The organism is Flaviflagellibacter deserti (assembly GCF_042652085.1).
In the GTDB taxonomy this organism is placed as follows: Bacteria; Pseudomonadota; Alphaproteobacteria; order Rhizobiales; family Methylopilaceae; genus Flaviflagellibacter; species Flaviflagellibacter deserti.
Genome location: NZ_JBHSJF010000002.1, coordinates 45001 through 156889 on the forward strand (window position 1 = coordinate 45001; position 111889 = coordinate 156889).

109 protein-coding genes, 2 tRNA genes, 2 rRNA genes, 1 pseudogene and 1 riboswitch (2 of these 115 running past the window's edge) are annotated in these 111889 nt (G+C 63.7%); of the genes and pseudogenes, 64 read left to right on the top strand and 50 right to left on the bottom strand.

The features are described 5' to 3' along the window. The 3 genes from ACFPFW_RS02345 to ACFPFW_RS02355 form a co-directional block, all read left to right on the top strand. A 23S ribosomal RNA gene (locus ACFPFW_RS02345) occupies positions 1–914 on the top strand; it begins 1894 nt to the left of the window's first position. A gap of 126 nt (positions 915–1040) precedes the next feature. Next, a 5S ribosomal RNA gene (rrf, locus tag ACFPFW_RS02350) occupies positions 1041–1154 on the top strand. A gap of 91 nt (positions 1155–1245) precedes the next feature. Beyond that, positions 1246–1322, top strand: a tRNA-Met gene (locus tag ACFPFW_RS02355). Between the two features lie 171 nt (positions 1323–1493). On the opposite strand, the gene ACFPFW_RS02360 is transcribed toward ACFPFW_RS02355, so the two are convergent. Further along, the gene (locus ACFPFW_RS02360; RefSeq protein WP_162799695.1) at positions 1494–2024 is read right to left on the bottom strand and encodes a GAF domain-containing protein; all 531 of its coding nucleotides are present in this window, start codon (positions 2022–2024) and stop codon (positions 1494–1496) included. 101 nt (positions 2025–2125) lie between these two features. Continuing rightward, complete coding sequence (locus ACFPFW_RS02365) at positions 2126–2554, bottom strand: cupin domain-containing protein (RefSeq protein ID WP_114957280.1); 429 nt, start codon at positions 2552–2554, stop codon at positions 2126–2128. 99 nt (positions 2555–2653) lie between these two features. Between ACFPFW_RS02365 and ACFPFW_RS02370 the strand changes: the two genes are divergently transcribed. Beyond that, positions 2654–4837 carry a putative bifunctional diguanylate cyclase/phosphodiesterase gene (locus ACFPFW_RS02370; protein ID WP_114957281.1) on the top strand — a complete coding sequence of 728 codons (2184 nt, stop codon included), beginning with the start codon at positions 2654–2656 and terminating at the stop codon, positions 4835–4837. 61 nt (positions 4838–4898) lie between these two features. On the opposite strand, the gene ACFPFW_RS02375 is transcribed toward ACFPFW_RS02370, so the two are convergent. The 5 genes from ACFPFW_RS02375 to ACFPFW_RS02395 all read right to left on the bottom strand — a co-directional run bounded on the left by ACFPFW_RS02375 (position 4899) and on the right by ACFPFW_RS02395 (position 8733). Then, a complete protein-coding gene (locus ACFPFW_RS02375; RefSeq protein WP_114957282.1) occupies positions 4899–5123 on the bottom strand; it encodes a con-10 family general stress protein in 225 nt (74 codons plus the stop codon). A gap of 187 nt (positions 5124–5310) precedes the next feature. Beyond that, the gene (locus ACFPFW_RS02380; protein ID WP_114957399.1) at positions 5311–6090 is read right to left on the bottom strand and encodes a creatininase family protein; all 780 of its coding nucleotides are present in this window, start codon (positions 6088–6090) and stop codon (positions 5311–5313) included. A gap of 26 nt (positions 6091–6116) precedes the next feature. Further along, entirely contained in the window at positions 6117–6764 is a 648-nt protein-coding gene (locus tag ACFPFW_RS02385) for a pyroglutamyl-peptidase I (protein ID WP_114957283.1), read from the bottom strand. A 239-nt stretch (positions 6765–7003) separates the two neighbouring features. Continuing rightward, entirely contained in the window at positions 7004–7930 is a 927-nt protein-coding gene (locus tag ACFPFW_RS02390) for a DMT family transporter (RefSeq protein WP_379769270.1), read from the bottom strand. 35 nt (positions 7931–7965) lie between these two features. Next, complete coding sequence (locus ACFPFW_RS02395) at positions 7966–8733, bottom strand: ABC transporter ATP-binding protein (protein ID WP_114957400.1); 768 nt, start codon at positions 8731–8733, stop codon at positions 7966–7968. 704 nt (positions 8734–9437) lie between these two features. Here ACFPFW_RS02395 and ACFPFW_RS02400 point away from each other — a divergent pair. The 4 genes from ACFPFW_RS02400 to ACFPFW_RS02415 all read left to right on the top strand — a co-directional run bounded on the left by ACFPFW_RS02400 (position 9438) and on the right by ACFPFW_RS02415 (position 12033). After that, positions 9438–9680 (top strand): hypothetical protein, encoded by a 243-nt coding sequence (locus tag ACFPFW_RS02400; RefSeq protein ID WP_162799696.1) that lies wholly within the window; start codon positions 9438–9440, stop codon positions 9678–9680. 39 nt (positions 9681–9719) lie between these two features. Then, on the top strand, positions 9720–10358 hold the full coding sequence (locus ACFPFW_RS02405; RefSeq protein WP_114957286.1) for a YoaK family protein: 639 nt from the start codon (positions 9720–9722) through the stop codon (positions 10356–10358). Positions 10359–11110: 752 nt separating this feature from the next. Next, positions 11111–11620, top strand: coding sequence for a hypothetical protein (locus ACFPFW_RS02410; RefSeq protein WP_114957287.1), 510 nt, complete (start codon positions 11111–11113; stop codon positions 11618–11620). Continuing rightward, positions 11620–12033 (top strand): hypothetical protein, encoded by a 414-nt coding sequence (locus tag ACFPFW_RS02415; protein WP_114957288.1) that lies wholly within the window; start codon positions 11620–11622, stop codon positions 12031–12033. Before ACFPFW_RS02410 ends, ACFPFW_RS02415 begins: the two co-directional genes overlap by 1 nt. Positions 12034–12557: 524 nt before the next feature. Here ACFPFW_RS02415 and thiC read toward each other — a convergent pair. Then, a complete protein-coding gene (gene thiC / locus ACFPFW_RS02420) occupies positions 12558–14390 on the bottom strand; it encodes a phosphomethylpyrimidine synthase ThiC (protein WP_162799707.1) in 1833 nt (610 codons plus the stop codon). Positions 14391–14517: 127 nt separating this feature from the next. Then, a riboswitch (TPP riboswitch) is annotated at positions 14518–14635 on the bottom strand. Between the two features lie 165 nt (positions 14636–14800). Between thiC and ACFPFW_RS02425 the strand changes: the two genes are divergently transcribed. Beyond that, positions 14801–15244, top strand: coding sequence for a hypothetical protein (locus ACFPFW_RS02425; protein ID WP_379769275.1), 444 nt, complete (start codon positions 14801–14803; stop codon positions 15242–15244). Positions 15245–15290: 46 nt separating this feature from the next. On the opposite strand, the gene ACFPFW_RS02430 is transcribed toward ACFPFW_RS02425, so the two are convergent. Then, complete coding sequence (locus ACFPFW_RS02430; RefSeq protein WP_114957401.1) at positions 15291–16265, bottom strand: Bug family tripartite tricarboxylate transporter substrate binding protein; 975 nt, start codon at positions 16263–16265, stop codon at positions 15291–15293. A gap of 321 nt (positions 16266–16586) precedes the next feature. Here ACFPFW_RS02430 and aztA point away from each other — a divergent pair, with 321 nt between their 5' ends. The 7 genes from aztA to ACFPFW_RS02465 all read left to right on the top strand — a co-directional run bounded on the left by aztA (position 16587) and on the right by ACFPFW_RS02465 (position 23460). Further along, complete coding sequence (aztA, locus tag ACFPFW_RS02435; protein WP_114957292.1) at positions 16587–17330, top strand: zinc ABC transporter ATP-binding protein AztA; 744 nt, start codon at positions 16587–16589, stop codon at positions 17328–17330. A 130-nt stretch (positions 17331–17460) separates the two neighbouring features. Continuing rightward, positions 17461–18330, top strand: coding sequence for a metal ABC transporter permease (locus tag ACFPFW_RS02440; protein ID WP_114957293.1), 870 nt, complete (start codon positions 17461–17463; stop codon positions 18328–18330). Positions 18331–18360: 30 nt separating this feature from the next. Beyond that, complete coding sequence (locus ACFPFW_RS02445; RefSeq protein WP_379769279.1) at positions 18361–19302, top strand: metal ABC transporter substrate-binding protein; 942 nt, start codon at positions 18361–18363, stop codon at positions 19300–19302. 143 nt (positions 19303–19445) lie between these two features. Further along, positions 19446–20510, top strand: a complete 1065-nt coding sequence (locus ACFPFW_RS02450) for a CobW family GTP-binding protein (RefSeq protein WP_114957294.1) — start codon at positions 19446–19448, stop codon at positions 20508–20510. 174 nt (positions 20511–20684) lie between these two features. After that, complete coding sequence (locus ACFPFW_RS02455) at positions 20685–21695, top strand: WD40 repeat domain-containing protein (protein ID WP_114957295.1); 1011 nt, start codon at positions 20685–20687, stop codon at positions 21693–21695. A 92-nt stretch (positions 21696–21787) separates the two neighbouring features. After that, on the top strand, positions 21788–22894 hold the full coding sequence (locus ACFPFW_RS02460; protein ID WP_114957296.1) for a catalase family peroxidase: 1107 nt from the start codon (positions 21788–21790) through the stop codon (positions 22892–22894). After that, on the top strand, positions 22891–23460 hold the full coding sequence (locus tag ACFPFW_RS02465) for a cytochrome b (protein WP_114957297.1): 570 nt from the start codon (positions 22891–22893) through the stop codon (positions 23458–23460). Before ACFPFW_RS02460 ends, ACFPFW_RS02465 begins: the two co-directional genes overlap by 4 nt. Before the next feature lie 4 nt (positions 23461–23464). Here the strand turns inward: ACFPFW_RS02465 and ACFPFW_RS02470 are convergent, their stop codons facing one another. Further along, the gene (locus ACFPFW_RS02470) at positions 23465–23848 is read right to left on the bottom strand and encodes a response regulator (protein ID WP_379769284.1); all 384 of its coding nucleotides are present in this window, start codon (positions 23846–23848) and stop codon (positions 23465–23467) included. A 211-nt stretch (positions 23849–24059) separates the two neighbouring features. Here ACFPFW_RS02470 and ACFPFW_RS02475 point away from each other — a divergent pair, with 211 nt between their 5' ends. Then, complete coding sequence (locus tag ACFPFW_RS02475) at positions 24060–24653, top strand: COG3904 family protein (protein WP_114957298.1); 594 nt, start codon at positions 24060–24062, stop codon at positions 24651–24653. 131 nt (positions 24654–24784) lie between these two features. Here the strand turns inward: ACFPFW_RS02475 and ACFPFW_RS02480 are convergent, their stop codons facing one another. Continuing rightward, a complete protein-coding gene (locus ACFPFW_RS02480) occupies positions 24785–26215 on the bottom strand; it encodes a homospermidine synthase (RefSeq protein ID WP_114957299.1) in 1431 nt (476 codons plus the stop codon). A 161-nt stretch (positions 26216–26376) separates the two neighbouring features. Here ACFPFW_RS02480 and ACFPFW_RS02485 point away from each other — a divergent pair, with 161 nt between their 5' ends. Both ACFPFW_RS02485 and ACFPFW_RS02490 read left to right on the top strand, forming a co-directional pair. After that, positions 26377–26892 carry a MarR family winged helix-turn-helix transcriptional regulator gene (locus tag ACFPFW_RS02485; protein WP_114957300.1) on the top strand — a complete coding sequence of 172 codons (516 nt, stop codon included), beginning with the start codon at positions 26377–26379 and terminating at the stop codon, positions 26890–26892. Then, positions 26876–27556 carry a GNAT family N-acetyltransferase gene (locus tag ACFPFW_RS02490; RefSeq protein ID WP_114957301.1) on the top strand — a complete coding sequence of 227 codons (681 nt, stop codon included), beginning with the start codon at positions 26876–26878 and terminating at the stop codon, positions 27554–27556. The genes ACFPFW_RS02485 and ACFPFW_RS02490 overlap by 17 nt, the downstream gene beginning before the upstream one ends. 32 nt (positions 27557–27588) lie before the next feature. Here ACFPFW_RS02490 and ACFPFW_RS02495 read toward each other — a convergent pair whose 3' ends face one another. From ACFPFW_RS02495 to ACFPFW_RS02510, 4 genes are all read right to left on the bottom strand, one after another. Then, positions 27589–28140, bottom strand: coding sequence for a GNAT family N-acetyltransferase (locus ACFPFW_RS02495; RefSeq protein ID WP_114957302.1), 552 nt, complete (start codon positions 28138–28140; stop codon positions 27589–27591). Positions 28141–28250: 110 nt separating this feature from the next. Further along, positions 28251–29384, bottom strand: coding sequence for a type III PLP-dependent enzyme (locus tag ACFPFW_RS02500; RefSeq protein WP_114957303.1), 1134 nt, complete (start codon positions 29382–29384; stop codon positions 28251–28253). A 668-nt stretch (positions 29385–30052) separates the two neighbouring features. Continuing rightward, positions 30053–30286: a DUF2171 domain-containing protein gene (locus tag ACFPFW_RS02505; RefSeq protein ID WP_114957304.1), complete on the bottom strand. Its 234-nt coding sequence runs from the start codon at positions 30284–30286 to the stop codon at positions 30053–30055. Between the two features lie 232 nt (positions 30287–30518). Next, positions 30519–30734 (bottom strand): hypothetical protein, encoded by a 216-nt coding sequence (locus tag ACFPFW_RS02510; RefSeq protein WP_114957305.1) that lies wholly within the window; start codon positions 30732–30734, stop codon positions 30519–30521. A gap of 194 nt (positions 30735–30928) precedes the next feature. Between ACFPFW_RS02510 and ACFPFW_RS02515 the strand changes: the two genes are divergently transcribed. The 7 genes from ACFPFW_RS02515 (at position 30929) to ACFPFW_RS02545 (ending at position 39660) form a co-directional block, all read left to right on the top strand. Then, on the top strand, positions 30929–32524 hold the full coding sequence (locus ACFPFW_RS02515; RefSeq protein WP_114957306.1) for a gamma-glutamyltransferase family protein: 1596 nt from the start codon (positions 30929–30931) through the stop codon (positions 32522–32524). Positions 32525–32566: 42 nt separating this feature from the next. Next, positions 32567–33700, top strand: a complete 1134-nt coding sequence (locus ACFPFW_RS02520) for an alpha-D-ribose 1-methylphosphonate 5-triphosphate diphosphatase (protein ID WP_114957307.1) — start codon at positions 32567–32569, stop codon at positions 33698–33700. Continuing rightward, positions 33700–34392 carry a DUF1045 domain-containing protein gene (locus tag ACFPFW_RS02525; protein WP_114957308.1) on the top strand — a complete coding sequence of 231 codons (693 nt, stop codon included), beginning with the start codon at positions 33700–33702 and terminating at the stop codon, positions 34390–34392. Before ACFPFW_RS02520 ends, ACFPFW_RS02525 begins: the two co-directional genes overlap by 1 nt. A 69-nt stretch (positions 34393–34461) precedes the next feature. Then, a complete protein-coding gene (locus ACFPFW_RS02530; RefSeq protein WP_379769289.1) occupies positions 34462–36201 on the top strand; it encodes a HoxN/HupN/NixA family nickel/cobalt transporter in 1740 nt (579 codons plus the stop codon). A gap of 9 nt (positions 36202–36210) precedes the next feature. Then, entirely contained in the window at positions 36211–37245 is a 1035-nt protein-coding gene (gene hemH / locus ACFPFW_RS02535; protein WP_114957309.1) for a ferrochelatase, read from the top strand. Between the two features lie 80 nt (positions 37246–37325). Further along, entirely contained in the window at positions 37326–38264 is a 939-nt protein-coding gene (gene aat, locus ACFPFW_RS02540; protein WP_114957310.1) for a leucyl/phenylalanyl-tRNA--protein transferase, read from the top strand. A 79-nt stretch (positions 38265–38343) separates the two neighbouring features. Beyond that, positions 38344–39660, top strand: a complete 1317-nt coding sequence (locus ACFPFW_RS02545) for an oligosaccharide flippase family protein (protein WP_162799697.1) — start codon at positions 38344–38346, stop codon at positions 39658–39660. Position 39661: 1 nt separating this feature from the next. Here the strand turns inward: ACFPFW_RS02545 and putA are convergent, their stop codons facing one another. Together putA and ACFPFW_RS02555 are read right to left on the bottom strand one after the other, a co-directional pair. Further along, positions 39662–42757 carry a bifunctional proline dehydrogenase/L-glutamate gamma-semialdehyde dehydrogenase PutA gene (gene putA / locus ACFPFW_RS02550; protein ID WP_114957312.1) on the bottom strand — a complete coding sequence of 1032 codons (3096 nt, stop codon included), beginning with the start codon at positions 42755–42757 and terminating at the stop codon, positions 39662–39664. A 97-nt stretch (positions 42758–42854) separates the two neighbouring features. After that, positions 42855–43322: an Hsp20 family protein gene (locus tag ACFPFW_RS02555; RefSeq protein ID WP_114957313.1), complete on the bottom strand. Its 468-nt coding sequence runs from the start codon at positions 43320–43322 to the stop codon at positions 42855–42857. A 126-nt stretch (positions 43323–43448) separates the two neighbouring features. On the opposite strand from ACFPFW_RS02555, the gene ACFPFW_RS02560 reads away from it, so the two are divergent. Continuing rightward, positions 43449–44411, top strand: coding sequence for an alpha/beta fold hydrolase (locus ACFPFW_RS02560; RefSeq protein ID WP_114957314.1), 963 nt, complete (start codon positions 43449–43451; stop codon positions 44409–44411). On the opposite strand, the gene hisN is transcribed toward ACFPFW_RS02560, so the two are convergent. Next, complete coding sequence (gene hisN, locus ACFPFW_RS02565; protein WP_114957315.1) at positions 44408–45190, bottom strand: histidinol-phosphatase; 783 nt, start codon at positions 45188–45190, stop codon at positions 44408–44410. The genes ACFPFW_RS02560 and hisN overlap by 4 nt on opposite strands. 11 nt (positions 45191–45201) lie before the next feature. After that, a complete protein-coding gene (locus ACFPFW_RS02570) occupies positions 45202–46092 on the bottom strand; it encodes an N-formylglutamate amidohydrolase (protein WP_114957316.1) in 891 nt (296 codons plus the stop codon). 151 nt (positions 46093–46243) lie between these two features. Between ACFPFW_RS02570 and cpdR the strand changes: the two genes are divergently transcribed. The 5 genes from cpdR to amaB all read left to right on the top strand — a co-directional run bounded on the left by cpdR (position 46244) and on the right by amaB (position 51083). Then, positions 46244–46603 (top strand): cell cycle two-component system response regulator CpdR, encoded by a 360-nt coding sequence (cpdR, locus tag ACFPFW_RS02575; protein WP_114957405.1) that lies wholly within the window; start codon positions 46244–46246, stop codon positions 46601–46603. A gap of 58 nt (positions 46604–46661) precedes the next feature. Continuing rightward, a tRNA-Val gene (locus tag ACFPFW_RS02580) sits at positions 46662–46736 on the top strand. 184 nt (positions 46737–46920) lie between these two features. Next, positions 46921–48039, top strand: coding sequence for an acyltransferase family protein (locus ACFPFW_RS02585; RefSeq protein WP_162799698.1), 1119 nt, complete (start codon positions 46921–46923; stop codon positions 48037–48039). A gap of 109 nt (positions 48040–48148) precedes the next feature. Beyond that, complete coding sequence (hglS, locus tag ACFPFW_RS02590) at positions 48149–49540, top strand: 2-oxoadipate dioxygenase/decarboxylase HglS (RefSeq protein ID WP_379769297.1); 1392 nt, start codon at positions 48149–48151, stop codon at positions 49538–49540. 31 nt (positions 49541–49571) lie between these two features. Then, the gene (amaB, locus tag ACFPFW_RS02595) at positions 49572–51083 is read left to right on the top strand and encodes an L-piperidine-6-carboxylate dehydrogenase (RefSeq protein WP_114957318.1); all 1512 of its coding nucleotides are present in this window, start codon (positions 49572–49574) and stop codon (positions 51081–51083) included. 80 nt (positions 51084–51163) lie between these two features. On the opposite strand, the gene ACFPFW_RS02600 is transcribed toward amaB, so the two are convergent. From ACFPFW_RS02600 to ACFPFW_RS02640, 9 genes and pseudogenes are all read right to left on the bottom strand, one after another. Further along, positions 51164–51664: a c-type cytochrome, methanol metabolism-related gene (locus ACFPFW_RS02600; RefSeq protein ID WP_379769301.1), complete on the bottom strand. Its 501-nt coding sequence runs from the start codon at positions 51662–51664 to the stop codon at positions 51164–51166. Between the two features lie 19 nt (positions 51665–51683). Then, positions 51684–52392 (bottom strand): annotated as a pseudogene (rpe, locus tag ACFPFW_RS02605) (ribulose-phosphate 3-epimerase). Continuing rightward, on the bottom strand, positions 52389–53327 hold the full coding sequence (gene cbbX, locus ACFPFW_RS02610; protein ID WP_114957319.1) for a CbbX protein: 939 nt from the start codon (positions 53325–53327) through the stop codon (positions 52389–52391). The pseudogene rpe and the gene cbbX overlap by 4 nt, the downstream one beginning before the upstream one ends. Positions 53328–53457: 130 nt before the next feature. After that, positions 53458–53877, bottom strand: coding sequence for a ribulose bisphosphate carboxylase small subunit (locus tag ACFPFW_RS02615; RefSeq protein ID WP_114957320.1), 420 nt, complete (start codon positions 53875–53877; stop codon positions 53458–53460). Positions 53878–53906: 29 nt separating this feature from the next. After that, positions 53907–55376, bottom strand: coding sequence for a form I ribulose bisphosphate carboxylase large subunit (locus ACFPFW_RS02620; RefSeq protein ID WP_114957321.1), 1470 nt, complete (start codon positions 55374–55376; stop codon positions 53907–53909). Positions 55377–55480: 104 nt separating this feature from the next. Then, on the bottom strand, positions 55481–56566 hold the full coding sequence (fba, locus tag ACFPFW_RS02625; protein ID WP_114957322.1) for a class II fructose-bisphosphate aldolase: 1086 nt from the start codon (positions 56564–56566) through the stop codon (positions 55481–55483). A 12-nt stretch (positions 56567–56578) separates the two neighbouring features. Continuing rightward, the gene (gene tkt / locus ACFPFW_RS02630; RefSeq protein ID WP_379769387.1) at positions 56579–58585 is read right to left on the bottom strand and encodes a transketolase; all 2007 of its coding nucleotides are present in this window, start codon (positions 58583–58585) and stop codon (positions 56579–56581) included. A gap of 35 nt (positions 58586–58620) precedes the next feature. After that, complete coding sequence (locus ACFPFW_RS02635; protein ID WP_114957323.1) at positions 58621–59496, bottom strand: phosphoribulokinase; 876 nt, start codon at positions 59494–59496, stop codon at positions 58621–58623. Positions 59497–59507: 11 nt separating this feature from the next. Then, the gene (locus ACFPFW_RS02640; protein ID WP_114957324.1) at positions 59508–60533 is read right to left on the bottom strand and encodes a class 1 fructose-bisphosphatase; all 1026 of its coding nucleotides are present in this window, start codon (positions 60531–60533) and stop codon (positions 59508–59510) included. Positions 60534–60704: 171 nt separating this feature from the next. Between ACFPFW_RS02640 and ACFPFW_RS02645 the strand changes: the two genes are divergently transcribed. From ACFPFW_RS02645 to ACFPFW_RS02690, 10 genes are all read left to right on the top strand, one after another. Next, the gene (locus ACFPFW_RS02645; RefSeq protein ID WP_114957325.1) at positions 60705–61676 is read left to right on the top strand and encodes a LysR family transcriptional regulator; all 972 of its coding nucleotides are present in this window, start codon (positions 60705–60707) and stop codon (positions 61674–61676) included. Positions 61677–61801: 125 nt separating this feature from the next. Next, positions 61802–63235 (top strand): sigma-54 interaction domain-containing protein, encoded by a 1434-nt coding sequence (locus ACFPFW_RS02650; RefSeq protein WP_379769307.1) that lies wholly within the window; start codon positions 61802–61804, stop codon positions 63233–63235. A 150-nt stretch (positions 63236–63385) separates the two neighbouring features. Next, on the top strand, positions 63386–64162 hold the full coding sequence (locus tag ACFPFW_RS02655; RefSeq protein ID WP_114957326.1) for a 3-hydroxybutyrate dehydrogenase: 777 nt from the start codon (positions 63386–63388) through the stop codon (positions 64160–64162). Beyond that, the gene (locus ACFPFW_RS02660; RefSeq protein ID WP_114957327.1) at positions 64159–64920 is read left to right on the top strand and encodes an ABC transporter ATP-binding protein; all 762 of its coding nucleotides are present in this window, start codon (positions 64159–64161) and stop codon (positions 64918–64920) included. Before ACFPFW_RS02655 ends, ACFPFW_RS02660 begins: the two co-directional genes overlap by 4 nt. Further along, entirely contained in the window at positions 64913–65650 is a 738-nt protein-coding gene (locus ACFPFW_RS02665) for an ABC transporter ATP-binding protein (RefSeq protein ID WP_114957328.1), read from the top strand. Before ACFPFW_RS02660 ends, ACFPFW_RS02665 begins: the two co-directional genes overlap by 8 nt. A gap of 33 nt (positions 65651–65683) precedes the next feature. Further along, on the top strand, positions 65684–66883 hold the full coding sequence (locus tag ACFPFW_RS02670) for an ABC transporter substrate-binding protein (protein WP_114957329.1): 1200 nt from the start codon (positions 65684–65686) through the stop codon (positions 66881–66883). A gap of 55 nt (positions 66884–66938) precedes the next feature. Next, positions 66939–67826, top strand: coding sequence for a branched-chain amino acid ABC transporter permease (locus tag ACFPFW_RS02675; RefSeq protein WP_114957330.1), 888 nt, complete (start codon positions 66939–66941; stop codon positions 67824–67826). Next, the gene (locus ACFPFW_RS02680) at positions 67823–68806 is read left to right on the top strand and encodes a branched-chain amino acid ABC transporter permease (RefSeq protein WP_114957331.1); all 984 of its coding nucleotides are present in this window, start codon (positions 67823–67825) and stop codon (positions 68804–68806) included. Before ACFPFW_RS02675 ends, ACFPFW_RS02680 begins: the two co-directional genes overlap by 4 nt. Positions 68807–68810: 4 nt before the next feature. Continuing rightward, positions 68811–69992, top strand: a complete 1182-nt coding sequence (locus ACFPFW_RS02685; protein WP_114957332.1) for an acetyl-CoA C-acetyltransferase — start codon at positions 68811–68813, stop codon at positions 69990–69992. Beyond that, on the top strand, positions 69985–71922 hold the full coding sequence (locus tag ACFPFW_RS02690; protein WP_114957333.1) for an acetoacetate--CoA ligase: 1938 nt from the start codon (positions 69985–69987) through the stop codon (positions 71920–71922). The genes ACFPFW_RS02685 and ACFPFW_RS02690 overlap by 8 nt, the downstream gene beginning before the upstream one ends. Before the next feature lie 93 nt (positions 71923–72015). Here the strand turns inward: ACFPFW_RS02690 and ACFPFW_RS02695 are convergent, their stop codons facing one another. Both ACFPFW_RS02695 and ACFPFW_RS02700 read right to left on the bottom strand, forming a co-directional pair. Further along, positions 72016–73803 (bottom strand): hypothetical protein, encoded by a 1788-nt coding sequence (locus ACFPFW_RS02695; RefSeq protein WP_162799699.1) that lies wholly within the window; start codon positions 73801–73803, stop codon positions 72016–72018. Positions 73804–74120: 317 nt separating this feature from the next. Further along, positions 74121–75059: a SphA family protein gene (locus ACFPFW_RS02700; RefSeq protein ID WP_114957335.1), complete on the bottom strand. Its 939-nt coding sequence runs from the start codon at positions 75057–75059 to the stop codon at positions 74121–74123. 457 nt (positions 75060–75516) lie between these two features. Between ACFPFW_RS02700 and ACFPFW_RS02705 the strand changes: the two genes are divergently transcribed. Genes ACFPFW_RS02705 through ACFPFW_RS02715 form a run of 3 tightly spaced genes read left to right on the top strand, consistent with a single transcriptional unit; the run spans position 75517 to position 77993 of the window. Further along, positions 75517–75933 (top strand): hypothetical protein, encoded by a 417-nt coding sequence (locus ACFPFW_RS02705; protein ID WP_379769315.1) that lies wholly within the window; start codon positions 75517–75519, stop codon positions 75931–75933. Continuing rightward, a complete protein-coding gene (locus ACFPFW_RS02710; protein ID WP_379769318.1) occupies positions 75930–76400 on the top strand; it encodes a YidH family protein in 471 nt (156 codons plus the stop codon). Before ACFPFW_RS02705 ends, ACFPFW_RS02710 begins: the two co-directional genes overlap by 4 nt. 30 nt (positions 76401–76430) lie before the next feature. After that, the gene (locus ACFPFW_RS02715) at positions 76431–77993 is read left to right on the top strand and encodes an arylsulfatase (RefSeq protein ID WP_114957336.1); all 1563 of its coding nucleotides are present in this window, start codon (positions 76431–76433) and stop codon (positions 77991–77993) included. 66 nt (positions 77994–78059) lie between these two features. Here the strand turns inward: ACFPFW_RS02715 and ACFPFW_RS02720 are convergent, their stop codons facing one another. Next, positions 78060–78284 (bottom strand): hypothetical protein, encoded by a 225-nt coding sequence (locus ACFPFW_RS02720; protein ID WP_162799700.1) that lies wholly within the window; start codon positions 78282–78284, stop codon positions 78060–78062. 262 nt (positions 78285–78546) lie between these two features. Between ACFPFW_RS02720 and ACFPFW_RS02725 the strand changes: the two genes are divergently transcribed. Further along, entirely contained in the window at positions 78547–80088 is a 1542-nt protein-coding gene (locus tag ACFPFW_RS02725) for an arylsulfatase (RefSeq protein ID WP_114957338.1), read from the top strand. A 63-nt stretch (positions 80089–80151) separates the two neighbouring features. Here ACFPFW_RS02725 and ACFPFW_RS02730 read toward each other — a convergent pair whose 3' ends face one another. Further along, positions 80152–80373, bottom strand: coding sequence for a hypothetical protein (locus ACFPFW_RS02730; protein WP_162799701.1), 222 nt, complete (start codon positions 80371–80373; stop codon positions 80152–80154). Between the two features lie 182 nt (positions 80374–80555). Between ACFPFW_RS02730 and ACFPFW_RS02735 the strand changes: the two genes are divergently transcribed. From ACFPFW_RS02735 to ACFPFW_RS02775, 9 genes are all read left to right on the top strand, one after another. Beyond that, positions 80556–81470: an HAD family hydrolase gene (locus ACFPFW_RS02735; RefSeq protein ID WP_114957340.1), complete on the top strand. Its 915-nt coding sequence runs from the start codon at positions 80556–80558 to the stop codon at positions 81468–81470. Continuing rightward, positions 81467–81856 (top strand): DUF1622 domain-containing protein, encoded by a 390-nt coding sequence (locus tag ACFPFW_RS02740; protein ID WP_114957341.1) that lies wholly within the window; start codon positions 81467–81469, stop codon positions 81854–81856. The genes ACFPFW_RS02735 and ACFPFW_RS02740 overlap by 4 nt, the downstream gene beginning before the upstream one ends. Then, on the top strand, positions 81840–82811 hold the full coding sequence (locus tag ACFPFW_RS02745; protein WP_114957342.1) for a formylglycine-generating enzyme family protein: 972 nt from the start codon (positions 81840–81842) through the stop codon (positions 82809–82811). Before ACFPFW_RS02740 ends, ACFPFW_RS02745 begins: the two co-directional genes overlap by 17 nt. Before the next feature lie 112 nt (positions 82812–82923). After that, positions 82924–83943: an HAD family hydrolase gene (locus ACFPFW_RS02750; protein ID WP_114957343.1), complete on the top strand. Its 1020-nt coding sequence runs from the start codon at positions 82924–82926 to the stop codon at positions 83941–83943. Positions 83944–83989: 46 nt separating this feature from the next. Then, positions 83990–84466, top strand: coding sequence for a hypothetical protein (locus ACFPFW_RS02755; protein ID WP_379769324.1), 477 nt, complete (start codon positions 83990–83992; stop codon positions 84464–84466). Positions 84467–84670: 204 nt separating this feature from the next. Further along, on the top strand, positions 84671–86059 hold the full coding sequence (locus ACFPFW_RS02760) for a DUF1254 domain-containing protein (RefSeq protein WP_114957412.1): 1389 nt from the start codon (positions 84671–84673) through the stop codon (positions 86057–86059). A 12-nt stretch (positions 86060–86071) separates the two neighbouring features. Then, the gene (locus tag ACFPFW_RS02765) at positions 86072–86422 is read left to right on the top strand and encodes a DUF3302 domain-containing protein (RefSeq protein WP_114957344.1); all 351 of its coding nucleotides are present in this window, start codon (positions 86072–86074) and stop codon (positions 86420–86422) included. After that, entirely contained in the window at positions 86419–86589 is a 171-nt protein-coding gene (locus tag ACFPFW_RS02770) for a hypothetical protein (protein WP_162799702.1), read from the top strand. The genes ACFPFW_RS02765 and ACFPFW_RS02770 overlap by 4 nt, the downstream gene beginning before the upstream one ends. A gap of 6 nt (positions 86590–86595) precedes the next feature. After that, the gene (locus tag ACFPFW_RS02775; RefSeq protein WP_114957345.1) at positions 86596–87735 is read left to right on the top strand and encodes an HlyD family secretion protein; all 1140 of its coding nucleotides are present in this window, start codon (positions 86596–86598) and stop codon (positions 87733–87735) included. Positions 87736–87760: 25 nt separating this feature from the next. On the opposite strand, the gene ACFPFW_RS02780 is transcribed toward ACFPFW_RS02775, so the two are convergent. From ACFPFW_RS02780 to ACFPFW_RS02790, 3 genes are all read right to left on the bottom strand, one after another. Beyond that, the gene (locus tag ACFPFW_RS02780) at positions 87761–88561 is read right to left on the bottom strand and encodes an LssY C-terminal domain-containing protein (protein WP_162799703.1); all 801 of its coding nucleotides are present in this window, start codon (positions 88559–88561) and stop codon (positions 87761–87763) included. 53 nt (positions 88562–88614) lie between these two features. Further along, positions 88615–88815: a hypothetical protein gene (locus ACFPFW_RS02785; RefSeq protein WP_114957347.1), complete on the bottom strand. Its 201-nt coding sequence runs from the start codon at positions 88813–88815 to the stop codon at positions 88615–88617. Positions 88816–88907: 92 nt separating this feature from the next. After that, on the bottom strand, positions 88908–89729 hold the full coding sequence (locus ACFPFW_RS02790) for a DUF2066 domain-containing protein (RefSeq protein WP_162799704.1): 822 nt from the start codon (positions 89727–89729) through the stop codon (positions 88908–88910). A 322-nt stretch (positions 89730–90051) separates the two neighbouring features. Here ACFPFW_RS02790 and ACFPFW_RS02795 point away from each other — a divergent pair, with 322 nt between their 5' ends. Beyond that, positions 90052–91524 (top strand): protein adenylyltransferase SelO, encoded by a 1473-nt coding sequence (locus ACFPFW_RS02795; RefSeq protein WP_114957413.1) that lies wholly within the window; start codon positions 90052–90054, stop codon positions 91522–91524. Here the strand turns inward: ACFPFW_RS02795 and ACFPFW_RS02800 are convergent. Together ACFPFW_RS02800 and ACFPFW_RS02805 are read right to left on the bottom strand one after the other, a co-directional pair. Beyond that, complete coding sequence (locus ACFPFW_RS02800) at positions 91521–92498, bottom strand: 2-hydroxyacid dehydrogenase (RefSeq protein ID WP_162799705.1); 978 nt, start codon at positions 92496–92498, stop codon at positions 91521–91523. The genes ACFPFW_RS02795 and ACFPFW_RS02800 overlap by 4 nt on opposite strands. 7 nt (positions 92499–92505) lie before the next feature. Further along, the gene (locus tag ACFPFW_RS02805) at positions 92506–92835 is read right to left on the bottom strand and encodes an Rdx family protein (protein WP_114957350.1); all 330 of its coding nucleotides are present in this window, start codon (positions 92833–92835) and stop codon (positions 92506–92508) included. Between the two features lie 120 nt (positions 92836–92955). Between ACFPFW_RS02805 and ACFPFW_RS02810 the strand changes: the two genes are divergently transcribed. Then, on the top strand, positions 92956–93297 hold the full coding sequence (locus tag ACFPFW_RS02810; protein WP_114957351.1) for a hypothetical protein: 342 nt from the start codon (positions 92956–92958) through the stop codon (positions 93295–93297). Between the two features lie 83 nt (positions 93298–93380). On the opposite strand, the gene ACFPFW_RS02815 is transcribed toward ACFPFW_RS02810, so the two are convergent. The 5 genes from ACFPFW_RS02815 to ACFPFW_RS02835 form a co-directional block, all read right to left on the bottom strand. Then, positions 93381–94319 (bottom strand): MBL fold metallo-hydrolase, encoded by a 939-nt coding sequence (locus ACFPFW_RS02815; protein WP_114957352.1) that lies wholly within the window; start codon positions 94317–94319, stop codon positions 93381–93383. Between the two features lie 89 nt (positions 94320–94408). After that, on the bottom strand, positions 94409–94777 hold the full coding sequence (locus ACFPFW_RS02820; protein WP_114957353.1) for an endonuclease domain-containing protein: 369 nt from the start codon (positions 94775–94777) through the stop codon (positions 94409–94411). A 52-nt stretch (positions 94778–94829) separates the two neighbouring features. Further along, positions 94830–95114 carry a DUF1236 domain-containing protein gene (locus ACFPFW_RS02825; protein WP_114957354.1) on the bottom strand — a complete coding sequence of 95 codons (285 nt, stop codon included), beginning with the start codon at positions 95112–95114 and terminating at the stop codon, positions 94830–94832. A 95-nt stretch (positions 95115–95209) separates the two neighbouring features. Next, complete coding sequence (locus tag ACFPFW_RS02830; protein ID WP_379769334.1) at positions 95210–95497, bottom strand: hypothetical protein; 288 nt, start codon at positions 95495–95497, stop codon at positions 95210–95212. 39 nt (positions 95498–95536) lie between these two features. Beyond that, positions 95537–95758, bottom strand: a complete 222-nt coding sequence (locus ACFPFW_RS02835) for a hypothetical protein (RefSeq protein ID WP_114957355.1) — start codon at positions 95756–95758, stop codon at positions 95537–95539. A 233-nt stretch (positions 95759–95991) separates the two neighbouring features. Between ACFPFW_RS02835 and ACFPFW_RS02840 the strand changes: the two genes are divergently transcribed. After that, positions 95992–96261 carry a hypothetical protein gene (locus ACFPFW_RS02840; RefSeq protein WP_114957356.1) on the top strand — a complete coding sequence of 90 codons (270 nt, stop codon included), beginning with the start codon at positions 95992–95994 and terminating at the stop codon, positions 96259–96261. 166 nt (positions 96262–96427) lie between these two features. Here ACFPFW_RS02840 and ACFPFW_RS02845 read toward each other — a convergent pair whose 3' ends face one another. Together ACFPFW_RS02845 and ACFPFW_RS02850 are read right to left on the bottom strand one after the other, a co-directional pair. Further along, positions 96428–96694, bottom strand: a complete 267-nt coding sequence (locus ACFPFW_RS02845) for a hypothetical protein (RefSeq protein ID WP_114957357.1) — start codon at positions 96692–96694, stop codon at positions 96428–96430. A 96-nt stretch (positions 96695–96790) separates the two neighbouring features. Further along, positions 96791–97216 carry a cupin domain-containing protein gene (locus ACFPFW_RS02850; RefSeq protein WP_114957358.1) on the bottom strand — a complete coding sequence of 142 codons (426 nt, stop codon included), beginning with the start codon at positions 97214–97216 and terminating at the stop codon, positions 96791–96793. Between the two features lie 333 nt (positions 97217–97549). Here ACFPFW_RS02850 and ACFPFW_RS02855 point away from each other — a divergent pair, with 333 nt between their 5' ends. After that, a complete protein-coding gene (locus ACFPFW_RS02855; protein WP_114957359.1) occupies positions 97550–97858 on the top strand; it encodes a DUF1127 domain-containing protein in 309 nt (102 codons plus the stop codon). On the opposite strand, the gene ACFPFW_RS02860 is transcribed toward ACFPFW_RS02855, so the two are convergent. From ACFPFW_RS02860 to ACFPFW_RS02870, 3 genes are all read right to left on the bottom strand, one after another. Continuing rightward, positions 97855–98109 carry a hypothetical protein gene (locus ACFPFW_RS02860; protein WP_114957360.1) on the bottom strand — a complete coding sequence of 85 codons (255 nt, stop codon included), beginning with the start codon at positions 98107–98109 and terminating at the stop codon, positions 97855–97857. The genes ACFPFW_RS02855 and ACFPFW_RS02860 overlap by 4 nt on opposite strands. 103 nt (positions 98110–98212) lie before the next feature. Then, positions 98213–98395: a hypothetical protein gene (locus tag ACFPFW_RS02865; protein WP_162799706.1), complete on the bottom strand. Its 183-nt coding sequence runs from the start codon at positions 98393–98395 to the stop codon at positions 98213–98215. A gap of 128 nt (positions 98396–98523) precedes the next feature. After that, complete coding sequence (locus tag ACFPFW_RS02870) at positions 98524–98802, bottom strand: WYL domain-containing protein (RefSeq protein ID WP_114957362.1); 279 nt, start codon at positions 98800–98802, stop codon at positions 98524–98526. 62 nt (positions 98803–98864) lie between these two features. On the opposite strand from ACFPFW_RS02870, the gene ACFPFW_RS02875 reads away from it, so the two are divergent. The 4 genes from ACFPFW_RS02875 (at position 98865) to ACFPFW_RS02890 (ending at position 107863) form a co-directional block, all read left to right on the top strand. Further along, positions 98865–100769 carry an ATP-dependent nuclease gene (locus ACFPFW_RS02875; RefSeq protein WP_114957363.1) on the top strand — a complete coding sequence of 635 codons (1905 nt, stop codon included), beginning with the start codon at positions 98865–98867 and terminating at the stop codon, positions 100767–100769. A 440-nt stretch (positions 100770–101209) separates the two neighbouring features. Beyond that, the gene (gene gltB, locus ACFPFW_RS02880) at positions 101210–105835 is read left to right on the top strand and encodes a glutamate synthase large subunit (protein ID WP_465254240.1); all 4626 of its coding nucleotides are present in this window, start codon (positions 101210–101212) and stop codon (positions 105833–105835) included. Beyond that, positions 105832–106431, top strand: a complete 600-nt coding sequence (locus ACFPFW_RS02885) for a glutathione S-transferase family protein (RefSeq protein WP_114957365.1) — start codon at positions 105832–105834, stop codon at positions 106429–106431. Before gltB ends, ACFPFW_RS02885 begins: the two co-directional genes overlap by 4 nt. Before the next feature lie 10 nt (positions 106432–106441). Further along, complete coding sequence (locus tag ACFPFW_RS02890; RefSeq protein ID WP_114957366.1) at positions 106442–107863, top strand: glutamate synthase subunit beta; 1422 nt, start codon at positions 106442–106444, stop codon at positions 107861–107863. A gap of 166 nt (positions 107864–108029) precedes the next feature. On the opposite strand, the gene ACFPFW_RS02895 is transcribed toward ACFPFW_RS02890, so the two are convergent. Together ACFPFW_RS02895 and ACFPFW_RS02900 are read right to left on the bottom strand one after the other, a co-directional pair. Then, the gene (locus ACFPFW_RS02895; RefSeq protein ID WP_114957367.1) at positions 108030–109334 is read right to left on the bottom strand and encodes an SGNH/GDSL hydrolase family protein; all 1305 of its coding nucleotides are present in this window, start codon (positions 109332–109334) and stop codon (positions 108030–108032) included. Positions 109335–109393: 59 nt separating this feature from the next. Continuing rightward, entirely contained in the window at positions 109394–110608 is a 1215-nt protein-coding gene (locus ACFPFW_RS02900) for a lytic murein transglycosylase (RefSeq protein ID WP_114957368.1), read from the bottom strand. A 184-nt stretch (positions 110609–110792) separates the two neighbouring features. Here ACFPFW_RS02900 and galU point away from each other — a divergent pair, with 184 nt between their 5' ends. Next, on the top strand, positions 110793–111659 hold the full coding sequence (galU, locus tag ACFPFW_RS02905; protein ID WP_114957369.1) for a UTP--glucose-1-phosphate uridylyltransferase GalU: 867 nt from the start codon (positions 110793–110795) through the stop codon (positions 111657–111659). A gap of 112 nt (positions 111660–111771) precedes the next feature. Here galU and ACFPFW_RS02910 read toward each other — a convergent pair whose 3' ends face one another. Continuing rightward, positions 111772–111889: the 3' portion of an outer membrane beta-barrel protein gene (locus tag ACFPFW_RS02910; protein ID WP_114957370.1), read on the bottom strand. It continues 1307 nt past the right edge of the window; the window shows 118 of its 1425 coding nt (coding positions 1308–1425); the start codon falls outside the window, past its right edge — the gene reads right to left on this strand; it ends in the stop codon at positions 111772–111774.

Genomic DNA, 111889 nt, shown 5'->3' on the forward strand with positions numbered 1-111889 from the left:
CGTAACGACTTCCCCGCTGTCTCCAGTGTAGACTCAGTGAAATTGAATTCCCCGTGAAGATGCGGGGTTCCTGCGGTCAGACGGAAAGACCCCGTGCACCTTTACTGTAGCTTTGCGCTGGCGTTTGTGTTGGCATGTGTAGGATAGGTGGTAGGCTTTGAAGTCGCGGCGCCAGCCGTGATGGAGCCATCCTTGAAATACCACCCTTGTAAATACGAACGTCTAACCGCGAGCCGTTATCCGGCTCCGGGACCGCGCATGGTAGGCAGTTTGACTGGGGCGGTCGCCTCCCAAAGAGTAACGGAGGCGCGCGATGGTAGGCTCAGAGCGGTCGGAAATCGCTCGTTGAGTGCAATGGCATAAGCCTGCCTGACTGCGAGACTGACAAGTCGAGCAGAGACGAAAGTCGGTCATAGTGATCCGGTGGTCCCGCGTGGAAGGGCCATCGCTCAACGAATAAAAGGTACGCCGGGGATAACAGGCTGATGATTCCCAAGAGTCCATATCGACGGAATCGTTTGGCACCTCGATGTCGGCTCATCACATCCTGGGGCTGAAGTAGGTCCCAAGGGTTCGGCTGTTCGCCGATTAAAGTGGTACGTGAGCTGGGTTCAGAACGTCGTGAGACAGTTCGGTCCCTATCTGCCGTGGGTGTAGGAAGCTTGAGAGGATTTGCCCCTAGTACGAGAGGACCGGGGTGAACGTACCTCTGGTGGACCTGTTGTGGCGCCAGCCGCATTGCAGGGTAGCTATGTACGGACGGGATAACCGCTGAAAGCATCTAAGCGGGAAACCCACCTCAAAACGAGGCTTCCCTTGAGAGCCGTGGAAGACGACCACGTTGATAGGCCGGGTGTGGAAGTGTGGTGACACATGAAGCTTACCGGTACTAATTGCTCGATTGGCTTGATTGCTCTCATTACCGATGTCCGTTCGGTCAGCAATCATAAGAGACCTAAACTTGCTTCAGCTTTGTCCCTCCGGATTTTTCCGTGGGGATCTCGCTGACGCATCAGCTTGCTTCAACTGTTCTTTGCCGGCCTGGTGGCTTTGCGAGGAGAAAAAACCCGATCCCATCCCGAACTCGGCCGTTAAGCTCCTCTGCGCCAATGGTACTTTGTCTTAAGGCACGGGAGAGTAGGTCGTTGCCAGGCCTGCAAAGCACAGTCGCTCTTCATGATGTAAGCGCTTCCCGGGAAGCGTCCGGTGCCTTGTGGCACCGCCAGCCAATCATTCCTCGATTGACGCGGGATGGAGCAGCCCGGTAGCTCGTCAGGCTCATAACCTGAAGGTCACAGGTTCAAATCCTGTTCCCGCAACCAAATCAAAGCCGCCCTTCGGGGCGGCTTTTTTATTTCTGAGGTGCGGTTGGAAGGCGGGGCGGCCGGTACGGCTGGTTCGATCCGCACCGGCCTTGCAGGCTAAGGGGTAGTCTGGGCTGCCTGCAATCAAAGATTGCATCTCCAATCCTTAACGAATCCTGAACCCGCCGCTCAGAAGGGCGACGTGCGTCCGGAAGGATTGAGCAGCCACGGCACGACACGGTCGGCGATCTGTTCGAGCAGGAGCGTGCTCGAGTTCGGGAAATGACGAGGCTCGGTGTCGACGAGAACGAGCGCACCGATCGAATATTCGTTGTCGATCTTGATCGGAGCGCTTGCGAAGAAGCGGAGATAGGGCCGGGTGGTGACGTTGGAATTGTCGCGAAACCGCGCGTCCTTGGTCAGATCCTCGACCACGATCGTCTTTCCAGTGGCGATCGTTTCACGGCAAAGCGCGGAGTTGCGCGGCAGCTCTCCCTTCGCGCCGGGCACCTTGGGCTTGAAGCGCAGCATGTCCCCGTCCATGAATGCGAGGCTGACTGCCTTCACGCCGAAACGCCCGATCAGAAGATTGGTGATCTGCTCCGCCTCCTTGGAGAAGAGAAGCGCCTGGATCGCGAAGCGATGAAGCGCGGCGATTCTCGCCACCTCGGCGGCCGGACGTTCCGTTGCGGAAACTTGATCAAGGGCAGCTGCGCTCACCGTCGCTCTCTCCATGGGTCGCAAGGCACGCTAGGAGAGAGTGTCTAAACGAGCGTAAATTGCTGATCGTGGATTATACGTATGCCGACAGCGCGGAGTCGTTATCGGTGGGGTGACCAGCCGGCAGGCGCCATCTCGAATCCCGCGAATTCGAAGCCGGGAGCGACCGTGCATCCGACGAGCGTCCACTCTCCGGTGCTTTCGGCGGATTGCCAGACGCCCTTCGGAACGACGATCTGGGGCCGTTCGCCGGCGGCGATATCCCTGCCGAGCGTGAAGGTCTCGAAAGTCTCGCCATTCGAGAGAGACAATCTCAGTGGCGCCCCGTCATAGAAGTGCCAGACTTCGGCGGCGTCGACGCGATGCCAATGCGATCGCTCGCCAGCCTGCAGCAGATAATGGATGGCGGTCGAGGCCGCGCGCTCGCCCGGCTTTGCCTCGTCGCGGAAGGTCTCGGCGAAATGTCCGCCTTCAGGATGCGGGGCGAGTTTAAGCGCGGCGATGAGGCTGGATGCGGTGGATAACGACATGGCGGACGAAGGATAGCGCAAAGTTTAGACAATTGCGGAACGGGCGCTTAATCGCGCACTGGCACCGTGGGTCCCCTGAGAAGGAACGGGGGAGTACATATGCCAGCCGATCCACGGCCGTTCGCGCTCGCGAACGACGAGGCCAGTCGCCTCAAGGCACTCGAGGATTACGCCGTCTTCGATACGCCTCCCGAACAGGATTTCGACCATCTCGCGGCGCTTGCCGCGCGCATCTTCTCGGCGCCGATTTCGGTCATCGCGCTCGTCGATGGTGAGCGCCAGGTTTTCAAGGCCCGCGTCGGAACCGAGATGGGGGAGGGGGGGCGTTCCGGTTCGCTGTGCCTCGAAACCCTGGCAGGTCCGGATATATTCTGCGTAGCTGACGCGAGGCAGGATTCTGAGTTCGCCACTGATCCTTTCGTCGTGGATGGAGCCCGGTTCTTCGCCGGTGCGCCGCTCATCACGCCGACAGGTCATGCAATCGGTGCGCTGTGTGTGATCGACACCAAGCCGCGTCGGGAATTCACCGACGAGCAGACCAATACGCTGCGCGAGCTCGCTGGACTGGTCATGGACCGCCTCGAGGTGCGCCGCCTCGGCCTCAACCGCAACGAGACCCACGCGCCGTTCCAGAACATAGCGGCCACGTCGCCGGATGGTATCGTCTGCGCCAATGCGAGGGGCGCGATCACGTTCTGGAACGCGGCCGCGGAGCGGATCTTCGGCTACACCGCCGCCGAGGTCATGGGGCGTAATCTCCATCTCATCCTTGGCGAGAACTGCCGCAAGGGAGATCGCGAGACGCTCGCACGCCTGATGGACGAGGCGACGCCCGGCCTGATCGGCGAGACGGCGGCGTTCAGCGGCCAGCGCAGGAACGGCACCGAACTGCCGATCGAGGTCTCGCTCTCGTGCTGGATGGATAGCCACCAGCAGAGCTTCGGCGCGATCATCCGTGACGTATCGGACCGACGGGACAACGAGGCGCGTCTGCTGCGCCTGGCCAATCACGATGCGCTGACCGACCTGCCGAACCGTGGTGCGCTCTGGGCGCATCTCGACGACGTGCTCGCGGCCGAGGAGCCGCTGACACTGCTCATGCTCGATCTCGACGGCTTCAAGGAAGTGAACGACGATCGCGGGCATATGTGGGGCGACCGCGTCCTGCAGGTCGTGGCGCGGCAGATCCTCGATCTTGCCGGCGATGGAGACATGGTGGCGCGGCTCGGCGGCGACGAGTTTGCGGTCGTCCTGCGCGGCGTCGGCGATCCGCTTGTCGCGAGCCGCCTCGGCGAGCGGCTGATCCAGCATTTCAACAAGCCCGTCTGGGTCGACGGCCAGAAGGTCAATCTCGGTCTGTCGATCGGCATCGCGATCGCGCCGGCGCACGGCTCGACGCCGGAAGAGCTGATGGCCAATGTCGATCTCGCACTCTATCGCGCGAAGGACGAGGGCCGTAGCCGCCAGCACCTCTTTGCTCCGCCGATGCGGCAGGCCGCGAATGCCCGCAGTGCCTTCGAGGTAGAGCTGACCTCGGCGCATGAGAATGGCGAGTTCGAGCTGTTCTACCAGCCGCAGGTCCGGCTGAACGACAGCTCGATGATTGGCGCCGAGGCGCTGCTGCGCTGGCGCCATCCCGAACGCGGGCTGATGATCCCGCCGAGCTTCATCAGCGTGCTCGACACGATGTCGATTGCGGCCGATGTCGGCGAATGGGTCATTCGCTCGGCCTGCGGGCAGGCGGCGGCCTGGCGCGAGGCGGGTGTCGACGATTTCAAGGTTGCGGTGAACCTGTTCGGCGCGCAGTTCCGTCGCGGCGATCTTTGCGAAGTGGTCGAGAGCGCGCTGTCTGAAGCCCGGCTGCCGGCGGGAGCGCTGGAACTCGAGATCACCGAGACGATGATCCTGCGCCATGAACGGGCGATGCTGAAGCAGCTGAAGGACCTTCAGCGCATCGGCGTCGGCGTGGCGTTCGACGATTATGGTACGGGCTTCGCCTCGCTCAGCCAGATCCAGCTCTTTCCGCTGACCAAGCTGAAGATCGATCGCAGCTTCGTCCGCGAGATGTGCTGCGACTCGGACAATGCCGCCGTGGTGAAGGCGATCTTGCATCTCGGCAAGAATTTCGGGGTGAAAGTCATCGCTGAAGGCATCGAGTCGGTGCAGCAGCACGAGGTCCTGGTCGAGAACGGCTGCAGTGAGGGGCAGGGCTTCCTTTACGGCCGTGCCATGTCGAGCATTGATTTCGAGGGCAAGCTGCTCGAATGGCGGCACGTCGCCTGAGGTAGAATCGCGGGGCCGATGCGAACACCGGCCCCGCTCAATTGCATGTTATAGGGAAGAGTTAGTGCTGGCCGCCCTTGCGGCCTGCCTCCGACGCGCGCTCGCGATCGTTGGCAAAATTGCCCTGGCTCTGCTGGCCGCCCTTGCGACCGGCTTCAGATGCCCGTTCACGGTCGTTAGCGAAATTGCCGCCGGATTCCGATCCGCCCTTCGACGCGATTTCGCGTTGCTTGTCCGGATCCATCGACGCGAAGCCGCGATTGGACGTGTTCTGGTTCTGAGCCATGTCAATTGCCTCCTCTCTTGGAGATTTCGGCACGGCTTAGCCTGTCCGCGCCCAAATATAAAACGGGTCGCGTATCGATTGGTTCCTTTGGTTATATTGCTACATTCGACGTATTGACGCTTACTGTAAAGTAAGCGAGGCGAGCAATACTGATTTTGCGGATTGTTTGGCGCAGTTGTGGCCAAGTTTAAGCCAGTGGGCCGTTTTTGAGGAAATCCGGCGGCACGCGGCTGACGTCGCGGAGGAGTTCGATGAGAGCTCGCGCCCCGAACTCCGCGGCCGCTTCACCTTTTTCGGCTGTCGCGGCAGCGGTATTGCCGAGAGCCCCTTCGGGATTGAGGTCCTGCGCAAGCCAGCCGAAACCGGCGGGACGAGACGCCCGCAGATGATGGTAGTCCTTTTCCATCGCGAGCGAGGCGGGGACGAAGTTCTTCAGCCTGTCGCGGCGGACGAGGTCCGGGCGGCAGGCGAGCATCAGCGAGGTCTCGATCTCGCCGCCGTGGACGCCGTGGGCGATCTCCTCGGCGGTAAACAGGCCGTCGGGATAGCCGAAGCGCGCCCATGTCGTCGTCACCGCCAGCATTTCGTGCCGGACGCGAAGATCGCGCGCGACCACATCGATCAGCGCGTTGTTGCCGCCGTGTGACGAGAGGAGGACGAGTTTCCGGATGCCGGCGCGGGCAAGGCTGTCGCCGATCTCATTCCAGGTTAGCATCGCGGTTTCGGCGCTGAACGTCAGCGTGCCGGGATACGCGACATGTTCGGGCGACAGCCCGACGCTTTGCGTCGGCAGGATCGTCACCGGCAGATCGGCAGGCAGAATAGCGCGGGTGCGGGCGAGATAGCCCTCCATGATGTCGACGTCGGTCGACAGCGGCAGATGCGGACCGTGCTGTTCTACGGCCGCGACCGGAAGAACCGCGATCCAGGACGATGTGTCGGCCGCATGGATTTCCGGCCAGGTCATGTCCGACCAGATGGGTTTCGGAAGGCTCAAGCGGCCGCCTCCAGCCTGCCGGCGCGCGCGAGCACCAGATCGAGCGCCTTCAGCGTCATCGAGAGCGGCATGTACGGGCAGGCCGGGTGACGCAGCGCGGCGGGCTCTCCGGCAATCACCTGCTCCGGCAGAAGCGGGACATGCAGGAAGGTCGCCGTGACACGCGCGCGATTGGTCTCGGCGGCGTGGAGCGCGAGATAAAGCAACTGATTGCAAAGGTGGGTGCCGCAATCCTCCGACACCGCGGCGGGAATGCCGGCGGCATTCAGCGCGGCGGCGGTGCCGTCGAGGTCAGGCCAGGTCGCGATATAGCTTTCAGGGCCGGACGAGTGGACAGGAAGATCGCGAATCTCGGCGCCCGTGCTGTCCGGCACGCCGAAATTCCGGCGATTGGTCGCGATCTTCTCCAGGCACAGCCGGTTCCGGCCGGCGGCTTGACCGCAGAGGAGCAGGCGGTCGGGATCGAAGCGACGTACCGCTTCGTCGAGCAAGGAGTCGGCACGCTCGGTGTCGACCGGCAGGATCAGCGTTTCCGCATCGAGGCCCGACGCGGTCGCGCCGCGCTTCTCGAAGGCGCGCACCAAGGCCTCGGAAGCATTGCTGCCGCCGTCAAACGGGCCGAAACCGGTGATCAGAACCTTCATCTTCTCTCGAATAGGCACGGAGCGGGTCGGGCACAAGCGGCCGGCTCTCGAAGCTTCGCCGGAGCTGTTCTGTTTCGGGACACAGCGTTAACGCGATCCCCGCGCCCAAATCGGCCTTCGCGAAGCCGATGAGCCCCGTCGAACCGTCCGTCCGCTACGGACCATATCGGGAACATCGATCGATCAGCGATTCGTGCGGGGTTCGTTCCCGCTCCGCTCCAATCGTTAATCGCGACGAGTCAGTCGACGATGTCCGTCTGCGTTTTCGGCGTCCGTTCCTTCAGCAGCAGGTAGAGGCCGGCGCCGATGACGACCGCCGCGCCGGCGAGCGTCCAGACATCCGGGACATCGGAGAAAACGAGCCAGCCCGTGATCGTCATGAAGACGAGCTCGCAATAGACGAAGGGAGCGAGGATCGGCGCTGGAGCGCGGCCGTGCGCGAGGATGAGAAGGTAGTGGCCGAATGCCCCCATTGCGCCCGTCGCGATATGCAGGCCCCAGATCCAGCCGCTCTCGGGCCAATGCCAGACGAAGGGCATGATCGGAGCCAAAGCCAGCGCGCCGAACAGGCCGGTGATCGCGATCGAGGTCTTGGCGCTGTCGTAGGCCGACACGAAACGCGTGGCGATATTGTAGAATGCGCCGCAGATCGCGTTAGAGAAGGCGAGAAGATAGGCCATCTCGAACGTGCCGACGCCGGGCCGCGTGACCACCAGCACGCCGAGAAAACCGACGCCGATCGCCGCCATGCGCTTCAGGCCGATCCATTCGCCGAGGATCGGGCCCGCGAAGATCGCGACGAGGAGCGGGGTCGTGAACGAGACGGTGATGGCCTGGTCGAGTTGCAGGGTCTGCAGCGCCGAGAAATTGAACACCGTCGTGCCGGCCAGCAGAACCGAGCGGAGGAACTGCATTCCGGGCTTTTTCGTCCGCCAGATGCCCGGCGAGCTCCACGGGTTCAGCAGGATGCTGATGAAGACGACGTGGAAGACGTAGCGCAGCCACGCGACCTGCAGCGGGCTCTCATAGGACGAGAGATATTTTGCCGTCGTGTCGAGAATCGAAAAAGTGCCGACCGCGCCGAACATCAAGCTGATGGCGATGATCCTCAACCGACGAGCGGCCTGTGCGTCGTCAACAAGCATACGGTCTAGCGGCAGAGCCACTTTAGGTTCCTCACGGGAAGTGCCGGGAAAGCAGGCTAGGAATGAACCTGCACGGCCTGCTTGTCGAGGCCGGAATCCCCTCTAAGTGCCTTGGAAATCTGCCGTGCGGTTTCCGCATAGCTAACGGAGGTCCGGAATGCCTCCGAGCGCGGATATTGCTCGGCGACGCCGATGTCCTCGACAACACGACCCGGCCGCGTGCTCATCACGACGATGCGGTTCGACAGATAGACCGCCTCGAACACCGAATGAGTGACGAAGACAATCGTGCAGCGAAGCCGTTCGCGGATCGCCAGCAACTCGTCGTTCAGCCGGAAACGGGTCATCTCGTCGAGCGCGGCGAAGGGCTCGTCGAGGAGGAGGACTTCCGGCTTCGACACCAGCGCCCGCGCGAGCGATACGCGCATCTTCATGCCGCCGGACAATTGGTCCGGGCGCGCCTCGGCGAAATCCTCAAGCCCCACCAGCTCGAGCGCCTGTTCGATACGCTCCCTGGCATGGGCGCGCGAAACGCCCCGGAGGCGTAGCGGCAGCCAGACATTGGCGAATGCGCTCGCCCAAGGCATGAGCGTGGGCTCCTGGAAGACGAAACCGATCTCGGGGCGCGCACCGCTCCAGGCAACATGGCCGGAGGACGGCTCGTCGAGACCTGCGATCAGCCGCAGGACGGTGGATTTGCCGCAGCCGGACGGGCCGATCAAAGTCACCACGTCCTCGCGTTCGATCGAGAGGTCGAAGTCGTCGAGGGCCGAGACGCCGTTTGGGAAGCGTTTGGAAAGGCTGGAAAGGCGCAGAAGCGGCATCGCGCGCACGCTCTGCGGAAGGTCGGGCGGGGTCAAGAAAAAAGACGGGCGACCACAGCGTGCCGCCCGTCTCGATCATCCAGTCGTCACCACCAATAACGGCCCCGGAAGCAACCCCAGCGAAGCTCGCCCCAACGGTTGCGATACCAGCCGCATCTGCGCCGGCGGTAGTAGCCTCCGCCGCCATACCAGCGGCGGCGATAACGTGGATACCAACGGCGGCGCCGGGAGCCATACCAGCGGCGGCCTCTCCGATAACCCCTTCGATAACCGCGACGGTAGGAACGACGGCGTCCTCCCCGCCCACGGCCACGACGCTGGACCTCGTGAAGATCGTCATTGCCGTCAATGTCCGCGTCGGGCGGCACGGCCTGCGCCGCAGCCCCGCTGAGAGCAGCGGAAGCGGGCTTCGGTAGTGTGGCCAGAGCAGCGGTGCCGGCTACACCCAGCAGCCCCGCCAAGAACACACGTCTGTCCATGAACGCGTCTCCTCCCTGTTCGCCTTTTGTAGAAGACAAGTGCGCGGGCCGGCGCAAGGTTCCACAGAAAATCAAGGTGAAACGGGCGGGTTGTCCGGGATGGTCTGCACGCCGAAGTTGGACCGTGCTCCGGACAGATACGTAGAGCGCCTTAGTAGGCGAAGAGCGATTGGCGATGCAGAATAGATGCGCCGCGCATGCCATGCGCAGCGCGAGGCCCTCCCGATGAGCGAAGTACTGGCTAAATTTGCGCAGGACGTCGTGCGTCTCGTCGAAAAGCGAGACGGTGAGGTGGCGATCGAGGTGCTCGCCGCGGCATATGCCGAGGAGGTCGGACCACGCTCCGAGTTCCATCTCGGATTGGGTTACGGCATTGCCGAGCATTGGCTTGAAACGAGCGAGGGCAAGGTGCGCTCCCTCCGGCGCGGTTCGCGGCGGCGGGCCAAGCCTTGGCGGGCTGCGTCGTAGCGCGCATTCTGGTGGGCGACCGACTCAACCCGCCCACCCATGATCCATTACAAGAAACGCCTTCAGATCCTGGCAATCTGCCTGTCGGCCCTTGCCGGCTATGTCGATGCGCTCGGCTTCCTGAAGCTCGGCGGATTCTTCGTTTCGTTCATGTCCGGCAATTCGACCCGGATGTCGGTCGGGCTGATGGAGCGGGCCTCCGACGCCGCGGTGGCCGGCGCGCTCATTTCGACTTTCGTGATTGGCGTGGTGTTCGGCTCGTTCGTCAGCCACGCAGCGGGCCGGCATCGCCGTCCGGCCGTGCTCGGGCTCGTCGCGCTGCTCCTCGGCTGCGGCGCGATGCTTGACCATCTGGCGCCCGCCTATCTCGCCGTCGGCGCGGTGGTGCTGGCGATGGGCGCCGAAAACGCCGTCTTCCAGCGCGACGGCGAGGTCTCGATCGGGCTGACCTACATGACCGGTACCCTGGTCAAGTTCGGGCAGAGGCTGACCGGGGCATTCCTGGGCGGGCACCGCCTCGCCTGGCTGCCGTATCTCTTGCTCTGGATCGGGCTGATCTCCGGGGCGGCCGCCGGAGCGGCGGTCTATCCGATCTACGGCTTCGCCGCGCTGTGGTTCGGCGCGGGTGTCGCGGCCACGTTGGCGGTTGTGACGATCTTCCTCCACGTCGAGGATTGAGCGGCCGCTTTCCGGGGCGGCGCAGCCGAGCCCGGAATCCATAACCCCTGTGTGGATGATCGAACCGGGGCGCTGCGGCGTATGGGTCCCGGGCTCCGCTTCGCGGCCCCGGGACACGGGAGCGCACGAATTCGGCTTCCGTCCCTGAAAGCTCTCACGTCTCAAACAGCATTTCCCCTGGAGGGATGCGCGGGACGTCGGGAGATCGACCTCTCCCAAGGCGGTCTGGCCTGATTGTGAAAAGGGCCAAACCAATTGTTTTGCTCACCTCGGGAGGACGCTCTCGCGACGTCCCGCGCACGGTGTTTGAGGCTTGCTGCGTGCAGCCCCCGGAGGCTTAACTTTCTGGCCTCCGCTGGTCGGTGCCTCTCTCCCCCGGACGGTCGGGTCCGTCCTGCAGGGAAAGTCCGAAGCGCACCCGCGTGACGGGAGTCCATCCCGTCGGGACCGCATGCCTTGGGCCTCCGGATCTCGGTCGCGAACCTCGACCCGGCCACCGCACTCCCGATCCACCACAACGACGCCTCGCGATGACGCCCTCCGTGACCGGAAGCGGGGAATATGTGGCATGGATTAGGAATAAAGTCAAGATCAGCGTGTGGCGATGAAGCCGGCGCGTTCCTCGTCGGGCACCGAGTTCGTCAACCGCAAGGGTTGGGTCTCGCGCTCGACCGGCGGCAAGGACAAGGCGGCGTCTTCAGCATACGCTTGAGAACCGAATCCCGCCGATCAGCACCTTTGAGTCATCGGACATGTCTAAGACCCACGATCCTGGTGATGACAGAGTCATATGGGTGCACGAACTCAGTCTATGGCAGCAAGTTCAAATCGGGCTGGGCGAATACTGGATCGCCTTCTCCAATTTGGAGGGCACGCTGATTTCAACGACAGCGGCGCTGATGGGAATGAAGCACTCGGCCCTGGCTTACATCCTTCGCGACGTGCAATTCCAAGCCCGTCTTACGCTCTTTAGGCGGTCAGTGAGCGCAGCCGTTCCAGATGAAGGCTTTCGCAAGCGGGCCATAGCACTTGCCAATCGCGCAGGCACGGCGGCTGAATTTCGAAATCGGGTCGCGCACGCTTCATTCATCCATCACGGCGAGCTTGGAATAACGATGGTGAAGGACGGAGAGCATCCGTTCCAACCTCTCGCAGGCGGTGAGGCGATCAACTACGAAACCTTCGCACAAAAATCCCGCGCCGCGGATCTCCTATCGTCCGAATTTTCCTCATGGCTCCGAGAATGGAATGCCAACAGCTGATGCCCAACCCGCTTTCTCGAATGCGTCCTAACGCGAACCTAGTCATATCAGCCGACGTGCTGAATGACCGGCCACAGCTTGCGGCGTTGATGCTAGCCTGCATCTCCGCTTGGGCGCACCTGGAATCCTATCTCATAGGCGCTGTGGTCGATTGGATCGGAGAAGACGCAGAGGAAGCGGTCTACGCACTGGTCAACGCCAGAAGCTCGAAGGCTCAAAAAGAACTGATTCTGGAGCGGTGCCGAAAGGTTCTCGCCGCAGACCAACTTGAGATACTGGAGGCGATCATTGAAGCATCCGACGCGACCGCCAAGAGCCGCAATCGCCTAGCCCATTGGGTGCCTGCGATCTGTCCAGAACTTCCAGACCACATTCTCCTCTGCGATCCCAAAGCGTCGTGGCGGATCGGGTGATATCCGGCGAGAAGTTGAGGAACCTGACCAATCCGGCCTATTCGAACGAAGCCATCTCTGAACTCGCAGAAAAGGCCCGCGAAGTTCTCAGCGCCGGGATTCTCGTTTTCTCGGAGAAGGATTTCTCCGTATTGTCAGACGAGATTTGGACGCTCAATCGCGCGACTGAAGAGCTTCGTTCGCTCGTTTCGAATGCTCCGTGGCGAGACGAGTCACGTCACTGGCTAGAGCACGAGTCTTTAATTCAGAGAAGTATATCACGTCTGAGATCGCGTCGGAGCAGTGCTCCTGCGTGACCTCGTAGACGACATTCCAAAGATCATCCTCCGAAATGTGGATCATCGGAGAGACAGGCTTAGGAACCACCGCGTCGTACGTGCGCGCCGCAGTGATGCCAGCCCAATCGGTGCTGGCCATCGATTCGGGCGAGGGGTCGCTGCGAAGGAGCCGCGAGGTCTATCCCCTCACCCCGCTCGGCCTGCCGGCCGAGTCGGCCCTCTCCCATTGGGAGAGGGCGGGGCGCCTCAGCTCAGCGCCTTGTTGCTTTCCTTCACCGCGTCTTCCGCGACATAAACCTCGCCGCCCATGGCCATGAACTTCTCGCTCATTTCCGCCATGCCGGACTCGGCCTTGGCCAGGTCCATCTGCGGGTCGTTGAGCGAGGCGGCGTAGTCGCGGACGTCCTGCGTGATCTTCATCGAGCAGAATTTCGGGCCGCACATCGAGCAGAAATGCGCGACCTTGTGGGCGTCCTTCGGCAGCGTCTCGTCGTGGAATTCGCGTGCGGTGGTCGGGTCGAGGCCGATGTTGAACTGGTCTTCCCAGCGGAAATCGAACCTTGCCTTCGACAGCGCGTCGTCGCGGAGCTGTGCGGCCGGATGACCCTTGGCGAGGTCGGCGGCGTGGGCGGCGATTTTGTAGGTGATCACGCCGGTCTTCACGTCGTTCTTGTCCGGCAGGCCGAGATGTTCCTTCGGCGTGACGTAGCAGAGCATGGCGCAGCCGAACCAGCCGATCATCGCGGCCCCGATGCCCGAGGTGATGTGGTCGTAGCCCGGCGCGATGTCGGTCGTGAGCGGTCCGAGCGTGTAGAAGGGGGCTTCGCCGCACTCCTTGAGCTGCTTGTCCATGTTGATCTTGATCTTGTGCATCGGCACGTGGCCGGGGCCCTCGATCATGACCTGGCAGCCCTTCTGCCAGGCGATCTGCGTCAGCTCGCCGAGGGTCTCCAGCTCCGCGAACTGGGCGCGGTCGTTGGCGTCGTAGATCGAGCCGGGACGCAGGCCGTCGCCGAGCGAGAACGAGACGTCGTAGCGGCGCATCAGGTCGCAGATCTCGTCGAAGCGCTCGTAGAGGAAGCTCTCCTTGTGATGGGCGAGGCACCACTTGGCCATGATCGAGCCGCCGCGCGAGACGATGCCGGTCATGCGGTTGGCGGTCAGCGGCACGTAGGGCAGGCGGACGCCGGCATGGATGGTGAAGTAGTCGACGCCCTGCTCGCACTGCTCGATCAGAGTGTCCTTGTAGACCTCCCAGTCGAGCTTGACCGGGTCGCCGCCGACCTTCTCCAGCGCCTGGTAGATCGGCACCGTGCCGACCGGGACCGGGGCGTTGCGGATGATCCAGTCGCGGGTGTTGTGGATGTTCCTGCCCGTTGACAGGTCCATGATCGTGTCGGCGCCCCAGCGGATCGCCCAGACCAGCTTCTCGACTTCCTCGGCGACCGACGACGAGACGGCGGAATTGCCGATGTTCGCGTTGATTTTCACTAGGAAGTTGCGGCCGATGATCATCGGCTCGAGTTCGGCGTGGTTGATGTTCGACGGGATGATGGCGCGGCCGCGGGCGATCTCGTCGCGGACGAATTCCGGCGTGATGTGCTCGGGCAGCGAGGTGCCGAAGCTTTCGCCGTCGGCCAGCGCGGAGGCGGCGCGATCCAGCACCTCCCTGCGGCCGAGGTTCTCGCGCTCGGCGACGTAGATCATCTCCTTGGTGATGATGCCGGCGCGGGCGAATTCGTATTGCGTGATCGGCGCGTCGCCGACGCCGCGCAGCGGCTGGTGGGCGATCGGGAAGGCCTGGGCGAGGTGGCTGCCCGAGACATTGCCGTTGTCTTCCGGCTTGATGATGCGGCCGTCATAGCTCTCGACGCCGCCGCGCTCCTTGACCCATTCGACGCGCCGGCGCGGCAGGCCGGCTTCGAGATCGACCTTGTAGTCGGGGTCGGTATAGGGGCCGGACGTGTCGTAGACGCGGAGCTTCGGCTCGTCGGGGGAGGTGAGCGTGATCTCGCGGATCGGCACCTTCACGTCCGCGGCGTGGGCGCTCGTCACATAGATCTTCTCGGACGCGGGCATCGGCCCGGTGGTGACGCCGGCCTCGATGAAGTCGTTGGGAGAGAATGGCTTGTTCACGAAGGATCTCCTCGTTCGCACAAAGGGAGATCCGGCGATGGAGGAGGATGTGCGGGTGGAGGAATCTCACCTTGGCCCGCGTGCCCGTCCCTTCGCCGGCATGACCCGGATCAGGTTCAAAGGGTCACCGCGCTGCCTGACGGCCGTCGGTCTCTCAGTCCCTTCGCGGGACTCCCCTCGGTTTGTGACGACGATTCTTTAGAGCATTTCCGAGCTGGGTCAACCGTCTAAAGTCCGTTCAAATCCAGTTGATCGGGCACCTGCCACCATAAGCCTGCCGCCTTCGGGACCCTATTTAGTGCTTGGAAGGACAACCATTCCGGCTGCCCCGAACACATCAAAGAGGTCCTTCGATGTGCGACTATAGCCTCGAATCTGTTGCGTCCCGCCCGGCCAAAGTCGGCGACAAGCTGGTCTCCACCAGCTTTCCCGGCACCACCACACGCGGCTTTTCGGCCGTCGGTGAACCCAATATGGCCGTCTGCCTTCTCCCAGGCACCGAAATAGCCTTCGACAAGGAGATAGAATGTGAGGGAGCGCTCGGATTCCTAGCGACGCGCAAACTCGGTCAGACGCTCGCCCGCTTCCGTCACATAAACGAAGGCCATCCGCATATGCATCATGATGCGCTGGAGGTGCCGGACGGCAGGATGGTGCTTCTGACGCTCCTGCGCCACGGCCAGTACGCGACCGTGCTGCAGCTGCCGGCGGACTCCGCCGCCGACACGCATGATGAGAAGAAGCAAGAGTCCGAAGAGGAGCGGCGCTCCTATCTGGACTATCTCACCATCGACTGAGGCGCTGCCAAGCCGGGTTTGCCCGGCTTGGCACACACCCGGAGTATCAGTCCACCTTGGCGCCGGAGGCCTTCACGATCGGCGCCCATTTGGCGAGTTCGGCCTCGACGTGCTTCTGGAGTTCCTCAGGCGTCGAGCCGACGGTCGTCGCCGAAAATTCCGCGAGCTTCGCCTTGACCTTGGGATCCGCGATCGCCTTGTTGGCGGCGTCGTTCAGCCTGGCGACGACATCGGCCGGCGTCTTGGCCGGGGCGAACAGCGCGTTCCAGGTATAGGTCTCGTAGCCCGGCAGCGTCTCGGCGATCGCCGGCATGTCCGGGAACACCGCCGAGCGTTCTTTCGTGGTGACGCCGAGACCCTTCAGCTTGCCGTCCTTGATGTGCTGGGTGGAGGAGGGGAGGTTGTCGAACATGATCGGCACCTGGCCGCCGAGCACGTCGATCAGAGCCGGGCCCGCGCCCTTGTAGGGAACGTGGACGATGTCGACGCCGGCCAGTGACTTGAAGAGCTCGCCCGACAGATGCAGCGGCGTGCCGTTGCCCGACGAGGCATAGGAGTACTTGCCGGGCTCCTTCTTCACGAGATCGATCAGTTCCTTGACGTTGTTCGCCGGAACCGACGGGTGGACGACGAGGACGTTGGGGACAGTGACGAGGAGCGAGATCGGCGCGAAGTCCTTCGCGGCGTCGTACGGCATCTTCGTATAGAGCGCCGGGTTGAGTGCATGGGTCGCGACCGTGCCCATGAGGATCGTGTAGCCGTCGGGCTCAGCCTTCGCGACCGCGGCCGAGCCGATATTGCCGCCGGCGCCGCCGCGATTGTCGACCACGACCTGCTGGCCGAGGAGCGTGCTCATCTTCTCCGCCACGAGGCGGCCTACGAGATCGGTCGACCCGCCGGCCGGGAACGGGATGATCAGCGTGATCGCGCGCGTCGGGAAAGTCTGCGCCTCGGCGGGTATGGCGAGCAGTGATGCAATGGCGGCAAGGCCCGCTGCGAGCAGGCCGCGTGTCGTCTTCATGAGCATTTTCTCCCTGTGGCGGCATGGACTTGCCGCTCTGGACGAAAGTTTGGGGCCGAACGCCCAAACTTCCAAGGGGCTTGATGTTGCGTCCTGCTTGCGTGCTGAAAAGTGTAACATTATAACATAACGTATGTCGCCGACGCCGGTCCCTCATACGCATGCCCATCGCCATGACCATTCGCATGGTCACGCCCACACACATCGCGTGGCTGTGAAGCCGCCCTTTTCGCTACTGCGCCTGTCGGCGGTGCAACGGATCGGCGCCGCCGCCGTGCTCGTTTTGCTCCTCTGGAGCGCAGTTTTCTGGGCGGCGGCCTGATGAGCGCCGCAATCCGTTTCGACGACGTCACGCTCGGCTATGACCGTCATCCGGCGGTGCATCATCTCTCGGGTGAAATCGCCGCGGGCAGCCTGACCGCGATCGTCGGCCCGAATGGGGCCGGCAAGTCGACGCTGCTCAAGGGCATCGTCGGGACGCTGTCGCCTCTCGGCGGCCGGATAGACCTCGGCGGCTCGGCGAAAGGCCGCGTCGCCTATCTTCCGCAGGCGGCGGATATCGACCGCACCTTTCCGCTCTCTGTTTTCGATCTCGTCTCGATGGGTTTGTGGACCCGCTCCGGCCTGTTCGGCGGCATCGGCCGCAAGGACAAGGAAACGATCGCCGAGGCGATCGCTGCGGTGGGGCTGACCGGTTTCGAGACGCGCCCGATCGGCACGCTCTCCGGCGGCCAGATGCAGCGCGCCCTGTTCGCGCGGCTTCTCTTGCAGGACGCTCCCATTATTCTCCTCGACGAGCCGTTCACGGCCATCGATGCGCGCACTACGGCCGACCTGATCGACGTGGTCGAGCGCTGGCACAAGGAGAAGCGCACGGTGGTCGCTGTGCTGCACGATCTGGAAACCGTGCGCAGGCATTTCCCGCAGTCGCTGCTGCTGGCCCGGTCTCCGGTCGCCTGGGGCGATACGGCGGAGGCGCTGAGCGCCGAGAACCTGTTCACGGCACGGAGGATGATCGAGGCTTTCGATCCGCATGCGACCTCGTGCGAGCGGAAGGTCGCGTGATGGTCGATATACTCAATGGCCTCATCCTGAGCCGAACCGCGGAGCGGTTCGTGTCGAAGGATGGCGAGTTCGGAGCTTGGGTCGGTCCTTCGACACGGCCCTGCGGGCCGGCTCAGGATGAGGATCGAGGATGATCTACGACTTCCTCATCGCGCCCTTCGCGGAATTCGACTTCATGAAGCGCGCTTTGGTCGGCTCGCTGGCTCTGGCGCTGGGCTCCGGGCCGATCGGCGTGTTCCTGATGCTTCGCCGGCTCAGCCTGACGGGCGATGCGATGGCACATGCGATCCTGCCTGGCGCCGCGGTGGGTTATCTGATCGCCGGGCTGTCGCTGCCGGCCATGACCATCGGCGGCATGGTGGCCGGCGTCACCGTCGCCTTCCTCTCCGGTCTCGTCTCGCGCTTCACCGCGCTGAAGGAAGACGCCTCGCTCGCGACCTTTTATCTGCTGTCGCTCGCGCTCGGCGTGGTTCTTGTCTCCGCGCGGGGCTCGAACGTCGATCTGCTGCATGTGCTGTTCGGCACGGTGCTGGCGCTGGACGATGCGGCTCTGTTCCTGATCGCGGGCATCGCGACCGTGAGCGTGCTGACGCTCGCCGCGATCTACCGGCCGCTCGTGCTTGAATGCGTCGATCCGGGCTTCCTGCGCTCTGTCTCGAATGCCGGCGCGCCGGTCCACATGGTTTTCCTCGCGCTCGTCGTGATGAACCTCGTCGGCGGCTTCCATGCCCTCGGCACGCTGCTCGCCGTCGGCCTGATGATGCTGCCAGCCGCCGCCGCGCGGATGTGGACGCAGGACGTCACCGTCATGCTGATCCTGTCCGCCATCGGCGGCGCGGTGTCCGGCTATATCGGCCTTCTCGTTTCCTATCATTGGTCGCTGCCGGCGGGCCCGGCCATCATCCTGTCCGCGGGCGGGCTTTATCTCGCATCGCTGGCTTTCGGCGCGCAGGGCGGTTTCGTTCAGCGCCTCGTGCCGGTCCGTCACCTCGAAGCCTGAATAAGTTCGGTTTCGCAAAGGGGGTTCATCATGCGTATTGTATGTAACGTTATAACATTGCTGGCTATCGGCGCTGGTCTCGCGCTGTCGGCTCCGGCCCACGCGCAGGACAAGCTCGCAACGGTCGCGAGTTTCTCGATCCTCGGCGATTTCGTGAAGAATGTCGGCGGCGACCGCATCGCGGTAACGACCCTCGTCGGCCCGAACGGCGACGCGCATGTCTACGAGCCGACGCCCGCTGATGCGAAGGCGCTCAACACGGCGAAGGTCGTCTTCATCAACGGGCTCGGTTTCGAGGGATGGATGGACCGTCTCGTTCGGGCGTCCGGCTCGAAGGCCACGGTCGTCACCGCGAGCCAGGGCGTGACCCCGATCGCCTTCGCCGGCGAGGAAGAGGACGACCACGCCAAGGGCAAGAAGCACGCGCATGAGGAACACGAGCACGGCCAGGACCCGCATGCCTTTCAGTCGATCGCGAACGTCAAGCTCTATGTTGGGAATATCCGTGATGCCCTGATCGCCGCCGATCCGGCGGGCAAGGACGTCTACGAGGCCAATGCCACGGCTTACACGGCCAAGCTGGACGCGCTCGACGGCGAGGTGAAAGCCGCAATCCAGGCGATCCCGGAGGGACAGCGCAAGATCATCACCTCACACGACGCTTTCGGCTATTTCGGCAAGGCCTACGGCTTCGCCTTCATCGCGCCGCAGGACATTTCGACGGAGTCAGAGGCTTCAGCGAAAGACGTCGCCAGGCTGATCAGGCAGATCAAGGCTGACAAGGTCAAAGCTGTGTTCGTCGAGAACATCACCGACCGGCGGCTGATCGACCGGATCGCCAAGGAAACCGGCGCCGTGGTAGGCGGCGAACTGTACTCGGACGCTCTGTCGCCCCCGGACGGGCCGGCTGCCACTTACATCGACATGTTCCATCACAATATAAAGACGTTGAGCGCGGCGCTTTCGAGCTGACGCTCAACGAACACAACCTCATCCTGAGCCGGCTGCCTTGGCAGCCGTGTCGAAGGATGGACCCGGGCTCGGTGCTTGCGGCCATCCTTCGATACGAGCGCTTCGCGCTCGGCTCAGGATGAGGCGCCACACAGGGTTACCTCATGTCCGACAAGATCCCCGTTACCGTGCTCACCGGCTATCTCGGCGCCGGCAAGACGACGCTCCTCAATCGCATCCTCTCGGAGGAGCACGGCAAGCGCTACGCGGTCATCGTCAACGAATTCGGCGAGATCGGCATCGACAACGAACTCGTCGTCGGCGCGGACGAGGAAGTCTTCGAAATGAACAATGGCTGCATCTGCTGCACGGTGCGCGGAGACCTGATCCGCATCATCGAGGGGCTGATGAAGCGAAAGGGCAAGTTCGACGCGATCATCGTCGAGACGACGGGCCTCGCCGATCCGGCTCCGGTGGCGCAGACCTTCTTCGTCGACGAGGAAGTGCAGGACAATGCCCGCCTCGATGCGGTGGTGACCGTCGCCGACGCCAAATGGCTGACCGAGCGACTCAAAGACGCCCCCGAGGCTAAGAACCAGATCGCCTTCGCCGACGTCATCCTGCTCAACAAGACCGACCTCGTGAATGAGGCGGAGCTCGAGGAGGTCGAGGCGCGCATCCGCGGACTGAACCCATATGCGCGCATCATCCGCACGGTGAAGAGCCAGGTTCCGCTCAACGAAGTTCTCGATCGCGGTGCGTTCGATCTCGATCGCATCCTGCAGATCGAGCCGGCCTTCCTCGAAGGCGAGCACCATCATGAACATGGCGAGGCGTGCGGCCCGGATTGCGGCCACGACCATCATGACCATGATCATCATGGGCACGATCACCACGACCACGGTCATGGCGGGCTGAAGCACTATCACGACGAGTTCATCAAATCGGTCGCCTTCACCATTCCGGGTGACGTCGACCCGAACAAGTTCATGCCCTGGGTTCAGGAACTCGCGCAGCGCGAGGGCCAGAACTTCCTGCGCTGGAAGGGCATCCTGTCGTTCAAGAATGAGCCGCGCCGCTTCGTCTTCCAGGGCGTGCACATGATCCTGGACGGCGACCTGCAGCGCGAATGGAAGCCGGGAGAAACGCGGCAGTCCAAGCTCGTCTTCATCGGCAAGGAGCTCGATGAGGAGATGCTGCGCGAGGGTTTCGAGGCCTGCGCGGCTTGAGTTTTCGACCTCTCCCGATGGGAGAGGTCGGCACAGCGCGGTAGCGCTGCCGGGTGAGGGGTACGCCCTCGCGATAGGTCTTACCCCTCACCCCGCTCGAACCTGCCGGTTCGAGTCGCCCTCTCTCCGAGGGAGAGGGTTGGCGTTCTGCCAAACCCGGTCTAAACCGCCGCTATGACCTCCACCGACACGAGCCTCGCCGATTATATCCGCCCGATCCTGGCGGAATCGCACGTCACGGCCACGGCATTCATCGAGAAGACGGCGGCGTTCGCGCTCGGCGATGGATCGGTGATGCTCGCCAGCGCGGACAACGTCTCTCGGGTGAACGTGCATCCGAACGGCTCGATCCTAGTCGCGGCGTCGGACGGCAAGCATCTCGTCACCGGCGGCGATGATGGCCGTGTGGTGCGGTTGTCGGCGGCCGGCCGCACCGAAGAAATTGCCACGACCGAAGGCCATGCCTGGATCGACGCGGTCGCGACCGGTCCAGACGGGGCAGTGGCCTGGGCGGCTGGCCGCAAGGCGTTTGTCCGCGACGGCAAGGGCGCCGTATACTCGATCGATGTCGGATCGAGCGGCCGTGGGCTCGCCTTCGCACCGAAGGGCTTCCAGCTCTACATCTCCCGCTATAACGGCGTGAGCCAGTGGTTCCCGCGATCCACCGCTCCGGCCAAGGAACTGCCCTGGAAGGGCTCCCACCTCGATGTCACGGCGTCGGCCGATGGCCGCTTCGTCGTCTCCACCATGCAGGAGAATTCGCTGCACGGCTGGCGCGTCGCCGACGGCGCGCATATGCGGATGACCGGCTATCCCGGAAAGACGCGGTCGATCTCCTGGTCGCCGGACGGGCGCTGGCTCGCGACCAGCGGTGCGGACGCCGCGATCGTCTGGCCGTTCGTCACCAAGGACGGCCCGATGGGCAAACCGCCGCTCGAACTCGGCATCCGACCATCGCGGGTCGAGCGGGTGGCGTTCCATCCGAAAGCGCCCGTGCTCGCGATCGGCTATCGCGACGGCTTCATCCTGCTGGTGAAGATGGACGACGAGGGCGGCGGACTGCAGGTCCGTCCGGTCAGCGAAGGCGGCCCGGTTTCGGCGCTGTCATGGGACGCCAATGGCATGATGCTGGCCTTCGGCACCGAGGAGGGCGCGGCCGGGGTGCTGTCGCTGCCGAAGATCTGACGAGATCGAGTTCGACTATTTGCTGATCATCCAAAAGCAGCCGGCCTGCGTATCTCCCCCATAGGGGAGACATTCAGGATCGGGATCGTGTGATGCAAGATGATCAGCCACCAAGCGACGGCGCGCCCGCGCTCGGCAAGTTTTCCATTCTCCTTCGTCTCGGCGCGATCGGCGCGGTGCTTGCCGCCGCTGCGGGCGGCTTCGCCTATGCGGGCGGCTGGTTCTCGCCGGGAGCGCTGACCCAGAACAAGATCATCGATACCTTCCAGGCCGTGGACGGCGTCCATGAGGGATTCAGGCGAAACCACGCCAAGGGACTGTGCGCTTCGGCGACATTCGCCAGCAATGGCGCGGGTGTGCCGCTGTCGAAGGCCTCGGTCTTCGCAGCCGGAGCGTCGGTTCCAGTGATCGCCCGGTTCTCCATCGCGGGCGGCCAGCCATATGCTGCGGATTCCGCGATGTCGGTGAAGAGTTTCGGCCTGCGCTTCCTCTTGCCCGGCGGCGAGGAATGGCGCACCGCAATGATCCCGATCCCGGTCTTCCCGGTAAACACGCCGGAAGCGTTCTGGGAGCAGCTCGACGCGTCGAGGCCCGATCCGGCGACAGGGAAACCAGATCCCGCGAAAATGCAGGCGTTCGCGGCGAAGCATCCGGAGACGGCCAAGGCGATCGAGCTGATCAAGGCGGGCCCGCGATCGGCCGGGTTCAGCGATACGACCTTCCACGGCCTCAACGCATTCCGCTTCACCAATGCTGGCGGGCAAACGGTTGCCGTGCGCTGGTCCGTGGTGCCGGAGCAGGCTGCGCCGGCGAATGCGGCGCTCGGCACCGACAAGAACGCTCTATTCGATGCGCTGATCCGCCAGCAGGCGCAGCAGCCCGTCAAATGGCGTCTTGTGGTGACGGTAGGCCAGCCCGGCGATCCCACCAACGATGCGACCTTACCCTGGCCCGCTGACCGACAGCAGGTCGACGTCGGCACGCTCACGATCAATTCGCTTGTGGACGAGGACGACGGCGACTGCACCAGCGTCAACTACGATCCGCTGGTCCTGCCGGACGGCATCCAGCCCTCGGACGACCCCCTGCTGAGCGCCCGGTCGGCCGCCTATTCGGTGTCCTATACGAGGCGCGCCGGGGAGACGAAGCCGCCCAGTGCGGTGACCGCGTCCGACGTCCGCAAGGGAGAAGGCTCATGAGCAATCACGGCCAATTCCCCGTCTTCTCGCGCGTCCTGCATTGGCTGATGGCACTGATGATCCTTGCGATGCTGTTCATTGGCGTCGCGATGGTCGCCTCGGTCGGCGACTACCACAGGCTGGTGTCGATCCATCGCGTGCTGGGTGTTGCCATTCTGGCGCTCGTCATCGTCCGGATCGTCAACCGCAGGCTCAATCCGCCCCCGGCTTTGCCACCAACGCTCTCTCGGCTTCAGCACGTCGCGGCCCAGGCCTCGCACATCCTGCTCTACGGCCTGATGGTGGCGCTGCCGCTCGTCGGCTGGGGCATGCTGTCGGCCGCGAATTATCCGGTCGCGATGTTCGGCCCGTTCGTCCTGCCACCAATCCTGCCGCACGATCCCATGCTCTATGCTGCTCTGCGGAGCATCCACACGGTGCTGGCCTATCTGTTGTTCGCCACTGTGCTCGCGCATCTGGGCGCGGCACTGCTGCACGGCCTGATACTGCGCGACGGCGTTTTCGGCAGCATGATGCCGTGGCGGGCGAAGCCTGTCAGGGTCGCCGATGAACTGCCGGAGGCGTGAGGCGCTAACTCGCTTCTGACAGACAGGCGAGGAGCGCTTCCTCGAGCGCTTCCGGCACGAAAGGCTTCTGGATGATCGGCCGGCCCTGATGCGGCTGGTCGATCGTCGCCTGGTCGCCATACCCCGAGACGAAGATGAACGGTATGCCGCGCTCGGCCAGCACGTCGGCCACCGGGAAGACGCGGACGCCGGCAAGATTGACGTCCAGAAATGCGGCGTCGATTTCTTCGTTCGAGGCCATTTGGACCGCGATATCGACCCGCGGTGCCGGCCCGACGACGATGCAACCGATATCGGCGAGCATATCCTCCACCAGCATCGAGACCAGGACTTCGTCCTCAACCACGAGTACCCGCCGGCCCGTCAGGTCGACTTTCTGAATGTTCACGGATTTTCGCCTCGCGCCCGGCCATACAATGGGCGGCCGGGAATAAACTCGCCGTGAACAGCTTTAGAACAATCCTTCGGGTTTTCCACCCAAATCGGGGCCGAGTGACGCAGTTGTGCATGACGGGCACTTATCCAAAAGAACGATAGGAACCGATGGACAAGCGGGCATGAGTTTTGCCACGCTTACTCAATCGTTAAGGGGGCCTTCCATGCGTCGTCTTGCTCTTCTCGCGGTTGCTGCTGTCGCCTTTGTCGCTCCGTCGCTCGCAAAGGCCGGCCCGATGACGTTCAGGGAAGTCGAGCTCGGCGATTGCAAGAAGAGTTGCTCCACGATCTTGCTCGGCGAAGGCGAGATCGTGATGAGCACCGAGCGGGCGTTCCGTTCGGCGATCCGCCGCGCCGGCCGTGGAACTCCGGTGCTCCTGCATTCGCCGGGTGGCAATGTCGCCGGCAGCCTGCTGCTTGGAGTGGCATTCCGCGAAACCGGCACCACCGTCGGCGTCGCGCCGGGCGGAGCCTGCTATTCGGCCTGCGCCTACGCCCTGCTCGGCGGTGTGAACCGCAAAGTTCTCACCGGTGCACAATTCGGGGTGCACGAATTCATCACCATCGGCAGGAAGCCCGGCAAGAAACTGACGGCCGCCGACAGGCGTGAGGACGCCGAAACCCTGGCCCTGCTGCGCGAATACGCCCAGGCGATGGGCGTCAATCCGGAACTGATCTCGCTGGCGGCCAAGACCAAGCACAGCAATATCCGAGTGCTGAGTCAGAAGGAGCTCCGCCGGATGCGGGTGGTGAACTGAAAGCTCGGTCTGTGCCTCTCCCGGGGGAAGCGGGAGAGGCCTTCATCGTCATCCTCCGGCTCGACCGGAGGATCCACGCCACAGGCACCGCCACTATGGGTCCTCCGGTCACAAGCTGGAGGACGACGCCCTCAGCGGACGAGGATGTTCTTGAACTGCCAGGGATCGTCGAGATCGAGATCCTCGGGGAACAGGCCAGGCCGGTTCTCGATCGGCGTCCAGTCGGTGTAATAGCCGTTCACCGGGCCGAGATAGGGCATCTGGATTTCCAGGCAGCGCTTGAAGTCCATCTCGTCGGCCTCGACGATGCCCTCTTCGGGGTTCTCCAGCGCCCAGACCATGCCGGCCAGAATGGCCGAGGTGACCTGAAGGCCGGTCGCGTTCTGGTAGGGCGCGAGCCGGCGGGTCTCTTCCAGCGATAGCTGCGAGCCGAACCAATATGCGTTCTTGCCGTGGCCGTAGAGAAGGACGCCTAGCTCGTCGATGCCGTCGACGAGCTCGTCCTCGTCGAGGACGTGCAGCTTGTCCTGAACCTTGCCCGAGGCGCCGAACAGTTCGTGCCACGACAGGATGGCATCGTCCGCCGGGTGATAGGCGTAGTGGCAGGTCGGCCGATAGACCGCCTGGCCGTCCTCGAACACGGTGAAATAGTCCGAGATCGAGATCGACTCGTTGTGGGTGACGAGGAAGCCGTATTGGGCGCCGAGCGTCGGGCACCAGGTGCGGACGCGGGTATCGGCGCCGGGTCGCATCAGATAGATGGCCGGGGCGTCGTGCGCCTCGTGCTGGCGGGCGCTTTCCGGCATCCACTTCTCATGCGTGCCCCAGCCGAGCTCGGACGGCTGCAGGCCCTCGGAGATGAAGCCTTCCACCGACCAGGTGTTGAGGAAGATGTTCGGCGGCTTCGGGTTTACCGTCCGCTGTGTGTCGCGCTCGGCGATGTGGATGCCCTTGACGCCGATCTGCCGGAGCAGCGCCGCCCATTCCTCGCGCGTGTGCGGGTCCGGCACGTTGAACTTCATGTCGCGGGCGATGTTGAGCGCCGCCTGCTTGACGAAGAACGAGACCATGCCCGGATTGGCGCCGCAGCATGAGACGGCGGTCGGGCCGCCTGGATTGCGGGCCTTGGCTTCGAGCGTGAAATTGCGCAGCGCATAGTTCGAGCGCTCGCTCGGACCCTTGTTCTTGTCGAAATAGAAGCCGAGCCAGGGCTCGTTGACGGTGTCGATGTAAAGCACGCCGAGTTCGCGGCAGAGTTCCATGATGTCGACCGAACCGGTGTCGACCGAGAGGTTGACGCAGAAGCCCTGACCCTCGCCCTTGGTCAGGAGCGGGGTGAGGAGTTCGCGGTAATTCTCCCGGGTGACGTGCTGCTGGATCAGGCTCAGGCCATGCGCGTCGAGGATGTGCTTGTTGAGATCGTCCGGATCGATGACGAAGAAGCGATCTTTGTCGTAGGTGAAATGGCGCTCGATCAGGGGCAAGGTGCCACGTCCGATCGAGCCGAAGCCGATCATGACAATGGGTCCGGTAATTTCCCCGTAATTCGGCCAATCCGCCATTTCGATCCTCTCAAGTCTGGGCAAGTGCCGGGCATAGAGCCGGGCACGGGACGATAAATCAAGGAACTATCTATGTTCGTCAGCCGGATGACGGTTCGGCCGCACCACGCTTTCGCATCTATATAACCGGTTATATAATTGGCGATGTAATGGAGATCCCTATGACCGAGGATGTGGTTCGCGCGCTTGGCTTCCTGTGCCTCGGCACCCGTCTCAAGCGGATTGGCGAGCGGCTGCAGGCCGATACGCAGGAGGTCATCGACAGCTTCGATGCCGGCGTGGTCGCCAGTCAGTTTCCGTTTCTTGCCGCTCTCGACCGCCTGGGGCCGCTTGCCGTCGGAGAACTGGCCGAGGCCATCGGCGTGACCCAGCCCGGCGCAACCAAAACGACGATCCAGCTTGTCGGGCTCGGCTTCGTGCGCGTCGAGCAGTCGCCGGAAGACCAGCGGCGCAAGATCGTCGGGCTGACCGAAAAGGGACAGGCGGTCGTCGACACCGCCAAGCGGGAACTCTGGCCACTCATCGATCACGCTGTCGCCGATCTCTGTGGCGGTCTCGACGCTCCGTTTCTCGATCAACTGGTCCGCATCGAAGACGGCCTGACGGCCGCGCCTCTCGCGCGGCGCGTCGGCAAGAACCTCCCGAAGGAAGGAGTTCGCCATGACACACGTGCTTGATCGTCCGATCTGGAGCGCGCTCGGAACGAGCCACGCCGCTCTCGCAGAAGAAAATGGACTGGCGCGGCGCTATCCGCCGTCGATCATCCCCTTCGTCGCAACAGGTGACAGCGATCCGGCGAGCCTCGACGGGCTGGAGCGGTTTGTCGGTCCGGAAGACGAGCTGTTCACCATCCAGGCCGATCCGATCGTCATTCCCGGCGGGCTTATGGCCAGCATGGAGGCGCCCGGCGTGCAGATGGTCGCCGACAGGTTGATGCCGGAGATCCATGATCCGCGCCTGAAGCCGCTCGACGAAAGCGATGCCGCCGACATGCTGGAACTGGCGCTGCTGACCAAGCCAGGCCCGTTCACGCTCCGCGCGCAGAGCCTCGGCGAATTCTGGGGAATCAAGGAAGAGGAGCGGCTGATCGGAATGGTCGGCGTCCGGTTCAGGCAGCCCGGCCTGACCGAGATCAGCGGCCTCTGCACGCATCCCGACGTCCGTGGACGTGGTCTCGGGACGCTGCTGCTGACCTTCATGGCGGGCCGCATCTACGCCCGCGGCGAACAGCCCTATCTCCACACCTTCGCGTCGAACACCGGCGCGATCGCGCTCTATGAATCGCTGGGCTTCAGGCTAAGGCGCGAGATGTATGTCGCGGCCATGCGCCGGCCGGACTGAAAAGAGGCGGCCCTTGCAGGCCGCCTCGATGATCAAGCCGCTGTGCGGTGTAGACCCGCTTCGGCGGCGATCCAGGCCGGCTCCGGCACACGGACGCCTGTCGCGTTGACGAGGCCCGCGGCGCCATCGAGAGCGCCATACGCGAGTTCGCGGCCGAGAAAGCGCTCGCGAGCATACGGACCCGGCAACCAGAGCTTCTCGGTATGCGCCGCGGTGAAGCCGAAGCGCTCGTAATAGGGCGCGTCTCCGACGAGCAGGACCGAGCCGTGGCCGAGTTCTTCCGCGCGCTGAAGGGCCGCGCGCATCAGACCACCGCCCAAGCCACAATTCTGCCAGTTCCGGTCGACGGCGAGCGGGCCGAGCAGGAGCGAGGCGCGGCCGGGACCGGCGCTGATGTTCCAGAGGCGCACGGTGCCGATGACTTGGCCGTCGTTCTCGGCGGTCAGGGCGAGGCCCCGCGCGGGCAAACGGCCCTCGCGCAGGCGCTCGGAGGTCTTGCGGAAACGGCCTTCGCCGAACGCTGCATCGAGGAGGTCCTCGCGGGCGTCGATGTCAGCCAGCACTTCATCACGAATAACAATCATGGCCGGGCCTCCCACTGAAGGGTTGCGCAGCCCTCGCACCCTCTCGGGCCGTCCGGGACTTCTGGACTTGGAGGACCGCCCGGGAGACCGGGCGGGATGATGTCGGATCGTCAGATGACGATCGTTTCGAGGGGCGGGAAGCCGTTGAACGCGACCGCCGAATAGGTGGTCGTGTAGGCTCCGGTCGCCTCGATGAGAACGAGGTCGCCGATCTCGAGGCTCACCGGAAGGAAATACGGGTCCTTCTCGTAGAGCACGTCCGCCGAATCGCAGGTCGGGCCGGCGAGGACGCACGGCACCATGGCGGAGCCGTCGCGGGCGGTCTTGATCGGGTAGCGGATCGCCTCGTCCATCGTCTCGGCGAGACCACCGAACTTGCCGATGTCGAGATAGACCCAGCGCGCATCGTCCTCGGCGTCCGACTTCTTCGAGATCAGCACGACCTCGGAGCGGATGATGCCGGCATTGCCGACCATGCCGCGACCGGGCTCGATGATGGTCTCCGGAAGCTGGTTGCCGAAATGCTTGCGCAGCGCATTGAAGATCGCCGAGCCGTAGCTCTCCACGCCCGGGATCTCCTTGAGATAACGGGTCGGGAAGCCGCCGCCGAGATTGACCATCGCGAGCTGGATGCCGCGATCCGCCAGCGTGTGGAAGATCATGGCAGCCGAGGCGAGCGCGCCGTCCCACATCGCCGGGTCGCGCTGCTGCGAGCCGACATGGAAGGACACGCCGTGCGCGACGAGGCCGAGGCGGTGGGCGTGCTCGAGTACGTCGATCGCCATTTCCGGCACGCAGCCGAACTTGCGCGAGAGCGGCCATTCGGCACCCGAGCCGTCGCAAAGGATGCGGGCGAAGACGCGAGCGCCGGGAGCGACGCGGGCGATCTTCTCGACCTCTTCCTTGCAGTCGACGGCGTAGAGATCGACGCCGAGGGCGCGCGCGGTGGCGATGTCGCGCTCCTTCTTGATCGTGTTGCCGAAGGAGATGCGGTCGGCGGTGGCGCCGGCTTCGAGCGCGAGCTTGATCTCGACGACCGAGGCGGTGTCGAAGCACGAGCCGAGATCGGCAAGCAGCTTCAGAACCTTCGGTTCGGGGTTCGCCTTGACCGCATAGAAGACGCGGGTGTCCGGCAGCGCCTTGGCGAAGGCGTTGTAGTTCTCGCGAACGACGTCGAGGTCGACGACGAGGCACGGACCGTCATGTCGTCGGGAAGCAAGGAAGTTCTGGATACGCTCGGTCATCAGCGGGTCCCCGCAAATACGCGTTGGCTCTGCGAGAAGACGTCCCGTTCCGGACACGCGTTGGAGACGCGCCGGGCAGAAAGGCTTCGTCGCTGCCGATCCTTTCGGACCGGCGGCTCTTGTTCGCGCCGATGGCTTGAATCGCTCCGTGGCGGCGGATGCCGCGTCCGGCTCAGTTCAGGCCAACGCTTGGAAGGGGATATCCCGTCCGCACGCCCGGCAAGGAAGTAGTTGCCTCTTCAGTGACGCCGGCCTTTGGAGAGCCGACAGAGACCAAAAAAGCCCTCTACGTCGTTGCTTTAAGCTGCGTCCGCCGACAGAGCGTCGACTTAGATCCGGTTTCTCTTCCCGGCCACCGGTCTGCCCGACGGGATTTCCGTCTGACCGGCACGCAACCACAGGCACGTGCGAATTTGGGCGAGCCGGGAGATAGGGGAATCGTCCGTCACACACAAGACCTTAGAGGCCCGAAGGCGAATTTTTTTGAATCTCAGGGGCGGCGCGCTTTCCCTCCCCGAAAACGGGGAGGGCCGAGTCGCGCGTCAGCGTGAACCGGGGTGGGGTCGCGGCCTCTCCGAATGCGCTCATGCCAAGGTTACGCTGTAGCCCCACCCGGCTCGCTTGCGCGAGTCCGCCCTCCCCTGCAGGGGAGGGAGAGGTCCCGGCTTTCAGTCCCGCTCTTCCCACTCGGCCCTGGCCTCGTCGCTGGAGCGATCGAGGTGGACCTGCGCATTGACGCGCTCGACCCATTCGAGCGGGATCGCGTGGTGCTTCTCTTCCTCGTCGTCGAGGCGGCTCAGGACGATGGTCTCGTCGTTCTCGACGAAATCGACCGTGCCGATGTGAACGCCGTCGGCACCGACGACATCCATGTTTTCCTTGATGTGCAGGACAGGCGCCATTGGCTCTCTCCGGAATTAACAACCGGGACAAATCCGAAGCCGGCGATTTGGTTCGCTCAGTCTTTAGCCGCGATTCCCAGGGCGGCGAAGCCGAGCCCCGAATCCATAGCCTCTGCGCTGATGACAGACACCGTCGTCCTCCGGCTCGACCGGAGGATCCACGCCATACGGCAGGGCCGATATGGGTCCTCCGGTCGAGCCGGAGGACGACGTCCATCGGAGTATGGGTCGCTTAGGTAATGGGCTCGTGTTTGATGGCGCTGCGGAAGAAGCCATAGACGAGATAGAGCGCGAACGCGCCACCGGCGGCTTCGAGCACCCAGGCGCCGATTTCGCCGAGGCCGAACATGCCGGCCAGGGCCCAGCCGCCAGCCACGCCCGCGACGAGCACTTCGACGCCGACGAGAATCGTCGCCGAGATGACGGTAAGGGCGTTCTTCGTGTTCATGACCTCTCCTTGCGCGCGGAAACTAGCGGGATCGGAGCGGAGAGGGAAGCCTCGTGTTCCGGGCGTGCGAAGACGAGCGCAGCGAGCGAGCTCGACCCGGAACCTCAGCGCGAAACGCCGCGACTAAGCGCCGTATCTGGATCGCGCGATGCAGCTTTGCTGCACCCGGTCCGGGATACGCTATAACCCACGCCATGCGCTCAATCGCCATTTCAGATCGCGGCGTCGTCGCCGCTCCACATTCGCTGGCCGTGGAGACCGGCCGTTCCATTCTCGAAGAGGGCGGAAACGCGCTCGAAGCCATGGTGGCGATGGCCGCGACCATCGCCGTCACCTACCCGCACATGAGCGGGCTCGGCGGTGACGGCTTCTGGATGATCCGCGAGCCGTCGGGCAAGGTCGGCTTCATCGATGCCGCGGGGCCGGCTGGAAGCGGCGCGACGATCGCGTCTTACAACAATGCGGGTCACGACGCCGTACCGCCTCGCGGGCCGCTGGGTGCCTGCACGGTCGCGGGCGTCGTCTCCGGCTGGTCGATGGCGCTGGAGGCATCGCATGAGGCGCGCGGACGGCTGCCGCTCGATGTGCTGCTGTCGGACGCGGTACGCTATGCGCGCGACGGCTATGCGGTGTCGGATGGGCAGGGTGCGAATGTCCCGAAGCTCCGCGACGACCTGTTCGCCGCGCCGGGCTTCGCCGACAATTTCCTGACCGAGGGCAAGCTGCCGGCAGGCGGCGATCTGCTGAAACAGCCCGCTCTCGCCTCGACTTTCGAGCAACTGAGCTATGCCGGTCTCGACGATTTCTACCGGGGCGATCTGGGCCGCGAGATCGGCGCCGAACTGGCCAGGATCGGCAGTCCGGTCTCTCGTGAGGATCTCGAGAGGTACGAGGCGCGCATCCGCACGCCGTTGTCGCTTTCGTTGAAGCTCGGCCAGGTCTGGAATTCGCCGCCGCCGACACAGGGGCTGGCGAGCCTCCTCATCCTGGGCATCGCCGAACGGCTTGATCTCGGCCGTCCGGAGAGCGCCGATTTCGTCCACGGACTGGTCGAGGCGACCAAGCGGGCCTTCCTGATCCGCGACCTCGTCGTCACCGATCCTCGCCATCTCGACCATGAGCCGGCGAGTTTCCTCGATCCGGCGCGATTGGAGCGCGAGGCGCAGACCATTTCCCGCGGCCGGGCGATGAAATGGCCGGCCCCGCCACTCGGCGACGGCGATACGGTCTGGCTCGGCTGCATCGACCGGGACGGGCGCGCGGTCAGCTACATCCAGAGCCTCTATTGGGAATGGGGCTCCGGCTGCGTCCTGCCGACGACGGGCGTGCTCTGGCAGAACCGGGGAGCCGGCTTCAGCCTCGATCCTGACGCGCGCAATCCGCTCGAGCCCGGACGTTTCCCTTTCCACACGCTGAGCCCGGCGATCGCCCGGATGAAGGACGGCCGCGTGATGGTCTACGGCACGCAGGGCGGCGACGGGCAGCCGCAGACGCAGGGCGCGGTCTTCGTCCGCCATGCCGGCTTCGATATTCCGCTGGAGGAGGCAATCGAACTGCCGCGCTGGCGGCTCGGCCGTGGCTGGGGAGCGATCGAGACCAGCCTCAAGCTGGAACCGCGTTTCGACAGTCAGCTCATCGAGGAACTCGAACGGCGCGGCCACGAGATCGAGATACTCTCGAAGCCCTATACGACCGAGACCGGGACGGCCGGCATCATCGTGTTGCACCCAAGCGGGCGCATCGAAGGCGTGCACGATCCGCGCGGAGATGGCGGCGCGCTCGGTCTCTGACACGTGTTCAGACCTTCGCACTGATCTGCTAAGACCCGCCCCATGACTACAATCCTGACCAATGCGCGGCTCCTGACCGAGGGCGGAGTCGTCGACGGCACGCTCGCTTTCGATGGTGCCGAGATCATCGATGTCCAGCCGGGCAGGAGTTCGGCGCCGGGCGCGATCGACGCCGAGGGTGACTTCGTCTCGCCCGGGCTGATCGAATGCCACACCGACAATCTCGAAAAGCACTTCGTCCCGCGCCCGAAGGTGATCTGGCCTAACCCGCTGGCGGCGGCGCTGACGCACGATGCGCAGATCGTCGCGGCGGGCATAACCACAGTCTTCGACGCGGTCTGCATCGGCGGCTACGACGACGGCAAGGATCACCGGCCGAAGATCATGGGAGCGATGATTGGGGCGCTGAGGACCGGACGGGAACAGGGTGTGCTGCGCGCCGACCACCGGCTGCATCTGCGCTGCGAGATGACCTCGCAGAATATGATGGACCATCTCGAAAGCTTCGCCGACGCCGGCATCGCGCTGGCCTCGCTGATGGACCACACGCCGGGACAACGGCAGTGGCAGAACCTTGAGCTCTACCGCACCTTTGTGCGCGGCGAGGGGAGGAGCGACGAGGAGATCGACGCCATCATCCAGGCCGAGATCCATCGCGGCCGCGAGACGGCGGACGAGAATTTCGAACGGGCGATCGCCTTCTTCCGCGGCAGCGGCATCCTGCTCGCGAGCCATGATGACACCACCGAGCAGCACATCGCGCTGGCGGTCGCCGCCGGCTGCACGATCTCGGAGTTTCCGACAACCGCCGAAGCAGCCCGTGCCGCCAAGGAGCAGGGCATGGCGACCGTCGGCGGCGCGCCGAATGTCGCGCGTGGCGGTTCGCATTCCGGCAATGTCGGCGTCGGTGAGCTGACCAAGGACGGGCTGATCGACGTTCTGTCCTCGGATTACGTCCCCGCCAGCCTGTTGCAAGCCGTGCAGCGCCTGGCGGACGAAGGCATGTCGCTTCACGAGGCGATCGGACTGGCGACCTGGCGGCCGGCGGACATGCTGAAGCTCGATGATCGCGGCCGGCTGAAGCCGGGGCTGCGGGCCGATCTCGTCCGCTTCCGTGTGATCGAGGGAACGCCCGTGGTGCGGGAAGTCACGGTCGAGGGGCAGCGGGTTTTCTGATGGCGCGCTACGCGATCTATTACGTGCCGGAGCGCCAAACGGCGCTCTGGGAGTTCGGCTGTAACGTCCTTGGCTATGACGCCGAGCGCGGAGTCGAGGTCACGCAGCTCGTGCCGTCCGGCTTCGGCGAGAGCGAATGGCGCGAGATGACGGCCGCGCCGCGCCGCTACGGCTTCCACGCCACGATGAAGGCCCCGATCGCGCTCCGGGATGGCACCACCGAGGCCGAGCTTCTCGCCGCATTCCGCGAATTTGCCGGCAAGGAAGACGCATTCGCCGCCGCGCCGCCGAAGGTCGCGCTGCATGGCGATTACGTGACACTGCTGCTGTCGGCGCCGGATCAGCGGGTTCAGGCGCTGGGCGACTCCTGCGTGCGCTCGCTGGACGCGTTCCGCGCCCCACCCTCGGAAAGGGAAAAGCAGAGGCGGCTCGACGGCGGCCTGTCCGAGAGCCAGTCCGCGCATCTGGAGCGATGGGGCTATCCTTACGTCTTCAGCGACTTTGTCTTTCACATGTCATTGGCAGGCTCTTTACGCGAGGGACGCTCGGAAGCGGCTTTCGAAGGACTGGCAAGGCTTTACGAGGATGAGGTCGGTGATGAGGCTCTGGTCTTTTCCTCGCTTGCTGTATTCGCCGAGCCGGAGCCAGACGCGCCCTTCGTCGTCGCCGAACGCGCGAAACTTCGGAGGTGAAACGGGTCGGCGCCTTGTTTCGGCCTCAGTAACCGACACACTGCCGCTCATATTCGTCCCGTGTTGCCCATGATCCGTCGTCTGTGTTCCATCGCTGCCGCGTGCCTTGCGATGTGGGCCGTTCCCGCATGGGCGCATCCGCATGTCTTCGTGACCGTCAAAAGCACTGTCGTGTACGGCGACGGTGCTCCGAAGGAGGTGCGGCACGCCTGGCGATTCGACGAGATGTTTTCGTCCTTCGCCACTCAGGGGCTCGATACCAACGGCGACGGCAAGCTCGATCGCAATGAGCTGAAGGATCTGGCGCAGGTCAACGTGACCTCGCTGAAGGAGTTCGACTACTTCACGAATGCCAAGACCAACCAGGGCGACGTCGTCTTCAAGCCGCCGGTCGATTACTGGCTCGACTACGATGGTTCCGCGCTGACGCTGCATTTCACGCTTCCGGTGCAGTCGGCCGGTTCGGGCGCCTTCCATCTCGCGATCTACGATCCGTCCTATTTTGTTGCCTTCGACCTTGCCGAGAAGGACGCGGCCATGCTTGAGGGCGCTCCGGCGGGGTGCCGGATCGATGCGCAGGGACCGCCCAAGGATGGCGCGGCGGCACCGGCGCCCGGCCAGAAGCTCGGCGAGGACTTCTTCAACAATCTCGATTCGAAAAGCGGCTGGGGCGAGCAGTTCGCCAACCGCATGACCGTGCGGTGCGGCGACGAGGCGGTCGCCTTCGCGAACCAGCCCAAGGCACCGCAGGAGCAGACGACACAGACGTCCGAGCTGACGCAGGCGGATATCGCCGCGCAGCCCGCCGATGTGCTCAGCCGCGTCGAGCAGGCACAGCGGATCGCGCAGGACCAGCCTCTCGGCGAACTGCCGGCGACGCAGCTTCGCACCGCCTCGCTTGAACCAACCGCTGCGCCGCCCGCCAAGGCCTCATCGGCCGCGCTCGGCGCTTTCGGCGTGGTGCGCCCCGACAGTGTCGGCGCGCCGCCGAACGGCGTGTTCGGCTGGATCATGGGCGTGCAGTCCAAATTCTACCAATCGATGTCTAAGGCACTGATCGACACCAAGACCAGTAATGCCGCTTTGTTCCTGCTCGCTGGCCTGAGCTTCCTCTACGGCGTTTTCCATGCTGCCGGGCCGGGGCACGGCAAGGCGGTCATCTCGTCCTATCTGCTCGCCACCGGCGAAACGCTCCGGCGTGGCGTGGCGATCTCGTTCGCGGCGGCGATGGCACAGGCGGTGACCGCCGTCGCGGTCGTCGGCGTGCTGGCGATCATCCTCGGCGCGACCAGCCAGATGATGGGCATCGCCACCTGGTGGCTGGAGGCGATCAGCTACGGCCTGATTGCCGCGCTCGGCATTTCGCTGCTCGTCCGCAATGGCAAGCGCATCCTCGGCCTCGGCCATGTGCACGACGAGAACTGCGATCACACCCATATTCCGGAGCCGGCGGATTTCGCCGGCAAGTTCGACTGGCGCCAGGCCGGTTCGGCGGTGCTGGCGATCGGCCTGCGACCCTGCACAGGGGCGCTTCTCATCCTCGTCTTCGCGCTGGCGCAGGGTTTGATCTGGACCGGTGTCGCGGCGACCTTCGCAATGGCGCTCGGAACTGCGCTGACCGTCGGCGTCATCGCGGCGATCGCGGTGGGGGCGAAGAGCCTTGCGCTGCGGCTGGCGTCGGGGATGTCCGGCGGTGCCGGAATGATCGCGGTGAGGGGCGTCGAGATGGCCGGCGGCGTGGTCGTTTTCGCCTTCGGGCTGATGCTTCTCGGCGGAATGCTCTCGACCGGAGCCCCAGTTGGCGGATAAGCCGTTGCCATGAGCCCAGAGCCGCACTTTCCCCCCGAACATCCCCCGATCAAGCATGGCCGCATCGGCGTTCTCATCGTCAATCTCGGCACGCCGGAGGGCACGTCCTATTGGCCGATGCGGCGCTATCTCAAGGAATTTCTGTCCGACCGCCGAGTGATTGAGACGCCGCGCTGGCAGTGGTGGCCGATCCTCAACCTCATCGTGCTGACGACCCGTCCAAGCCGGAAGGGCAGGGACTACGCGACAATCTGGAACAACGAGCTCGACGAAGGCCCGCTGAAAACGATCACCCGCGACCAGTCGACCGCGCTGGCCGAGCGGCTCGCCGATCTCGGCGACAGGATCGTGGTTGATTGGGCCATGCGCTATGGCAACCCCTCCATCGCTTCGCGTATAGAGGCGCTGCAGGCCCAGGGCTGTGAGCGTCTGCTCGTCGTGCCGATGTATCCGCAATACGCCGCCGCAACCTCGGCCACTGTCTGCGACAAGGTCTTCGACAAGCTGAAGGAGATGAGATGGCAGCCGATCCTGCGCGTCGCCGCGCCCTGGTATGACGAGGATGTCTACATCCAGGCGATCAAAAGCTCGATCGAGGAGCACATTTCGACGCTGAATTGGACGCCCGACGTCATCCTTGCCTCGTTTCACGGCATCCCGAAGAGCTACCTGGAAAAGGGCGACCCCTATTACTGCCACTGCCACAAGACGACACGCCTCCTGCAAGCGGCGATGGAGGTGGGCGACGAGAAGCTGAGGATGACCTTCCAGTCCCGCTTCGGGCCGGAGGAGTGGTTGCAGCCTTACACGGACAAAACCGTCGAGGCTCTGGCGCAGTCAGGAGTGAAGAACGTCGCCGTTGTCACGCCCGGTTTCACCGCCGATTGCCTTGAGACGATCGAAGAGATCGGCGTGGAGAACGCAGAGATATTCCATCGTAATGGAGGAAATAATTTCTCTGCTATCCCCTGCCTTAACGTTAATAAGCTTGGACTTAACGTTATCGAGACGGTGGTCAGAAGAGAGTTAATGGGCTGGATTTAGCCAAAAGTTGAATACTTTATTTATTTGCGATGACGGTCCGGATACGAATATGAGAGAAATTACAGCGGATCTGGGCCAAAATGTTGCTCGACGTCATGTTCGATACTTCACCATCCGGCTTTACGAAGGAAACCTTCGGGCTTTCGCGTGAGCCTCATGTCCGGGAACCGCTACCCACGAGGCTCGGTCGCTGGACGATGGCGATCGCCTATGGGCTGAAGCTCAAGCGGATACACCAGGTCCCCCGCCTTCTTCTCCTGAGCCTGGAGTGGGTCGTTCGGCCGGCCGCCGCGCGTCGCCGTCTGGCCAATGCCCGTCAAGTGACCGACAGGCAGGAGATCGTGGCCGTGGTCGACGATCTGAACATCGAGACGATGATCGACGGCTACCGCCGCGGCATCTATCCGATGGCGCATATGGGTTTCATGAAATGGTGGTCGCCGGCCGAACGCGCTGTGCTCGATCCCAACGAGACTCATATCGACAAGAATTCCCGCCGCACTATCCGGCAGGGCAAGTGGAAGGTCACCTTCGATCGCGATTTCGGAGCGGTGGTGAAGGCTTGCGCCGGGCCGCGCCGCGCCCGCGCTCCGCTGACCTGGCTGACCGCGCGGATGATGCAGGCCTTCGTCCGCCTGCACGAGGCGGGCTTCGCCCATTCCGTCGAGGTGTGGAGCGACAGCGGCGACCTCATCGGCGGCCTGTTCGGGATCGCGCTCGGTTCAGTCTTCTTCGGACAGTCGCAGTTCTCGCATGAGCGCAACGCCTCAAAAATCGCGGTCGGCGTGCTGCATTGCCATCTGGCCCATTGGGGCTTCGTTGTTCGCGACGGCCAGCGGATGACGCCCCATCTGGAAAGCCTGGGCTTCAAGCCTGTCCGCCGGGACGAATTCGAGACGCTGATCGAGCGCAACGTCAACCGGCCGGTGAACGCGCCGTGGATCGTCGACCCCGATCTCGACGTGGCGAACTGGCATTCGCAATCGGAGAAGGCGGAAGCCGCTCTCAAATCGGCTTGACGCGGAAGGCGGGCTTTAAGACTCGCGGCCGATAATCGCGCCCGTGCCCGTCGCCGAGGGCATTGCGGAGTCCCGGACGTTGATCGCCCTGTCCAGATTGTTCTCGACGTCCATGCTGCTGACCGCATTGCGCGTCGGAGCGGCCGGTGTCGGATTTCTCACGCAGATCGTGCTGGCGCGGCTGCTCAATGCGGACGAACTCGGCATCTTTTATTTCGTGAGCTCGGTGGCGATGATCGCGCCGCTGGTCCTTTGCCACGGCTATCCGAGCCTCCTGACGCGCTTCGTCTCGCGCTACACCGAGCGCGGAAAGCCGGAATATGTCAGCGCCTTCCTGCGGTTAACCCAAAAGGAAGGAATCAAATGGGGCGTGCTCGGCGCGCTCGTTCTGGCCACAGTCGGCTGGTTCGCGCCGGGTATCGAGGACCGGTTCCGCGCCGCATTCCTGTTCGGCTCGCTGACCATCATCCCGATGTGCCTCTACCGGATCTATGGCGGCATTGCCGGCGCCTACCGGATGTTCGTCGGCAGCTATCTGCCGAGCCTCGTGGTGCTGCCAACGGTCTTCTCGGGCGTGCTCTTCACGGTCTATCTCGCCGGCGGTTCGGCATCGCTGACCATGGTGTCGGCGCTCCAGTTCGCCTCCTGGGCCTGCGTCGCCGCCGTTTCCCTCTACATCGTCCGCGAAATCTACCGGGGCCCGGCGGAGCCGGTCTACGACCGCCGCGTCCAGCGCCGCTGGGCGCGGGAAGCCTGGCCGGTCGTCGTCGTCGCGATCTTCACGAGCATGCTGACCGACCTCGCGGTCATTCTCGCGACACCCTTCATGACCCTGCCCGACGTCGCGGCCTTTGGCCTTTGCCTGAAGGTCGCGTTTCTGGTCGGCTTCTTCGTGCAGGTCTCGCACCAGGTGCTGCTGCCCGACATGGGTGATGCGGTCGCCCGGCGCGAGAGCGGCTCGATCGGCGTCAAGATCCTCGGTGCGAGTCTCGCCCCGCTGGCGCTGACGGTCGGCGGCTTCCTGCTCAGCGTTTTCTTCGGCGAGTATATGCTCGGCCTGTTCGGCGACGAGTTCCGCGGCGCGAAATACACGCTCGCGATCCTGATGTTCGCCCAGTTCGTGCGCGCCGTCGCCGGACCCGGGCCGCTGCTGCTCACCGTCAAGGGAGCGCAGGGGACGAACGCCATGATCTGCGCGGTTTCCGCACTTGTCCTCATTGCCGGGAACGCGATCATGGCACCGCGATGGGGAGCGGAAGGCGCCGCCCTGGCTCTGCTGCTGACGACGGTCTTCTGGCTCGTCGCGACGGCGTTCGCGCTTTACCGTATGGACGGCGTGCGCGCGGATCTCGCGAGCTTCCTCGTCCGGCGGACCTCGGTGTCGCCCGCCGAATAAGTCAGAGATTCATCAGCGCCGGATCGCCGCCTTGTGCCGCGATGTTGATGCTCGTCACACGCTCGACCGCATAGCGCAGCAGGGCATTCGGACCGCCCGCCTTCGGGCCCGTACCGGAAAGTCCCTCGCCACCGAACGGCTGGACGCCGACGACGGCGCCGATGATCGAGCGGTTGACGTAGACATTGCCGGCCGGAACGAGACGGGCGACCTCATCGGCGAAGCCGTCGATCCGGGAATGGACGCCGAGCGTCAGTCCGTAGCGGAGCGAGGCGAGGGCGCTCGCGACCTCTTCGAGCTTCTCAGGCTCGTAGCGGACGACGTGGAGGATCGGCCCGAAAACTTCGCGCTGAAGGAAATCGGGAGCGGGAATTTCGGCGAGGATGGGTCCGAAGAAAGTCCCGTCTTCCGGCGCTTCCAGCCGGTGAAGGATGGTGGCTTCGTTTTCAAGCCGCTCGGCATGTCTCTCGAGCGCATCACGGGCTTCAGTGTCGATGACTGGCCCGATATCGGTCGAGGGATTGGCTGGATCGCCGATAACCAGCGCGTCCATCGCTCCCTTGATGCCGGTTATCAGCATGTCGGCGGTGTCGTTCGGCAGGAATAGCAGGCGAAGAGCCGAGCAGCGCTGTCCCGCCGAACCGAACGCCGACAGCACGACGTCGTCGATCACCTGTTCGCGCAGCGCGGTGGTATCGACGAACATGCCGTTGAGGCCGCCGGTCTCGGCGATGAAGGGGACGATCGGCCCGTTCCGCGCGGCAAGCGAGCGATTGATCGCCCAGGCCGTCTCGGTGCCTCCGGTGAAGGCCACGCCGTCGATCTCCGGATGATTGACCAGCGTGCTGCCGACGGTCGCGCCATCGCCCGGGATCAGCGACAGAAGGTCCGGATCGAGCCCGGCACGATGAAAGAGCAAGACGGCCGCATGGGCGATCAGCGGCGTCTGCTCGGCCGGCTTGGCCAGGACCGCATTGCCGGCGGCAAGCGCGGCGGCGATCTGGCCGGTGAAGATCGCGAGCGGAAAATTCCACGGGCTGATGCAGGCGAAGACACCTCGGCCGTGAAGGGAGAGCAGGTTCCGTTCTCCGGCCGGACCCGTCAGGACTTCCGGGCCGGAGAACTGCTTTTCGGCGAGATGCGCGTAGTAGCGGCAGAAGTCGGCCGCCTCGCGGACTTCGGAAATGCCGTCGGCGAGGGTCTTGCCGCCCTCGCGGGACAGGATTGCGATCAGGCGGCCGCGATCGGCTTCCAGCGCATCCGCCATGGCGCGGAGAACCTTGGCACGCGCCGCTCCGCCCGCCGCATCCCATGCCCGCTGCGCCTTGCGGGAGCGAGCGACGGCCGCATCGATATCTTTCGGCGTTGCGTCGCTCGTCCGGCCTACGACGCGGCTGTGGTCCGCAGGCGACCTCACTTCCTTCTGGTTACGCTTCTTGGCGTCCGTGCCGCCAAGCGGCTTGGCATGCAGCGGATTTCGATCGAGTTTGCCGATCGCCAGGGCGAGATCGTCGCGCTCGGAGCGAACGGTCAGGTCGATGCCGGCGGAGTTCTTTCGTGCCGAACCATAGAGGCCGGGAGGCGGCGGCGGGATCTTCGGATGCCGGTCAGGTTGCTCGCGAACGGTCGGAACGGGGTCGGAAATGATCGCGTCGACCGGCACTTCCTCGTCGAGGAATGCGTGGACGAAGCTGGTGTTCGCGCCGTTCTCCAGAAGCCTGCGGACCAGATAGGGCAGCAGCTCCTCATGGCTGCCGACAGGTGCGTAAGTACGTACAGATACCTTCTTGTTCCGCTTCTTCGCGGCAGCGTAGAGGCTTTGGCCCATTCCGTGCAGGCGCTGGAATTCGCAGGCGACGCCAGCCCGCTCGGCCATTTCGCGCACCGTCGCCAGAGTGTGCGCGTTGTGCGTCGCGAATTGCGGGAAGATGTGCGGCGCGGCGTCTATCATCCGCTGCGCGCAGACCAGATAGGACAGATCGGTCGCGGCCTTGGTGGTGAAGACGGGATAGTCCAGCCGCCCGGCGATCTGCGCGCGCTTCACTTCGGTGTCCCAATAGGCGCCCTTGACCAGACGGACCATCAGCCGCCGGCCGGTCTGGCGAGCGAGTTCGCCAACGCGCTCGATCACCTCCGGTGCGCGCTTCTGGTAGGACTGGACGGCGAGGCCGAGGCCTTTCCAGGCTCCGAGGCCGCCTTCGCGAACCAGCCGTTCGAGCAGCTTCAGCGACAGAGCGAGCCGGTCGGCTTCCTCGGCGTCGATGGTGAGATTGATGTCGTAACGCTTGGCTTCGAGCGCGAGGCGTTTCATGCGCGGATAGAGCGTCTCCCATACGCGGGCTTCCTGCACTGCCTCGTAGCGGGGAGATAGTGCGGACAGTTTCACCGAGACGCCGTGCTCCGTCTCCGGTCCGGTCTTGCCCGCAGCCTTGCCGACCTCGCCGATGGCGTGGGCATAGGCCTTTTCATAGCGGTCGGCGTCCGCCTCGGTGCGCGCGCCCTCGCCGAGCATGTCGAACGAGCAGAGAAGATTCTCGCGATCGGCGCGGCGCAGCGCTGCGGCGATATCGCGACCGAGCACGAATTGCTCGCTCATCATTGCGATCGCCCGGCCGATAGCGGTGCGGATAACCGGCTCGCCGAGACGTCCGACCATGCGGCGCATGAAGCCGCCGATGTCCTTCTTGGCGTCGCCGACGTCGATCAGCCGCCCGGTCAGCATCAAGCCCCAGGTCGAGGCGTTGACGAACAGGCTGTCGGACTGGCCGCGATGACTTGCCCAGTCGGCGGAGGCGATCTTCTCCGCGATCAGTCGGTCGCGGGTGTCGTCGTCGGGAGTTCGCAGCAGCGCTTCGGCGAGGCACATCAGAACGAGTCCCTCGCGGGTACCCAGGCTGAACTCCTGCATGAAGCTTTCGACTAGCCCCTGATGGCCGGCGGCACGGGCGGTGCGGACCAGCCAGGCGGCCTCGGTCATCGCCTTGTCGCGCTGCTCGGTGGAAAGAGAAATCTCGTTCAGGAGGCTGCGGACGGCCTCTGCCTCGTCGCGGTATTTGCCGCGATCGAGATCATCCCACGCAATCGACTTGTCCGACATGACCCGCAGATTAGCGCCGTCCGGCGGCGGTGAAAGGGCTACAAAAGAAAAAGCGCCCCGGAAAACCGGGGCGCCTGTTCATAAGCCTGAGGCGCGGTTACGCGGCGGCCTGGTTTTCGATGATCGCGGTGGGCTTGGAGCCCGAGCCGATCTGGATCGTGCGGGGCTTCTTGGCCTCCGGCACCTCGCGGACGAGATCGATATGGAGCAGGCCGTTCTCGAGGCTCGCGCCCTTTACCTGCACATAGTCGGCAAGCTGGAAGCGGCGCTCGAAAGCGCGGGCCGCGATGCCTTGGTGAAGCACTTCGCCCTTCTGTTCGGAGGGCTGCTTGTCGCCCTTCACCGAGAGGGCGTTTTCCTTGACTTCGATATTGAGGTCGCTCTCGGCGAAGCCGGCGACGGCGACCGTAATGCGGTACTCGTTCTCACCCGTGCGCTCGATGTTGTAGGGCGGATAGCCGGGCGCGGTTGCAGCCTCGGGTCCCGCAAGCTGATCGAGCAGGGTAAACAGCCGGTCGAAGCCGACGGTCGAACGGTAGAGCGGGGTCGGATCGAAAGTACGCATGTCACATCCTCCTTGAAGCGATGCAAATTCGGCTCGCCAACGGCCGAGCCTGTTTCAAACGCACACCCCATATGGGCCTGTGCCCCCTCGATGTGGTAAGGCCATTTTCGTGTTCAAGACCTCCCGATGACCCTCAAACTCATTTCGATCCCCGAGAATCCTGTTCCGGAGGGCGGCGAGCCGTTCATGCTCGTGACGTCGGACGGCGTCGAGCTGCGCGCGGCGCGGTTTCCCGCGCGCAAGGGCGTGCCCTTCAAGGGAACCGTCTGTCTGTTCCAGGGCAGGGCGGAATTCATCGAGAAATATTACGAGACGATCGAGGACCTGAACGAACGCGGCTTCTGCGTCGCGACGCTCGACTGGCGCGGGCAGGGCGGATCGCAGCGGAGGCTGAAGAATCCCCGTCGCGGCCATGTCCGTCACTTCGATGACTTCCAGCTCGATATGGATGTCTTCATGCAGGATTTCGCGCTGCCCGAATGTCCGCCGCCATTCTTCGCGCTGGCGCATTCGATGGGTGGCGCGGTCATTCTGGAGGCAGCGCGGCGGCGTTCGACCTGGTTCGACCGGATCGTGCTCTCGGCGCCGATGATCTCGCTGCCGGGCTTCGCCGCCGATCCCCTTGCGCGGCGGGTCGCGGTTCTATTCACCGCGCTCGGCCTGTCCGGCCTGTTCGTGCCGGGCGGCAATGAGGGCAACCTCTATCACGGCGAGTTCGCGCGCAATCCGCTGACGAGCGACGAGAAGAGGTTCAAACGCACCGGGGCGGTCGCGGAGGCCGCGCCGCATCTATGCCTGGGCTCGCCGACGATCGGCTGGCTGCGGGCCGCCCACCGGGGAATGACTTTGTTCGAGGATCCGGAAAAGATCTCCGAGATCAGGACGCCGACTCTGTTCATCGCCGCCGGCGACGAGAAGGTCGTGTCCAACAATGCGATCGAGGTTCTGGCATCGCAGATGCGTACGGCGGAAGTGGTGACGCTGCCGAACGCACGTCATGAACTCCTGATGGAGCGCGACGGCATTCGCGACGCGTTCTTCGCCGCCTTCGACGCCTTTATTCCAGGGACGCCGACTTTCCCGGACTAAGCCTTGTTGAGGATTTCCATCGCCGCCGCGTGGACGCGCTTGTCGCCCGCAGCGATCACGCGGCCGCCGTTCGAGGCCGGCCCGCCGTTCCAGTCGGTGACCACACCTCCGGCGCCTTCGATGATCGGAATGAGAGCGACGATGTCGTAGGGCTTGAGATCGGTTTCGACGACGAGATCGATCTGACCTGCCGCCAGCATGCAGTATGCGTAACAGTCGCCACCGTAGCGGGTCGTGCGGGTCACCGCTTCGAGGCGCTCGAACGCCGTGAGGTCGTCACCCGTGAATATCCGGGGCGAGGTTGCCGACATGATCGCCTGTTCGATCGTCGCGCAGGGACGGGTGCGAAGGCGCCGGTCGCCGAGCGGGCCCCGATAACGCGCCGAGCCGCCATCGCCGAAGAAGCGCTCCTTGGTGAAGGGCTGGCTCATCATGCCGTAGACGGGAGCGCCGCTTTTCAGGAGCCCGATCAGCGTTCCCCAGGTCGGCAGGCCAGTGATGAAGCCGCGCGTCCCGTCGATCGGGTCGAGCACCCAGACATATTCCGCGCCGTCACCCTCGCTGCCGAATTCCTCGCCAATCACGCCGTGGTTCGGAAAAGTGACCTTGATCAGCTGCCGCATCGCGGCTTCGCCGGCATGGTCCGCCGCTGTGACGGGATCAAAGCCTCGCCCGGCCTTGTTCTCCACGCCGATTGAGGTGCGGAAGAACGGCATCACGGCCTCGCCGGCGACATTGGCAAGGCGCTCGACGAAGGCTTCGAAATCGACGGCTGTCATGGGGAGAGGGCTTACTCGGCGGCGGCGCGCCTGACCAGCATTTCCGCGCCCGCGAAGGCTATCAATTGCTCGACGAAGATCGCGAGTTGCTCCGAAAGCACGGAGAAGCCGGCAGTCTTCTCATGGCGCTTCTCGTCCATGTAGAGGCCGCGGTTGATCTCGACCTGCAATGTATGAGCCCCCGCGGCCGGGGCGCCGTAATGTTCGGTGATATAGCCGCCGGCATAAGGCCGATTGCGGGCGACCGAGAACCCGAGGCCGCGGAGGCAGACCTCGGCCATATCAAGGACGGCCGAGGCGCAACTCGTGCCGTAGCGATCGCCGAGCACGATGTCGGCGCGGTTGCGCTCCTCCTTGGAAGCGCCGAGCGACGGCATCGAATGGCAATCGACGAGAATGACGGAGCCGAACCGCGCATGCGTGCGTGCCAACAGGCGGCCAAGCATCTGGTGGTAGGGCTTGTAGAGGGTCTCGATTCGCTGGATCGCCTCTTCGACAGGCAGGCGCCGGTCGTAGATTTCCTGGGCATCGCCGACGATGCGCGCGATCGTGCCGAGGCCTCCGGCAACGCGGAGCGAGCGGGTATTGGCGTTCGGCGGCAGGCGGCCTTCGAACATCCGCGGGTCCAGCTCGTAGGGTTCGCGATTGACGTCGAGGAAGGCGCGCGGGAAGTGCGCCCGCATCAGCGGTGCGCCGGAATTCACAGCCGACAGAAAGAGTTCGTCGACGAAGGCGTCTTCGGAGCGCCGCAGGCTCAAAGGGTCGAGCCGCGTGCTGGCGAGAAAGCTCGCCGGGTAGCGGGCGCCTGAATGCGGCGAGTTGAAGATGACCGGCGCGACGGTACGGCCGGGTTCCACGATCTCAAAGGCCGGTTCGGAGAGCGTATCGATCAGAAGCGGCATTTCGCCCTTGGTTTGAGATCGCAGCGGACAATTCGGACATCGTGCCAAGCCCTGCGGCGACTGTCCACGTTTTCAGCGCAAACGTGATGTTTACCCCTCCGGTCGCTTATGTGAAAAACGTGCTCGCGGAGCTTCTGGACGACTGATGGACATGAACAAGATCATCCTGGCTGAAGACGACAACGATATGCGGCGCTTTCTCGCCAAGGCGCTGGAAAATGCCGGGTATGAGGTCGTGTCCTTCGACAACGGTCTCTCGGCCTATAACCGCCTTCGCGAGGAGCCTTTCGAGCTCCTCCTCACCGACATCGTAATGCCCGAGATGGACGGAATCGAGCTGGCGCGCCGCGCCGCCGAACTCGACCCGGACATCAAGATCATGTTCATCACCGGCTTCGCGGCCGTTGCGCTGAACCCGGATTCGAATACGCCGAAGGAAGCCAAAGTGCTTTCGAAGCCGTTCCACCTTCGCGACCTTGTCAACGAGGTCCAGAAGATGCTGGCGGCCTGATCAGCGCTTGCGGTCCCCGAGCGGAGTCGGTATACGAGCCGCCTCCGCGCAGGAAAATGGGCGATTAGCTCAGCGGGAGAGCACTTCGTTGACATCGAAGGGGTCACTGGTTCAATCCCAGTATCGCCCACCATTTTCCGCCCATATTCTCAAACACTTGCGGCTCCTGACGCGCCACCCTTCATGGAACGAAGGGGGCCGTGGGTGCAAAGAATATCCCGCCGGCGATATCATGCGGCGACAGAAGAAGTTTTGCCGAGCGTTAAGGTCGGTCGGGCATTCTGGGGATCGGCATCATTGCCGCTCCGGAACTGAATTTGAAAAAGCTCGGCTCGATTCTCGATGGTGAGAACAATTCCTTCAATCTGCTCCGCCTGTTGGCAGCGCTTCTGGTGGTGATCTCCCATTCTTTCGAGATCCCTGTCGGGCCCGACGCAATTCAACCGCTCGACGGTCCCACGCCGTTCAATCTTGGCGCCCACGCAGTCAACGCGTTCTTCATCATATCGGGCCTGACGCTATCGAATAGCATCACGAAGAATCCGGACCTGATCCGATTCGTGACCGCGCGCTGCCTCAGGATTTTCCCCGGCCTGATCGCATTCGGGTTCGTCTTCGCGTTCGTCCTGGGGCCGGCGGTCACGACCGCTCCGCTGCAAGAATATTTCTCCGACGCCCGCGCCTATCTCTATCCGTTCGCCATCCTGCTCGACTTCGGCGATGCAACGCCACCTCTCGGCGTCTTCGAGCAAAACCCTGTCGCGGGGATGGTGAACGATCCGCTCTGGACCATCCGCTATGAACTCGCCGCCTATTTCGGTTTTGCCCTGCTTGTCGTGACGGGACTTTTCAAAAGCAGAATCGGACTGGTGCTGAGCTGCGCCGCGGTCATCGCCTATTTCGGGCTCTTCGAGGTCCGTCCCGGGCTGGGAGGCGAGGTTCACGGCTTCGCCAGCATCGCCCGCTTCGGTTTCTGCTTCATGCTGGGCGTGGTCGCCTTCTCGCTTCGCGACAGAATCGTCCTTTCGTCCGCGGCGCTCCTTGCCGCTGGGTTCGTTCTCTGGCTGCTCAGCGGCACTCCGCTCGCGCGAGCGGGGTACCTCTTGTTCACGGGCTACTTCGTATTCGTCATCGGCTCGCTTTCATTCGGAGCCCTGAGCCGATGGACGCGTAGAACCGACATCTCCTACGGAACCTATCTTTATGGCTGGCCGATCCAACAGACGCTGATTTTCGCGATGCCGGGTATCGGCATCGGGCCTCTGATGATCGCGACGCTGGCACTGGCGCCATTTGCCGGTTTGCTTTCATGGGTTCTGGTCGAGAAGCGGGCGCTGTCTTTGAAGCGCCGCTCGGTGCAGTCATCCCATGAGCTCGCACGATCGAAGGATCGCGGCGGCCTGTCGAAGGCAAGGACTCGCGACGGCTTCGTTTGACGAGGAACGCGTGCGAGCGCCGGCGAAGCAGACGGCGTTCTCGCATCGACCAAGCCGGATTTAGCGACAGCAGGCGAAATTGAGGTATCATCATTTCCGGGAAATGATCATGGAAAGCACCATGACGCGTGGAAGTCACATCGTGTCGTCGGACAACATCCGTGCCGCCTTCTCGGCTGCCATGTCGGCGATGTATCGCACCGAAGTGCCGGCCTACGGAGAGCTGATTTCGCTGGTCGCCGACGTCAATGCCAGGACGCTGGCCGCCAGCCTCGACGAAACCGACACGCTCGACCGCATCTCCGAGGAACGCCACGGCGCCATCCGTCTCGGCACCGAAGCCGAGCTTGCCATGATGCGGCGGGTGTTCGCGGTGATGGGAATGTTTCCGGTCGGCTATTACGACCTCAGCGAAGCCGGTGTCCCGGTCCATTCGACCGCGTTTCGGCCGGTTGACGACGCCGCGCTGAAGATAAGCCCCTTCCGGGTCTTCACCTCGCTGCTCCGCCTCGACTTGATCGAGGATGCCGGCCTGCGCGACGAAGCGGAGGAGATACTGGCGGCAAGGCGGATTTTTTCCCCGGCCGCTGTGGCACTGGTCGAGAAAGCGGAGTTTGAGGGCGGTCTGGCCGAGCCGGACGTCGCCAGCTTCATCTCCGAAATCCTGAAGACTTTCCGCTGGAATGAACAGGCGAGCATCAGCCACGAACGTTACAGCCGATTTCACCGCGTCCACCCTCTGATTGCCGACGTGGTGTCATTCAAGGGACCACACATCAACCACCTGACGCCCCGCACGCTCGACATCGATGCCGTGCAGGGACTGATGCCCGCGCGGGGCATCACGCCGAAGGCGGTGATCGAAGGACCGCCGTCGCGGAACTGTCCTATCCTCTTGCGCCAGACCTCGTTCAAGGCGCTCGAAGAGCCTGTCTATTTCCCGGATGGCGACGGCACGCTGCGTCCGGGCTCCCACACCGCCCGCTTCGGCGAGGTCGAACAACGCGGTGTGGCTCTCACGCCGAAAGGGCGCGCCCTCTATGATCGACTGCTGAACGAGGCGCGCGCCAACATCCGACCTGCCGCCGACGGCTCCAACGCGGATGACTATTACCTCGCCTTGGAAACCGCCTTTCAGGCATTCCCGGACGACTGGGACGACATCCGGCGTCGCGGCCTCGGCTATTTCACCTATCGCCTGGGCCGTGTGATCGACGGCGGAGCGCACGACAAGCCCGATCTGGAAACGCTCATCGAAACCGGCGCGATTCTCTTCGACCCGATCGTCTACGAGGATTTCCTCCCGGTCAGCGCCGCGGGTATTTTTCAGTCGAACCTGGGCGACGCGGCCGCGCAGAGTCTGGCAGCCAGTCCCAACCAGAAGCGCTTCGAACAGGCCCTCGGCGCCGCCGTTCTCGACGAATTCAAGCACTATGCTGATATCGAGAAGGCTTCGATCGCGCATTGCATGGCGGCATTGAACGCAGAGGTCGTGCGCTGAATATGCCGCCCGACAAGCAGAAGGCGGCATCATGACACTACCGAATGAGACGGCGGGGCTTCTGGCCGAACTGGGCGTTGCGAAGGACGCACTGTCGGGCGGCGACCTCATCGTCCGCAGCCCGGTGACCGGCGAGCAGATCGCCGCGCTAAAGACGATCTCGCCCGTCGACGCGACGAAGACGATCGACGACGCCCATGAAGCCTTCCTCGCGTGGCGGCTGGTGCCGGCGCCCAAACGCGGCGAGCTGGTGCGGCTGCTCGGGGAAGAACTGCGCGCGCACAAGGCCGAGCTTGGCCGGCTGGTTTCGATCGAGGTCGGTAAAATCCCGTCCGAAGGCCTCGGCGAAGTGCAGGAGATGATCGACATCTGCGATTTCGCCGTCGGCCTCTCCCGCCAACTCTACGGCCTCACCATCGCCACCGAGCGTCCTGGCCATCGCATGATGGAAACATGGCACCCGCTGGGCGTCGTCGGCGTCATCTCGGCCTTCAATTTCCCGGTGGCGGTGTGGTCGTGGAACGCGGCCCTTGCGCTGGTCTGCGGCGATGCCGTGGTCTGGAAGCCGTCGGAAAAGGCACCGCTGACGGCACTCGCCTGCGAAGCGATTTTCAAGCGCGCGGCAGAGCGTTTCGGCGATGCCCCCGAAGGACTGGCGCCGGTGCTGATCGGCGATCGCGCCCTCGGCGAGATCCTCGTAGACCATCCGAAGGTGCCGCTGGTTTCGGCCACGGGCTCGACCCGCATGGGTCGCGATGTCGGTCCGAGACTGGCCAAACGCTTTGCCCGCGCGGTGCTGGAGCTTGGCGGTAACAATGCCGGCATCGTCTGCCCTACCGCCGATCTCGACATGGCACTTCGGGCCATCGCCTTCGGCGCCATGGGTACGGCCGGCCAGCGCTGCACGACGCTCAGGCGGCTGTTCGTCCATGACAGTGTCTACGATGCGTTGGTTCCGCGCTTGAAGAAGGCCTATGAGAGCGTTTCGATTGGGAATCCGCTGGAAACCACGGCGCCTGTCGGGCCGCTGATCGACAAGGCCGCTTACGACGCCATGCAGGAGGCTCTCAAGGATGCGGCTTCGCAGGGCGGCAAAGTGACTGGCGGCACGCGGGTCGAGAACGGCCACCCCGATGCCTATTATGTGCGTCCGGCCCTGGTCGAGATGCCTAGGCAGGTTTCGCCGGTGACGAAGGAGACCTTCGCCCCGATCCTCTATGTGATGAAGTATTCGGACTTCGATACCGTGCTCGACGAGCACAACGCGGTGGCTGCGGGGCTTTCGTCATCGATCTTCACCCGAGATCTGCAGGAATCCGAGCGCTTTCTGGGTGTCGACGGCTCGGACTGCGGCATCGCCAACGTCAACATCGGCACGTCGGGGGCCGAGATCGGTGGCGCCTTCGGTGGCGAGAAGGAGACGGGTGGTGGCCGTGAATCCGGCTCCGACGCCTGGAAGGCCTATATGCGCCGCGCCACCAACACGGTGAACTATTCCAAGGCGCTACCGCTTGCCCAAGGCGTTTCCTTCGACATTGATTGAGCGGGTTCTACGACCGTCACTCGCCCGCCGGAGTATATCGCGGCCAGTGGCATCTACGCGCCGTTGGGCTGGTGCCGAAATCAGTGTCCCATGCAGCTGTTTTCCGCTTCGGCGAACGTGGCCGGTTTATCCGCGTGCTTTGGCGGCCGCACACGATCGACCGCGCCATTCGTGCGGGCGCGCAGATAGATGTAGATGTCGTCGAGGTAGCACATCGCGTTGGGGTTGGTGCCGAACGACGGCATGACGCTTTCCTGGCCGGATCCGACGTTGACGCGGCCATTCACGGCCACGTTCTGAAAATCGGCGTACGGCATCGTTTTCATCGATTGAACGAGGCCTGGAGCATAGGTCGAGCCTTCTCCCGCGGGTCCATGGCACACATGGCATTCGGAGTGGTGCCGGCGGAATCCGGAATAGGTGTACCAATCGGTCTCCCCCTTATTCCCGATCTTGAATGTCGGATTGCCCTGTGCGTCGAAGAATTTGCCATCCTGTTCGGTGACCGCGGCGGGATCGCCCGAGCCGTCGGCGCCGAGCGCCGTACCGGTCAGGGTCAGAAGCGCGATGCTCCCCAACACTTGAGAAAACGGTTGATTTTCAATGGAATGCCCTCGCGGCGCGTAATGCCTGTGACGGCGGCGGGAGTTCGCAGGCTGAGCGTATGGCAGCGATGTTGACGCGATAGTCGTCGACGCCGCCTTTGAACACCGCCGAACCCGCCACCAGTACGTCGGCCCCTGCCGCGACGCACAGAGCGCCGGTTTCCGGATTCACGCCGCCGTCGATCTCGAGATGGATCGGCCGGTCGCCGATCATGGTGCGCAGGCGCTCGACCTTCGGGAGAACGTCGCGGATGAAGGCCTGGCCACCGAATCCGGGATTGACCGTCATCGGCAGGATCAGATCGACCTTGTCGAGCACATAGGCTACGGCGCTCTCCGGCGTCGCCGGATTGAGCGCTATTCCCGCTTTCTTGCCGAGCGAACGGATGACCTGAAGGCAGCGATCGAGATGATCGGTCGCCTCAACCTGCACGGTGATGATGTCCGCCCCCGCGTTGGCGAAGGCTTCGAGATAGGGTTCCACCGGCGAGATCATCAGATGCACGTCGAACACCCGGTCGGTGTGGGGGCGCAGCGCCCTGATGACGTCCGGCCCGAAAGTGATGTTAGGCACGAAATGGCCGTCCATGACGTCGAGGATGGATCCAGTCCGCGCCCGCGCCCCCTACGTCGCGGACCTCCTCGCCGAGGCGGGAGAAGTCGGAGGCCAGCATGGAAGGGGCGATGATCAAAGGAGAGGTCATCCGTTCGGCTCCTTTTGCTGCGGCGGATAGCTGTCGATGCCGCCCGAAAAGACGCGGCTGGCAAGGATGTCGTCTGCCTCGATAGTCTCCAGGTCATCGGCCGTCACCGGCCGCTCGCTGTTGAACAAACGGTTCGCCTGCCTGAGGCGTGCGCGATCGAGCGCATTGCGGATCGAGCGGCCGTTGGCGAAGTGCGGCTGCGCCTTGCGCAATTCGATGTATCGCTCAAAGGCGTCGGCGGCCGTTTCGCTCAGTCGATAGTTCATCCCCGCGAGGATGCGTTCGCCGATCTGACTGAGTTCTTCCGCCGAATAATCCGGGAAATCGATGTGGTGAGCCACCCGGGAGCGAAAGCCGGGATTTGCCTGAAAGAAGCGTTCCATACGCTCGCCATAGCCGGCCAGGATGACGACGAGGTCGTCGCGCTGGTTCTCCATCACCTGCAGCAGGATTTCGATGGCCTCCTGCCCGTAATCACGCTCGTTCTCGGGGCGATAGAGATAATAGGCCTCGTCGATGAACAGCACGCCGCCCATCGCCTTCTTGAGGACCTCCTTCGTTTTGGGCGCGGTGTGGCCGATATACTGGCCGACGAGATCGTCGCGGGTCACGGTGACGAGGTGGCCCTTTCGCACATACCCCAGCCTGTGCAGGATTTCCGCCATGCGCAGTGCGACCGTCGTCTTGCCGGTGCCCGGATTGCCGGTGAAGCTCATATGCAGCGTGGGGCTGACGGCCGAGAGGCCGAAGCGAGCACGGGCGCGGTCGACGAGCAGCAGCGCGGCGATCTCCTTTAGTCTTTTCTTGACCGGCGCCAGACCGACCAGATCGCGTTCGAGCTCATCGAAGACATCGGCAACGCCGGAATTCGCGAACTCAGCGCGAAAATCGATCGCATCATCGGCCCTCTTCAGATCATCGGTCATGGCATCCATGATGAGGCTCACTGTCGGTGCGGGCGCAGCACCCGCTGAAGGAAAAGTCGGTCCGGGCCCCAGCCTTCCCGGACCGACAAGTTTGCGACCTGGGAGAGTGGCCGCAGGAGTTCGTCATCATTCGCCACGCTCAGTAGCGCGCCCCCTCCGGCTTCACGGTCGCATAAGCGGTCGTGCGGTAGTGGATGCGGCGGCCGTCGATCTCCTGCCGCTCGAGCGCGAAACCGGGCTCGTTTTCCGGCCGGTCGACGATGAAGGACAGCCGCACCGACTCCCACGTATGCGTGGCGTCGAATGCGGAGACGCGGATGTAGTGTCTCCCGGCATGGGCCTTGCGGCATTCATTGAGTTCGAACATGACGCCGGCGGCGTCCTTCACGTCGAACATCGGCAGCCCCCACATTTCCCAATAGGTGTTGCGGGGGTGAGGGTCGTCGGTGAACTCGATGTTCACGGCCCAGCCATTGTCGATGCAGTACTGCACCTGCCCGGCGATCTGCTCGTCCGTGAGGTCCGGCAGAAAGGAGAAGGCTCCCTGTGTGATGCGCATGGTGATCTCCTGATCTCTTCGAGTGGACGTCATTCGGCCGCGGTGGCTTGCGGAACGAAGTCCGGTGTGTCGGTCGAGGCGTAGTTGAAGGTCACGTCCTTCCACGTCTCCAGCGCCTGCTTCAGCGGCATGCAGTGCCTGGCCGCCGCGTCGAGGATGTCGGGACCCTCGTTGACGATGTCGCGGCCCTCGTTGCGGGCGAGGATGATCGCTTCCAGCGCGACGCGGTTCGCGGTGGCGCCGGCCTGGATGCCCATAGGATGGCCGATCGTGCCGCCACCGAACTGCAGCACCACATCTTCGCCAAGTAGGTCCACGAGCTGGTGCATCTGGCCGGCATGAATGCCGCCGGACGCGACCGGCATGACCTTGCGGGTCGAAGCCCAGGGCTGATCGAAGAAGACACCGTGCTGCAGGTTCTGCGGCACGAAATCCTCGCGACAGATGTCGTAATAGCCGCGGGTGGTGTTCGGGTCCCCTTCGAGCTTGCCTACGACGGTGCCGGCATGGATGTGATCGACGCCGGCAAGCCGCATCCATTTGGCAATGACGCGGAACGACACGCCGTGGGTCTTCTGTCGAGTGTAGGTTCCGTGTCCTGCCCGGTGCAGATGCAGAACCATGTCGTTGCGCCGCGCCCATTTCGACATGGACTGGATCGCGGTGTATCCGATGACGAGGTCGATCATCACGATGTTCGAGCCGAGCTGCTTGGCGAACTCCGCACGCTCGTACATGTCTTCCATCGTGCCGGCGGTGACGTTCAGGTAGGTGCCCTTCACCTCGCCGGTCGCGGCCTGCGCCTTGTTCACCGCCTCCATGCAGTAGAGGAAGCGGTCGCGCCAATGCATGAACTGCTGGCTGTTGATGTTCTCGTCGTCCTTGGTGAAGTCCAGCCCGCCTTTCAGCGCCTCGTAGACGACGCGGCCGTAATTGCGGCCCGAGAGGCCGAGCTTGGGCTTCACGGTGGCTCCGAGCAGGGGGCGGCCGAACTTGTCGAGCCGCTCGCGTTCCACGACGATCCCCGTGGCGGGCCCATCGAAGGTCTTCACATAGGCGACCGGCAGCCGCATGTCCTCGAGACGCAGCGCCTTGAGCGGCTTGAACCCGAAAACATTGCCGATGATCGAGGCCGACAGGTTTGCGATCGAGCCGTTCTCGAACAAATCGAGGTCGTAGGCGATGTAGGCGAACCAGGAACCGGGGCTGTTCGGGACCGGATCGACCCGGTAGCACTTGGCCCGGTACTTGTCGCAGGCGGTCAGCCGGTCGGTCCACACCACCGTCCACGTGGCGGTGGAGCTTTCACCAGCGACGGCGGCCGACGCCTCGATCGGATCGACGCCGTCCTGCGGGGTGACCCGGAACAGGGCGATGACGTCCGTGTCCTTCGGCTCATAGTCGGGCTGCCAATAGCCCATCTTCCGGTATTCCATCACGCCCGCGCTGTAGCGGTCGCGCTTGTTCTCGGTGGGCTTCGTCGTCTCGATAACGCTCATCGATCTGCTCCATAACTATCCCGTTGACGCGCAGCGGTGCCGACGCGCCTGGGCTCTTCGCCGTCGATTGTCTTCTGCCGGTCCTCCCCATGCGGAGGACCGGTTCACTCCGCCGCTGCGCGCGCTCCGCCGATGACCGGGTCGAGCGCGCCGCTTGCGTAGCGTTTGGCCATGGCCGAGAGCGGCACGACCTTGATCTTCGATGCCTGCCCGGCGGTGCCGAACAGCTCGAAGCGTTCCCGGCAAAGGTCGCGCATGGCGTCCATGGCCGGTTTGAGGAATTTGCGAGGATCGAATTCGGACTTCGCGTTCTGAGCGACCTTCCGGAACTGGGCGGTCATGGCGAGGCGGCAGTCGGTGTCGATGTTCACCTTGCGCACGCCGTGCCTGATGCCGCGCACGATCTCCTCGACGGGCACGCCCCAGGTCTGGGGCATCTCGCCGCCGGAAGCGTTGAACAGATCCTGCAATTCCTGCGGCACCGAGGAGGAGCCGTGCATCACGAGGTGCACGCCGGGAAGCCGCCTATGGATCTCCTCGATCACGTGCATTGCGAGGATGTTGCCATCCGGCTTTCGCGAGAACTTGTAGGCGCCGTGCGAGGTGCCCATGGCGATCGCGAGCGCGTCGACCTTTGTGCGCGCGACGAAATCCACCGCCTGGTCGGGATCGGTGAGAAGCTGGTCGTGCGAGAGGCCGCCCTCCGCTCCGTGGCCGTCCTCCTGCTCGCCGGCGCCATGCTCCAGCGAGCCGAGCACGCCGAGTTCTCCCTCGACCGAAGCGCCGACCCAATGCGCGGCGTCGACCACCCGCCGAGTGACGGCGATGTTGTAGTCGTAGTCCGCCGGGGTCTTGGCATCGTCCTTCAGGGAGCCGTCCATCATCACCGATGTAAATCCGTGCTGGATCGCCGAGAGGCAGGTCGCCTCGTTGTTTCCGTGGTCCTGGTGCATGCACAGCGGGATGTGCGGATACATCTCGGCCAAGGCCTCGATCATCTTGGCGAGCATGATGTCGTTGGCGTAGGTACGTGCGCCGCGGCTCGCCTGCATGATCACGGGAGCGTCGACGACGTCGGCCGCCTCCATGATGGCGAGCCCCTGCTCCATGTTGTTGATGTTGAAGGCGGGGACGCCATAACCCTGCTCGGCGGCGTGGTCGAGGAGCTGGCGAAGGGTGATGCGGGCCATTGGCTTTGCTCCTCAGGCTCGGTTCAGAAGGTCGCGGGCAGCGTGCGCCACCGCGTCGGATGTGATGCCGAAACGGTCGTACAGGTCGGCGGCAGGCGCCGAAGCGCCGAAGCCCGCCATGCCGATGAAGCGGCCGTGCTCGCCGGTCCAGCGGTCCCAGCCGAACCGTGCGGCCGCTTCGACCCCGATGCGCGGCACCTCGCCCAGGACGCCGCCGCGATAGCTCTCGTCCTGCCGCTCGAACAGCTCCCAGCACGGCATGGAGACCACGGCGGCGGCCACGCCCTCGGTCGCCAGCCTGCCCGCGGCATCGAGCGCGATTTCCACTTCCGAGCCGGTGGCCAGAAGCGTCACGTCGCGGTGGGTTTCGGGTTCGCGAACGACATAGGCCCCCTTCGCCGTCTGATTCTCCCGCACGTCGCCGGTGCGGAAGGTCGGCAGGTTCTGCCGCGACAATGCGAGTACCGATGGCGTGCGTTCCGAACTCAGCGCGATCTCCCAGGCTTCCGCCGTCTCGATCGCGTCCGCCGGGCGAAACACGTTCAGGTTCGGCGTCGCTCGCAGCATTGCGAGATGTTCGATCGGCTGGTGGGTTGGCCCGTCCTCGCCGAGGCCGATGGAATCGTGGGTGAGCACATAGACCACCCGCTGCCCCATCAGAGCCGACAGGCGGATTCCCCCGCGGGCGTAATCGGAAAACACCAGGAAAGTGCCGCCGTAGGGGATGAAACCGCCGTGCAGCGCGATGCCGTTCATTGCCGCCGCCATCGCATGCTCGCGGACACCGTAGTGGACATAGCGGCCGGCATAGCGGCAGGCCGCTATCGGCATCATGCCCCTGGTGATGGTCAGGTTCGAATGGGTGAGGTCGGCCGAACCACCGATCGTCAGCTCGGTTGCCTCATTGATGACGGCGAGCGCCATCTCGGAAGCCTTCCTGGTCGCGACCTTCGGCGCTTCCGCCGCCAGCGCGTGCTTGTAATCGGCCATTTTCTCGCTGAGGACGGCCGGCAGGCGGCCGGCGAGCGCGGCTTCGAATCCTTCTCGCTGTTCGGCGAAGGCGAACCGGTATTCCCAGGCCTCGCGAGCGAGAAGGCCGCGTTCCGCGATCTTCCTCCAGGCGGTGCGGACCCCGGTCGGAATCTCGAACGGCGCGTGCGGCCAGTTGAGATGCTCGCGCGCGCCCTCGATCTCGGCGGCTCCCAGCGGCGCGCCATGGACCGTTTCCGTCCCCGCTTTGTTGGGGGCACCGAAACCGATGGTGGTGCGGCAGGCGATGAGCGAAGGGCGTCTGGTGTTGCGCGCCCTGGCAATGGCGTCGATCAAAGCATCGTGGTCATGACCATTGACGCGTCGCACATCCCATCCCGCCGCCTCGAAGCGGCCGAGTTGGTCCGTCGAAGTCGAGAGCGAGGTCGCGCCGTCGATGGAAATGCCGTTGTCGTCCCACAGAACGATCAGCTTGCCGAGCAGGAGATGGCCGGCGAGATCGATGGCTTCGTGCGAGATTCCTTCCATGAGGCAGCCGTCGCCAGCGATCACGTAGGTGAAGTGATCGACCAATTCGTCGCCGAAGCGGGCGTTCATCATGCGCTCGGCGAGCGCCATGCCCACCGCCGTGGTGAGTCCTTGGCCGAGCGGTCCCGTGGTGGTCTCGACGCCGAGCGTGTGGCCGTATTCGGGGTGGCCGGCGGTGGTGGAACCCAGCTGGCGGAAGCGCTTGAGCTGGTCGGTTCCCATATCGGCATAGCCGAGCAGGTGATTGATTGCATAAAGCAGCATCGAGCCATGCCCGGCGGAAAGCACGAAACGGTCGCGGTCCGCCCAGTCCGGCTTCGAAGGGTCGATCTTCATGAATCGGGAGAACAGCACGGTCGCCGCATCCGCCATGCCCATCGGCATGCCGGGATGGCCGGACCTCGCCTGTTCGACGGCGTCCATGGCGAGCGCGCGCAGCGCATTGGCCATGTCGCCGTAAGGGATTTCGGTCTCTTTCTCGACGGAGCTGAAAACCGGCATATTGGCCCTGGTCAACATGGCTTCCTCCTCTCCGTTCATGCGGCGCGGCGCTTCTTCTCGACGAGGTCGAGGATCATCGGCGTCAGAATGAGTTGCATCGCGAGGTCCAGCTTGCCGCCGGGAATGACGATTGAGTTGGCGCGCGACATCCAGCTGCCCTGGATCATCGAGAGCAGGTAGGGGAAGTCGATGCCGCGCGGTTTCTTGAAGCGGATGACCACGATGGATTCGTCCGCCGTCGGTATCCAGCGGGCGATGAACGGGTTCGAGGTGTCGACCGTCGGCACGCGCTGGAAGTTGATGTCCGTATGCGTGAACTGCGGGCAGATGTAGTTCACGTAGTCCGGCATGCGCCGCAGGATGGTGTCCGTCACCGCCTCGGTGGAATAGCCGCGATCCGCCCGGTCTCGATGGATCTTCTGGATCCATTCGAGATTGACGACCGGAACGACGCCGATGCTCAGGTCCGCATAGCGCGCCACATCGATGTTGCCGGCGACGACGGCGCCGTGGAGGCCCTCATAGAACAGCAGGTCGGTCGGTCGAGGCAGGTCCTCCCACGCCGTGAAGGTGCCGGGTGGGCCGCCGAATTCCTCGGCTTCCGCGTCGTCGTGGACATAATGGCGGTACTTGCCGGTGCCGGTCTGCGAATAGCTGCGGAAGGTCTCCTCCAGCTCCTCGAACAGGTTCGAGTCCGGGCCGAAATGGCTGTAGTGATGGTTTCCGCGCGCTCCTTCCTCGGCGATGATCTGCTTCATCTGGGCGCGGTCGTAGCGGTGGAAGGAATCGCCCTCGATGTAGACGGCTTCCACCTTCTCGCGGCGGAAGATCTGTTCGAACGTGCGCCGCACGGACGTGGTGCCCGCGCCCGAGGAGCCGGTAACCGAGATGATGGGGTGATGGATCGACATGCCCGTGCTCCTCACGCCCGTAGCAGGCCGCGGCGCCCGAACAGGGGCGAGCGGTCGGCGATGTTGCAGGGTCCGGTGTGATAGCGCGTGACGCGCTCCACCTCGGCGCGTGAACCGAAAACCAGCGGCACGTGCTGGTGCAGGCTCGTAGGAACGATATCCAGAATCGGCTGGCTGCCGTCGGTCGCGGCACCCGCTGCCTGTTCCATCAGGAAGGCGATCGGGTTCGCTTCATAGATCAGCCGGAGCCTGCCTTGCCCGTAACCCTTCCGCATATCGGCCGGGTAGAGATAGACGCCGCCGCGAACCAGAATCCGATAGGCTTCCGCCACCATCGAAGCGGTCCAGCGCGTGTTGAAATCCTTGGCGCGCGGGCCCGAGGTTCCCGCCTGACAGTCTTCGACATAGCTGCGGACCGCCGCATCCCAGTGTCGGACATTGGAGCCGTTGATGGCGTATTCGGCGGTTTCGGCCGGAACGACGATTTGCTCCTGGATCAGCAGGAAGCGGCGCGAGGCGCGGTCCAGGATGAATGCGTGCGTTCCCGCGCCGACCGTCAGCACCAGCGCGACTTGCGGCCCGTAGACCAGGAAGCCGGCGGCGAGCTGACGAGAGCCCGGCTGCAGCAGGGCGTTCGGACCGTTGAACGGCAGGATCGAGAAAATGGTGCCGATCGACAGATTGGTGTCGATGTTGGACGAGCCATCCAGCGGATCGACCGCGACCGCGAGCGGCGCCTCGGCATCGAGCGCGATAGCCTCGTCGGCCTCTTCCGAGCCGAGATAGGCGACAGGCGCATCCCTCAAGGCCTCGGTGATCAGCACGTGGGCGATCGCGTCGAGTTCCTTCTGGCTGTCGCCGTCCTTGTGATAGCGGCGCACCGCCGCCAGTTCGCCTGCCAGTGCGCCCGCGGCGACGAGCTCCGAGATCGCGATGCATGTCGTCGCGAGACTGACGACGGTCTGAGCCACCGCCTGTCGCAACGAGCCGCTTCCGGCCCACCCGGACAAGTGGTCCTCCAAGGTCTGGTGTGTCACGGCGCTTCCTCTTGGTCCTGTCGGACCGTTGGCGTCCTGTTTCCGATAGTCTTCGAGCGGGAACCCGGAGCTGACGCCTTTTCTTGTGATCAGGCTGCCTGAGTTGGCTCAATAAGGAAATTCGAATATTCTTTCTGTTGAATTCAGCTTTCCTGAAAACGGCATGCGACCATGCGCAATGTCACACTCAAACAGCTTCGCGCCTTCGCGGCGGTGATCGATACCGGCTCGGTCAAGGGTGCCGCGCGAAGGCTCCATGTCACGCCTCCCGCGGTCACGATGCAGATCCAGTTGCTGGAGGAGCAACTGGGATTACCGCTGCTCGACAGGACCGGAGACCGGTTCGCTCCGAGCGATGCCGGTCACGAAATTCTGAATGCGATTGCGCGCATCGAGCGTGCCCTGGCCGATTGCGGCGGGGCGCTCGACGCGATGAAGGGCCTGAGCGGCGGTCGGATTTCGGTCGGCATCGTCTCGACAGCGAAATATTTCGCGCCGACCGCCCTCGGTGCGTTTGTCCGCCTGCATCCAGGCCTGGACGTGGTGCTGGTCGTCGGCAATCGCGAGGAAATCATAACGGCGCTGCGCGGCGATGCGATCGACCTCGCAATCATGGGGCGACCGCCTCTGGACATGGAGATGGACAAGAGCCCGATCGGCGAGCACCCGCATGTCATGATCGCGCCGGTCGGCCATCCGCTGACGGGGCGTCGGCTACGCCCCGCGGAACTCGTCGGCTCCAACTTTCTCGTGCGGGAGCGCGGTTCGGGTACGCGCACGATCATGGAGCGCTTCTTTCAGGAAGCCGGGGTCGAGCCCAAGATCGGGATGGAGATCGGCTCAAACGAGACAATCAAGCAGGCGGTCATGGCCGGTCTCGGCCTGTCCTTCATCTCGGCTCACACGGTGGCGATCGAGATCGCGGACGGCCGCCTTGCGTTGCTCGATGTCGAGGGGCTGCCCGTGATTAGGCAATGGTTCGTGGTGAAGCGCTCGGCCAAACGGCTACTTCCCCCAGCAGCGGCACTCAGCGAGTTTCTGGCTTCGCACGGCGCGGAGTTCCTGCCAACGGCATTACCGGGTTCCGTGGCCGGTCAAGGCGCACCGGCCGGCCGGAAGCGCAAGCGCGCGGGCTCGCCCTAGAAAATCGAGTTGCGAGCGGTGCTGTGCGCGGCGGGTGCTTTAGCGGCAGCTGATCCTCCAGGTTGCTGTTGGCCGGCGTGCTGGATAGACTCCTGGTCTCGCCTTCGAGTTGATGTGAGGCCCTGATGCCGCCGCTTGAGCCCTCAAAAGAGCGCCTCATGCCCGGTCACGGCCACGCCGGTATCGAGCAGGCGGTGAACGCCTTCAGCTTGCTGCGCGATTATTTCGAGGGAGCGATCATCGTCGATGCGGAGTCCCGCATCACCTGGATGGATGCTCGTTATCGAGACCTGTTGAAGCTTGCGCCGGATTTCGACCCCATCGGCCTGCCAGTCGAAGAGGTGATCCCGCATTCGCTGATGCGGCGGGTGGTCGAGACGGGGAAGCCTATCCTGCTCGACATCATGCGCTTCGATGACCGCCAGTTTGTCGTTTGCCGCATTCCATTGAAGGACGAGGCGGGCAAGATCGAGGGCGCCATCGGCTTCGTGTTCTACGACAATGTCGACTACCTCGAGCCCATTCTCGACAAGTTCGAGAACCTGCAGAAGCAGCTCACCCGGGCGCAGGCGGCGCTGACGCGGGAGCGGCAGGCGAAATACTCACTATCGAGCTTCGTCGGGGTCAGCGACGCGGTCAAGGAACTGAAGTCGCAGGTCCGCCGATTCGCCTTGCGCGAGGGAGCGGTGTTGATCCTGGGGGAAACCGGCACCGGCAAAGAGTTGCTTGCTCATGCCATTCACCAGCAGTCCGACCGGGCCGACGGACCGTTCATCGCGGTAAATGTCGCGGCAGTACCGGAGCAGCTGCTCGAGGCTGAGTTTTTCGGGGTCGCGCCGGGGGCCTTCACGGGAGCGGACAGAAAGCCGCGCAAGGGCAAGTTCGAGCTTGCGCATGGCGGTACTCTCTTCCTGGACGAGATCGGGGATATGCCCCCGGGCATCCAGGCCAAGTTCCTGCGTGTGCTGCAGGACGGCGAGGTCGAGCCGCTGGGCTCCAACACGGTCCGCAAGGTGGATGTCCGCATCATAGCGGCGACATCGCAGGATCTCGAGGCAAAGGTCGCCGACAGGAGCTTCCGCGCTGATCTCTATTATCGCATCGCGGTCCTTGCGATCCGAATTCCGCCGCTGCGCGAACGGCGCGGCGACGTCGCTGCGTTGTGCGAGACCCTGTTGGAGCAGGTGATGCGCTCTTCCGGCCAGCGCGGCTGGGTATTGATGCCGGAGGCGATCCGGCTGCTCGAGGCGCACGACTGGCCGGGCAATGTTCGTGAACTGCGCAACGTGCTCGAACGCGCCGCGGCGCTGGCACCATCCGAGGTACTGGACGCGGCGGCGATCCGCCGAGCCCTGCCGCAAGCGGCCCCTCGCTCCCCGTCGGTCCCGGCCCTATCCGGCGGCGGCGATCTCTCCGCCAAGCTCGCCGAAGCGGAGCGCCAGGCCATCATCGCCGCCCTGGATGCCTCCAATGGCGAGAAACTGGCGGCAGCCCGGCAACTCGGCGTGTCGCGCTCGCAGTTCTACGAGAAGCTTCGTCGTCACAACATTTCGTCCTGAATCCGGGACTTGTGTTCGGATTCCCGGACGGAAGCCTTTGGACTTTCGCGGGACTTCACCTGCAAACCGGTGTCTGCACGCTTGGCACAGAAGTTGTAGCGTAGCCCTCAAACAAGGCCGGCAAGGCCTGAAAACAGGGTGGAGAAACGCGTGCAGAACGGCAGGCGGGTGGTGCTCGTCACCGGCTCGACCAGCGGAATCGGGCTATCCATAGCGCAGAAGTTCGCGCGGCTCGGTTACGCGGTGGCGCTCAACAGCTTCGAGGCCGAGGCCGAGGTGGCTGATGCGCTGGTGTCCTTCGGCAATGCCGAGGTTCGCTATTTCAAGGCAGACCTGGCCGACCCCCGCGCGGCGTTCGATCTGGTCGGGCAGGTGATCGAAGCATTCGGACACCTCGACGTGCTGGTGAACAATGCCGGCATCCAGAAGGTCGCGGCAATCGAAGATTTCCCGCCCGACGACTGGGATCGCGTCCGCGCCATCAGCCTCGATTCCGCCTTCCACACCATTCGCGCGGCGCTCCCAGGCATGGTCGAGCGCCGCTGGGGCCGGATCATCAACATCGCCTCGGCGCACGGCCTCCGCGCCTCGCCGTTCAAATCCGCCTATGTGGCCACCAAGCACGGCGTCGTCGGGCTCACCAAGACAGTGGCGCTCGAAGCGGCTGAGAAGGGCGTGACGGTCAATGCCATCTGTCCCGGCTACGTGTGGACGCCACTGGTGGCAAAGCAGGTCGCCGACCAGGCGCGTGTGCACCGGATGAGCGAGGACGATGTGATCCGCAACGTCATGCTCGCCCCGCAGCCCACGCGCCGGTTCGTCCAGCCCGAGGAGATCGCTGAGCTCGCCGCCTATCTCTGCGGCGACATGGCCAGGTCGATCACCGGCTCGGCCATCTCGATCGATGGAGGCTGGACCGCAAAATGAGCGCGACGGGCGACTTCATCCTGAAGGCGGAGCGGCTGACCAAGCGCTTCGGCGGCTTCGCTGCGGTGAGCAATGTCGATCTGGCGGTCGAGCGCGGCACCATCCACGCGCTGATCGGACCGAACGGGGCAGGGAAGACCACTTGCTTCAACCTCCTGACGAAATTTCTTCAGCCCAGCGACGGAGCCATCTTCTTCAACGGCCGCGACATCACGCGCATGCCGCCGGCCGATATCGCGCGGCTCGGGCTGGTCAGATCGTTTCAGATCTCGGCGGTATTCCCGCGCCTCAGCGCGCTTGAAAACGTTCGCATCGCACTGCAGCGCCAGCGCGGCGACAGCTTCGATTTCTGGCGTTCCGAGAAAGCGCTCAACCGCTTCGACGGCAAGGCCATGGCCGGGCTCGATGAGGTGGGGCTCGCCGAGTTCGCCGCCACCCCGGCGGGCGAGCTCTCTTATGGCCGGAAACGCGCCCTAGAGATCGCCACCACGCTCGCGCTTGATCCTGAAATGCTGCTGCTCGATGAGCCGATGGCGGGCATGGCGCAGGAAGACGTCTCGCGCATCTCGGCGCTGATCGCCCGGATTGCCGAGAATCGCACCATTCTGATGGTCGAACACAACCTCTCGGTGGTCGCCGATCTCTCCGACCGCATCACCGTGCTGGCACGCGGGCAGGTGCTGGCGGAAGGGTCGTACGAAGTGGTGAGCCGGGACCCACGCGTGGTGGAAGCCTATATCGGCGTCGGCCATGGTTGAGGCCGCACCCCTCATCCGGCCCGAAGCCGGCACCGCCGAGCTCGCCGTGCGCGACCTCCATGGCTGGTACGACGAGAGCCATGTGCTGCACGGCATCAATTTCGATGTCCGCCCCGGCGAGGTGGTGACCCTGCTCGGCCGCAATGGCGCCGGCAAGACCACGACGCTCAAGGCGATCATGGGGATTCTCAGCAAGCGCACCGGCTCGGTGCGGTTCATGGGCCGTGAACTGATCGGGCTCCCCGCCCGCGCGATCGCCCGCGCCGGCATCGCCTTCTGCCCGGAGGAGCGCGGCATCTTTTCGAGCCTCTCTGTCGAGGAGAACCTGATGCTGCCGCCGACCATCCGCGACGGCGGCCTCAGTCGCGACGACGTGCTCGGCATATTCCCGAATCTCAGGGAGCGCCTGCAGAGCCAGGGCACGAAACTCTCGGGCGGCGAGCAGCAGATGCTGGCCATCGGCCGGATCTTGCGCACCGGCGCGAAATTCCTGCTTCTCGACGAGCCCACCGAAGGCCTCGCGCCGGTGATCGTCCAGCAGATAGGCGCGACGCTGCGGACGCTGAAGCAACGCGGCTTCACCATCGTCTTGGTCGAACAGAATTTCCACTTCGCCGCCTCGGTCGCGGACCGCCACTACGTGGTCGAGCAGGGCCGGGTGATCGACGAGATCTCGGATGCCGAACTCGCCGCCAATACGGAGAAGCTGCACGCCTACCTGGGCGTGTGACCGACAAAGAATAACAATGGAGGAGACCAGGTCATGACATTCACCAGGAGATTGCTGCTCTCGGCAGCGCTCATCTTCGCGACGGGGCCGGCCTTCGCCGAGACCGCCGTCAAGATCGGCGTGCTCAACGACCGCTCGGGTATCTATACCGACCTTTCAGGTGAAGGCTCGGTCATCGCCGCCAGGATGGCGGTCGAGGATTTCGGCGCCGCAGCGAAGGGCATCAAAGTCGAGATCATCTCGGCGGACCATCAGAACAAGCCCGACATCGCATCCAGCATCGCTCGCAAGTGGTACGATCAGGACGGCGTCGACCTGATCGTCGACGTGCCGACCTCCTCGGCGGCCTTCGCGGTGAGCGACATCACCAGGGAAAAGAAGAAGGTCTTCATCAACTCGGGTGCCGGCTCGGCCGATCTCACCGGCGCCAAGTGCTCGCCCAACACCATCCACTGGACCTATGACACCTGGGCGCTCGCCAAGGGCACCGGCGGCGCGATGGTCGCGGCCGGTAACAAGAAGTGGTTCTTCATCACCGCCGACTACGCCTTCGGCCACTCGCTCGAGAAGGACACCGCGGCGGTGGTCAAGGCTGCCGGCGGCGAGGTCGTGGGCAGCGTCAGGCACCCGTTCCCGGGCACCGACTTCTCGTCCTATCTGCTGCAGGCGCAATCGTCCGGCGCGCAGGTGATCGGGCTGGCGAACGCCGGCGGCGACACCGTCAACACCATCAAGCAGGCAGCCGAGTTCGGCATCACCCAGGCCGGCCAGTCGCTGGCGGGACTCCTTATATTCATCACCGACATCCACGCCCTCGGCCTGAAGACGGCGCAGGGCCTGGTGCTGACCGAGAGCTTCTACTGGGATCTGAACGACGAGACACGTGCCTGGTCGGCCCGGTTCGCGGCCCAGCACGGCGGCAAGGAGCCCACTATGGTGCATGCCGGCGTCTATTCGGGCGTACTGCATTACCTCAAGTCGGTCGAGGCTACCGGTGGCAAGGACAGCGCCGCGGTCATCGCCTCGATGAAGTCGATGCCCACGTCCGACCCGCTGTTCGGCAAAGGCTCGGTGCGCGAGGACGGCCGCAAGATCCACGACATGTATCTGTTCAAGGTCAAGGCGCCGGCCGCCTCCAAAGGTCCGTGGGACTATTACGAGAAGCTCGCAACGATTCCGGCCGCCGAAGCCTTCCGACCGATCGCCGATGGCGGCTGCCCGCTGCTGAAATGATCCTCTCGAGGAGCGTGCTCCGGCCCGCTCCTCGCTCCGCCCTAGAGGAAACGACATGTTCGAGCTGCTGGGAATTCCGCCGCAGGCGCTGTTCGGGCAATTGCTGCTAGGGCTGATCAACGGCTCGTTCTATGCGCTGCTAAGCCTTGGCCTCGCCGTGATCTTCGGCCTGCTCAACATCATCAACTTCGCGCATGGCGCGCAGTACATGATGGGTGCCTTCCTCGCCTGGATGCTGATGACCTATTTCGGCATCGGATACTGGTGGGCGCTGCTGCTCGTTCCCATCGCTGTCGGCGCCTCCGGTGTCGTGATCGAGCGGCTGATGATCTCGCGGCTCTACCACCTCGATCATCTCTACGGCCTGCTGCTCACCTTCGGGCTGGCGCTGATCATCCAGGGTCTGTTCCGCAACCAATATGGCGTGTCGGGCCTGCCCTACACCATTCCCGCCGAGCTCTCTGGCGGCACGAATCTAGGCTTCATGTTCCTCCCTAACTATCGCGGTTGGGTGGTGCTTGCCTCGCTCGTCGTCTGCCTCGGCACCTGGTTCACGATCGAGAAGACCAAACTCGGCGCGTATCTTCGCGCCGCGACCGAGAACCCCACGCTGGTCGGCGCTTTTGGCATCAACGTGCCGCGCATGATTACGCTCACCTACGGCTTCGGCGTCGGGCTCGCGGCGCTGGCCGGCGTGCTCGCGGCGCCGATCTACTCCGTAAACCCCAACATGGGTGCCGACCTCATCATCGTCGTCTTCGCCGTGGTGGTGATTGGCGGCATGGGCTCTATCCTTGGCGCCATCGTCACCGGTTTCGGCCTCGGCATCATCGAAGGCCTGACACGGGTGTTCTATCCCGAGGGGTCGGCGGTGGTGATCTTCGTCATCATGGCCCTCGTTCTGCTGGTGAAGCCCGCTGGTCTGTTCGGGAGGACCGTATGACCGTGGCCAATACCGAGACCCACCCGGTGACGCTCCCGGCCGACCTCCGCATCAGCACACCCAGGCATCATGTGGTGATTTTCGCGGGCCTTCTCGGCCTGCTGCTGGTCGCGCCGTTCGTGCTCTATCCCGTGTTCCTGATGAAGGTGCTGTGCTTTGCGCTCTTTGCATCGGCGCTGAATCTTCTCCTCGGCTATGGTGGTCTGCTGTCGTTCGGACACGCCGCCTTCTTCGGCTCGGCGAGCTATGTCGCCGCCCATGCCGCCAAGGTCTGGGGCCTGACGCCGGAACTCGCCATCCTTCTCGGGACCGGCGCAGGCGCCGTGCTCGGGCTTGGCATCGGTGCGCTCGCCATCCGTCGGCAGGGCATCTACTTCGCCATGGTGACCCTGGCTTTCGCGCAAATGGTGTTCTTCTTCGCGCTGCAGGTGCCGTTCACGGGGGGCGAGGACGGTATCCAGGCGGTCCCTCGCGGAAAGCTGTTCGGGCTGGTCGACCTCAGCAACGACCTCACCCTCTATTTCGTCGTGCTGCTGATCGTGTTCGGCGGACTGCTGCTGATCTACCGCATCGTCCACTCGCCCTTCGGGCAGGTGCTGAAGGCGATCCGGGACAACGAGCCGCGCTCGGTTTCACTGGGTTACAAAGTCAATCGATACAAGCTCGCCGTCTTTGTGATGTCAGCAACCCTGGCGGGTCTCGCCGGAGCCACCAAGGCCATCGTGTTCCAGCTCGCGTCACTCACCGATGTCTACTGGACCATGTCTGGCGAAGTGGTGCTGATGACCCTGATCGGCGGCATGGGCACGATCTTCGGGCCGCTCGTCGGGGCCGCGGTGATCGTCACCATGCAGAACTACTTCGCTGGCTTCGGGGCTTGGGTGACCATCCTCCAGGGCATCGTGTTCGTAGTCACCGTGTTGCTGTTCCGCGAGGGCATCATCGGCGTAATCGCTCGCTGGACAAAGAAGGCGCTGTAAAGAAATGACCACCAGTTCCACCGTCATCGTCGCCGCCCGGCGTACCCCGATCGGCTCGCTCAACGGCGTGCTCGCACCTCTCGCTGGCCACGAACTCGGCGCCGCCGCCATTCGCGCCGCGGTGGCCGACGCCGGTGTGGCGCCCGATGAGATCGACGAGACCATTCTCGGCCAGGTCCTGACCGGGGGGCAGGGGATGAACCCGGCTCGACAGGCCGCCCGCAGCGCGGGCCTCGCCGACGCAGCACCCGCCGCGGTGGTCAATCAGGTCTGCGGTTCAGGCCTCCGCGCGGTGGTCCTCGCACATCAGCAGATCGCCACCGGCAGCGCGTCCGTCGTGGTCGCTGGCGGGCAGGAGTCGATGACCAACGCCCCGCATGTCGCGGTGCTCCGACAAGGCAAGAAATTCGGCGACATCGCCTTCCGCGACACTCTCGCCAGCGACGGCCTCAATGATGTCTTCTACGGCTACCCGATGGGCAATACCGGGGAAAACGTCGCCCGGGCGCACCAGATCACCCGCGACGCGCAGGACGCATTCGCGCTCGCTTCGCAGCAGAAGGCCTCGGCAGCCGCGCGCAGCGGCCGGTTCGCTCCCGAGATCGTCTCAGTGACGATCGATACCCGAAAGGGCGACGTCACCATTGATGCCGACGAGCACATCCGCCACGACGCAAGCCTCGAGGCGATGGGCAGGCTCAAGCCCGCCTTCGTCGAGGGCGGCACCGTCACCGCCGCGAATGCCTCCGGCATCAACGACGGCGCGGCGGCGCTGGTGCTGATGAGCGAGGCGGAGGCATCGCGCCGTGGTCTCGCCCCGCTTGCACGCATTGCGAGTTGGGCCCATGCGGGCGTCGATCCACAAGTGATGGGGCTCGGTCCCATCCCCGCGAGCCGCAAGGCGCTCGAGCGGGCAGGGTGGTCAGCCGCCGATGTCGATCTCTGGGAAATCAACGAAGCCTTTGCCGCGCAGAGCCTTGCGGTGATCTCCGAACTCGGCCTCGATCCCGCCCGCGTGAACGTCAATGGCGGCGCGATCGCGCTCGGTCACCCCATCGGCGCATCGGGCGCGCGGGTGCTGGTCACGCTGCTGCACGAACTAGGCAAGCGCAACGCCAAGCGAGGCGTGGCGACCCTCTGCATCGGCGGCGGCATGGGCATCGCGATGGCGGTCGAGCGTGACTGAGGTGGCCGAGATACTCTGGCAGCCGTCTCTGGAGCGTATCGGCGGCACCGCGATGGCGCGCTTCGCCACAGAGGCTGGCTTCGCCGCCACCGACTACGCCGGTCTCCACCGCTGGTCCGTCACCGAGCCCGAGCCATTCTACAGTCGCCTGTGGGACTTCCTCGGCATCATCGGCGACAAGGGTTCCCGCACCTATGCGCCTGGCCCGGACCAGATCGCCACGCGCTTCTTCCCTGAAGCGTCGCTGAACTATACCGAGAACCTGCTCGCCCGGCCCGGCATCGGACCCGCGATCATCGCACATCGCGACGACGGCACCCGCCGCGAGCTGAGCTGGCCGGAACTGCAGGACCTCGTCTCGCGCGTCAGCCAGGCGATGACCGCCTCCCGCATCGTCCCCGGCGACCGCATCGCCGCGATCGTCACCAACGACATCGAGGCCATTGCCGTCTATCTCGCTTCGGCCGCCATCGGCGCGGTCTGGGCCTCGTGCTCCCCCGATTTTGGTCCCTCCGGTGCCGCTGATCGGCTGGGCCAGATCGGGCCAAAGCTGATCGTCGCGGTCCCCGGCTACAGCTATTCCGGCAAGCGCTTCGACATCACCGAGAGCATCAACGCGGTGGCGGAGACCGCTGAAGTTGAACGGATCGTTCTGATCGGCGAACCGGCCCCGGACGCGAGGTTCTCCCGTCCCGCTGTCACGCTCGCGGACTGGGTCGCTCCTCACGCACCCACCACCATCCGCTACCACCGGCAGGGGTTCGATGCGCCACTGGCGATTCTGTTCTCCTCCGGGACCACCGGTAAACCGAAATGCATCGTCCACCGGACCGGGGGACTGCTGCTGCAGCATCTGAAGGAACACGTACTGCACTGCGACGTGCGCCCCGGCGACCGGCTGTTCTATTACACCACCTGCGGCTGGATGATGTGGAACTGGCTGGTCACCGGCCTCGCTGCCGGCGCCACCCTCGTCACCTTCGACGGCAACCCGGCTTTCCCCGGCCCAACCCGCATGGCCGATCTCATCGATGCCGAGGACATCGCCATCTTCGGCACCTCGGCCAGGTACATCGACAGCTGCCGCAAAGCCGGCATCCGACCGCGGCAGACGCATTGCCTCACGTCGCTGCGCGCGCTGCTCTCCACGGGATCGCCGCTGCTCCCGGAAAGCTTCGACCACGTCTACGAGAACTGGAAACCGGACCTGCATCTGGCTTCCATCTCAGGCGGCACCGACATCTGTGCGTGCTTTCTCGGCGGCGTGCCGACGCTGCCAGTGCGGCGCGGCGAGTTGCAGGGTCCGATGCTCGGCATGGACATGGCGACCTTCGACAGCGACGGCCGGCAAGTCACCGGCGTGCCCGGCGAGCTCGTTTCCCGCGTCGCACACCCCTCGATGCCGCTTAGCTTTTGGGGCGATACCGCCAATCAGCGCTACCGCGCCGCATATTTCGAACGATTTCCCGGCGTCTGGGCGCATGGTGATTTCGCCGAGCAACGCGTCACGGGTGGCTTCGTCATCCAAGGTCGGTCCGATACCACGCTCAAGCCGGGTGGCGTCCGCATCGGCACGGCCGAGATCTACCGCCAGGTGGAGGCCATCCCCGAAGTGCTCGAATCCATCGCCGTGGGACAGGATTGGGAGGGCGACCAGCGCATCGTGCTGTTCGTCCGCCTACGTGACGACGCGGCATTGTCGGATGAGTTGGTCGAAACCATCCGCCAGCGCATCCGCACCGGCGCCACGCCCCGCCACGTTCCGGCCCGCATCATCGCCATCGCCGAAATCCCCCGCACCCGTTCCGGCAAGATCTCCGAGCTTGCCGTTCGCGACACCATCCACGGCCGCTCCATCGCCAACGACTCTGCGCTGGCGAATCCGGAATGCCTGGCGCTCTACCGAGGCTTGGCGGCGCTGGCGGAGTAAAGGTAAACCGCTGAACGAGCTCGTCGGTGCGGACGTCGTAGCGGTGCGGCCGGAATGAGGATGGAAACAGCGCCCTTCGTATTCGGCGGACCTTTACCTAACCGCCAACCCCGCCCCGCGCGCTCCGTCGACGATCAGCTCGGTCAGCTCGCCGTTGAAATGCTGAAGCTGGGCCAAATCCGAGCGGAGCCGTGTTTCATAGCCGGGGTAGACTTTCAGAAGGTCGCGGACGTTCGAGCGGGCGATTTCCGTACGGCCAAGCGAGGCATTGATCGCGGCCATCAGCGTCTGCGGCAAGGGCAGGCCGCTCGACGCGGCGGGTCCGATCAACTCCAGCGCCTTCTGATTGTCGCCGAGCCGGTATGAATCCAGCGCCAGGAAGAACTGCGTACCGGTGCGCGGGCGGGCGGTGAGGTCAATCGACTGGCGAATGCGCGCCATGCCTTCGTTGTACGAACCGCGCACATAGGCACGCGCGCCGCTCTGGTAGAGAATCTCTGGATCGTTCGGATTGAGCTCGATCGCACGCTGGGCGGATTGGTCGGCAGCGCCGAAATCGCCGAGCCGGAATTGTGCCGAGAACAGCGCGAGATAAGCGAGGCTCGATCTCGGCGCGAGATGCACCGAGCGCTCCGCCGCATCCAGGGCCATCCGGTCGAAGGGGGGCATCCCCGTGCGATCGGCCAGCGCGGTGCTTTCGTGAACATAGGTCATCGCCAGCAATGCCCAGGCGTCCGAATATTGCGGTGAGAAGCCTATTGCCTGTTCAAGGCAGTGTCTGACCTGAGATCCGCGCTGCCGCTGCGGATCGGACAGCTGCGCCCGCGCCTGGAGCACGCATTCATAGCTGTCCCCCGATGGCGCAGTGGCCAGGGTGAACGTTGCCGCGCGGCCGGTCGCGATGGGTTCGGCTATTCTCGCAGCGACCTGGCCGGCGATATGATCTTCGATCGTCTCGGCCGCGTCTTCCGCCGATCCGCGGTCGATCACCTCTGACCAGATCGTCTCGCCGTTGCGGGCATCGGAGACGCTCCACCAGAACCGCATCGAAGATGCGCCCATGCGGACTGTAGAGTCGATTGCATAGACCCGGTTCGCGGGGTTCTGGAGGGTAAGCTTTTCGATGTCCATCCGGTCGTCGATCAGGACGAGCCGGATACCGGAGAAGCGTGAAATACTCGAGACCAGCGATTGAGTGAGGCCATGCGCGACCTGCGAGCCGCTCTCGTTCGGAGTGAGGCTGCGAACCTCCCGCAACGCGAAGATGGCCGGACCGGAATTGCGGCTTCGGTCGGTCCAGTTCGACGCCGCCAAGGCGAGGATGAACAGTCCCGCGAAAGCAGCGGCGCATGACGCCAGAAACCAGGGACGGGTCATGACGGGTGAACCGTCTGGAACAGGTGCTCCTGTCAGCGAGAGCCGCGAGGTCTGCTCCGGCTCGGTGACATGCTGCGGCTCGTCCTCCCTGCGGGAGAAGGTGGGTACGTAACCGCCCTTCGTCAGTTCGATGCGGATGCCCTCGGAAGCGCCGGGTCCCTCATAATAGGCGCTGAGCGCTGTCCGGATCCGGTTCGCCTCGATCCTGACGATCGGGTCCTGTCCGCCATCGAAGGCTTCGCCGCGGCCGAAGACGTCGACCGCGATCGTATAGGATTTGATACGCTCCGAACGGCCGGCGAGCGTCTCCTCGACGACAAAGCGAAGAAAGCGGCGATTGCGTTCGGACAATCTGAGCCGGTCGTCGGCCAGCAGACGTTCGAGGACGTCATAAGCCTCTTCCGCTTCCACCGGACTTTGGCTGTCGGAGGAAACCAGGGCGAGCTTCGGTCGGCATTCTTCCGTTGCTTGTCGTTGCAGCCGCCGCATGAACCACCCTTTCATGCATCACTCAAGCAGTCCGGTAAGCACGTATCCTGGGTTTATCGGGTTGAAAGATTTGCCGGATCGTCATCGCAAAGTTGTCGGTTCGCCTTAATTGTGCGGACAATTCTTTCAACTTCGACGTGATCGAGCCTACCACCTTCAGGCGCGACGTAAAGTAACCGTAAGAGGCTAGCCCTCGGCCGCACCTGACTTCAGACTTCAACCGATCGCAAAAGAATCCTGTCGCGGGACGTCGGTGCACAACCCTCACCCACCGACAAAAGAGGCGAGGACGGGCATGCCGCCCTGTCCTCGCCTCCTACATTTGGAGTGGTTCAGAATTTCCCGCTCATGTTGAAGTAGAAGGCGTCGCCCTTCAGCCGGTTCTCGACATGAACTTCCGGTGCCCAGCTGAAGCTGAAGTCCACCTCCGCATCGTCGATCTTGGCCTTGTATTTGAGCACCGGCCCGACGGCGACAGAGCGGCCTTTGAAGCCGCCGACCAGATCGGCGAAAGTGCTGTCATCGTCTTCGATCTGATAGAGCACACCCGTGAAAATGCCCGCCGAGAACCGTTCGGTCAGGCTTTTCGTGATGGCGACATCGAGATGGGCCATCGCGCCGCTGTAGTAATCGGTATCCGGATTGGTCGTGTTGAAATCGATGCCGAACTTGGCCGAATAGTCGATGCCGTGCGCCGCATCGATATGCGTGGCGGCGACATAAGGCGTGAAGGACCAATAGTTCATGCCGACGAAGGCAATCTTGTCGGGATCGTAATTTCCGGTCGGAGCGGTGACCGTCAGGCCGGCCGAAAAGAACGTATTGCCAGTGTCGTTGTGCCAACCGAAGAGAAGCGGTGTGATCTGGATGTCACCCAGTCCTCCCAGCACATCGGTGCGTTCGAAAGGACCAACGAACGCCGCAGTTTCCATCCGGCCGAACGGCAGGACCATTGAAACGGCATAGGTCCAGTTGCCGCCGAGTTCGAGCTTCGGCACGAAGACACCGCCAAGCGCCGTCGTCCAGACCGTCGCGTCAACGCCCGCAGCGATGTTGTCGCCGATCGGAATATTGAAGTTGGCCGAACCGCTGTAGACGATGTTCGAGACGCCCCAGTAGGCGCCGGGGAAGGGCGGAACGATGCCGGCACCTGGCTGGGCATACAGGCCCGGCATGTATCGGCCGGCGGCGCCTTCGGTGGCTTCAGCCGGATGTGGCGCAACCGCTGCCAGAGCGGCCGTCAGCGTCAAGGCGGCATGTACGTTGCGCATGATAACCCCCAAGCGTCCGTCCGCCGCCGCTGAAGCGCGCCGACGAATCCCCTTCGAAGACTGGAAACTTCCCGGACTGGTTTCAATCCGGGGTTCTACACGTCCCCAAGATGTTCGTGGTTGCAGCGGCTTCTGCTGCCGGGTGGATCAGACGCACGACGCAACGACGAAGTATCATTTCACGCCTGATCGATGGGAGGATGAAGTCTGTTACGGTTACATTCTCCATGGTGTTCCACGTCGAGTGATTTCTTCAGACGTCACTCGCAAGTATCAGAAGAATATGGGTTTTATTGCGGGCTGTTACCGTAACATAGCCTTCGAGTTCTGGTCATCACCATCGAAACGCGAAATGTTTGCCCGGCCCGTCATGACGAGCGGTGTCCCCGATGTTCTCGCGTCTTCCGCCCTCGGACTGCCTGCCGTCCTGCCTCTGCCCTGATCCGAGGTGGCGGGCATGAGCGCGTTGTCGGACATGCTCAGCCTGTTCTGGCGGGAGATCGCGGACCGCCCCGACGGCCCTTTCGCTTTTCGCTTCTATCTCCAGCCCGTGATGTCCGCACTCCTCGCGTTTCGTGACGGCATCAAGGACGCAAAGGGTGGAACGCCCCCGTACTTCTGGACGATCCTGAACGATGCCGAGCGGCGCAGTGCGTCGTTGATGGAAGGCCTGAAGGCGACCGCCAGGGTCATCGGCCTCGGCTTCCTGATGGACTTCGCCTACCAGTATTTCGTGCTGGCGAAGTTCACGCCGCTGGAGACGATCGTCGTCGTCCTGCTTCTCTGCTTCGTGCCCTATCTGCTGTTGCGCGGGCCGTTCCGGCGGCTCGCCGGCTGGTGGCTTCGCCGTCAGCATCAAGAGCGCCGGTCATGAGCGACGAACACCTCTCCTTCGATCCGCCGCGAGGCAAGGACGACATTTCGGTCCTGCTGTCGTCGCGCCGCACCGGAATGTCGTTCCAGCGGACGCGGATGAGCGCCGACCGCACTTTGATGTCGGTGATCCGCACCTCGCTGTCGCTGATCAGCTTCGGCTTCACGATCTTCCAGTTCTTCCAGAAGATGCGGGATCAGGACGTGCTGACCACTGCCGCGCCTGCGCGCAACTTTGGCGTGGCGCTGGTTGCGCTCGGCATCGTCATGCTGGTCGGCGGCATCGTCTACCACCTGCAATTCATGCTGGCCCTCCGCGTCGAGCGGAAGGACATGACGGAGCAGGGCTTGATCCGCGGCATCAGCCCGTTCCCCCCATCACTCACTTTGTTCACCGCGGTCATCCTGCTGCTCATCGGCCTCGCAGCGATCGTCAGCATGGTGTTTCGCGTCGGCCCGTTCGGGTGAGGATCCTCTCCACGTCACAGGAGGTGCGTAATGGCTAACGATGGAAAGAAGCCGAACATTCTCGTCATATTCGGAGATGACATCGGCATGTGGAATGTCGGTGTCTACGCGAACGGCATGATGGGCAATACGCCCAACATCGATCGTATCGGTCGAGAAGGTATCATCTTCACCGATCACTACGGCCAGGCAAGCTGCACGGCGGGCCGGGCAGCCTTCATTATGGGCCAGACGCCGGTGCGAACCGGCATGACCACAATCGGTATTCCGGGTTCGCCTCGGGGCATTCAGAAGGAGGATCCGACTTTAGCCGAAGTGCTGAAGACGCAAGGCTATGCGACCGGCCAATTCGGCAAAAACCACCTCGGCGATCGCAACGAGTTTCTGCCGACCGTGCACGGCTTCGACGAATGGTTCGGCAATCTCTATCACCTCAACGCGGAAGAAGAGCCGGAGGAACTCGACTATCCGGGTCAGAAGGATCCGGCATATTTGAAGAAGTACGGCCCTCGCGGCGTGCTGCATGCGTGGGCAACCGACAAGGACGACCCTGAGACCGATCCCGTGTTCGGCCGTGTGGGCAAGCAGAAGATCGAAAACACGGGCATGTTGACGCGCGAGCGGATGGAAACCTTCGACTCGGAGGTGCTCGGGCACACGCTGAACTGGCTCGACAAGGTCGGCGAGGAAGACAAGCCGTTCTTCTGCTGGTTCAATTCGACCGCCATTCACATCTGGTCGCATCCACAGAAGAAATACGTGCAGATGGCCGTCGACGAGGGGCGCGCCGAAGAAGACGTCGTGCGGGCGAAGATGCTGGAGCACGACGAGCACGTCGGCGCGCTGCTGAACAAGCTCGAAGAGCTGGGTGTCGCCGACAACACGATCGTCGTCTACACGACCGACAACGGCAACGAACTCCTGATGTGGCCGGACGGCGGTTACGCCCCGTTCCGGGGCGAGAAGGGCACAACCTGGGAAGGCGGCCTGCGCGTTCCCTGCCTGGCCCGTTGGCCCGGCAAGATTCCGGCGCATTCGATCTCAAATGGCATCCAGAGCCACGAGGACCTGTTCGTCACGCTCGCGGCCGCCGCCGGCTTGCCCGGCCTCAAGGATGATCTCCTGAACGGCCACCAGATGAACGGCACGAACTACAAGGTCCATCTCGACGGCTACAACAACCTCGAGCACTGGTCCGACACGTCGAAGAAGTCGGCCCGAAAGGCATTTTTCTATTACGACGAGACTGACCTAATGGCCGTTCGTGTCGGACCCTGGAAAATGCACATCGGTGTGAAGTCGGAGGGGAGCTGGTGGAATGACAAGCACTATCCGAGCGTGCCCTACGTCTTCAATCTGCTGATGGACCCGATGGAGAAGATCGATCCGGAATCCCATGAATGGGGATATGCCGGGCGGAAATTCTTCGCGCAGAAAATGTGGGCACCGACCGCCGCCCAATCGTTCATCCGCGAGCATCTCAAGAGCTTGATGGATTACCCGCCGCGGCAGGGCGCCGACACGCTCAGCCTGCACAAGGCGCTCGAAGGCGCGATGGCGAAGATGGAGGCGGCAAGGACCTCGAACAACTAGCCGCAGGAAACGGGGCGGCGACCGACGTCGCCGCCCTCATCGCTCGCGAGGATGCAGATGTCGGTATTAGAAGCGACCGAAAGAGCTCAGGGCCTTGAGCGCATACGCGATCGAGGCGAACGGCTTGCTGCACGCCTCGTGGTAATCGCCGCTGAGGCCCTGATGGCCGTTCGGGTCGTGGTCGAAGTGAATGTGCACGCTGCTCTGGTCCTGGGTGATCGGCGTCTTGCAGCTCAAGCACCAGGGTTCGTTCCCGCCGCTGCCGCTGGCGGGCATGGGATCAAAGGCCAAAATTCCAACTCCTGCGCGATCGCCGCGCCTTTCATAAGTTGGCATGCCGTATCCGGCCGCCAAAGCCCAGATCGGATCTCCTCCGTGGGTTATCCAGAGGCCAGCGACGATCCGTCGTCATTTCTTCACAAATGTGGATTCCGCCACACAGGCGACAGGGTCGATTCCGCACGGAATCCCCGTTGCCGAAGTCGTGCACATTCAGCACCGGAACTCGGCGGATGCGGGAGCCCAACCACCTACGTCAAGGGAGAATGAGGAAATGGCAGAAAAAGCAAAGCCGAATATCCTCGTCATCTGGGGCGACGATATCGGCATCTCGAACCTGAGTTGCTACTCGCACGGCATCATGGGCTACCAGACGCCCAACATCGATCGCCTCGCTCGGGAAGGCATGATGTTCACCGACAGCTACGGCGAACAATCCTGCACCGCCGGGCGCTCATCGTTCATCACGGGACAAAGCTGCTACCGCACCGGGCTCTCCAAAGTCGGAATGCCGGGCGCGCCGGTGGGTATGTCGGAGAAGCTCGTCACGATCGCCGCGCTGCTCAAGGAGCAGGGCTACGCGACGGGGCAGTTCGGCAAGAACCATCTCGGCGATCTCAATCACATGCTGCCGACCAATCACGGCTTCGACGAGTTCTTCGGCAACCTCTACCATCTGAACGCGGAAGAAGAGCCGGAGATGGAGGACTATCCGTCGGAGAAGGACTTCCCGGACTTCCGGAAGAACTTCGGTCCCCGCGGCGTCATTCATTCCTGGGCGACCGACAAGGACGACGCCACCGTCATGCCGCGCTGGGGCAAGGTCGGCAAACAAAAGATCGAGGACACCGGCCCGCTCACCAAGAAGCGCATGGAAACCTGCGACGACGAGTTCATCGCGGCGGCGAAGGATTTCATCAAGCGCCAGAACGATGCAGGCAAACCGTGGTTTGTTTGGGTCAACACTACTCATATGCACTTCATCACGCATACGAAGAATGAAAGTCGCGGTCAGGCGGGCCGTTGGCAGTCGAATTATCACGACACGATGATTGATCACGACAAGAGTGTCGGGGAATTGCTCGACTTTATCGACGAACTCGGAATCTCCGACGATACGTTCGTCCAGTACTCCACGGACAACGGTCCGCACCGCAATACTTGGCCGGATGGTGGCACGACGCCGTTCCGTAGCGAAAAGAATACCAACTGGGAAGGCGGGTTCCGGGTGCCATTGATCGTGCGCTGGCCAAACAAGATTCAGGCCGGCTCGATCAGCAACGAGATCGTGCAGCATCACGACTGGCTACCGACTTTCCTCACAATGGCGGGCGCGTCCGATGTCGTGGACAAGCTGAAGAGTGGCTACAAGGCCATCGGGCGTACCTACAAGAACCACATCGACGGCTACGATCTCCTGCCATACCTAACGGGGCAGGAGAAGAAGAGTCCGCGCAACTTCTTCTTCTACTTCAGCGATGACGGTGACGTTCTGGCGATCCGCATGGACAACTGGAAGATCGTATTCATGGAACAGCGTACGCCCGGCACGCTTGATGTCTGGCGCGACCCATTCGTGCGGCTCAGGGTGCCGAATATCTTCAACCTGCGCACAGACCCATTCGAGTTCGCAAAGATAACGTCGAATACTTACAACGACTGGATGGTCCACCACGTCTATCTGATCTACGCGGTTCAGGCGGTCGCGGCGAAATTTGCTGAAACCTTCCGGGAGTTTCCGGTCGTGCAGAAGCCGAACAGCTTCACCATCGACGATGCGATGGCGAAGATGTCGGAGTCGCCAGGCGGAGACTAGCAATTCGAAGGGCGGCGGAGCGATCCGCCGCCTTTTGCTTCCGCGAGGCTTGAGATGATCCGTTTAGAGCCGGCCGAACCAGTTGAGATTGACGACATGCGCAAGCGACGCGAACGGCTTGCTGCATCGCTCGTGATACGGCCCCGTCAGACCCTTGTGGCCATGCGGGTCGTTGTCGAAACGGATGTGAACGCTGCGCTGTTCCTTTGTGATCGGCGCATTACAGGCCGAGCACCAAGGTTCGTTCCCGCCGCTGCCGCTGGCGGGCATAGGGTCAAAGGCCAAAATCCTAACTCCTGCGCAATCGCCGCGCCCTTCTCACGCTGGCATGCGGTTTTCCGTCTCAAAAGCCCAGTTCGGTTCTCCTTCGGGCGTTATCCAGAGGCTGGCGGCGATATGTCACCATTTCTTCATAGACGTGGATTCCATCACACGACCGACAGGGCTGATTCCGTACGGAGAGCGGTATGAACCATCTCCCGTCTTGGAATGATGGGCCCTCGAAGGACGCCATCCTCGACTTCGTCGCGCGGGTTTCACATGGAGACAGCCCGGATTTCGTGCCGGTATCGGAACGCATCGCCTGTTTCGACAACGATGGCACGCTGTGGTGCGAATTTCCGATGCAGACGCAGGTCTTCTTCGCCTTCGCGCAGCTCGCGAACATCGTCGAGAAAAGCCCCGACCTGAAAGAGAAGCAGCCCTACAAGGCGTTTCTCGAACACGATACGGCGACGATCCATGCCCTCGGCAAGAAGGCCGTGTTCGAGTTCGCCTTCGCGACCCATGCGGGGATGACGGTCGACGAGTTCGCCGACATTGCACGCTCCTGGTTCGAGACCGCGCGCAATCCGAAGCTCGACCGGCTGTTCGTCAAATGCGTGTACCAGCCGCAGGTCGAGCTTCTGGCGCTGCTGCGGGAGAACGGCTTCAAGACCTTCATCGTGTCCGGCGGGGGGATCGATCTGATCCGTGCATTCGCCGAGCTCGCTTATGGCATTCCGCCCGAACAGGTGGTCGGCTCGAGCGTGAAGACAGCATTCGAGGCCGCCGGCAAGCTGGTCTCATTGAGGAAGCTTGCCGAGCTGCGGAGCTTCGACGACCGCGAGGAGAAGGTCGTCAATATCGGCCTGCATATCGGCCGCCGGCCGATCTTCGTATTCGGCAATTCGGATGGCGATCTCGCGATGATGCGATACGCGCTCGCCGGCCAGGGACCGCGCCTCGCAATGCTCGTCCATCACGACGATGCCGAGCGGGAGTTCGCCTATGATCGGGACTTCAAGCTCAGTCCGCTGACCGAGGCGCTGGACAATGCGGCCGCCTATGGCATCCGCGTCGTCAGCATGGCTCGGGACCGGAAAGAGGTGTTCGTCGCATGAGCGAGCTTCTCGTCTCCCTTACCGAAGCATCGACGCTCGCGATCGATCTCATCGCCCTCTGCGTCATCGTCTACGGCACGGTGGAAGCGGCCTGCATGGTCATCCTGCATGTCGTGACGGCCCGGGACGATGGTCTGGAGCGGCGCGCGATCTGGCTGCGCTATGCGCGCTGGCTCGTGGCCGGCCTGACCTTCCAGCTCGCCGCCGATATCCTCGAGACCTCGGTCGCTCCCGACTGGCAGACGGTCGGACGATTGGGCGCGATCGCGGTGATCCGGACATTCCTGAACTATTTTCTCGACCGCGATCTCGCCGAGATTCGCGAGCGTAATCGCGAGGGGCTGACGCCACGCAAGGGAGAGGTTGCCGATGTCGATGCTGCTTGAGCCCGAAGTCGCGGCGCCGCCCGGCATGGCCCGCATTCCTGGCGGCCTATTCAACATGGGCTCGAACCATCACTACGCCGAGGAGAAGCCCGTCCATCGCGTGCGGGTCGATGCGTTCCTGATGGAGCGGACGCCGGTGACGAACGCCGAGTTCCGCGCCTTCGTCGAGGAGACCGGTCACATAACCTTCGCCGAGATAGCGCCCCGCGCCGAAGACTATCCCGGCGCGAAGCCGGAGATGCTGCGGCCGTCCTCGCTCGTCTTCATGCAGCCGTCGGGACCGGTGGATCTGCGCAACTGGTCCAACTGGTGGAACTTCATGGCCGGCGCGGACTGGCGCCATCCGTACGGGTCGGGAAGCTCGATCGACGGACTGGACGATCACCCGGTGGTCCACGTCGCCTATTCCGATGCAGAGGCCTACGCGAAGTGGGCCGGCAAGAGATTGCCGACCGAGGCGGAATGGGAATTCGCCGCGCGCGGCGGGCTGAAGGATGCCGACTACGCCTGGGGCGATACCTTCGCGCCGGACGGGCAGGCGATGGCCAATACCTGGCAGGGGCAGTTCCCGTGGCAGAACCTGGCCGAGGACGGCTATGAGCGGACCTCGCCCGTTGGCAGCTTTCCGGCGAACGGATATGGCCTTCACGACCTGATCGGCAATGTCTGGGAGTGGACATCGGACTGGTTCGTCGATCATCACCCCGCAGACGAGACGAAGACCTGTTGCGTGCCGCTCAATCCGCGCGGCCCGAGAGAAAATGAGAGCTACGATCGCTGCCAGCCGGAAATCCGGATTCCGCGCAAGGTCCTGAAGGGCGGATCGCATCTGTGCGCGCCCAATTATTGCCGGCGTTATCGCCCGGCGGCGCGACATCCGGAGCCGGTCGACACATCGACCTCTCACGTCGGGTTTCGTTGCGTGACCGACGCTCCCGCCGGGCAAGATAAGTGATTGAGAAATCCGGCTTTCGTTACGTCTCGTTACAGTAACATAGCCCTCTGAAGCTGGCCGTCCTTCTCGAAAAGCGGAAAGCTCCGGACCGTTCCTTAACGGCGGTCCGATAATGTCGTACGCGTTCAGAATACGGACGTTCCCCGGATTCCAGGCCCTGCTTGCGGCTGTCGTCTCGGCGATCGTGTCGCTCGGGGCATTCGGCGCGTATGCGCAGACCGACCCGCTGCCCTCATGGAACGAGGGCGTCACCAAACAGGCGATCCTGGATTTCGTCGTGGCGTCGTCGACGCAGAACAATCCCGGTTTCGTGCCGCCGGCCGAGCGCATCGCCGTGTTCGACATGGACGGGACCCTGATTCCCGAACGGCCTATGCCGGCGGCGATCGTCCCGATCCTCGCCGACCTCAAGCAGGCGGTCGTGAAGAACCCGATCCTGCAGGAAAAACCCGCGATCTCAGCCCTGCTGAAGGGTGACCAGGCGGGTGTCCTCGCAGCCGGCCAGCAGGGCATCAATGACATCATCGCCGCCGTGGCGGACGGCAAGACGACCGAAGAGGTCGCCGCCAACGTCGCCACCCTCATGCACGGCGCCGTGCATCCGAAATTCGACGTGCCGTTCTCCAAGGCGGTCTACCAACCGATGATGGAGGTGCTGGCATTGCTGCGGGCGAATGGCTTCTCGACCTGGATCTGCAGTGGCAGCCCCGTCCTGTTCACCCGGCAGATGGCCGAGGAGATGTTCGGCATCCCGCCGCATCAGGTCATGGGCAGCAACCTCGAGACCAAATTCGTCGAGCGCAACGGCCGGAGCGTCCTCGTCTTCGACTCCCTGATCGACCACTTGAACGATCGCAAAGGCAAGCCGGTCACGCTCAATCTCGTCCTTGGAACGCGGCCGGTCTTCGTCGCCGGCAATGAGGGCGGCCGCGGCGACATCGCAATGATGCGCTGGTCGAAGGACCGCGTCGGCCCGAGCTTCCAGCTCCTCATCGATCACGACGATGCGGCGCGCGAATTCTCATACGAAGAGTCGGACAATTACTCGCTCGATGCGGCCGGCAAGTACGGCTTCCACGTCGTCAGCATCAGGGCCGACTGGAAGACCGTCGTCGCGCCGGCAGGGAATTAAGAGGCGGGAAAACGGACGAGGGGTGGGGACGTAGAAGGAGAGAACAATGACAGGACGTCTTCCGACAACGGCGCGTACGTCGTTGCTGGCTGTGGTGCTGCTGGCAGGCTCCGCTTTCTGGTTGCCTGGCGCCGGAACTGCCGCCCCCCTCAACCAGGCCCCTCTTGTCGCTCCGATCGCCAGTCAGGCGACGCCGCTTTACACCGAGGTCCAGGCCCGAGGTCGTACGGTGCGCCGCACCACGGTTCGCGGCCCGCGTGGCGGCGTCGCGCGGCGTACTACGGTCGTTCGACCGGGTGTTCGGCCCGGTGTTCGGCCGGGTGTTAGACCCGGCTACCGTCCCGGACGCTGGGCTCGTCCCGGCCGGTATTACTGGCGTCCAGGTGGAGCGGTCGCGGCGGGCGCCGCGCTCGGCTTCCTTGGAGCCGCGGCGGTGTCATGGGCCAACGCTCCGGCTCCCGGCATGTGCTGGTACTACACCAGCCCGAGTCGCCGCAGTGGCTTCTGGGACTACTGCCCGTAGAGACTGGTCCACCTGCACCGCCTTCATGGGTGGTGCAGGTGCACGCCTGCAACGAAGGTACAGGCCGCGGGCCGAAATACTCGACGGAACGTGGACGTTTCCGGAGGCGACGCCAACGAACTGATTGTCTTCGCCGACCGAGGCCTGTTCGGCGCTTTTGGAAGACCGGACATCGCTTCAGACACAACTCGGGAGATCGGAGTCATGGAAAAGTCTGCTGTCGCATCGCTTGCTATCCCGGCCGCGGAACTGGCTGCTTCGGCCTTCGCCCAATCGCCTTCGGTCGACGAAGCGCGAGGCATCGCCCAAGAGGCATATATCTACCTCTATCCGCTGATCTCGATGGACGTGACGCGGAAGCAACTCGTCAATGCTGATCCGGCCACCTCGCCGATCGGCGGGCCACCGAACACGTTCAAGAACGTCCAGGCATTTCCCTCGGCCGATATGCGCGTGGTCGTGCGACCGAACTTCGACACGCTCTATTCGAGCAGCTGGCTGGACCTGACCAGGGGCCCGGTCGTCGTCTCGGCCCCCGATACCGGCGGTCGCTACTACATGTTGCCGATGCTGGACATGTGGACCGACGTGTTCGCCGTGCCGGGCAAGCGGACGACCGGAACTGACGCCGCCAATTTCGCCGTCGTGCCTCCCGGCTGGTCCGGCACGCTTCCCGCCGATCTGCAGAGGATCGACGCCTCGACTCCGTATGTCTGGGTAATCGGACGTACGCAGACCAACGGGGTGCAGGACTATGCCGCCGTCCACAAGATCCAGGATGGTTACAGGATTACCTCGTTGGAAGACTGGGGGAAGTCTCCGACTCCCGTCAAATACACGATCGATACGACTGCCGACCTCAAGACCCCGCCGCTGGATCAGGTCAACGACATGTCGGCCGCCGACTATTTCAAGTACGGCGCCGAGCTGATGAAAATGCACCCGCCGCATGGAAGCGACTGGTCGACCATCGCTCGCCTGAAACGGATCGGCATCGAACCCGGCAAAAGCTTCGACTCGTCGAAGGCCGACGCAGCAGCGCTGGCCGGCGGCGCTTCGGACGGCCTGAAGCTGATGAAGGAGAAGGTCCCGACGATAGCCCGCGTGACCAATGGCTGGCAGATGAACACCGACACGATGGGTGTCTACGGGAATTACTATCTCAAGCGCGCGATCATCGCGATGGCCGGCCTTGGCGCAAATCAGGTCGAGGATGCAATCTACCCGCTGAACATCGCTGACGCGGACGGCGACAAGGTCACCGGCGACAAAAAATACGTCCTGCATTTCGCCAAGGACGACATACCGCCCGTCGACGCCTTCTGGTCGTTGACTATGTACGACGCACAGGGCTTCCAGGTGGCAAACCCGATTAACCGGTTCGCGATCGGCGATCGCGATGCGCTGAAATTCAACGCGGACGGTTCGCTCGACCTCTACATCCAGAACGAAAATCCCGGTCCCGACAAAGAGGCGAACTGGCTTCCGGCTCCGGCGAGCGGCGAGCTTGGCCTGACGCTTCGTCTCTATGCGCCGAAAGCGCCGGTCGCAAACGGCCGCTGGAATCCGCCGGCAATCAAGAAGGTCAAATGACGGGAGGATCGTATGGAAGCCGGGTTCGACTGGCTTTGGTGGCTTTGCCTGGTCATCGTCATCGGCCTCTTCATCGCGATGGTTTATGTCATCTACTGGCTCGGCAGGCTGCCGGGCGAGACCGCGCACAAACGCGGTCATCCGCAGGCTTCGGCGATCACCGTCTGCGGCTGGCTCGGTCTGTTGTTTCCGCCGCTCTGGCCGATCGCGCTGGTCTGGGCGTGGACCACGCCACGCGACCGGCCGCTGCAGCCACCGCCGGACCTCAATGATCTGGAAGCGACGCTTCGGCGGACGGCGCTCCGCATTGCCGATATCGAGCGTGCGCTCGGCATACCGGCCGGAAAGGCGGGTGCGAGATGATCCCGGCTCTGCTGTCCTCCGTTGTGATCATGTTCCTCTATTGGCGTGAGAGCCGGCCGAAGCCCGGCGTGCCGGTGCCCGGATCGGCCGAGGATCTCGAGGACGAACTTGTCGATCTCAATGCCCGGCTGGATGCGATCCAGCGGCACCTCACGCAAAAGGGGTGATGCGCGATGCAATGGCCGATCTTCATTGCCTATACCGCGATCGTCTGGCTGATCTTCGTGAAGCTCCGGCTGCTCCGGCTGACCTTCGCTTGGGCGATGCTGTTCGCGGCGGCCGGGCCGCTCATTTTCTTCTTCGTTCTGATGGCGATGAATTTCTACCATCCCGGAACGTCAGACGTTCAGGTGCTGCATAGGGTCGTGCAGATCGCGCCCCGCATATCCAAGCCTGGTCGAGTGTCCGTGGTCGTGGTCGAGGCGAACGCGCCGTTGAAGAAGGGCGACCTGCTGTTCCGCGTCGATCCCAAGCCGTTCCAGTTCGAGGTCAGCAGGCTCGAGGCCGCGCTCGCGGCATCCGAGCAGAGCGTGCCTGAACTGCAGAGCGCGCTCAATGCGGCCAAAGCTTCGCGGGCGCGGGCACAGGCGCAGCTCGAACTCGCGCAGATGACCTACGAGCGCCAGTCGGACCTGCTCCGGCAGAAGGTCGTGGCGCAGGCGACGGTCGACAACGCCCAGCGCGATCTCGACGCTGCCCGCCAGTCCGAAGCTGCGGCGGCCGCCGGAGAGGAGGGCGCGCGGCTGCAGCTTGAATCGACGATAGGCGGCGTCAACACCTCCGTCGCGCAGGTTCGCCAGCAACTTGCCTCGGCACAGGACGATCTTGCCGAGACCGTGGTCAAAGCGCCTTGCGACGGCTTCGTCTCGAACGTGAACATCCTACCCGGCCAGATCGTCAGCGGCGCAGCGGCGGTGATGCCGTTCGTCTGCGATCAGGAGCCGGACGAGCGTGGCAAGGTCATCGCGACATTCGCGCAATCGGCCTTTCTCGGCGTCCATGCGGGCGACGAGGCCGAGGTGATCTTCAGCATGTATCCGGGACAGGTATTTCCGGCGAAGGTGCTCTATGCGGTCGACATCACGAGCGGCGGCCAGATCGGCGTCGGAGGGGTGATCCCGACAATCACCGGCCAGACCGCCCCGCCACGCTTCGCGGCGGTTCTGAGGCTGGACGACCCGAACATCCGAATACCGGCCGGAGCCCATGGCTCGGGTGCGGTCTATACCGACCGGGTGCCGTTCGCCGCGATGTTCCGCAAAGGCTTGGTTCGGACCGATACGATCGTCAATTATCTGGCCTGGGGAACGTGAGGAGCGGACCGGCGGCGGCTTCGGCTCATTGCGCTGGGACGGGGTCGCCTTCGAGTACGTCGTCCAGCGCTGCCAGGGATGGAATCGCGATTTCTTCCGGCGGCTTCCCGGGCGCGGCCGCCTGGCCGAATTGAACGACCGCGACCCTTCCGTCCGTGACGTAGCGGTCACCTTCCGCATTGCGGCTCTCGGTTCCCGCGGGTTCGACGGTCAGGCGATAAACGGCCGACGCCAATCCCAGCTTGATGAAGTCCTTCACCAGGCCGTCGCGTTCGAGATCGACGTTCGGCGCTATGCGGTGCGTAACCGCTCCGGTGTAGTGGCTGAAGCCGACGCCCTCGTCGAAACTTGCCGAACCCAACCAGATCGCACGCTCTTCGCCGGCCGTCTGGTAGACGTTCCAGAAGCGCACATGATGCCGGCTGTCGGCGCTGATGCCCGACGCTTTCTCGAAGGCCAGGTCTTCGCGCCGGTTGTCGTAGAAGAGATTGCTGACCGGAGCGTCCGGGTCGGCACGATTGAGCAGGACGCTCTCGACGATCCCTATGCTCGACCGCAGCGTAATGGCATTCGCCGGGCTCCATCCGACATCGTGAAGATTGCGGATGACGTCCGCCTTCGTCCCGATGAGGCCGATATTGATCGGATCGCCGGGGATTCCGTCCGCATTGCGAGTGATGAACGGCAGCTCGGCCAGGGCATGACGACGCTCGTAGCGCGCCCACAGATCCGGGAGGATCAGATAGGCGAGCAGACCGTAGCCGATCGCAAGGATCAGCAGCGTTCGGGTCTTGTGATGCCGAGCCTGTAAAAGCCGGAACGTCACCTTCGGCCCCCTGTCGGCGCCGCACGCCGCAGGAGATCTCGTGGTGCCTGGGCTCAGTCCGCCGAAACCATCATCTGTCTGACGGCGCGCCAGCGCCAGAGCTCTTCAAGATTCCGGTAGTAGGAGCTTTCGTCGGAGGTCTTGGCGCCCTCCGCCAGTTCGGCGAAATGCCGAGCCTGAAGATTGCAGTACTGAGCTTCCTGGATGTGGGTGGCCGCGCCGTCAGCGACAAATGCTGAGCTTTCTGTCTGCATGTCGGTTCATCCCGCTTGAGAGCCGCATGGTTACTGAAGCATGAAACGCGCCGATATAGGGCACGGAGTGGAAGGACAGGTTGTCGCGGGGGTCAGTCCGGTTCTCCGTTACCGGACAGGATCTGGGCCGTTCCCCGGATCGCGGTTCTGAACGCCTCGTCGAAATTGACGCCCTTGATACCCCAGTGATAGGGCGTGCCGTTGGTCGACAGCCGCCAGTCGGCAATCCATCCAGCGAGCTCGTCGCTGAAGATCAAACTGCCCGCGAGTGCGATGTCGCCACCGGCCGTTTTCGCGGTGGCGCCCAGCGCATCGAGCTTGGGATCAAGCAGCGAATTGAAGTCGAGCGAGGATTTCCGCAGCAGGCCGTCGCTCGGGAACCCGATCGGGATGCCGTAGCGCCTTGCCGCCAGGCCGAACGATTTCCGCTGCAGATCGCCGTAATCGTTCTTGTCCGAAAGCACATAGATCGTGTCGGCGATCTTCACCGCGAGGAAGATGATGATCCTCGGGCGCGATGCGCTCCAGGGCTGGCGCCCGAGCGCTTCCAGGGCGCCATCGATCCTGGTCTTGTCGTAGTCGATGGTGATCTCGAACGGGCGGTCTCGCGTGCCTTGCTCGTCGTGCTTCGGGATATCGGCCATCAGGTCGCGGTAGGAATAGAAGCTCGCCGCTTGTGCGCTATACAGCTGATCAACTCGTGGGTCGGAGACGAGCCGGGCGTCTCCCGAGACCTTCACCAGAACATCGCGAAAGCCCTGAAGAAGCGCCGGATTTCTGGTTTCCTCCCGCTGGCCCGTCACGTTCGCCCAGGCGCGGTAGAGATCGGCCACGGTTTCGTCGGCGTGGCCCGGTAGCGTCGAAAGCAGGAGCGCGGCTGCGAAAGCCGCCGTCCGGATGATTGTGCCGGTCATGGTCACGCCTCCGTCGGTGAGCATGATCCGAGCCGCGTGGACCGGCAATCCTCGATAGGATGGCCTCGAAACGGACGGGCCGCCACCTCAGCCACAAGGCGACGGCCCTCGAGCGCGGCTCCGGCTTGCAGGCGGGACGACGGCTCATCGGAAGAAGAGGGCCAGCGTCTCGAACGGGCAATACGTCATTCGACCCTCCATCCATCGATGGAAGCTGCACAAAAGCATTCTCGCCGGACCGAATCGGCGGTTGCGGCTGCCGATCTCTCGTCCCATCTCATGATAAGACCGCACTCGGCGGATGCGCCGCCCGGATCCGCAAATGACCGTTCATTTTCCATTCGACAATTCCTATTCGCGCCTGCCCGATCGCTTCTTCGTGCGCCAGATCCCGGCGGTCGTCGCCGCTCCGAAGCTGATCCGGCTCAACCGCGACCTTGCCGTCGAACTCGGCCTCGATCCCGAGCAGCTTTCGACTCCCGAAGGCATCGATATTCTAGCCGGCCGGACGATACCTGACGGCGCGGAGCCGATCGCGACCGTGTATGCCGGACATCAGTTCGGAAATTTCGTCCCGCAGCTCGGAGACGGACGGGCGATCCTGCTGGGCGAGGTTGTCGGCCAAGACGGGATACGGCGCGATATCCAGCTCAAGGGCTCTGGCCGCACGCCTTTCTCGCGCATGGGCGACGGACGTTCCGCGCTCGGACCGGTGCTGCGCGAATATGTGGTCAGCGAAGCGATGGCGGCTCTGGGCGTCAGGACGACGCGGTCCCTCGCGGCCGTGTCGACCGGCGAGACGGTGGTTCGCGAGATCCCGCTGCCCGGTGCCGTCCTGACACGGGTCGCCTCCAGCCATATCCGTGTCGGTACATTCCAATTTTTTGCGGCCCGGGGCGATTTCGACGCGGTGCGGCTCCTCGCCGATCATGTCATCGCCCGCCATTATCCCGAAGCCGCGGGGGCGGAACGACCGTATCAGGCGCTGCTGGAAGCGGTGGTGCGCGCGCAGGCCGATCTCGTCGCGCAGTGGATGCTGATCGGTTTCATCCACGGCGTGATGAACACCGACAACATGTCGATCGCCGGCGAGACGATCGATTACGGTCCATGCGCTTTCATGGACGAGTACAATCCACAGACCGTCCTCAGCTCGATCGATGCCTATGGCCGCTATGCCTACGGCAACCAGCCGAGCATGGCGCACTGGAATCTGGTGCGGCTGGCCGAAACCTTGCTGCCGCTGATGTCGTCCGAGCCCGAGGTCGCGGTCAAACAGGCGGAAGAAGCGCTCGCGGTATTTGAGACGGTTTTTTCAGACGCTCTGTTCGCCGGACTGTCCCGCAAGCTCGGTCTGTTCGAGGCGCGCGACAACGACAGGGAACTCGCGCGCGACCTCCTCAACCTGATGAACGACAACGGCGCCGACTTCACATTGGCATTCCGGGCACTGGCGGATGCAGCCGAGGAGAACGAGGCTCCGCTGCGCAGCCGTTTCGTCGTCCCGGCGGCACTCGATCCATGGCTGCAAAGGTGGCGGCTCCGGCTCGGCGAGGAGAAGCAGTCCGACGCCGAACGGTCGGCCGCGATGCGGACGGTGAATCCGATGTACATACCGCGCAATCACCGCATCGAGGCGGTGATCCGGGCCGCGATCGACCACGATGACTTCGGGCCGTTCCATGAACTCCTGGCCGTGCTTTCGCGTCCCTACGACGATCAGCCGGCATTCGCGCATTACGCGGAGCCGCCCACATCCGAGGAGCGGGTGCTGCAGACCTTCTGCGGGACCTAGCGCGTTCCCGGAATGACGATGTCGTCTGCCGGCAACGGTTCGCCTTTCGAATGGCGAACGATGTTCGCAAACCAGTAGTCGACGCCCGGCTCGATCGTATCGCTCGCATTCGCCGCGTTGTGAGGCGTGAAGACGACATTATCGAGCTTGAGCAGCGGATTGTCTGCGGGCGTCGGTTCTTTCTCGAAGACGTCGAGACCGGCCCCGCCGATGACTCCGTTGGTCAGGGCCCAAAGAAGGTCGGTCTCGTTGACGATGCCGCCACGCGCCGTGTTGATCAGCAATGCGGTCGACTTCATCGCCTCGAGTTCAGGGCGGGCAATGAGATTGCGCGTTTCCGGGGTCAGCGGACAGTGGAGCGAGACGATGTCGGAGCGCTCCAGAATCTCATCGACCGAGGCGTAGGTGATGCCAAGGGCGAGCTCCTCCGCATCCGGCAGCCGGGTGCGCTTGCTATAGAGAACCTCGCAATCGAAGCCCTTTACCCGTTTGGCGACGAGCGCGGCGATCGTGCCGTAGCCGATGAGCCCCACCGTCTTCTCCGTCAGCAGGGAGATCTCGGGCCACAGCGCCTGCTTGATCCAGCGGCCGTCCCTGAGCGCGCTGTCGGCCTTCGGGATGCGGCGAAGGGCGGCGAGCATCAGGCCGACTGCGTGGTCGGCGACCGTCGCGGCATTGCTGCCGGGAATGCGGAGGACGGCGATGCCGAGCTCGCGGCAGGTCTCCAGCGGCACACCGTCGACACCGACGCCCCAGCGGTGCAGGAGCTTGAGCCTGGCCGCGGCCTGGATAACTTCGGACGGAACGGCGAGGCCGAACGCAACGGCGTAATCGGCATCAGCGATGTGGTTCTTGAGGACGCCTGGATCGGTCGAGGGAACGAACGAGAACGCGAAGCCTGCAGGAACGCGGGCGCTGATCCGCGCGGCGATGTCAGCCGCGAGCGGCTGCAGGAACAGGATTTTCTGGGTCACGATTGGATCATTCGGGAAGCGGATCTGGAGAGCTGCGATCGATATGACCGAGATCGCGCCACGGAGCCAGGCGGTCGCGGACGCGCTGCTTGAGCGTCTTGGCATCGGGGAAGCCGCCGTCGACCTTTCGATCCCAGATCACCTCCTCGTCATAGGCGATCTGGAACATGCCGCCGGTCCGGGGAACGAGCGAAACCTCGCCGAGATCGGGGCCGAAGGTCGACAGGAGCTCCTGCGCCATCCAGGCGGCGCGGAGCAGCCATTGGCACTGATAGCAGTAATAGATCGTGATTTTGGGCGGTGCGGCAGGATGTTGCGGGATGGGGGTGTCAGTCATCAAATTCGGTCTTCCATCTTGACCACTTCGGCCGGCTCTCATACCTCGACCGCCGGGCGCTTCTTGCGCCAACCATTCCTACTGGCCGGATCGGGCCGTAACAAACGATTGGGAACAACGATGAGCGCAGCAGTGAAGGCGAAGTACGCCGGCGACAAGGCACCCGTGGTCCAGTTTCTCAAGACGCTGGACGGACTGATCCACGAAGGCAAGTTTCGTGAGGCGGCGGAGAGCTTCAAGAAGTTCGAAGAAGACAATCGTGATTCCGATTTCATGGTCGAGGAAGCTATTCCTTTCCGGGTCCAGAATTACCTGTCGCATACGATTGGCGCGACCGCGTTCGTGAAGTATACGCTGCGTCATTCGACCTGGGCGGTGGAATTGACCCGCGCTTTCCACGATCCGGAGAAATTCGATACGTTCGTCAAGAACGCCGCGGCCGAGGTCAAGAAGCTCGCCTGATGTGAACCGGCATGTGCACGGATGTGCACTGTCGGGCATGTTGAGAACCAAAAGGGCCGCGTGAGCGGCCCTTTTCGTTTTTGTCAGATCGACTGGCTCCAGGGCTCGGCGACATAGCCGTAGGCGCCGCCGATCCGGACGATCCTGCCGACGCCCGGGAATGGCAGATGCGCGCCGGTGATCGCGAGCTTGTCTGTCGCGGCTTGGTCGAGCACCTTCTTGCGCGTCTCGACCGCCATCGCCGGATCGACGTCGTACGCGATCGAGCGCGAGGGTTCGGGAATCTGCAGCGCCGCATTGTGCGCGATGTCGCCCCAGATCAGGAGCTGCGCGCCGCCGGAGGCGATGCGGAACATCGTATGGCCGGGCGTATGGCCGGGCGCCGGCTCGGCGGTGACGCCGGAAACGACCTCGCCGGTGCGGAAGGTCTGGATCCGGCCCGCGCCCCTGTAGGGCTTCAGCTTGGTCTCGATCAGCTTGAACTGGCCTTTCATCCCCTCCGGCGCCTTGGCGAGGTTCTCGGCGCTCGACCAGAAGGCGAGCTCGGCCTCGGCGACGCGGACGACCGCGTTCGGGAAGACGGCCTGACCGCCCGCGGTGAGGCCCGAGCAATGGTCGCCGTGGAGATGGGTCAAGACGACGATGTCGACCTGGTCGAGCGCATAGCCGGCGGCGAGCAGGTTGGACGACAGCTTGCCGAGCGAGTCCGTCAGCCCCGAGCCACCTGAATCGATCAGGATCAGCCGGTCGCCGGTATTGATCAGCCAGCCATTGACCGAGGTCTTCACGGTGTCGGCGCCGAGCACCGACTGTGCCGACGGATCGCCGGTGAAGAGCTTGGTGCCGAGCGGGATGAAGCCGTCGGCGAGAATTGTGACTTCGGAAGAGCCGACCGTCAGCCGGTAATAGCCGGGCGCCTGGACGCCGAGCTTCGGAGCCCTGGCGAGGGCAGGGAGCGAAAAGGTCGATGCCAGCGCGCCGCCAAGCGCGCCGAAAGTGAGGGAACGCCGGGTGATGAGCATGCTTGATCTCGCCGCATCGTGGATAGGCGGGGTTCTACATCGGCTCAGGGTCAGGTGTAAGCAAGACAAGGTTGCGGATTTTTGACCGCTCAATCCACGAGAGACGCCGCGAAGGCGCTCGCGACCCGTGCGGCGAGGTCGGCCAGCACGCGTTCCGGCTCGGCCAGGATGACGGCGACCGGATAGCGCGCGACCTCGAAGCCCAGGCGCTCGAAATAGGCGCGGCGGTCGCGGTCCTGCAGCCGGTCGACATGGGTCGGGGCGATCTCGATGATCAGCATCGGATCATGGCTGAGGAATTCGGCGGTGAACGGTCCGATCGGCACCTGACGGCGGAATTCCAGTCCGTCCATGCTTTCCTCGGAGAGCAGGGCCCAGAGTTTGCGCTCGGCGTCGGTCGGCTCCCGGCGCGCCATGCGGGCGCCGAACAGCGAGACGGGGCGGTTCACATCGACCATCTGGCCTCCGATGAGGCCCGGTCCGGCGATGAGCCGGACCGGGCGCTCGGTGTTATTCTACCACTTCGATCACGCGGCGCGTAGACGGCTCCACGATGACGCGCTTGTTGTTGACCACGGCGTAGCTGTAGCTGCGCGCGCTCGGGATCGTGTGGAACTCGACGGTCGGCGGCAGGACGCTGCCGACGGCGATCGCGCCGTCATATTCGACCGAGGAGGCACGGCCTTCCTGGACCACATAGGAGCGGACCTCTGGCGTCACCTCGATGAGGGCCTGGGCCGCGGCGGTACCGGCGCTGACCGCGATGAGCGCGGCGCCGAGAATGAGCGTCTTCATGTCGTCTCTCCCTGAGCTAATGCCCTGCCAAGCAACGGGCGAGACCGACGAGGGTTCCCGTTTCGCGTTTTGGGGGAGGGATCGCTGACAAGCGATCAGTGCGTGTGCGAGGCCTGCGGATGCGGCGCCGGCGCGGCCAGCGCAACAGGGGAGGCGAGGGCGCCCGCATCGGCTTCCGGACAGCCGTCCTGCACGTTCTTCCACGACGAGTTGTTGAGGATCATGTCGCAGCGGGCGAGCTTGTTGCCGTCCGGATAGGCGAGGCAGGCCGTCTGGCCCTGCTCGAAGACGCGGCCGTCGGCGCGGCACTGGCAGTCGGCGTAGGCCGGGCCATGGAAAGCCGTCAGCAAGACGGCAGCCGAGTAAAGGGGCACCGCGCGCATGGGTGGATATTAGCACGCCTGCCCGGGTGTGAAGAGAGGTCACACGGTTGCCGAAAGGGCGGCCATGATGACCTTGGATGAGGCGATGGCGCGCTCGATCAGGACGATCTGGTCCTCGGTGCGGTCCTGCAGCTGGGTGGTGTTCTTGCGCCGCTGGAAAACCCGAAGTTTTCCTGCCTTGAGCTGCGACAGCTCCTGTAGAAGAGCATCGTTCATCTTTGCGTATTCCGCGAACTGCGCTTTCAGGCTGCGCGCGTCCATTGTCCCCGATGCTCTCTATTCATTGTTTTTCAGTCTGGACGTTTGCAACGGGTCGATTAACGAGCGCTTAAACAGGTAAAAATACCGGAGATTTGATTGATCACAAGTCCTTGATCGTCATGAGTACTTATGAGCTCGTGTCTGTTCGGCCTGTTATTTCGACAGTTGTTTCAGCTGGTTGCAGATTTTGGCGCGCCATCGACTTCGCCGTGAGGCGTCCTACATCCGGCTCCATGGACGAGGATCTTTCAGAACTCTCGCGCGAGGCGCTGATCGCCGAGGTCCGGCGTCTGCGCGCCGGCATCCGCGAGCACCGCGATTCCACCATGCACGCGCTGTGCTGGCATCACCCGCAACTCTGGGGCCTGTTGCCGGAGCCGATCCCGCGCGACCTCGCGGTGCCGGACTGGCCGCAATTCCTCAGGGGCTGCGTGAAATACCGGGAATCCCTGGAGCGCGAACTGCCCGACGCGCCGCGCGTGGCGAGGGAGTATGGGGGGTAGATACCCTCTCCCGGACGAGGGAGAAGGTCGACTCGCACTGCCAGATGCGAGCGGATTGAGGGGAGGTCAGGAGTGGGCAGCCTTACCGCGCCTTCGGCGCTCCCCCTCACCCCGCTCATGCCTTCGGCATGAGTCGCCCTCTCCCTCGTCGGGGAGAGGGAAAAAATCAATACGGCAGATACGGCGCGACGTTCGAGTAGTAATACCCGCCCCGCCTATCCTCGACGACCGTGCGTTCCTGGCTCTCCCAGCGCGGCTGGCCCTCGATGACCGTGACTTTCCGGTTGTTCGGGCCGACCACCTCGTACTGGTTGCCGGGCGAGCCATAGGTGCGGTTCGGGTCCATGTAATAGGAGCGGACCTCGTAGGACTGCGCATGGGCCGGCGCGGCGGCGAGCGCGATCAGCGCGGCTCCCAGCAATGCACGTGTCATGGCGGCCTTCCTTGTTTCAGGTTTTAAGAGATTTTGGCGCGCTTTCGGCCTTTCGCAAGCGAAGCCTCGGATCATGGTGAAGGGCGGCGGTCGCGCTCAGGCCGGCGGCGCCGGCACCAGGCCGTGGCGCAGCATGGTCTCCTTCAGCTTCGCCGTGTCCGGCGCGCCGTCCGAGAGCAGCGCCGCCATTTCGCGGAAATAGCCGGGGCCGAGCACTCCGGGCGTCAGCACGGAGAGGCAGCTCGCCAGTCCCTGCGTCTCGTTGCGGAAGGCATGGACGACGCCGCGCTTGATGAACAGGCTCTCGCCGGGGCGCAGCTGCACGGTCTTGCCGTCGACCACGAAGGTCATCACGCCCTTGAGGCCATAGACGGTCTCGTCCCAGCTCTCGTGATGATGCGGCACCGGCATGCGGGCATTCGGCTCGACCGTCATCTCGAACATGTCGAGCCCGCCTTCGGTGTCTTCCTTGTCGTGCAGGAAGCGCAGTTCCAGACCCTTGAAGCGAATGACTTCCGGCATGACGATTTCCCCCGTGCGGCCGCTACTTTCTCCCCAACGAGGGAGAAGGTCGACTCGCATTCGCAGAATGCGAGCGGGTTGAGGGGGACATCGCGGCGAGGCTGTGCCGTGCTTCGGAACGCCTTCGGCGTCCCCCCTCACTCGGCTCGGCCGGTCCCCGGCCGAGTCCGCTCTCTCCCTCGTTGGGGAGAGAGACCCACCATCACACCAATAACGCGACCGCATACATTGGTTTCGGGTCCGCAAACCAAGTGGCGATAGGACTGGAGGCTCAGGCCGGTATCTTCCGCCGACCGCGATGGGTGGGGCCGCGTCCCAGAACGGGAGAGTGTTATGCGTCCTGCCTACCAGAACCCGACTGCCCGAACCGTCACGACCGCCCGGCGCGAAGCCGCGCCGCCCGTGCGCCGCTTCCATGTCGTCGCGTCCAGCGTGGAGCTGCAATCGCCCGCCGCCCGCAATGCCGGGCCCAGCCTGAAGGCGCTATGGCAGGGCTTCCTCGCCGCCTGGGAACGCCGCCGCGCGGTGCGCGAACTCCACACCTGGTCCGACCGCGAACTCAAGGACATCGGCATCGCCCATCGTTCGCAGATCGAGAATCTCGTCGGCGGAGAGCGGAACCGGCCCCAGCGGCTGGGCTAGCTCGCCCTCTTGCTCACCGCGGTGGACTGGAAGATCAGCACCACCTTTCGCGAGCGGCAGCGCGGGCAGACCATGCGGAGCGGCAGTTCCGACAGCGGGAAGGGGCCGCCCCGCGTCCAGATCAGTGTGTCGAGATCAAGCTCTTCCGAGTAATGGCATTCGCGCCGCGAGCCGCGCTCGGGTTTGCCCGCCGCGCAGCGCGCGGTGATTCGCCAGCCTGCGGTCCGTGCCTCGCTGAGTGTCTCTATCATGAGAACAAAATGAGAACATATGCGAGGGAGTCAAGGGATTAGCGCAAAGCGGAGTTTAAGCGTGCTAGCGCCCGTTCCACTCTGCGGCCGGCGGCGAAGGCGCTCAGCCGCACCTCGGATAGTCGATGCGCTCGAAGGTCTGGAAGCCGATCCCGTGGCGGTGGGCGCAGCTGAACTCGCTGGCCAGCGCGCTGATGCGGCTCGCCTGCTGCGCCGGCGAGCCGTCGACGTTCTCGTCCAGCCATTCGTCGGGCACGGTCAGCTTCATGCCCGGCTTCAAAAGCATCAGAATCCGCGTCAGTTCCTGGCAGTCCAAGGGTGCCTCCATGTGGTGCGGGGAGGGCTATAGCATTGAGGGGCGGGGAGTCTATCGCCGACTACCCTAGGCGGAAGAAACGAGCGAAGAGAGGATTTCTACAGGGTCGCGATCACCGATAGCTTACTGGGATTCGGGTTGTACCCTGGACGGGGAATAGAGAAATTCTCTTCCGTGAGCTCCAGATCGCCCATGCGATTTAGATGGAAGTCCCTCCAACCTTCGCCGCTGCCCCCAGTTAGTTGCCACGCACAAAGCGTCAACACTCCCGATTTGGAGCGACCGAGGGTGTGAGGCTCAGCAACTCTCCGAGAGCCATCGTATGCAAATGACACGAGTCTTCTTTCGTCGATGGCTATTGATAGGATCGCCTCCATTGAAAGCTCCTTTGAGTTGCGCTCTCGTATAGCTGGCAACCGAAAATCAGATTCGGGGCGGCATGCAAATCGGGGCGGTTACTATCGAGAATTTCCGTTCTATCCAGAACCTGCGCTTGGAATTAATGAGCCACAGTGTTGTTCTCGGATCAAACAACGCTGGTAAATCGACCGTATTAAAAGCCATTGATTTGTTCTTCGAGTCAGCGCCGAGGCTAACTATAGCAGACCATTATTTTAGCAATTCCAACTTGTCGATCGTTATTACGATAGAGTTCCGCAGATTTACACCAGCGGAAAGAGACGAGTTTGCAGGTGCAGTAATCAATGACGTGATGACGGTGTCTAGAGAGTTGTCGGCTACAGACCGTGATAGCGGCCTATACTCAGTCACGGCCCTAGTGAATCCGGCTTTTGATGAGTTTCGCAACGAGTCAAACGGTACCCGTAAGAGGGGCATATATGGCCGGATTCGAGAAGATTTTGGTCTCCCCTCACACCAGACCGCCGACGATATGACGGCGGCTTTAATCGATTGGGAGCGCAATAATCCGGGGACCTTAGAGCCCAGAAGAATGAGAGGTTTCTTCGGCGCAACGAACGTTGCTAACGGCAAACTGAAAAAGCGAACGCTCGTGCGACTGATACCTGCCGTGAGGGAAACAGCTTCGGAGTTTCAGGACCCAAAAAGAAGCCCCGTTCTTGGATTGCTTTCTGACATAGCAAATCAAGTGTTCCAGAACCGTCGAGAGCTTGCGGAATTTGTAGATCGTGCTCGTGAGGAGGCGAGAGTATTAACTGATCCAGAAGGTATTCCTCAGCTTCAAAATATAAGTGATGATCTAACGCGTTCAATTCATCGATTTTACAGTGATACCTCGTTGGAGGCGGAGTGGATCGCTGCGGAGCCTTTGCAGATTGTATTTCCAACACCGAAAGTCGTTATCTCCCACAGAGGAGCCAGAGTTAGCGTCGAGTATGTAGGTCACGGTCTTCAGCGAGCCGTTCTGTTTGCGATTGTGCAGTTTCTAGCAGAGCGCCAGAGTTCATCGACGGAACGGAGTAGCGAGCAGTATTCGGAGCCGCTTAGTGACATCATTTTAATGATAGAAGAGCCTGAAATATATCAGCATCCACTAAAGCAAAAGCAAATTTACGACGCCTTTAAAGAGATATGCTCTTCGTTCGATCCTGGCACAGGTATTCGTATACAAATTATATATACAACCCATTCCGAAAAGCTTATTAGCATGGGAGAATTCGACTCCATTCGAATAATACGGAAGGATGTCGCCGGAGAGTCTTACCTAACCCGATGCACATCGCTGTCGCTGCAAGAATGTAGCCGACTAATGGCAACGGCAGCGAATAAGCCAAATCCGATGCCTCCGACGACATTGGCGGCTAAACTACACATCTTCACTCGCGATGTGTCAGAAGGATTTTTTGCGGAGAAAGTAGTGTTGGTCGAGGGCGGTACAGACAAAGCAATTCTTGAGGGCGCTTATAAGTCTATGGATAGGAATCCAGCCGCAGAAGGTATTTCGATTATCGCCATGTCTGGAAAAACAACTATCGATAAGCCGTTCCTGATATTTTCTCAACTGGGCATTCCTACTTATGCGGTTTTTGACAATGATGCCAACAAGTCGGGAAGGAAGCAGCACCGAGATAGTAACGTGTTGCTTCAAAGACTGGGTGGCGTCCAGGAGCCAGAGGATTTTCCCGAAGGAGTCTTCGACAGGTTTGCCGTTATCCCGGGTGACCTAGAGCGCTACCTCTCGACGGTCCTCGGAAATGCCCATGACGAACTTATGGGTGGCGTTTGCGAGGAGTTTGAGCTGGGCTACGATGATCTGAGAAAGACGCCGCAGGCGGTGTCTGCGCTTCTGGTGTCGGCGACAGCGCGAAATTTTCACTTCCAGCACCTTACCGACATCATCGAAGCGGTCGATCGCTTGAACTAATAGTCCCACCTTAAAATCCCTCCAAATCCCGCTTGTGTTCCAAAACTGTTTCGCGTAGGTTCTGCCGCGCAATAGGACAGTCTTGCTGTCCATTTGTTTCCAGGCGCAAGCGCGTTACCCTGTCGGACTCGGTGAACGGGACCGGGCGGGGTTTTGCCGCCTGGTTTTTGCCGGGCCCGTGCGTAAGGCACTGCCATTGCGGGGTTGGCGAGACGTTTGCATTGCAGGGTCGGCCCTTAAGGGCCGCTTGGCGGGCAGGCGAGGGGTTGGGGATTGCCGCGGCCGAACGGGCTTGCCCGTGACGGACCCGGGTCCTGGGATATTTTTACGCCCGTGGGTGTTTCACCCATGGAGCGGGAGGACAGGCGATGGTGAAGAAGCTTCTGGACGAGAGCACGCTGCCGTGGGGGCCGTTGGCCGCCGCCGCGCGCGACCCCGGAATGCCGCAGCGCGAAGGCCTCTACGATCCGAAGAACGAGCACGATTCGTGCGGCGTCGGCTTCATCGCGCATATGAAGAACGTGCCCTCGCACGACATCGTCGAGAAGGGCCTGGCGATTCTCGCCAATCTCGAGCATCGCGGCGCGGTGGGCGCCGACGAGCGCGCCGGCGACGGCGTGGGCGTTCTGGTCCAGATTCCGCACAAGTTCCTGAAGGCGCGCTGCGCCGAGCTCGGCTTCGACCTGCCCGAGCCGCAGCAATATGCCGTCGGCCATGTGTTCATGCCGCGCGACGCCGAAGGCCAGCGAATCATCCGTGAAACATTCGCCCGCGTCTTCGTCGAGGAGGGCCTGAGCGTCCTTGGCTGGCGCGACGTGCCGACCGACAACTCGACCCTCGGCTATTCGGTGCTGCCGACCGAGCCGCACCACGCGCAGGTCTTCATCGGCCGTCCGGAAGGCTTCGCCACCGACGACGACTACGAGCGGCGGCTCTATGTCGCCCGCAAGCGCGTCTCGAACACGATCTTCGGCGAAAACGACCCGCGCACGAAGGGCTATTACATCCCGTCGCTGTCGTGCCGGACGCTCGTCTACAAGGGCATGTTCCTGTCGGACCAGATCGGCGTCTATTACCCCGACCTCCGGCACCCGGAGTTCGAGTCGGCGCTGGCGCTCGTCCATCAGCGGTTCTCGACCAACACCTTCCCGAGCTGGCAGCTGTCGCACCCCTACCGGATGGTCGCGCACAACGGCGAAATCAACACGCTGCGCGGCAACGTCAACTGGATGGCGGCGCGTCAGGCGTCGGTCTCCTCGCCGCTGTTCGGCGAGGACATCGAGAAGCTGTGGCCGATCTCCTACGAGGGGCAGTCGGACACCGCCTGCTTCGACAACGCGCTCGAATTCCTGGTCCAGGGCGGCTACTCGCTCGCGCATGCCGCGATGATGCTGATCCCGGAAGCCTGGGCCGGCGACCCCCTGATGGAGGAGCAGCGCCGCAACTTCTACGAATATCACGCGGCGCTGATGGAGCCGTGGGACGGCCCGGCGGCGATGGCGTTCACCGACGGCCGCCAGATCGGCGCGACGCTCGACCGTAACGGCCTGCGCCCGGCGCGCTATTTCGTGACCACCGACGACATCGTCGTGATGGCCTCCGAAATGGGCACGCTGACGGTGCCGGAAGAGAAGATCGTCACCAAGTGGCGCCTGCAGCCCGGCAAGATGCTGCTGATCGACCTGCACGAAGGCCGCATCATCTCCGACGACGAGGTGAAGGCGCAGCTTGCCGCCGCGCATCCCTACAAGGACTGGCTGGCGAAGACGCAGATCCAGCTGGAGAGCCTCGACAAGGTGTCGTCGGCGCCGGACTGGCAGAGCGACGTGCCGCTGCTCGATCGCCAGCAGGCGTTCGGCTACACCCAGGAAGACCTGTCGCTGCTGATGGCGCCGATGGCCGTGACGGGCCAGGAAGCGGTCGGCTCGATGGGCACCGACACGCCGATCTCGCCGCTCTCGCTGAAGCCGAAGCCGCTCTACACCTATTTCAAGCAGCTGTTCGCGCAGGTCACCAACCCACCGATCGACCCGATCCGCGAGGAACTGGTGATGTCGCTGGTGTCCTTCATCGGACCTCGGCCGAACATCCTCGACCATGAGGGAACGGCGGAGAAGAAGCGCCTCGAAGTCCACCAGCCGATCCTGACCAATGCGGATCTGGAGAAGATCCGCCACATCGAGGACCAGGAGCCGGACTTCTCGGCCGTGACGCTCGACATCTGCTGGCCCGCCTCCGAGGGCGCCGCCGGGATGGAGAAGGCGGTCGAGGCGCTGTGCCGCGAGGCAGAAAAGGCCGTCGACGAGGGCCGCAACATCATCATCCTGTCGGACCGCAAGGTCTCGAAGGACTGCATCGCGATCCCGGCGCTGCTCGCGACCGCGGCCGTTCACCATTACCTGATCCGCAAGGGTCTCCGGACCTCGGTCGGCCTCGTCGTCGAGACCGGCGAAGCGCGCGAAGTGCACCACTTCGCCTGCCTCGCAGGCTATGGCGCGGAAGCGATCAACCCGTATCTCGCCTTCGAGACCATGCTGGAGATGCACCGCGCGGGCGAATATCCGCCGGAGGTCTCCGAGTACGAGGCGGTGTCACGCTTCATCAAGTCGATCGGCAAGGGCCTGCTCAAGGTCGCGTCGAAGATGGGCATCTCGACCTACCAGTCCTATTGCGGCGCGCAGATCTTCGACGCGGTCGGCCTGCAGTCCGACTTCGTGGAGAAGTATTTCCGCGGCACCTCGGCCCCGATCGGCGGCATCGGCATCAACGAGGTCGCCGAGGAGACGGTGAAGCGCCACGAACAGGCGTTCGGCCCGATCCAGATCTATCGCCACGCGCTCGATGTCGGCGGCGAATATGCATTGCGCATGCGCGGCGAGGACCATGCCTGGACCGCGGACACGGTGCGCGACCTGCAGCATGCCGTGCGTGGCAACAGCGAGGAGCGCTACCGGGCGTTCGCCAGGCAGATCAACGAATGCGTCGATCGTCCGCTGACGATCCGCTCGCTGTTCGACTTCAAGACCGCCGAGAGCGACGGCCGCGCGCCGGTTCCGCTGGAGGAGGTCGAGGACGCGGCATCGATCGTGCGGCGCTTCGCGACCGGTGCGATGTCCTACGGCTCGATCAGCCGCGAGGCGCACACCACGCTCGCGATCGCCATGAACCGGATCGGCGGCAAGTCGAACACCGGCGAGGGCGGCGAGGAAAGTGATCGCTTCAAGCCGCTGCCGAACGGCGACACGATGCGCTCGGCGATCAAGCAGGTGGCCTCGGGACGCTTCGGCGTGACGGCGGAATACCTCGTCAACGCCGACATGATCCAGATCAAGATGGCGCAGGGCGCGAAGCCCGGTGAAGGCGGCCAGCTGCCCGGCCACAAGGTCGACGCGGTGATCGCCAAGGTCCGGCATTCGACGCAGGGCGTCGGCCTGATCTCGCCGCCGCCGCACCACGACATCTATTCGATCGAGGACCTGGCGCAGCTCATCTACGACCTGAAGAACGTCAACCCGCAGGCTGACGTCTCGGTGAAGCTCGTCTCCGAGGTCGGCGTCGGCACGGTCGCGGCGGGCGTCGCCAAGGCGCGCGCCGACCATGTGACGATCTCAGGCTTCGAGGGCGGCACCGGCGCGAGCCCGCTGACCTCGATCAAGCATGCCGGTTCTCCGTGGGAGATCGGCCTCGCCGAGACGCACCAGACTTTGGTGAAGAACCAGCTTCGCGGCCGCATCGCGGTGCAGGTCGACGGTGGTCTGCGCACCGGACGCGACGTCGTGATCGGCGCCATGCTCGGCGCCGACGAATTCGGCTTCGCGACCGCGCCGCTGATCGCGGCCGGCTGCATCATGATGCGCAAGTGCCATCTCAACACCTGCCCGGTCGGCGTCGCGACGCAGGACCCGGTGCTGAGGAAGCGCTTCGTCGGCCAGCCCGAGCACGTGATCAACTACTTCTTCTTCGTCGCCGAGGAAGTGCGGGAGATCATGGCCTCGCTCGGCTACCGGAACTTCGACGAGATGATCGGCCAGATGCAGATGCTGGACCGCACCCGCGTCATCGAGCACTGGAAGGCGCAAGGCCTCGACTTCTCGCGCATGTTCCAGAAGCCGGTCGCGGAAGAGGGCATCTCGATCCGCCACACCGAGCTGCAGAACCATCACCTCGAAACGGTGCTGGATCGCGGCCTGATTGCCGACGCGCAGCCCGCGCTGGTGAACGGCGAAAAGGTGCTGATCGAGACCTCGATCCGCAGCCTGAACCGCTCGGCGGGAGCGATGCTCTCCGGGGAGGTGGCAAAGCGCTACGGCCACAAGGGCCTGCCGGACGACACGATCCTCGTGAAGATGACGGGCACCGCCGGCCAGGCCTACGGCGCGTGGCTCGCGCAGGGCGTCTCGTTCGAGCTCGAAGGCGAAGCCAACGACTATGTCGGCAAGGGCCTCGCGGGCGGCCGCATCGTCGTCAAGCCGCCGGCGAATTCGGGCATCGTTCCGGAGCAGTCGATCATCGTCGGCAACACGGTGCTCTACGGCGCGATCGCGGGCGAAGTGTATTTCCGCGGCGTCGCCGGCGAGCGCTTCGCCGTCCGCAACTCCGGCGCCATCGCGGTCGTCGAGGGCACCGGCGACCATGGCTGCGAATACATGACCGGCGGCGTGGTCGTCGTTCTCGGCAAGACGGGCCGCAACTTCGCGGCCGGCATGTCGGGCGGCGTGGCTTACGTCTGGGACGAGGACGGCACGTTCAAGGACCGCTGCAACATGTCCATGGTCGAGCTCGAGCCGGTCGCCGAGGAAGAAGAGCTGATGCAGCGCGTGCATCACCAGGGCGGCGATCTCCTGTTCAAGGGGCGTGTCGAGCTGATGAGCAACATGACGGCATTCGACGCCGAGCGGCTGATCCAACTCATCGTCAATCACGAGCGCTATACGGGCTCGGCCCGGGCACGTGCGATTCTCGACGACTGGGCGAACGCCCGCTCGAAGTTCGTGAAGGTGATGCCGGTCGAATATCGCCGCGCGCTTGCCGAAATGGCCAAGCGCGAACTGGTCGCGGCGGAGTGAAGGTTTACGGCGACACGAAATCGGGCAATTGCCTGAAGGTCCTCTACACGGCGGATTTTCTTGGCCTGACCTACGAATTCGTGCCCGTCGACATCACCAAGGGGGAAAGCCGGACGCCGGCCTTCCTCGCAAGGAGTGCAATGGGGCAGGTGCCTCTCGTCGAGTTCGACGACGGGCGCTGTCTTGCCCAGTCGAATGCGATCATCCGGTATCTGGCGCGCGGCAGCCGCCTGATCCCGGACGATCCGTTCCTCGGGGCGAAGGTCGACGAGTTGCTGTTCTGGGAGCAGTACAGCCACGAACCATACGTGGCGACGTGCCGGTTCCAGATGGTCTATCTCGGCAAGCCGAGCAGCGAACGCGAGCCGATCCGGGTCGAGAAGGGCGAGAAGGCGCTCGACTTCATGGAAACGAGGCTCGCCGGTCGTCAGTGGTTCATCGGCGACGAGCTATCGCTCGCCGATATCGCCCTCGTTGCCTATACGAGGGTTGCCCATGAGGGCGGTTTCGATCTCGCGTCCCGTCCGGGCGTGAGAAAGTGGATTGGACGCTGCGAAGAGGCCCTGGGCCTTAAGGCAGAAGTGGAAAGCGTTTGAGGACTGGGACATGGGCAAGGTAACGGGCTTCCTGGAGATCGAACGCCAGGACCGGAAATATGCTCCGGCGGCCGACCGCGTGCGGAACTACAAGGAATTCGTCATTCCGCTCGGCGACGAGGGGACGAAGACCCAGGCCGCGCGCTGCATGGATTGCGGCATTCCGTACTGCCACAACGGCTGCCCGGTGAATAACCAGATCCCGGACTGGAACGACCTCGTCTATCACGGCGACTGGGAAGAGGCCGCGCGCAACCTCCATTCGACCAACAATTTCCCGGAATTCACCGGCCGCATATGCCCGGCGCCCTGCCAGGAAAGCTGCACGCTGAACCTCATCGACCAGCCGGTGACGATCAAAACAATCGAGCAGGCGATCGCCGACAAGGCGTGGGCGAACGGCTGGGTCGACATCGTCTCGCTGCGTCCGAAGACCGGCAAGACAATTGCCGTCATCGGCTCCGGTCCGGCGGGCCTCGCGGCCGCGCAGCAGCTCGCGCGCGCCGGCCATGAGGTCCACGTCTACGAGAAGAATGCGCGCGCCGGCGGCCTGCTGCGCTATGGCATCCCCGACTTCAAGCTGGAGAAGGACGTCGTCGAGCGCCGCGTGAAGCAGCTCGAGGCCGAGGGCGTGACGTTCCATTACGGCGTCAATGTCGGCAAGGACGTGTCGGCGAAGCAGCTCGCCTCCGAGCATGACGCCGTCGTGCTGTCCGGCGGCTCCGAGAAGCCGCGCGACCTGCCTGTGCCGGGCCGCGAACTCGCGGGCATCCACTATGCGATGGATTTCCTGACCCAGAACAACCGCCGCGTCTCCGGCGAGAACACCGATGTCCAGGATCCGATCCTCGCGACCGGCAAGCATGTCGTCGTGATCGGTGGCGGCGATACCGGTTCGGACTGCATCGGCACCTCGATGCGCCACGGCGCGCTTTCGGTGACGCAGCTCGAAATCCTGCCGATGCCGCCGGTGCATCCGAACAAGCTGATGACCTGGCCGGACTGGCCGTTGCGTCTGCGCACCTCATCGTCGCACGAAGAGGGGGCCGAGCGTGACTTCGCGGTGCTGACCCAGAAGTTCTCGGGCGAGAACGGCCGGGTCGAGAAGCTCCATTGCGTGAAGGTCGATGCCCGGTTCCAGCCGATCCCCGGCACGGAGTTCGAGATCAATGCAGACCTCGTGTTCCTGGCGATGGGCTTCGTCCATCCGGTGCACGAAGGCATGATCGAGGAACTCGGCGTCTCGACCGATGCGCGCGGCAACGTCATAGCCTCGACGCTGAACTACGAGACCTCCGTGCCGAACATCTTCGCCGCCGGCGACATGCGCCGCGGCCAGTCGCTGGTCGTCTGGGCAATCCGCGAGGGCCGTCAGGCCGCGCATGCGGTCGATGCCTTCCTGATGGGGTCGAGCGTCCTGCCTCGGGTCTGAGGATCCTCCCTCTCCTGCGAAGCGGGAGAGGGTCGAGTCGCGTCACGCGACCGGGGTGAGGGCAAGCACGATGCTCATTGCTGCAATCATGCCCTCACCCGCTCGCTCCGCGAGTCGACCTCTCCCGTGAACGGGAGAGGTAAGGCCGCTGGCCTGCCCGGTCGCACTAGTTCGCGACCGGTGTCACCGTCGCCTCTGGAGCAGTCGCGTCGGTCCAGCTGAAATCGTCGCCGCGTCCGGGCTTCGGCGGCACGACCTCGCCGTCCCTCATCGCCTTCTGCGCCATCTCGACATCCGGCAGGCTTTGGGCCGGAGCGGCGGGCGCGGGCGGAACAAGGATCGCGCCCGGCGTGCGAGGCGCTTCCCCGAGCAGGAGGATGCGGCTCGATCCGGGGGTGAGGGGCGCGGAGATTTCCTTGGCGATCTCCGCGTCGGTGTTGGCATCGTCCTTGGTCGTCAGATAGCCGCGCAGTTCGAGTTCCACATAGTGGGCGAGCTTTGCCGAGCCGGCCCTTGTGAAGTGGACGCCGTCGGCCATGCGCAGGCGCACCGTGCGGCCTTCGAGGTTCGGACCCTGGGTCATGAACTGCTCGTCGTCGTCGACGAAGCCTTCCCAGACATCGATGAAGATGCCGCCGAGCGATTGCAGGCGCTGCTGCACGAGCTCGTTGGCGAAGGCGTAGTCGGTCGAGGTCTTCTGGTCGGCGACCGGAGGCAGGGCGACCCAGAGGAGCGGGATGTTGCGCTGGCGGAAGGACAGGATGACGTCGTCGACCTTGGCGGCGTAGAGGTCCATCCACGATGCGCCCCCGGATGTGGGGGCGTCGGCCGGCGCGTCGGCATTAGGCTTCTTCGGCGGGTCGTCGTACGGGCCCATCATGATGACGGCGGCCGTGACCGGCTTCTCGCGCAGGAAGATCTCGTCGATGACGTCGCGCCAGGGCTTGTCGGTCTCCTTCAGGAAACCGATGCCGGGGCGGATTTCGCGGACGAGGCCGACCTCCGGCCGCTCGCTGAGCGCCTCGACGAGGCCGTTGGCCAGGTTTTCCGCGAGCGAGTCGCCGATGACCGCGACGAATGTGGTCTGCTGGACGGCGGGCTTCTTCGGCGCCGCCGGGCGCGGCGCGGCGGGGGCGCTGTCGGCGTTGTATTGCTGCTGGGGGACCTGCTGCTGGCCGCCGGACGGCCAGCGCGGCGCGGGCAGGCCGAGGCGCGGAAACAGGCGTTGGAAGAAGCCGACACGCGGACGCGCCTCCTGCTGCTGCGGCACATACTGGCGGCTCGGATTGACGTATTGCCGCTCCGACGGCGGGATATAGCCCGGCGGATAGGTCCTCTGACGCGGGGGCCTCTGGGGCTGATAGCGCGGCGGAGCCTCGTAGCGCGGCTCAAAGAATTGGGCATGGGCCGGCGCGCCAGCGTAGAGCGCGGCGAAAACCAGACCTGCGAGAAAGAGCCGCAACGAACGCATCAGACACCCGGTGAAGGCCCAAAGCCTTCCGTGTTCAGCCCCGTGTCCTGATTAAAGCTTCAGTTCGGCGCGCGCAAACGCTCAAGCACCGACGGCGTGGCGTTTCCATCGGCATACATGCCGATGCGGGACTGGAACCGGCGGATCGCGTCGCGCGTCTGGGCGCCGAACTGGCCGTCGACCTTGCCGACCGGATAACCGCGCTGGACGAGGAGACGCTGGATCTCCTCGCGCTCGGGCTGGGTCAGGAGCTGGTCCGCCGGCCATGGCGCGACGAACGGGCCGGCGCCGCGGATGCGGTCGGCGAGATGGCCCACGACGAGCGCGTAATTGTCTGAATTGTTGTAGCGCTTGATGACCCGGAAGTTCGGCAGGACGAGGAAGGCTGGGCCGGTCGGGCCGCCGGGCAGGAGCAGGCGTCCCTGGTCGGTCGGGCGTGGAAAATCCTGGTCGCCCGCGCGGCGCACGCCCATCGCCTTCCACTGCGACAGCGGCGCGGCGCCCATGGATTTGCCGTGCTGGACGTTGAAGTTCGGCGGCAGGATGACCTCGTAGCCCCAGGTCTCACCGGGACGCCAGCCGGACTTCTTGAGATAATTCGCGGTCGAAGCCAGCGCGTCCGGGATCGTGGTCCAGATGTCGCGGCGGCCGTCGCCCGTGATGTCGACGGCGAAGGCCTTGAAACTCGACGGCATGAACTGGGTATGGCCCATCGCGCCGGCCCAGGAGCCGACCATGTGCTTGGGATCGGTATGCCCCTGCGCGAGGATGTCGAGCGCGGCCAACAGCTCCTTGCGGAAGTATTCGGCGCGATAGCCGTTATAGGCGAGGGTCGCCATGGCGCGGATGGCGTTATGGCCGCCGAGGAAGCCGCCGTAATTGGTCTCGTTGCCCCAGACCGAGAGGACGACGAAGCGGTCGACGCCGTAGGTCTGCTCGATGATTCGGAGCGCCTGATCCCATTCCTGCGCCTTCAGCCGGCCCTTCTCGATGCGCAGATCGGAGGCGCGCTTCATGATGTATTGCGCGCTGGTCGACTTGAATTCCGGCTGCTTGCGCGTCGCCTCCATGACCGTCGGGTCCGGGGTCATGCCGGAGAAAGCGGAGACAAAGATCTGGCGCGGGATGCCGCGCGCCTGCGCGTCGAGCCAGAGCCGGTCGACGAAGGCGGGGAAATTGGCCGCCGCGGCCGTAGGTAGCAGCGTTGCTGCGATCAATAGTCCGCCGGCGAGAAGGCCGGAGCGGGAGACAGCGAACCTGGCTTTGGTCGTCATGGTCTTACCCGATTTGCAGGGAGACTTTAGCCTCAAGACGGCCTGAACACAGTTAGTATCCGGTAAACGACACCGTTAGTCATGTGTTTGAACCATGTTTGTCGTTCCCTGCTTCCGGTTTTTGGAAAACTTTGGCTAGATGCCGAATGGGGCTGTCTTTTTTCCTCCCACAGCGAGTGTCCTCATGAAGCGTATCCGCAAAGCCGTCTTCCCGGTCGCCGGTCTCGGCACGCGATTCCTGCCGGCCACCAAGGCGGTTCCGAAGGAGATGCTGACAGTGGTCGATCGCCCTGTGATCCAGCATGTCGTGGACGAGGCGAAGGCTGCGGGAATCGAGCATTTCATCTTCGTGACCGGTCGCGGCAAGGCGGTGATCGAGGATCACTTCGACATCGGCTTCGAACTGGAAACCACGCTGGAGCGCCGGAACAAGAGCAAGGAACTGGCGGCGCTGAGGGCCGATTTGCCGGCGGCAGGCGAGACGAGCTTCACCCGCCAGCAGTCGCCGCTCGGCCTCGGCCATGCGGTCTGGTGCGCCCGCGACATCGTCGGCGACGAGCCGTTCGCGCTGGTTCTCCCCGACATGCTCCACCACGGCCCGAGCTGCCTGAAAGGCATGATCGACGTCTACAATCAGGCCGGCGGCAACGTGATCGCCGTCAACGAAGTGCCGAAAGAGCAGGTGTCGTCCTACGGCATCGTCGGCGTCGGAGAGAGCCGGGGCTCGGGCTTCAGGATCACCAGCATGGTCGAGAAGCCCAAGGTGGAGGATGCGCCGTCGAACTATTCGATCTCGGGCCGCTACATCCTGCAGCCGGAGATCTTCGATATCCTGGCCAAGCAGGAGCCGGGAGCGGGCAACGAGATCCAGCTGACCGATTCGATGCTGACACTGGCGAAGGCGCAGGACTTCTTCGGCTATCGCTTCGACGGCAAGATCTACGACACTGGTTCGAAGATCGGCTTCCTCGCCGCGAACATCGCCTACGCGCTGGATCGCGAGGATCTCGGGCCGCAGCTCAAGGCGGAGATCAAGACGCTGTTAGGATAACTGATGGCCCTCTCCCGAGGGGAGAGGTGGAGGGTACGCCCTCTCGACAGATATTACCCCTCTCCCGGTCGCGGTTTCCGCCGCGACTCGACCTCTCCCTCAGGAGAGGCGGCTAGCGCCGGAAGCGCAGGCCCATCTCGATCAGATCCGATGTGTAATCCTCGCCGGGCACCGAGCTTTCGAGCTTGAGGTGCGCGACGCGGGCACGAAGTGCCACCGAGCGCGTGAAC

Bases quoted from the DNA above. Each gene is read 5' to 3' on its own strand.
- ACFPFW_RS02480 (WP_114957299.1), bottom strand. From the start codon at position 26,215: ATGGCGGATTGGCCGAATTACGGGGAAATTACCGGACCCATTGTCATG.
- amaB (WP_114957318.1), top strand. From the start codon at position 49,572: ATGACACTACCGAATGAGACGGCGGGGCTTCTGGCCGAACTGGGCGTT.
- ACFPFW_RS02890 (WP_114957366.1), top strand. From the start codon at position 106,442: ATGGGCAAGGTAACGGGCTTCCTGGAGATCGAACGCCAGGACCGGAAA.
- ACFPFW_RS02750 (WP_114957343.1), top strand. From the start codon at position 82,924: ATGTCGTACGCGTTCAGAATACGGACGTTCCCCGGATTCCAGGCCCTG.
- ACFPFW_RS02400 (WP_162799696.1), top strand. From the start codon at position 9,438: ATGAGCGAAGTACTGGCTAAATTTGCGCAGGACGTCGTGCGTCTCGTC.
- ACFPFW_RS02370 (WP_114957281.1), top strand. From the start codon at position 2,654: ATGCCAGCCGATCCACGGCCGTTCGCGCTCGCGAACGACGAGGCCAGT.
- ACFPFW_RS02560 (WP_114957314.1), top strand. From the start codon at position 43,449: ATGACCCTCAAACTCATTTCGATCCCCGAGAATCCTGTTCCGGAGGGC.
- ACFPFW_RS02425 (WP_379769275.1), top strand. From the start codon at position 14,801: ATGTGCGACTATAGCCTCGAATCTGTTGCGTCCCGCCCGGCCAAAGTC.
- gltB (WP_465254240.1), top strand. From the start codon at position 101,210: ATGCCGCAGCGCGAAGGCCTCTACGATCCGAAGAACGAGCACGATTCG.
- ACFPFW_RS02485 (WP_114957300.1), top strand. From the start codon at position 26,377: ATGACCGAGGATGTGGTTCGCGCGCTTGGCTTCCTGTGCCTCGGCACC.
- ACFPFW_RS02695 (WP_162799699.1), bottom strand. From the start codon at position 73,803: ATGAAAGGGTGGTTCATGCGGCGGCTGCAACGACAAGCAACGGAAGAA.
- hisN (WP_114957315.1), bottom strand. From the start codon at position 45,190: ATGACAGCCGTCGATTTCGAAGCCTTCGTCGAGCGCCTTGCCAATGTC.
- ACFPFW_RS02450 (WP_114957294.1), top strand. From the start codon at position 19,446: ATGTCCGACAAGATCCCCGTTACCGTGCTCACCGGCTATCTCGGCGCC.
- ACFPFW_RS02415 (WP_114957288.1), top strand. From the start codon at position 11,620: ATGCCCAACCCGCTTTCTCGAATGCGTCCTAACGCGAACCTAGTCATA.
- ACFPFW_RS02870 (WP_114957362.1), bottom strand. From the start codon at position 98,802: ATGGAGGCGATCCTATCAATAGCCATCGACGAAAGAAGACTCGTGTCA.
- ACFPFW_RS02755 (WP_379769324.1), top strand. From the start codon at position 83,990: ATGACAGGACGTCTTCCGACAACGGCGCGTACGTCGTTGCTGGCTGTG.
- cpdR (WP_114957405.1), top strand. From the start codon at position 46,244: ATGAACAAGATCATCCTGGCTGAAGACGACAACGATATGCGGCGCTTT.
- ACFPFW_RS02645 (WP_114957325.1), top strand. From the start codon at position 60,705: ATGCGCAATGTCACACTCAAACAGCTTCGCGCCTTCGCGGCGGTGATC.
- ACFPFW_RS02745 (WP_114957342.1), top strand. From the start codon at position 81,840: ATGTCGATGCTGCTTGAGCCCGAAGTCGCGGCGCCGCCCGGCATGGCC.
- ACFPFW_RS02775 (WP_114957345.1), top strand. From the start codon at position 86,596: ATGCAATGGCCGATCTTCATTGCCTATACCGCGATCGTCTGGCTGATC.
- ACFPFW_RS02865 (WP_162799706.1), bottom strand. From the start codon at position 98,395: ATGCTTTTGAAGCCGGGCATGAAGCTGACCGTGCCCGACGAATGGCTG.
- ACFPFW_RS02615 (WP_114957320.1), bottom strand. From the start codon at position 53,877: ATGCGCATCACACAGGGAGCCTTCTCCTTTCTGCCGGACCTCACGGAC.
- ACFPFW_RS02815 (WP_114957352.1), bottom strand. From the start codon at position 94,319: ATGCTCATCACCCGGCGTTCCCTCACTTTCGGCGCGCTTGGCGGCGCG.
- ACFPFW_RS02790 (WP_162799704.1), bottom strand. From the start codon at position 89,729: ATGACCGGCACAATCATCCGGACGGCGGCTTTCGCAGCCGCGCTCCTG.
- ACFPFW_RS02520 (WP_114957307.1), top strand. From the start codon at position 32,567: ATGACTACAATCCTGACCAATGCGCGGCTCCTGACCGAGGGCGGAGTC.
- ACFPFW_RS02570 (WP_114957316.1), bottom strand. From the start codon at position 46,092: ATGCCGCTTCTGATCGATACGCTCTCCGAACCGGCCTTTGAGATCGTG.
- ACFPFW_RS02440 (WP_114957293.1), top strand. From the start codon at position 17,461: ATGATCTACGACTTCCTCATCGCGCCCTTCGCGGAATTCGACTTCATG.
- ACFPFW_RS02830 (WP_379769334.1), bottom strand. From the start codon at position 95,497: ATGCGCGCGGTGCCCCTTTACTCGGCTGCCGTCTTGCTGACGGCTTTC.
- ACFPFW_RS02760 (WP_114957412.1), top strand. From the start codon at position 84,671: ATGGAAAAGTCTGCTGTCGCATCGCTTGCTATCCCGGCCGCGGAACTG.
- ACFPFW_RS02410 (WP_114957287.1), top strand. From the start codon at position 11,111: ATGTCTAAGACCCACGATCCTGGTGATGACAGAGTCATATGGGTGCAC.
- thiC (WP_162799707.1), bottom strand. From the start codon at position 14,390: ATGCCCGCGTCCGAGAAGATCTATGTGACGAGCGCCCACGCCGCGGAC.
- ACFPFW_RS02835 (WP_114957355.1), bottom strand. From the start codon at position 95,758: ATGGACGCGCGCAGCCTGAAAGCGCAGTTCGCGGAATACGCAAAGATG.
- ACFPFW_RS02895 (WP_114957367.1), bottom strand. From the start codon at position 109,334: ATGCGTTCGTTGCGGCTCTTTCTCGCAGGTCTGGTTTTCGCCGCGCTC.
- ACFPFW_RS02875 (WP_114957363.1), top strand. From the start codon at position 98,865: ATGCAAATCGGGGCGGTTACTATCGAGAATTTCCGTTCTATCCAGAAC.
- ACFPFW_RS02700 (WP_114957335.1), bottom strand. From the start codon at position 75,059: ATGCGCAACGTACATGCCGCCTTGACGCTGACGGCCGCTCTGGCAGCG.
- ACFPFW_RS02490 (WP_114957301.1), top strand. From the start codon at position 26,876: ATGACACACGTGCTTGATCGTCCGATCTGGAGCGCGCTCGGAACGAGC.
- ACFPFW_RS02395 (WP_114957400.1), bottom strand. From the start codon at position 8,733: ATGCCGCTTCTGCGCCTTTCCAGCCTTTCCAAACGCTTCCCAAACGGC.
- ACFPFW_RS02840 (WP_114957356.1), top strand. From the start codon at position 95,992: ATGGACGAGGATCTTTCAGAACTCTCGCGCGAGGCGCTGATCGCCGAG.
- ACFPFW_RS02820 (WP_114957353.1), bottom strand. From the start codon at position 94,777: ATGGTCGATGTGAACCGCCCCGTCTCGCTGTTCGGCGCCCGCATGGCG.
- fba (WP_114957322.1), bottom strand. From the start codon at position 56,566: ATGGCCCGCATCACCCTTCGCCAGCTCCTCGACCACGCCGCCGAGCAG.
- ACFPFW_RS02675 (WP_114957330.1), top strand. From the start codon at position 66,939: ATGTTCGAGCTGCTGGGAATTCCGCCGCAGGCGCTGTTCGGGCAATTG.
- ACFPFW_RS02785 (WP_114957347.1), bottom strand. From the start codon at position 88,815: ATGCAGACAGAAAGCTCAGCATTTGTCGCTGACGGCGCGGCCACCCAC.
- ACFPFW_RS02365 (WP_114957280.1), bottom strand. From the start codon at position 2,554: ATGTCGTTATCCACCGCATCCAGCCTCATCGCCGCGCTTAAACTCGCC.
- ACFPFW_RS02380 (WP_114957399.1), bottom strand. From the start codon at position 6,090: ATGACCTGGCCGGAAATCCATGCGGCCGACACATCGTCCTGGATCGCG.
- putA (WP_114957312.1), bottom strand. From the start codon at position 42,757: ATGTCGGACAAGTCGATTGCGTGGGATGATCTCGATCGCGGCAAATAC.
- ACFPFW_RS02505 (WP_114957304.1), bottom strand. From the start codon at position 30,286: ATGGCGCCTGTCCTGCACATCAAGGAAAACATGGATGTCGTCGGTGCC.
- ACFPFW_RS02500 (WP_114957303.1), bottom strand. From the start codon at position 29,384: ATGACCGAGCGTATCCAGAACTTCCTTGCTTCCCGACGACATGACGGT.
- ACFPFW_RS02715 (WP_114957336.1), top strand. From the start codon at position 76,431: ATGGCTAACGATGGAAAGAAGCCGAACATTCTCGTCATATTCGGAGAT.
- ACFPFW_RS02635 (WP_114957323.1), bottom strand. From the start codon at position 59,496: ATGTCGATCCATCACCCCATCATCTCGGTTACCGGCTCCTCGGGCGCG.
- ACFPFW_RS02460 (WP_114957296.1), top strand. From the start codon at position 21,788: ATGCAAGATGATCAGCCACCAAGCGACGGCGCGCCCGCGCTCGGCAAG.
- ACFPFW_RS02405 (WP_114957286.1), top strand. From the start codon at position 9,720: ATGATCCATTACAAGAAACGCCTTCAGATCCTGGCAATCTGCCTGTCG.
- ACFPFW_RS02475 (WP_114957298.1), top strand. From the start codon at position 24,060: ATGCGTCGTCTTGCTCTTCTCGCGGTTGCTGCTGTCGCCTTTGTCGCT.
- cbbX (WP_114957319.1), bottom strand. From the start codon at position 53,327: ATGGATGCCATGACCGATGATCTGAAGAGGGCCGATGATGCGATCGAT.
- ACFPFW_RS02665 (WP_114957328.1), top strand. From the start codon at position 64,913: ATGGTTGAGGCCGCACCCCTCATCCGGCCCGAAGCCGGCACCGCCGAG.
- ACFPFW_RS02705 (WP_379769315.1), top strand. From the start codon at position 75,517: ATGAGCGCGTTGTCGGACATGCTCAGCCTGTTCTGGCGGGAGATCGCG.
- ACFPFW_RS02900 (WP_114957368.1), bottom strand. From the start codon at position 110,608: ATGACGACCAAAGCCAGGTTCGCTGTCTCCCGCTCCGGCCTTCTCGCC.
- aztA (WP_114957292.1), top strand. From the start codon at position 16,587: ATGAGCGCCGCAATCCGTTTCGACGACGTCACGCTCGGCTATGACCGT.
- galU (WP_114957369.1), top strand. From the start codon at position 110,793: ATGAAGCGTATCCGCAAAGCCGTCTTCCCGGTCGCCGGTCTCGGCACG.
- ACFPFW_RS02765 (WP_114957344.1), top strand. From the start codon at position 86,072: ATGGAAGCCGGGTTCGACTGGCTTTGGTGGCTTTGCCTGGTCATCGTC.
- ACFPFW_RS02465 (WP_114957297.1), top strand. From the start codon at position 22,891: ATGAGCAATCACGGCCAATTCCCCGTCTTCTCGCGCGTCCTGCATTGG.
- aat (WP_114957310.1), top strand. From the start codon at position 37,326: ATGTTGCTCGACGTCATGTTCGATACTTCACCATCCGGCTTTACGAAG.
- ACFPFW_RS02710 (WP_379769318.1), top strand. From the start codon at position 75,930: ATGAGCGACGAACACCTCTCCTTCGATCCGCCGCGAGGCAAGGACGAC.
- ACFPFW_RS02455 (WP_114957295.1), top strand. From the start codon at position 20,685: ATGACCTCCACCGACACGAGCCTCGCCGATTATATCCGCCCGATCCTG.
- ACFPFW_RS02860 (WP_114957360.1), bottom strand. From the start codon at position 98,109: ATGATAGAGACACTCAGCGAGGCACGGACCGCAGGCTGGCGAATCACC.
- ACFPFW_RS02430 (WP_114957401.1), bottom strand. From the start codon at position 16,265: ATGAAGACGACACGCGGCCTGCTCGCAGCGGGCCTTGCCGCCATTGCA.
- ACFPFW_RS02650 (WP_379769307.1), top strand. From the start codon at position 61,802: ATGCCGCCGCTTGAGCCCTCAAAAGAGCGCCTCATGCCCGGTCACGGC.
- ACFPFW_RS02805 (WP_114957350.1), bottom strand. From the start codon at position 92,835: ATGACTGACACCCCCATCCCGCAACATCCTGCCGCACCGCCCAAAATC.
- ACFPFW_RS02680 (WP_114957331.1), top strand. From the start codon at position 67,823: ATGACCGTGGCCAATACCGAGACCCACCCGGTGACGCTCCCGGCCGAC.
- ACFPFW_RS02660 (WP_114957327.1), top strand. From the start codon at position 64,159: ATGAGCGCGACGGGCGACTTCATCCTGAAGGCGGAGCGGCTGACCAAG.
- ACFPFW_RS02735 (WP_114957340.1), top strand. From the start codon at position 80,556: ATGAACCATCTCCCGTCTTGGAATGATGGGCCCTCGAAGGACGCCATC.
- hemH (WP_114957309.1), top strand. From the start codon at position 36,211: ATGAGCCCAGAGCCGCACTTTCCCCCCGAACATCCCCCGATCAAGCAT.
- ACFPFW_RS02855 (WP_114957359.1), top strand. From the start codon at position 97,550: ATGCGTCCTGCCTACCAGAACCCGACTGCCCGAACCGTCACGACCGCC.
- tkt (WP_379769387.1), bottom strand. From the start codon at position 58,585: ATGCCGGTTTTCAGCTCCGTCGAGAAAGAGACCGAAATCCCTTACGGC.
- ACFPFW_RS02850 (WP_114957358.1), bottom strand. From the start codon at position 97,216: ATGCCGGAAGTCATTCGCTTCAAGGGTCTGGAACTGCGCTTCCTGCAC.
- ACFPFW_RS02385 (WP_114957283.1), bottom strand. From the start codon at position 6,764: ATGAAGGTTCTGATCACCGGTTTCGGCCCGTTTGACGGCGGCAGCAAT.
- ACFPFW_RS02375 (WP_114957282.1), bottom strand. From the start codon at position 5,123: ATGGCTCAGAACCAGAACACGTCCAATCGCGGCTTCGCGTCGATGGAT.
- ACFPFW_RS02740 (WP_114957341.1), top strand. From the start codon at position 81,467: ATGAGCGAGCTTCTCGTCTCCCTTACCGAAGCATCGACGCTCGCGATC.
- hglS (WP_379769297.1), top strand. From the start codon at position 48,149: ATGGAAAGCACCATGACGCGTGGAAGTCACATCGTGTCGTCGGACAAC.
- ACFPFW_RS02445 (WP_379769279.1), top strand. From the start codon at position 18,361: ATGCGTATTGTATGTAACGTTATAACATTGCTGGCTATCGGCGCTGGT.
- ACFPFW_RS02530 (WP_379769289.1), top strand. From the start codon at position 34,462: ATGATCCGTCGTCTGTGTTCCATCGCTGCCGCGTGCCTTGCGATGTGG.
- ACFPFW_RS02685 (WP_114957332.1), top strand. From the start codon at position 68,811: ATGACCACCAGTTCCACCGTCATCGTCGCCGCCCGGCGTACCCCGATC.
- ACFPFW_RS02810 (WP_114957351.1), top strand. From the start codon at position 92,956: ATGAGCGCAGCAGTGAAGGCGAAGTACGCCGGCGACAAGGCACCCGTG.
- ACFPFW_RS02495 (WP_114957302.1), bottom strand. From the start codon at position 28,140: ATGATTGTTATTCGTGATGAAGTGCTGGCTGACATCGACGCCCGCGAG.
- ACFPFW_RS02795 (WP_114957413.1), top strand. From the start codon at position 90,052: ATGACCGTTCATTTTCCATTCGACAATTCCTATTCGCGCCTGCCCGAT.
- ACFPFW_RS02620 (WP_114957321.1), bottom strand. From the start codon at position 55,376: ATGAGCGTTATCGAGACGACGAAGCCCACCGAGAACAAGCGCGACCGC.
- ACFPFW_RS02555 (WP_114957313.1), bottom strand. From the start codon at position 43,322: ATGCGTACTTTCGATCCGACCCCGCTCTACCGTTCGACCGTCGGCTTC.
- ACFPFW_RS02825 (WP_114957354.1), bottom strand. From the start codon at position 95,114: ATGAAGACGCTCATTCTCGGCGCCGCGCTCATCGCGGTCAGCGCCGGT.
- ACFPFW_RS02725 (WP_114957338.1), top strand. From the start codon at position 78,547: ATGGCAGAAAAAGCAAAGCCGAATATCCTCGTCATCTGGGGCGACGAT.
- ACFPFW_RS02770 (WP_162799702.1), top strand. From the start codon at position 86,419: ATGATCCCGGCTCTGCTGTCCTCCGTTGTGATCATGTTCCTCTATTGG.
- ACFPFW_RS02515 (WP_114957306.1), top strand. From the start codon at position 30,929: ATGCGCTCAATCGCCATTTCAGATCGCGGCGTCGTCGCCGCTCCACAT.
- ACFPFW_RS02525 (WP_114957308.1), top strand. From the start codon at position 33,700: ATGGCGCGCTACGCGATCTATTACGTGCCGGAGCGCCAAACGGCGCTC.
- ACFPFW_RS02845 (WP_114957357.1), bottom strand. From the start codon at position 96,694: ATGACACGTGCATTGCTGGGAGCCGCGCTGATCGCGCTCGCCGCCGCG.
- ACFPFW_RS02670 (WP_114957329.1), top strand. From the start codon at position 65,684: ATGACATTCACCAGGAGATTGCTGCTCTCGGCAGCGCTCATCTTCGCG.
- ACFPFW_RS02510 (WP_114957305.1), bottom strand. From the start codon at position 30,734: ATGAACACGAAGAACGCCCTTACCGTCATCTCGGCGACGATTCTCGTC.